Here is a 115343-nt window from a genome sequence, read left to right as displayed (position 1 = left end):
CGGTCCGCGGTCAGTTGGCAGAGCAGCGCGTTCTGCGAGCCGCCGCCCACCACGTGGATCGTGCTCACCTGCCGCCCGCTCAGCCGCGCGGCCGTTCGCACGGCATCGGCAAACGCCTGCGCGAGACTCTCCACGATCGCCCGCACCGTCTCAACTGGCGTCGCCGGCGATTGTATGCCTCTCTCGGCATACCATTCGCGGATGCGCGCTGGCATATCACCCGGCGCCAGGAACCGTGCGTCGTTCGCATCGAAGACGGCCGGGCAGGCGGGCGCGTCGGCGGCCTGCGCGAGCAGCTCCGGCAGTTCGAGCGTGAGGCCCGCTCGCTGCCACGTGCGCACCGACTCGCTCAGCAGCCACAGGCCCATCACGTTGTGCAGGAACCGCACGCGCCCATCCACGCCGCCCTCGTTGGTGAAGTTGGCCGCGCGGGCGTCCTCGCCGAGCACGGGCGCGTCGAGTTCGACCCCGACGAGGCCCCAGGTGCCGCACGAGATGTAGGCGGCATCCGTGCCCTGCATGGGCACCGCCACCACAGCGGATGCCGTGTCGTGCGACCCGACGGCCGTGACCTCGAGTCGCGCACCCGCGCCCAGCTCGGTGGCAACCGTCGGCAGCAGCCCGCCGATACGCTCGCCCGCCCCGATGAGCTCGGGGAACAGGCCACGGTCAATGCCGAGCTGCGCGATGAGGGCGTCGTCCCAGCCCTGGTGCGGGTTGAGGAGGCCGCTTGCAGCCGTCTCGAAACCCCCCGCCACGCGGGTTGAGGAGACGCGAAGCGTCGTCTCGAAACCCTCCGCCACGCGGGTTGAGGAGACGCGAAGCGTCGTCTCGAAACCCTTGTCGGGCGGGGTGCTGGGTTTCGAGACGCGCTGCGCGCTCCTCAACCCGCTGGGGTCGCGCTGGGCGCTCCGGGGCCCGCTGGGGTCGCGCTCGGCGCTCCGGGGCCCGCTGGGGTCGAGCGCGAGCAGGCCCGTCGTCGACGCGTTCGTGCGCTCCGCGACCTCGCGGCCCGTGAGCCAGTACGCCAGCAGGTCCGGGATCAGCAGCATGCGCTCGGCGCCGTCGAGCGCGCCGGCCTCCCGGTCCACGGCCAGCTGGTAGAGCGTGTTGAACGGCAGGAACTGCAGCCCGTTGCGCGCGTACAGCGACGAGTGGTCGACACGCTCGTGCACCGCGCGAACGCCGGCCGCCGTGCGCTCGTCACGGTAGTGGTAGGGAGTGCCGCGCATCCGCCCGCCACTCATGAGCGCGTAGTCGACCGCCCACGAGTCGATGCCGATGCTGCGCAGCCCGGGCTCATCGCGGACCGCCGTCGCGAGCCCGGCGAGCACGTTGCGGTACAGCTCGAGGATGTTCCAGTGCAGGCCGCTCGCCGACCCCTCGTGCACGCGCACGGGGTTGTTCGGGAACCGCGCGATGGGCCGCAGAGCGAGCTCGTTATGCCCGACGTGCCCGAGCATGACGCGCCCGCTCGTGGCCCCCAGATCGACGGCGGCAACCGTGCCGCTACCGCTCATCAGTTCGTCTCCCTGCGAGCCACACTTCGGCGCGCATACGTCGCCGAGAGTGTGAGTTCGCGACGAGAGTGGGTGGAGCAACAGGCGTTCTCGTCGCGAATACCCACTCTCGGCAAAAGTGGAAGCGAGGGCGAGGGCGAGGGCGAGGTCGGGGGCGAGGGCGCAAGCGAAGACGAACGCTGCAGGCTGCAGAACACGCGACACACACTCAGCGCAGGAACGCGGCGGCGACGCCCGCGTCGACGGGGATGTGCAGGCCGGTCGTGTGGTCGAGGTCGCTCGTGCACAGCACGAACACGGCGTTGGCCACGTTCTCGGGCAGCACCTCGCGCTTCAGCAGCGTGCGCTGGGCGTAGTACTCGCCGAGCTTCTCCTCGGGCACCCCGTAGACCGCGGCGCGCTTGGCGCCCCAACCGCCGGCGAAGATGCCCGAACCGCGCACGACGCCATCCGGGTTGATGCCGTTCACCTTCACGCCGTACTCGCCGAGCTCGGCCGCGAGCAGCCGCACCTGATGCGCCTGGTCGGCCTTGGTCGCCGAGTACGCAATGTTGTTCGGCCCCGCGAACACGCTGTTCTTCGACGAGATGTAGATGATGTCGCCGCCGAGCCCCTGCTCGATCAGCACCTTTGCCGCCGCCTTCGAGACGAGGAACGACCCCTTCGCCATCACGTCGTGCTGCAGGTCCCAATCCTTCTCGGTCGTCTCCAGCAGCGGCTTCGAAATCGAGAGCCCGGCATTGTTCACCACGAGGTCGAGGCCGCCGAACGCGAGAAGCGCATCGTCCACGGCGCGCTGCACCTGCGCGGCATCCGTCACGTCCGCCTGAACGCCGACCGCCACGTCGCTGCCCCCGATCTCGGCCGCCGCGGCCTGCGCCTTCGCCAGGTCGAGGTCGGCGATCACGACGCACGCGCCCTCGGCGGCGAGACGGGTGGCGATGGCCTTGCCGATGCCGGATGCCGCACCCGTCACCAGCGCAATGCGCGTGGCGAGCGGTTTCGGCTTGGGTGCGCGCTGCAGCTTCGCCTCCTCGAGCGCCCAGTACTCGATGCGGAACTTCTCCCGCTCGTCGATCGGCGCATACGTCGAGATGGCCTCGGCGCCGCGCATCACGTTGATGGCGTTGATGTAGAACTCGCCGGCGACGCGCGCGGTCTGCGCATCCTTGCCGTAGCTGAACATGCCAACCCCGGGAACGAGCACGATGGCAGGGTCAGCCCCCCGCATTTCCGGCGAGTCGGAATCGGCGTTGCGCTCGTAGTACGCCTCATAGTCGGCCCGATACGCCTCATGCAGCTCCCGCAGCCGCGTCACCGACTCCTCCACCGACGCATCGGCAGGCAAATCCAGCACGAGCGGCTTCACCTTGGTGCGCAGAAAGTGATCGGGGCAGCTCGTGCCCAGCGCCGCGAGGCGTGGGTGCTCAGAGTGCTCGAGGAACTCGAGCACGACATCCGCGTCCGTGAAGTGCCCGACCTGAGGCTTGTCTGTCGAAACCATCGAGCGGATGGCGGGCGCCAGCGCCGCCGCCTTCGCGCGGCGCTCAGCTTCCGCGAGCGGGGCGTACCCGTCGAGGGCGGCGCCGAACGGGGCAGACCGGCCATGCTCGGCGATGTAGTCGGCAGCGGTCTCGATGATCCACCGCGAGTTCGCCTCGGCGGCCTCGCTCGTGTCGCCCCACGCGGTGATGCCGTGACCGCCGAGGATGCAGCCGATGGCTTCGGGGTTCTCCTGCTTGATGCGGGCGATGTCGAGGCCGAGCTGGAAGCCGGGGCGGCGCCAGGGCACCCACACGACGCGCCCGCCGAACGCCTCGCGCGTCAGGCGCTCGCCGTCGGCCGCCGTCGCGAACGCGATGCCGGAATCGGGGTGCAGGTGGTCGACGTGCGCGGCGTCGACGAGGCCGTGCATAGCGGTGTCGATCGAGGGGGCCGCGCCGCCCTTGCCGTGCAGGGTGTAGTCGAAGGCCGCGACCATCTCGTCTTCGTGCTCGACGCCCTGGTAGACGTTCGTGAGGGCGCGCAGACGGTCGAGGCGCAGCACGGCGAGGCCGCTCTCGCTGAGCGTGCCGAGGTCGCCGCCCGATCCCTTGACCCAGAGCAACTCAACGGGCTCGCCCGTGACGGGGTCGGTCTCGGTGCCCTTGGCGCTCGTGTTGCCGCCGGCGTAGTTGGTGTTGCGCGGGTCGGCGCCGAGCCGGTTGGAGCGGGCGATGAGCTCCGCGACGGTGGGGTTGATCGGCATGGGGTGGGTCCTTGGGTCGTCTGGGTTGGGGGGTGGTGGGTTTCGAGACGCGCTTCGCGCTCCTCAACCCGCTTGCGCGGTTTCGAGACGCGCTTCGCGCTCCTCAACCCGCTGGTGGGTTGCGCTCCTCAACCCGCGTCGGGGTGGGGGGAGCCCGTCAGGGGGCCGGTGGAGAGCCAGGCGGCCATCCGCTCGATGCTTCGGTGCGCGCCGGGATTCTGCGGCTCGTTCAGGTGGCCGTGGCGGGTGCCCTCCTCGCGGATGACGAGCGTGTCGACGCCGGCCGCCACGAGAGCGGCGCCGTATGCCTCGCCCGAGGCGCGCAGGGTGTCGGCGTCCGAGTTGAGGATGAAGGCGGGCGGCAAGCCGCGCAGGTCGGCAGTGCCGGGGAAGGCATAGGGATTCGCGAGCAGCGACGCGTCGCCGACGTAGTTGATGTTGAACATGTCGGTGACCTCGCGCGGGAAGGCCAGCTCGGGCGGCAGCGCGGTGATCTTCGCCGCGAGCTCCGCCGAAGGCTCGGGCATGTCGCTGTGCAGCAGCGGGTACGCAAGCATCATCGAGCGCGGCTGCACCGCGCCCGCGTCGCGCAGCCGCAGCGACGCGCCGGCGGTGAGTTTACCGCCCGCGCTCGCGCCGCCCAGCGAGAGGCGCTCGGGATCGATGCCGAACTCGGCCGCGTGCTCATGCACCCAACCGAACGCCCACGCGATCTCCTCGCTCGCCACCGGGAACGGCGAGCGCTCGACATCGCGCAGCGGCGGGGCGTCCGCAGGGGGCTCGCCGCCGATCGCCGCGAGATCGGGCAGTGGGGCGAGCCGGTAGTCGAGCGAGACCACCGGGATGCCGCGCGCCGCGAGCTGCCTGCCGACCCAGTCGGCCTCCGGCATGTCGAGATCGCCCGCGAAGAACGCGCCGCCGTGGGCCCAGACGAGGCCGGGAGCCCCCGACCGCGCGGGTGCGGGTGCGGCATCCGCTCTGCTTCCCTGCGCGTCGGCCTGCGTGCCGCCGGGCGTGACGGCTGGCGCGTCGCCGGGCGCGTCGACGGGCGTGTAGATGCGCACGGGCAGCCGGCCGTGGGGGCCGTCGAGCGCGCGGTCGGCGACGGTCACGTCGGCCGTGCCCGCCATCGGGCTCACGCTCCCCACCCCGCCTGCGTGCCTCCCACGCGCTCCGCCTCGATCTTCTCCTGGTAGCCGCTTTCTGCGTAGGCCGCCATGGGATCGGCAGGCAGCCCGCGCGATTCGCGCCACTGGGCGAGGGCGGGGCGCACATCCGTATAAAAGGCGTCCATGAGAATTCCGTTGGCGCCGAGCACGTCGCCGGCGTTCTGCGCGGCCGTCAGCGCCTCGGTGTCGACGAGCAGCGCCCGTGCGGTCATCTCCTGCACGTTCAGCACGCTGCGGATCTGGCCCGGGATCTTCTTCTCGATGTTGTGGCACTGGTCGAGCATGAACGCCACGGAAGAATCGGCGCCGTAGCCGCCACCGCGGATCACCTCGTAGAGAATGCGGAACAGCTGGAACGGGTCCGCCGCACCCACGATGAGGTCGTCGTCGGCGTAGAAGCGGCTGTTGAAGTCGAACGAGCCGAGCTTGCCGAGGCGCAGCAGCTGGGCGACGATGAACTCGATATTGGTGCCCGGCGCGTGGTGCCCCGTGTCGAGGCAGACCATGGCGCGCTCGCCGAGGGCGGCGACCTGGGCGTAGCTGGTACCCCAGTCGGGAACGTCGGTGTGGTAGAACGCCGGCTCGAAGAACTTGTACTCGAGCACGAGGCGCTGGTTCTCTCCGATGTGCTCATAGATCGTCGCGAGCGAGTCGGCCAGGCGGTCCTGCCTGGCGCGAATGTCGTCCTGCCCCGGGTAGTTGGTGCCGTCGGCCAGCCAGATCTTCAGGTCACGTGAGCCGGTGGCGTTCATGACGTCGATGCAGGCCAGGTGGTGGTCGATGGCCTTCTGGCGGATCTTCGGATCGCTGTGCGTCACCGAGCCCAGCTTGTACGCGTCGTCCTGGAACGTGTTCGAGTTGATGGTGCCGAGCGCCACACCGTGGTCTTCGGCGAATCGGCCAAGGGCGGCGTAGTCGTCAACGGTGTCCCACGGAATATGAAGGGCAACGGATGGCGCCAGCCCGGTCACCTCGTTGACCGTGGCCGCATCCGCGATCTTCTCGTATGGGTCGCGGGGCACGCCCGCCTGGCCGAAGACCTTGAACCGGGTGCCCGAGTTGCCGAAGGCCCACGAGGGGAGCTCGATGGCCTGCTGGGCGAGCAGGGGAGCGATGGAGGCGAAGGTCGTCATTGGTCTGTCACTTCTCTTGATGAGTCGGCGATGTCATGGCGATGCGAAGCGGAAGCCACGGCTGCGATCGTGCAATCGTGAATCGTTTCAACACCGTCGTGATAAGACTATGACGTAACGCGGCGCCGGTCAATCCGCCAGGCGGCGCTGATCTCAGTGCGAGAGCTGGTGCGAGTTCAGGCGAACCGGCTTGCCCGGCTTGTACGGTCGCGAGATCGAGACTCCGCTGCCGCTGACGTTGATGCGGTTGCGCGTCACGACGATCTCGAACTTCTTGCCGTGCCAGGAGAGATTGCGCACGCCCGCCTCACTCAGCGTCGACGGCAGCGCGGGCGTGAACACCAGCGCGTCCGGCTCGGCCTCGACCCCGACGAACGCGTAGAGGAAGCTTGCCGGCGCCAACCCGCTCTCGGGGAAGGGGATGTCTGTTCCGACCGACGTGCTCGCCGTTCCGCTGTCGACGGTGCTCTCGCCGCGGAAAAGCGGGGTGCCGCCGCACAGATGGTCCGGTTCCTTCCAGCGGTCGAGGATCGTCGTCATGCGCTGCCATGCGTCGTCGCCGCCCCGGTACCGGGCGCGGGCCATGACATCGAACCCTGAGGTGTAGAGGATCGCGCCGCCGTCCTGCACCTGGTTTCCCCAGGGCGTCGTGAGCTCCTCGAGGAAGAACCAGTAGTTGTTACGCCGGGTCGTCGCGCGTGGCGCGTAGATCCACTTCGAGTAGATATCGGCCGGGCCGTCGAAGTATTCGCCGATCGCGACGACGAATCGCGAGCGGGCACTGGGGTCGGCAACGCCGTCGGCGTACGCGAGCGCGCCTGGTGCGACGGTCATCGACGACCACCACGCGAGCGTGCCGGTGACGTTCGAGACCTCCAGGTAGTACACGCCCGGCGCCTGCTTCGGCACGTCGATGTGCGCGACGCTGCCGTCGCCCCAGTCGCTGAACTGCTTCTCGGCCACTTTGACCGGTGTCGTGTCGCCGGGCACGCCCTGATAGAGGGCCATCGTGAACGCGGCGCCGCGCACGCCGTACGTGGGGAACCGTGCGGCCACGCTCGTGAACGCGGCGTTGGCGGTGAAGCTCGTTCCCAGGGTGTGGCCCGGCTTGATCATGGGCGCCAGCCCGCCGCCTTCGATGAGGACGACCGACTTCTGCAGTTCTGTATTGCCCGTGTCGAGCCAGGTGAAGATTCGCTCGGCCTGCGCCGCAGAGGGTAACCCGAACGACGTGGCTTCGAGATTGACGTAGGTCGAGCCGTAATCGTGGGCGACGCCGTCTGCGTCGATGCACTCCACGTATCGGCCGGCGCTCTCGTTCCAGAACAGCTCGTTGTAGCGCTTCTGCACGGCCGGCCGCAGGTCCTGAAGCTGCTTCGCCCGCTTCATGTTGTGCACGTGTCTCTCGAGTTGTGCCATGGCGTCGAGGGCGCCGTAGAAGTAGGCGTTGAGATAGGCATCGCGGTAGCCGAACGAGGTGACGTCCCAGTAGTTCGAGCTCACCGCGCCGTCGCGGCCGCTGTGATCCGGTGAGGTGATGGTGACGATCCCGCTGCTGCCGCCAAGGGTGTCGAGATAGAAGTCCATTGCCTTCCTGAGCCGAGGCAGCATCGTGGTGAGGAACGCGGAGTCCCCGGTCCACGAGAAGTAGCGCCAGGCGCCGAGTATGTACATCGCGTTCGAGGTGAAGTGCCTGGCGTCGTAGATCGTCGGGTCGGGGAACGGCCACCCCTGCGAGTCCGGCCACGACCATACGTAGCCGTCGTCGTCCTGCTTGGTGCTGAGCAGGCTGTCGGCCTGGGCCGCTCTGCCCTCCGTGGCCGTCCAGTCGAGGATCCGGCCGTTCCAGTCGGCCCAGTCCGCGGCGTGCCCGCTGAACCGGAAGCTCAGCGCTCGCTCCCAGTAGAACGTCGACAGCTGGGTCGCCCGCACCTGGTCCGACGCCGTGAAGATCGGGAAGATCTCGGGCAGGGCATCGGAATGGGCCTGCATATCGATCGCGATCGAGCGTGAGACGACCTGTGCCGGGGTGGTGGCGCCCGTGTTCAGCGTCAGCGCGAGCGTGTCGCTCGTCATGGCGCCGGTGAGGATGGGCTGCGCCGCCGTGATCCGAAGGTCATACGGGCCGGTGCCTGTCGCGGCAACCCACTTCGCCCCCGAGACCGTGTTCGTCCACGAGGAGCGACGCTTCAACTGCTGTGACGGAATGTAGTCGCCGCCATCACCGACGAAGCGGCTGAACAGCACACCGTCCGCGTAGTCGATCGAATACCCGTCCTTGACCCACGACGTGTTGAACGACATGCCGAAGTCGGCGCGCGCCTCACCCTGCCAGTGCATCTCGTACGACATGGCGAGCTGAGATCCCGTGAGCGTGAGATCCCACGAGGCGACGCCGTCGACGTTGAATCCCGCCACGTCGATCGTCATGCTTCGCCCCGTGAGAGCCTGCCGATCGGCGTATGACGCGCCGCCGACGTCGACGGTCGTGGTGCCGCTGTACCCCCACCAGCCCGGAGTGCCGGCGGCGTCGGAGGCCTCCAGGTAGTACACCCCGGCCGGCTGCGGAGGCACGTCGACGTATCCCCATCCGTTGTCCTTCAGAGGGTTCAGCTCGCTGCTGCCGACCAGGGTGAGGCCGGTGGCGGGGGTCCCGGAATACAGCGACAGGGTCATGGATGCGCTTGAGCTGCTCCAGGTCGGAAACTGTCCCCCGACGCGCGTGAACCGAAATGCGCTCGCCGTGAACGCCTGGCCGAGAGTGTGGCCGGGGCTGAGCGGGATCGGTGCGTTGAGTTGCGGCTGCGTCAGATCGGCGGCCGAGGGCATCTGGATGTCGGCCAGGCTGAGCGTGCTCCCCTTCGTGGTGAAGGTGACCCCGTCGTTGAATCCGGCGTCGAAGTAGTCGGCCTTGCCGAGGAACACGGAACTGAACGAGGTCTTCTCGTAGTGGCCGGCTCCGCTCGGGTCGCACCCGAACTCGGTGAGCTTGCCGTATGCGCCCGCCACGCGGATGAAGCCGTTTTCGAGATGGTATGTCGCAGCCGTCGGCGCTTCTGCTGCCGCGGCCCGCATGGGGCGACTCAATGCCCCTGCAGCGGCGGCGATGCCCGCCCCTTTGAGAAAGGAACGCCTGCTCGTGGTGAAACGACCGCTGCTCATGCTCATTGAAAGCCTCCATTGGCTGACTGAATCGTTTCAGGTAGAATATTCACAGAGTGCGGCGGCTGTCAAGGGCTCACGGTGCGCGGTGGAGCACCCCAGCATCCGCTACCCGCGGCTGCACCGACCTCGGGGCACCTTGACCCGATCCGATGGGGCGAGTAGCTTTCTTGAAAGCTTTCATATCGCTCTGCATTCCGGCCGCGATCCTCAACGAAGAGAGGCCAGGCGCAATGCCTCGCAACGACACCATCGTCTCTGTCAGGGCGTACGTGGTGCGGTCGCCCAAGCGTGTGGCTGAGCCGGTGCCCGATGCGCCGGAGGATGTGCGCGACTGGCGACGCGGCAAAGTCGCCAACCCGATGACTGCATACCCTGAGTTTCGAGACGACCGCCCCTCGGCGACGGGCCGTGACTCCGGCCGCACCGTCATCGTGCGGGTCGAAAGTGCATCCGGCGATGTCGGCATCGGCATGACGAACGGCGGCGTTGCGGCTTGCGCCATCGTGGAACTGCACCTGGCCGACATCGTCGAGGGCCAGTCGGCATACGCGCACGAGACCATCTCGGATCGCATGTTCGCCAGCACTCTGGCGTACGGCCGCAAGGGCGTCGTGCTGCACGCGATCTCCGGCGTCGACCTCGCGATCTGGGATCTGCATGGGCGGCTCTCCGGCCAGCCCGTCTTCGAGCTCCTCGGTGGCCCGACATCCGCCGATATCCCCATGTATGCAACGGGTCCGCTCGCGGGCCCGATCGAGAAGCTCGGCTTTTCTGGCGCGAAGCTTCCCCTCACGTACGGGCCGAGTGAGGGGGAGGAGGGATTCCGGCGCAACGTCGAGCGCGCGACGCGGGCGCGTGAGGCGGTCGGCGACGGCTTCCCTCTCTACTTCGACTGCTGGATGTCGCTCAACGTCGACTACGCGGTTCGACTCGCGCAGGCCATCGAGCCGCTCGGGTTCCGCTGGCTCGAGGAGCCGCTGCGGCCGGACGACTATGCGGGCCACGCCGAGCTGCGGCGTCGCATGCCGGCATCCATGACACTGAACACCGGCGAGCACGAGTACACTGCCGCCGGCTTCCGGTTGCTGTGCGAGGCCGGCGTCGACATCATCCAGCCTGACCCCATGTGGTGCGGCGGTGTCACGGAGCTGAAGCGCATCGCGGCCGTCGCGTCCGCATACGGCAAGCGCATCATTCCGCACGTCGGCGGCGTCTACAGCTACCACTTTCTCAGCGCGTATCCGCAGGCGACCTTCGCCGAGTTCCCGGTGATGGTGGGCATGGGCGACACGATCGTGCCGTTCCAGGGCCCGCTGCTGCTGGGCGAGCCGCTGCCGGCGAATGGTCGCATCGCGCCGACGTCGGCGCCGGGCTTTGGCCTCGAGCTCAACCCTGAGTTCGAGCTGGTGCGCCCCGTCACGCGTGAGCAGCTCGAGGAGTACGCATGACCGCGCCCCTTCGCTTCGCCATGGTCGGCGCGGGATGGTGGGCACATCGGGCGCACCTTCCCGCTCTCGCCGCGGACGCGAGCATCGAGTTCATCGCCGTGTGCGACCCGAATGAGTCTCGCGCGAATGCGGCGGCACGCGAGTTCGGCGCCACCGCTGCCTTTACGGATGTCGCGGCCATGATCGATGCGGTCGAGATCGACTGCGCCGTTGTCGCGACGCCGCACACGACGCATCGCCCCATCGTCGAAGCGCTTCTGCGCGCCGGGGTCGACGTGCTGGTCGAGAAGCCCCTGGCGACGACCGCCGACGACGCCTGGTCGCTCGTCGAACTCGCCCGTGAGCTGGGTCGCACGCTCTCGGTCGGGCTCACCTATCAATACGCGGAGACCGCCGCGCAGGTGCGGGAGATCGTGGCCACCCGGATCGGCGAGCTCGTGTGCGTCAACGCCGAATTCTCATCCCAGACCGAGGGCCTGTTCGGCACGGCCGATCCTGCGGCCGCGCATCTGGACGACCCCTCGGTTCCGCACGGGGTCAGCTACGCCGATCCGCGGCTCTCCGGTGGCGGCCAGGGCCAGACGCAGCTGACGCATCTGCTGGGCAACCTGCTGTGGAACACCGGAAAACAGGCGCGGGAGGTCTTCGCGTACATGAACAACCGCGGCCTCGCGGTCGATGTCGTCGACGCGCTGACGTTCCGGCTTGACGACGGCGCCATCGGGACCGCCAGCTCGACCGGCACGACCCCCGAGGGGTCGGCGGTGCGTCACCGCATTCGCTATCACGGCACACGGGCGGTTCTCGAGCACGATCTGCTCACGGCGGAGGCCTGGCTGTTCGAGGCGGGTGGCGGCATCCGTCATATCGAGAACCCGCATGACCAGCCTGCATACGCGCTGTCGCGGCCGGTGCCGACGTTCGCGCGCGTCGTGCGGGGCGAGATAGCGAATCCGGCGCCGGCGGATGTCGCCGCGGCATCCGTCGCTCTCATCGAAGCCGCGTACATCTCGGCAGCAGAACACCGGCCGGTCCAGGTTCCTCGCGGAGCGGTCCACGTCAGCAAGGAGCCGTAATGGCACAGGCGCCACTCACCGTCATCGTCGGAGCGGCCCAGGGAATCGGCGCGCAGGTCGCCCGCACCCTGGCCCGCTCCGGTCCCGTCGTGCTCGCCGACATTCAGCAGGATGCCGCAGCCGAGCTGGCCGCCGAGCTCAGGGCCGGCGGTGCCGAGGCGAGAGCGCGCCGCGTCGACGTCACGGATCCCGCCTCCGTCGCGGCGCTCGTGGCAGCGGAGGCGGAGACCACACGGTTGGCGATCGTCGCCGGGGCCTTCTGTGCGGGCCCGTCACGTGAACTTGAGTCGGCGCAGTTCATGCGCATCCTCAGCGTCAACCTCGTCGGAGCGTATGACGTGGCGCGCCAGTTCTCCGAGGCCATGATCCAGAACGGCGGCGGCTCCATCGTGGCCATCGGATCGATCGCCGCCCGAATGCCCCGGTTGCGCCAGGCCGCGTACAGTGCATCGAAGGCAGGGATGCGCCAAGCGCTTCGGGTGCTCGGGCTCGAGGTGCGCGAGCACGGTGTTCGCATCAATTTCGTCGCGCCCGGCCCGACGCAGTCGCCGATGATGGCCGAACTCGCCGCCGATCACACGGGCATCCAGCTCTGGGAGGGCGAACTCGAGACATGGCGACCGCGCATTCCGGACGGCCGCGTGGCTACGCCCGACGATGTGGCGAACGCCATCGAGTTTCTGCTCTCGGATAAGGCCGCGCACATCGCCTTGCACGACCTCTACGTTGATGGCGGGGAGAGTCTCGGCATGTGAACCTCAGGCCGCTTTGTCTGTGCGACGCTGGGCGAATTTGAGGCCCTCAAGCTCGGCCTGACGCACGGCCTCGACACGCAACTCATCCGCGATGTCCTTGAACCGGTCAAGAGCCGGGTTCACTCCCACGAGCGTGAAGCGACGGTCGACGGTCGTGAGGTCGAGGCCGAAGATGTCGACCAGGATGCGCTGGAGCCAGGCGGTGGAGTGGTCCCAGCCCTCCTTCGGCGTGCCGGGGCTGTAGTTGCCGCCGGACACCGTCACCAAGATCGCCGGCCGATCCAGGAGCGAGGGCCCGCCTTCGGTGATGCGAGGGTCGGTGTACAGCACGTCGAACCAGGTCTTGATGTGCTGAGAGACGCCGTAGTTGTAGAGAGGAATGGCGAAGAGAAGCTCATCTGCGGCGAGGAGTTCGTCGGCAAGCGTTGTCGCGAGCTCGACAGCAGCCTGCTGCTCGACCGATCGCGCGTCGGGCGGAAGCTGCTGACCCACGACGGCGTCGGCCCAGGCCGTTGCGGGGAGGGGGTTCGAGCCGATCGAGCGGCGGATCACCTGCTCTCCCGGATGCGCCCTCGTCCACTCGCCCTCGACGATGTCGGCGAGTTCGCGGCTCACGGACGTGCTCGGGAAGATGCTTGCATCGAGGCGGAACAATGTCATTGGATTTCCTATCTACTCAGTTTTCCGTAGCGAACACGTTTAACGTAGCACGGTTATGATGAAGGTATGAAAGTCGTGACACCGGATGCAGCGATCACCTGTGACGCGGCCCTTGTTGCGGCGTTCTCGGTGCTCGGTAAGCGCTGGAACGGCTTGCTTCTCGCGGCGCTCGCAGGAGGGTCGGCCTCATTCTCCGAGCTGCGGCGATCGCTGGGAGGCATCAGCGACACTGTGCTGTCCGAGCGGCTGTCCGAACTGACGCACTGCGAGTTGATTTCACGCACGGTCGATGACGGGCCGCCCGTGGCGGTGCGCTATGAGCTGACCGACCGAGGGCTGGCGCTCATGCCCGCCCTGAATGAGCTCATCGCCTGGTCGAGAGAAAACCTCGCTCAGCCTGAGGTGCGCTAAAGCAGTTCTTGAGGCGCGCTAAAGCAGTTCCCGCGGCGTGCTGAGCGTCAGCCGCTGCTCGCCCGCACGATCAGTTCGGGCTGCAGCAGATGGCGCCCGTGCGTGTGGTTCTCGTCGCCGGCGACCTCCTGCTCGAGCAGTTCGAGCGCCGCTCGTGCCAGCGATTCCCGCGGCTGCCGGATGGTGCTGAGCGGTACGACGTTGGATGCCGCGAAGTCGATGTCGTCGTAGCCCACGATCGCAATGTCGTGCGGCACCGCGAGCCTGCGATCCAGGATGAGGGCCTGCACCAGCCCGATCGCGAGCAGGTCGTTCGCGGCGAACACGGCATCCGGCCTCTCGTTCTGGGGGAGCGCGAGGATGCGCTCGGCCACCTGCCGCCCCTCCTCGACCGTGAGGTCGCTCGTCTCGATGATCGAGAGGCTCACGCCCGGTGTCTCCTGTGCCGCTCGGGATGCGCCAGACATGCGATCGCCGATCTGCGAGAGCGGGCCGCCGGCGATCGCGAGTCGGCGGCGGCCCGACTCCACGAGGTGCCGCACCGCCATGTACCCGCCGGCCTCACCATCGAGCCCAACGGAGCAGACATTGGTCGAGTCGATGTTGCCGTCGAAGAGAACGACCGGCGTGCCGCTCGCCCGCAGCCGGCTCAGCCGCGGGGTGAGGCCCTGCTGCGGCACGATGAGCAGGCCGCGTACGCGCTGTTCGTCGAACAGGTCGATGTATCGCTGCTCCCTGGCCGCATTCTGGTCGCTTGACCCCACGACCACGGTGTGACCGGCCTGCTCCGCCGCGGCCTCGAGCTCGTGGGCGAGGTCGGCGAAGAACGGGTTGGCCACGTTGACGACGACGAAGCCGATGGCCGTTCCCCGGCCCATGCGAAGCTGGCGGGCGAGGTCGTTGCGCACGAAGCCGAGCGACTGCATCGTCTGCTGCACCTTGGCGAGCGTCTTCGCGCTCACCTGATCCGGGTAGTTCAGCACGTTCGAAACGGTGCCGACAGAGACGCCTGCGGCCCGGGCTACGTCGCGGATGCCTACGTTGGTTCTCATGTGATGGGTGTCAGCTCGATCGTGGGGATTATGGAGCAGCATACCGGCGAGCCGAGCTCACAGTGCGCCATCAGGGGCTCGGGAGTCTCATGGCAGGCGAGGTCGCGAGCCGCACGTCGACCGCGTAGGAGTATCGGCCGTGCTCGATGCCCGCGATCGCCGTGCCGTCTGGCAGCTCGAGGCGTGCGGTCACGCCGACCGGAATCGTCAGCTCGAGGTCGAACCGCCCGTCGGTGAGAGTCCAGGCGACGGCGATGGTGCCGTACGGCGAATCGTAGTGCGCGTCGGCGCTCGTGAGCCCGGCTCCGAGCGCGGGTGCCACGCGAATGGTGCGGCAGGCGGGGGTGAGCGAGGTCACCCCGGCGATCGTGCGGTGCATCCAATTGGCCACCGCACCGAACGCGTAGTGATTGAACGACGTCATCTCGCCCGGGTTCACGGTGCCATCCGCGAGCAGACTGTCCCAGCGCTCCCAGATCGTCGTCGCACCGAGGTCGACGGCGTAGAGCCAGCTGGGGAACGCCCGTGTCGTGAGCATGCGGTACGCGTCGTCGGTGTGGCCGGCGAGGGTGAGGGCGTGCAGCACGACCGGCGTGCCGAGAAACCCGGTGGCGACCGTGAAGCCCTGCGACTCGACGAGCTCGGCCAGTCGCTCGCCTGCGCGGAACCGCACCGCCCCATCCGCGATCATCTCCCAGGCCAGCGCGAGCGCGTACACCGTCTGGCAGTCGCTCGTGACGCGCCCGTCTTCACTTACATACGCGGCTGAGAATGCCGAGCGGATGCGCTCCGCGAGCCGCGCGTAGTGCAGTGCCTCCTCGGCCCTCCCGAGCGCACCGGCGCACCTCGCGAGCAGGTCGACCGAGTGGAAGAAGTAGGCGCTCGCGACGACGTCAGGGTCGGCCTGCGCCGCCGCCGGATCGTCGGGAGGCGCGAGCGGGTCGAGCCAGTCGCCGAGCTGCTGGCCCCCGCGCCAGAGCAGGTTGGGGCCGGCCAGGGAGCGCACGCGCTCCACCCACGACACCATGCTCGAGTACTGCCGGCGCAGAACCTCACGGTCTCCGTAGCGCTGGTAGAGGGTCCACGGCACGACGACGGCGGCATCCCCCCAGCCTGCGAGGGTCGCCTCCGCCGGGAACACGCGCGGCACCACCGCGGGCACCGTGCCGTCAGGCAGCTGGTCGAGGGCGAGGGATTCCAGCCAGCCACCGAGAAATGCCGAGACGTCGAATAGGGTCGCCGCCGTCGGAGCGAACACCTGGATGTCGCCCGTCCACCCGAGTCTCTCGTCGCGTTGCGGGCAGTCGGTCGGGATATCGAGGAAGTTGCCGACCATGCTGTTGACGACGTTCTCGTGCAGCTGGGTCAGCGCGGGATCCGAGCAGCTGAACCATGCGGTTCGCGTGAGTGCGCTGCCGAGCACCACCGCTTCCAGCTCGATGTCGGCGCCCGGGGGCAGGCCCGATATCTCCGCATAGCGGAAGCCGTGGTAGGTGAACGACGGTTCGAGCCGTTCATCGCCGGTGCCCGCGAGCACGTAGCGGTCCGTCGCTTCGGCGGAACGAAGCGGGCGCATGGCCAGTTCGCCGCCGTCGAGAACCTCGGCGTGGCGCACCGTGACCGTGGTGCCCGCTGGTGCCGTCACGCGCAGCCGCACCCAGCCGACGAGGTTTCGCCCGAAATCCGCGATGATTACCGACGGGCGCCTGATGAGTGTCGAGGGCGCCAGAGTCTCGAGTTCGCGAACCGGCGGGGCCGTGGCGAGGCTGAGCCGGCCGACGTTGGCGTCGAGCCGTTCGGCCGGGCCGTCGAGCGGCGGGGCTTCCGGCATCCGCAGGTCTGTGGTCTGCCCGTCGTAGAAGTCGTTCGCGAGAATGCGGGAATCGGCGGTGCGCCAGCTCTCATCCGTGCCGATCGTGACGCGGCTCCCGTCGGCGTAGTCGAGCTCGAGCTGGGCGAGAAGGCCGAGCCGATCGCCGTAGACCTGCCCGCGGTGGATGGGCAGTGACGCGATGCGGCCGCGGTACCAGCCGTTGCCGAGAAGGCCGCGGAACTCGTTGTCGCCCTCGTGCAGCAGGGCCGTCACGTCGTAGCTGCGAAAGCGGATGAGCCTGTCGTACGTGGTCCATCCGGGCACGAAGTGGTCGCCGGAGACGCTCTCCCCGTTGAGGCGTGGGGAGACGATGCCGAGCGCGGTCAGGTGCAGGCGAGCGCGGGTGAGGCCGGGGCGCACATCGAAGCGAGTGCCGATGATCGGGGCCGGGCCGCCGGCATCCGCTGCACTGGCTGGCGTGACCCAGCGCGCCTGCCAGTCCTGCTCGTGCACGAGGGAGACCTCGACTGACGCGAATGGGCTCCAGTCGCTCCAGCCGCCGTCGCCTTCGACGCGCACGCGAAGCTCGGCTCGCGCTCGCGATTCGAGCGGTGCGAAAGGCCAGTCGACGAGAATCTGGCCAGCACCGTCGATGGACCTCTGCTGCACGCGGCCGTCCGGCAATCGCATCTCGATTTCGCTGCCGCGCTGCCGCCAGCCGGCGGGGGCGGACGCGACACGCCAGCTGAGGCGAGGCGACGATGAGCCGACGAAGGTGACCGCCGACTCTCCACCTGCCTGGGAGGGCGAGGCGGGCGAGGCGGACGGGGCGGACGAGGCGGACGGGGCGGACGAGGCGGGCGGAGCGGACGGAGCGGACGGCACGGACGGAGCGGATGCGGCGGATTGCTCGAAACGGATCGGCTCGTCGATGCGCACATCGGCGCGAGCCGCGGGACCCGCGGTGTCACTGTTCACGACGCGCCTACTCGAGCCCGGTACCGGCGATGCCGCGGGTGAACCACTTCTGGAACACCACGAAGACGATCAGCACGGGCACCATTGCGATGACGGCGGCGGCGAATCCGACGGATGGCGAGATGTTTGAGAACTGCGTCGTGGCCAGGGGCGCCAGCGCGAGCGTCAGCACCCTGGTCTGTTCGCCCGGCGCGACGAGCAGCGGCCAGATGTAGAGATTCCAGGCGGTGAGGAACGTGACCACCGAGTACGCCGCGACGATCGGGCGCGCGAGCGGCAGAGCGATGCGGAAGAAGGTCTGGAACCAATTGGCGCCGTCAATGCGAGCCGCCTCGATCAGGCCGTCGGGGAGCGTGGAGAAGAACTGCCGGAAGAGCAGCACCCCGACCGACGCCTGCCCGGCGATGGGAAGGATCAACCCCAGGAAAGTGCCGACGAGACCGAGTTGAAGCGTCACCACGAAGGTCGGGATCAGGATCAGGTTCGTGGGCATCAGGATCGGAACCAGGAACAGGGCGAACACGACCGAGGAACCGCGGAACCTGATCTTCGACAGCGCGAAACCCGCCGGCAGGCAGATGGCGAGCTGCAGGAACAGCACCCCGAACACGAAGATGAAGGTGTTCAGAATGGTGCGCGGGGTCAGATAGGCCCAGGCCTGAATGAAGTTGTCCCAGATCGGCGTAGTCGGGAAGAGTCGCGGCGGGTACTGCGCGATATCCCTGAACGACATGAGCGAACCCGAGAGCAGGTAGAGCATGGGGAACGCGATGACGAGACCGAACAGGATGATCGTCGAGTATCGGCCGATGCGCAGGCGGGCGAGTCTCATCGTGTGAACCTCCTGGTGACGAGGCGGCCAAGGCCGATGATGGCGACGATGATGACCAGCTGCAGAACCGAGAGCACGCTCGCGTAGCCGACATCCTGGTTGGAGAAGGCCTGGCGGTAGGCGTAGAGGCTCAACGCGGTCGTCGCCCCGAGCGGGCCGCCGTTCGTCATGATCAGCGAGACGTCGAGCGAGCTGGCCACATAGTTGACGATCTGCAGGATCGCCACCACGAACGTCGTGGATGCGACGTTCGGCCACGTGATCTGCCACAGCGTGCGCCACGGACCTGCCCCGTCAAGCGCGGCGGCCGAATAGATGTCCTCTGGCACGCGCTGCAGACCGGCCAGGTACAGGATGATCACGATCGGCAGGGCCAGCCAGATCATCATGATCACCAGCGCAGGCAGGGCCAGCGTGTCGCTGTTCAGGATGTCGACCGGCGGCAGGCCGAGCACGCGAAGCAGCGCCCCGATCGGCCCTTGCCGCGGGTCGTAGATGAAGGCCCACAGCACGGCGGAGACCGCGACCGAGAGCACGACGGGCACGAAGTAGAGCACGCGCAGAACGCCGACCCCCGGCATGTTGGCGTTGATCAGAACGGCCAGCATGAAGCCGATGGCAATGGTGGGAATGACGCCCAGAAGCACGAACATGAGCGTGACTCCGAGCGACGCCCACGCCGCCGAGTCGGTTGCCAGCTTCACGAAGTTCGCGACGCCGATGAAGGCAGGGGTGTCGAAGAAGTTCCACTCGTAGAAGCTCAGTCCGAAGCCGACGATCGTGGGGATGATGATGAAGGTGATGAAGAGGATCAGCGCCGGCGCGAGCAGGAGCCACGCCGAGACGGCATCCGATTTTCTATACGTGGACTTTGTGCGGGGTGATGACCGGGGGTGCCGGCGCTCGGCGCCGACACCCCGCTTGGTCTCGAGGACGGTCAAGATCTTCTACTTCAGCAGCGCGTTCAGCTGGTCCTGGGCCGCCGTGTAGGCCTTCTCGATCGACTCGCCCTTGAGCACCACTTGCTGAAGTGCTGTCTGCAGGGCGGGAACGACCTTCGGCTGAACGTCGTCCGGGATCGTGTTCGGCAGGATCGCCTTCGGAACCGACGCCTTGATCGTCTTCACGAAGCTCGGCGGAACGGCGGGGGCCTCAGTCATCCATGCGCCGTCCGAGATGCCCTCCTTCGTCGGGGGAATGACGCCGTCCGGCTGCGCGGTCTTCATGCCGCCATCCGTCGAGTAGAACCATGCCATGAACTGGTATGCGCCCTCCTTATTGTCCGACTTCGCGCTGATGGAAAGCGAGTATGACCCGCCGCCCGTGCCCGACTTGCCGTTCACCGTCGGCATGGGGAGCACATCCCACGCGTCCGTCATCTTTGCGCGCAGCCCGGCAATGCCAGCCGTCGAGCCGACGCCCATCGCGTCCTGGTTGCTCTCGAACAGGGTGGTGTTCGTCGCGAGGGAGTACGGCGTGCCGAACTTCTCGGTGTAGGGCAGGAGAAGTTCCTTCCAGGCCTTCAGGCCGCCCTCGTTCGCGAAGATGAACTTCTTCGTGTCGGGGTCGTAGAGGTTGCTCCCGTACGCGATCAGCGTCGGGTAGAAGGTGAAGACGGCACTCCCATCACCGATGGGCGTCTTGATGCCGAACACCTTTCCGCCCGACTTGTCGGTGATCGCCTTCGCCGCCGCGTACATGTCATCCATGGTCCAGTCGGCGGTCGGTACGGGAACTCCGTACTTCTCGAAGAGCGTGTTGTGAATGGTGACGACGCCGGTGTCCGCGCTCACCGGGAGGCCGGTGATCGTCTTGCCCACCTTGTACTGGTCGAGGAAGGCCGGAATGAAGGCGGAAGCCTTGAGTCCGTCATGCCCCTCATCGAGCCACGGCTTGATGTCGTAGAGCAGGTGGTTCGCGTTGAGCGTCTGGTTCAGCGTGTCGTAGTTGAAGATGATGTCGGGCAGTGACTTGCTGAGGCCCTGGGTGACGAGCTGCTGGATGTAGTCCGGCTGCGCGTCTGGCACTGCCTTGACCGTGACCTTGAAGCCCTTGTGGGTCTTTTCGAACTCTTTTGCGTAGCGCTGGAACTGCGGAACCAGGCCGGAGTTCATCCCGATGAGGATGTCTTTGCCCGCCTTGTCGCCGCTGTCGCCACTCTTGCCGCCGCCGCTGCAGGCCGCAAGGCCTGCTGCGAGCATCGCTGCGACGGATAATGCTGCTATCCGGGCGATGACATTTTTCTTGGTGACCACGATGTCAACCTTCCTGTTTTCCCGTTGTCATTGCAGATCAGGATCCGAGGGGACCCCATTGTCGAGCAGTGATGCTCGGTGGTTCGGTGCGTTCTGATACGTTTCAGAATGTACCGAGTGTTGCATTGCTCCTTTCCGATGTCAATGGGCGATCGTGGCTTTCAGGTCACGATTTCCCAACCGTCGGCGTCTGTCAGATGGTGACGCCGATGTATTTGCTTTCGAGGAACTCGTGGATTCCCGCGAATCCGCCCTCGCGGCCGAGGCCGCTCTGTTTGTAGCCGCCGAAGGGTGCGGCCGGGTCTGAGATGACGCCCTTGTTGATCGCGACCATGCCGGCCTCGAGGTGGCGCGCGACGCTCATCGCGCGACCCAGGTCGCCCGAGTAGACGTAGGAGATCAGGCCGAACTCGGTTGCATTGGCCCGCGCTATGGCTTCGTCGTCGGAGTCCACGGCCACGACGGGGGCCACCGGGCCGAAGACCTCCTCGCCCAGAATGGGGTTGTCCGCCTCAAGCGTGAGCACGGTCGCCGGGTAGAAGGCTCCTGCTCCCTCGGGGCGCGTGCCGCCCGTCAGTACGCGCGCACCATGCGAGACGGATGCGTCGACCAGGTCGGCGATCTTGTCCCGTTCCCTGATCGACACGCTGGCACCGAGCTCCACACCGTCGTTGAGCCCCGGCCCCATGCGCAGCGCAGACATGCGCTCGGTGAGGCGACGCGAGAACTCGTCGGCGATCGATCGCGAGACGTAGAAGCGGTTGGCGGCGGTGCAGGCGGCACCGCCGTTACGCAGCTTGGCGAGGATCGCCCCCGCTACCGCATCATCGAGATCGGCGTCATCGAGCACGATGAACGGCGCGTTACCGCCGAGTTCCATGGAGGTTCGAAGCACCCGATCGGAGGCCTGCTTCAGCAGCATCCTGCCCACCTCGGTCGACCCCGTGAACGAGAGGTTGCGTACGCGCCGGTCCCCGAGCATCCGCGACACTGCGGGGCCGGGCGCTACCGGTGTCACGACCGTGACGACGCCGGCGGGAACCCCTGCCCGAGCGAGCAGGTCGACGATGGCGAGAGCGGTCAGCGGCGTCTCCATGGCGGGCTTCAGCACGACGGTGCAGCCGGCGGCGAGGGCGGGCCCGATCTTGCGAGTCGCCATGGCGGCGGGAAAGTTCCATGGTGTGATGAGCAGAGAGACGCCGACCGGTTCGTGTGTCACCACGATGGTCTTGTCGCCGCTGGGGGCGAGGCGGAAGTCGCCGGAGACCCGCACCGCCTCCTCAGAGAACCATCGGAAGAACTCGGCCGCGTAGCCGATCTCGGCGCGGGCATCAGCCAGAATCTTGCCGTTCTCGCGTGAGACCAGCCGGGCGAGCGACTCGCTCTCGGCCGTCATCAACTCATATGCCTTGCGGAGCATCTCTCCCCGCACGCGGGGCGCGAGCGCCGCGAAGGCGGGGAACGCCTCGGCTGCGATGCTCACCGCGTCGGCACAGTCGGCCTCGGTCGACGCGGCGATCGACTCGATGCTCGAGCCGTCACTTGGGTCGATGACGTCGTGCGGTGGGCCAGAGGCGAGGTGCCCGGCGTACTGTCTCGTCTGCGTGCTCATGTCTTTCCCGTCTCCGATGGCTCGCGCGTCGCGACGACGCGGTTGCGCAGTGTTCCGATGCCCTCGACCGTGAGTTCGACCACGTCGTCGACCTCGAGCCATCTGTCCTGCTCGGCGCCGGAGCCGTCGCCCACGGTCCCCGAGCCGAAGACCTCGCCGGCCCGCACGAGCTCGTCGCGTGAGGCGTACGCGATCATCTGCTCGAAGCGCCAGTGCATCGCCGAACTCGAGCCGTTCGCCCACGTTTCGCCATTGACGCGCGCGGTCATGCCGAGCGCATAGGGATCGCCCAGCTCGTCCGCCGTCACGACGACGGGGCCGAGCACATGGGCGCCCAGAAAGTCCTTGCCCTTCGCCGGGCCGAGCCCCACTGTCATCTCGGCCGATTGGATCTCCCTCGCCGAGAAATCGTCGTACACGGTGTAGCCGAAGACGTGACCGGGAGCGTCTTCCTCGGCGATGTCGACGCCACCGACGCCGATGATCGCCGCGAACTCGAATTCGAGATCCAGCCGCTCGGCGTACGACGGAACCGCAACATCCTGTTCATGCGCGCCGATCGCCGACGGGTTGCCCTTGTAGTACACCGGTCGCCGATACCACTCGTCGGGAATCTCCCGCCCGAGCCGGGGGAACACGTTGACGAGATGCTTCTCGAACGCCATGAAGTCCCGCAGCAGGGGTGGCCCCGTGATCGCGGGCAGGTGGGTTATCTGCTCGGTGCGATAGCGGATGCGCCTGCCGCCGGCATCCTCCTCCCAGCCGCGCTCCAGCGTCGCCGAGACGGCCTCGTCTGCCAGGTCTCTGGCACGCGCGCCGCCTTCGATGAAGCCGAGAAGCGAGGCGGGCACAAGTGCTGCGGCGATGCGCTTCGCGGCCTCGTGGGTCGCCGTTCCGCGGGCGAGCAGGGCGCGGGTCGCCGCCGTCAGGTCGATAAGCTCCCCGGAATCGGCGTCGCCGGATACGAGAGCGCCGAGATGAGCGGTGCGACCCTGATCGCCCGCTGTCTCGAACGAGACGAGTCTCACCCGATCACCCTCCGGTACAGCTCTCGTTCGCGCTTCTCGAGCACCGGCACGATGGTCCCCTCGATGAAGCGCTTGAAGTGCGGCGTCTCGCGATGGGCGGCCACCGCATCCTCGTCGGTATAGACCTCGTAGAGGCAGAACAGGTTCTCGTTCTCGAGGTCGACGTTCGCGTTGTACACGAGGCAGGCGGGCTCGTGGGCCGCCACGTGCTGGGCCATCTCGCGAAGTGATTGCTCGACGAGAGCGGCGTTTCCGGGAACGACGTGGTAGCGGGCGATGAGGGCCAGGGTCATGGTTCTGTCACTTTCTGGTGGGGCGGGCAAGCAGCGCGGCGAGGTTGCCGCCCATGATTGCGTCGCGCTGGGTGGGCGTGAGAAAGGCCGAGTGCGAGCGAACGACTTCGATCGCCTGTCGATAGGTGAGCTGGTCGCGGGATGCCGGGAAGTCGCTTCCCCAGTACAGCCGGCTCGTGCCGAACCTCTCCGCGATGGCCCGGAAGACGTGCTGCGCTTGGGGGTAGGGGAAATCCCAGGAGTCGGAGGCGTTGTAGTTGAAGCCAGAGATCTTGACACCGATGTTCGGCAGCTCACTGAGGTCGAGAAGGGCAGCGAGTTCGGCGCTCGACTTCGGCTGGCCCATGTGGTGCAGCAGAATCGGCAGGCTCGGGTTCGCCGCCGCGACGCCGCGAAGGTCGTCGAACCAGGGGGCGGGCACGGCCAGGGAGGCCAGAAGGCCCATCGCCGCGGCGGTGCGGAACAGCTGGGCGGCGTCGTCGCCTCGAAGCCAGCCGTCGTTCGTCGCCGCCACGTAGTGAGTGAAGCCGATCGCGCCCGTGCGCTCGACCTCGGCTCGCAGACGGTCGGCTGCCCCGGCGGTGTGGTGTTCCGCTCGCCACACGCAGTCGACGTCGACGAGCGCGGCGATGCGATCGGGATGCGTCGAGGCGAAGCGGGCGACATAGTCGTTGTTGTCGTCGTTCGCGAAGCCGACTCCCCCGGCGCCGCCGCCGATGCGGGCGCAGACGACGCTCGCGCGTTCCACCCCGTGCGTGTCCATCTCGTACAACAGGGCCTCGATGCTCCCTCGGCCCTCCGCATCGGGCACGGCCGTGTCGTACGGCCAGCGGCGCCAGGCGTGACAGTGCGCGTCGAGAAGCATGTCACGCACCTCCCCTGCCCGCGACGACGCGGTCGGTGATCTGCGCCCGCGGCTCGAGCCCGGAGGCGAATCGCTCGAGCTCATCGACCATGAGGCTGAAGAAGCGCGGCTGCGCCTCCTCGGTCACCCCTGCTATATGCGGCGAGAGGAATACGTTCGGCATGCCGCGGAGCGGCGAGTCGACGGCGATCGGTTCCGGATCGTGTGCGTCGAGCCCGAACCAGGCGTCGTCGCGCGCCGCGCGGGCGATGAGAGGGCCGACGTCGACGACAGTGCCACGCGAGACGTTGATGAAGACGGCGTCGGTGCGCAGAAGCGCGAGCTCGCGCTCGCCGATCATGCCAATCGTGTGCGGTGTCGCCGGAGCGAGGCAGACGACGACGTCGCACCCCATCACCCTCTCGAGCGAGCCGAAGTCGACGCCCTGCGCATCCGCGAGCTCGCGTGGCGCATACGGGTCGTACGCGATGATCGGGCACCCGAACGGAACAAGAAACTCGCGAAGGCGCCAGCCGATATGGCCGAAGCCGATGAGGCCGACCGTCTTGCCCGTGAGCTCGCGACCGGGTGGATTCGTGCGGTACTCGCTCTGGCTCATCTGGCGGCCCGCAATGATCTGGCGAAAGTGCGCGTTCTTGCGCAGCCCGATCAGCATCAGGGCGAGGGCCCACTCGGCAACGGGCCATGACGAGGCGTGCGTCGTGTCCACGACGAGCACGCCCGCCGCGTGCGCGGCCGCGACATCGATACGGCCGGCGAAGCGGTCGCCTTCGATATCGCCGACGACCTGCAGCTCGCCTGCCGCAGCGAACACGCGTTCGGTCACCCGTGGAGCGCCGTGGAACACGAGAAGAACGTGCTTGTCTGAGGCGAAGTCCGCCAGGCGGTCCTCGAATTCAGCGATGACAGGGATCCTTCCCCAGGTATCGCCCGGCACGTCGAAGTCGGCAACGCTGATCTCGGCGATGCGGCCCAGACGGGCAAGATCTGCGGCGCCGAGGTACTGGTCACGCAGCTCGGGTCGACAGGCGATGCCGACCCTGAGTGTCGTCGTCATCGGTACGCCACCGATCCGTCTTCGCGCAGCGCTGGCGCGACCGGGAAGGTGCTGACGGGCGCATCCTCGAGCGCCGCATCGTTGAGCGCCATGCCGAGCCCGGGGGCGTCGAAGGGGTAGAGATAGCCGTCGGCCAGGGGCGTGATGCGATCCACCATTGACACCACCGGTTCCACGTTCTGCTCCACGTGCTCCTGCACTTCCCAGTTCGGAGTCGAGATACCCAGATGTACGTGCGCCATGGTCGCGACCGGCCCGGACGGCACACAATGCGGGATCACGCCCATATGGTGCGCCTCCGCCATCGCGCAGATCTTACGCATGTGGGTGAAGCCGCCCGCGATGCCGATATCGGGGCGAACGAACGAGATCCCGGCCCGCTCGATGTACTCGCGAAACTCGTAGATGGTCGTATTGCGCTCCCCGGCGGCCATGGGCACGCTCACCTTCGCCGACACCTCTGCGAAGGCGAGAGCGCTGTCGGGGGGAATCGGATCCTCGACAAAGAGGGGCCGGTACGGCGCGAGCTCTGCAATGAGGGCGATGGAGTTTCCCGGCTGCATGTTCCGGTGCAGTTCGATGCCGATATCCATTCGATTTCCGACAGCGTCGCGGATGGCGGCAAACCGATCGACGAGATCCGCGACGCGCTCGGCATGCCGCATGCGGTGGTGCTCGTGCTGGAACAGCAGCACCTTGATCGCCGTGTAACCATCGTTCTGGGCGGCGAGAGAGGCGGCGACAACCTCATCCGTCGTGCCGGTGCTCACCACCTTCATCGCGCGCACTCCCGCGCGGGATCGGCCGCCGAGCAGCTGCCACACGGGCTCCTCGAAGCGCTTGCCGCGCAGGTCCCAGAGCGCCTGGTCGATGGCGCTGATGGCGCCGCCCAGGGTGATTCCGCGCCAGCCCAGAGCGCGGTACATGCGCAACCAGTGGGCCTCGACATCCATGCCATCGGCTCCCACCAGGTAGCCGCTGAGAGCCTTGACGACCTCGACCACGGCGAGGGGGAACGCGAACGCGGTCGATTCGCCGATGCCGGTCATTCCCGACTCCGTGGTGAGGCGCACGAAGACGGAGGAGTTCGAGGCGAACATCTCGACCTGGGCGATGCGCATGGATTCGGGCATGTCAGCTCTTCGGGTACGTGTCTTCTGGCGCGAAGCGCTCGGTCGGCGGGCGAATGAGCTCGACGATGGTCGGGATGCCGGGAGGCTGGAAGTAGGCGAACAGTCCGTCTTCGCTCGCGCCGAACCTCGCGCTTTGCAGCGGCACGAAGCCGCGCCCGATCAGGTCTGCGCTGGCCGCGGCATGATCGTCGACGATCGCGCCGATGTGGTTGGCTCCCTCGCCGGTCGTCTCGAGTTGATCGGTGAAGATGCTCGGGCCCTCGAGCGGCTGCACGAGTTCGATCTGAAGGTCGCCAGAGAACGCCATGGCATGACGAAGGCCGAACGCAACGCGCTCGCCGTGGTACACGGTGTCGTGCAGCTCGGGCGGCCGCATCGTCCACACGTTCCATGGCCCGATTCCGAGGTCATCGGCCCAGTGCCGAACGGCCGCGTCGAGGTCGCGGACCACGAACGCGGTCTGATGGAAACGCAGCGGCAGCGTCAGCGGCAGCGTCATCGCGAGCTCACCGCGAGTGTCGCATCGATCGAGTCCTGGTAGGCGTGCACCGAACCGTCGAGAACCTCGTCGACCGTCACCGCGCGCCCACTTGTGCCGGATTCAAGCACGGCCAGGACGACAGCGAGGGCGCGCATACCGCCCACGCCATCGACCTCCGGGGGCCGCGCCGATTGCACGGCGTCGGCGAAGTCATCGATCTCGACGGCGAGGTATCCGGAGTCCACGACCGACCAGAGCGCGCCCTTGCCACCCGTTCCGTCCGCTCCCAGAACCGCGACGGTCGCTTTCGAGAGGCTCAGATGCACGCCCACCGCCTCGACGAGGTCTGGGCCGCGCAGCACGCGGTCTCCCAGCGTGACGACGACCTCGCCGTCGGTGCGGTCCGGCGGCACGGTCATCGAGCCGTCGGTGCCGTGCACGGTCCGTTCGCTGAAGCGAGTGCCGGGGCCGGAGGGCAGGTAGGCGAGCTGCACGTCGACGTTTGAGCGCGTACGCAGCGAGGCGATGATCGAGTCCTCGCCATCCGGAACAATGGCATCGCCGCCGTCTGCGGGAAACCGCAGCGGTTCCGCAATAATGCCCCGGCCCCACACCGTCTCGACGGGGCCGAGGAAGTACTCGACGATATCGGCGTAGTGAATCGCCATGTCGAGACCGATGGCCCCGCTGGCCTTCATGTGCCGCCACTTGCTGATGATGACGGCGCTGTCGCCGCCGATGCGCACCTCGCGCATGAGGTGCACGGTGCCGAGCAGGCCCGCATCGAGCACGGCGCGGGCGAGACGGTTCGCGCCGCCGCGTCGATAGTTCTCGCCGGTCGCGAGAACCACGCCCGTGCGCCGTGCGGCATCGACCATGGCGCGGGCGCCGCGGATCGTGAGCGCCAGCGGCTTCTCGCACAGAACGTGGCGGCCGGCCTCCATCGCAGCGATCGCGATAGGCGCATGCGTTCGCGGGTCTGTGACGATGTCGACCGCCTCGACCGCCGGGTCGCCGAGGAGGGCGTCGAGTTCGGTGTAGACGAGGGGTCGTCGACCGAGCAGCTGCTGCGCCTCGTCGGCCGCGCGCTCGGCGACCTCCTGGTTCAGATCGAGGATCGCGACAACCTCTGACCTGGCCACTCCCGCGGCCTGCAGCGCGGCATAACCGTGCACATGACGCGTACCCATGAAGCCCGCTCCCACGAGCGCGATCCCGAGCCTGTGCACCGTCGCCTCCTCGCGATCATCGATGATGCAGTCATGCTATCTGAAACGTTTCGATTCTGCTACGCAAGTTTCACCATCGCTCGAACGTCCTCTGCCAGAGAGCGCAGCGAGTCTCCCACCGGCCAGTCCATGAACCAGCACACGACCTCGTCAACGCCCAGGTCGCGGTACGCGGCGAGCTTCGCGGCGACCTCCCGCCGGGTTCCGATGATGAATGTGTCGACGCAGGCGGCCGTGAGCGCGGCAGGATCGTCGATGGCGGTTCCGTTCGGGAACATGTCCGAGGTGGCGAAGCCGAGCGGGGCGCTCTCGCGCAACTCGGCCCAGCGCAGCATCCATTCGTTCCATTCGGAGTCGTCGCCCAGTATGAGCACCTGCGTCTCGAGGCTGCGCCGCAGGGTGCTCGGGTCGCGGCCGATGGCTCGGCATGCGGCGTCGACGCGTTCGGCCTGCGCGGCGTATTCGGTGAGCGAGGCAGGCAGGGCGTTCCAGCCGTCGGCGCGCGCCGCGATGAGCATGGCGACGGGATCGCTGAGGGGGCCGCCCAGCCAGAGGGGGATCGGATGCGCGGGCACCGGGGTGCTGAGCGCGCCCCGCAATCGGTAGTGCTCGCCGTCGTGATCGACCGGCTTGCCCGACCAGAGCGACCGCATCACCTCGATGGCCTCGTCGAGCTTCGCCACCCGCCGCGCGACATCCGGCTCCCAACCGAAACCGTAGCTGGTGTGCTCGCGCTCGCGCATGCCGTGCGACACGAACAGTTCGAAGCGGCCGGCCGAGATCACGTCGATGGTCGCCGCCATCTTCGCGAGCAGCGGCGCGGGTCGGTAGTTGATGCCCAGGTGGTTGTTGACGAGGCGGATGCGCTCGGTCGCTCCCGCCGCGGCGGCGAGCGTCGTCCAGCTCTCCAGGAACTCGCCGCCCCGCCCGTGAAAGAGGTGATCGGAGAACCAGACCGAGTCGTAGCCGAGCGCTTCGGCCTCGCGTATGGCAGCAAGCGTCTGCGCCCAGTCGAGCCGCTCGAGGCTGGGGGTGCGCAGGGTCGGGATGCCGGGCGCAGCGAACATCGGTGCGGCGAATCCGAGCCGTAGCGGCCGTTCAGCGGGGGTCATGTCGTCACTTTCTTTTGGTGTCATCACCATGTTCGTGGGGCGCTCGTCCAGCCGATTCGGCCGAGGCGGAACGAGAACGGGCGCGGTGGGGGCGGCAGAGGCAGGGGAGGGCCGAGTGCCGTGTCGAATTCATCGCTCCAGCGGATGCCGACCGCGACCTCGCTCACGGCGGAGCGCCCCGGCCAGCCCTCGAGGTCGACCGCCACCCGGTTCCACGCGATAGGAAGCGGGCGGGCGAGCGCTTCACGGTACTCGCCGGTCTCGCTGGTCAACCGCATCGCGATGCGCACCGCTCGGCCGACGATCTGCGGGTTGTCGACGTCGAAGCTCGCGAAGGCGAAGGCGGCGCGCGAGAGATCGAGGGGTCCATCGTGCTCGAGAACGAGCCACTGCGTCGCGTTCGCCTCGAAGTCGGGAATGCCGACATCCAGAGTCGGCGCCGGTATCGGCTCGTGGAAGACCGGAGCGCACACGACATCGGTGTCGGCGACCGTCACCGTGAGGCGGGAGTCGCGGGGGATCCACCGGCTCGTGTTGCCGTCTGAGAGCCAGATGTCGCCGACATCCGCTCGCTTCGGTCGTGGTTGACGCGGTTCTACAGCCGGGCGGGGTGCGACGTGCTCGACGGTCACGGTGTGCTGCCCGGACGCTACGGTGACGTACCGCCTGCCGGAGGCATCCGTTTCGGTCGCGACTCGACCGCCGTCGACCATGACCGGGCCCTGGCCGGCACACGTCACCTCGGCGATGCTGCCGACCGGCACGGCAAGCTCGGCGCGGTAGACGCCGTCGTCGAGCCGCCAGGATGCCGCGATTCTTCCGCGAGCGGTGTCGCGCGTGAACTCACAACTCGATACGTCATTCAGCAGGCGCGGATCAAGGGCGAACCGTCTGAAGCCCGGCTCGAGGGTGCGAAGTCCGGCGACATCGCGCCACACCCACGCGGCGAACGGCGCGGCGAGACCGATGTGGTCGAGCGAGGCGACGCCCACGTTCTCGTTGTCGATCCACCACGTCTCCCAGAACGTGCCGGGGCCGTCGACGAGCATCGCGCCGATTCCCGGCTGCTCTCTCTGCCGCACGGCGGCGAGAAGGCTCGAGCCGCCATCGGCGTCGGCGAGCGCACGAACCACGGCCCTGGTTGCCGCGAATCCACTCGAGAGCCGGTCGCCCCGCGCGTGCACGGCAGCGCGCAGCCGCGCACGGAGTCCGTCGACGTCGCGTTCGTCGGCCATGCCCGAAACTAACGCGACGGCGCTCGATCCCTGGGAATCGGTGCCCCAGGTACCCTCGACGGGATCGCGCAACGCTCGCCGGGCGGCGGCGACGACGGCGTCGGCCTGCGCGCGGCGTGCTGCCGCGGCATCCGCGTTGCCGACAGCCTCTTCGAGGTCGGCGAGGGCGCGAAGCGAGACGACGACCGCCGCGGTCTGAAGCACGACCGGGGGAGTCTGCTCGAGGGCGAGCCAGTCGGCGCCGAAGCTGATGGGGGCGTTCCTGACCACGCCGTCGACGAGTGTCGTCAGCTGCCAGTCGGCCCAGCGGCGCATGGTCGGCAGCAGCGGCTCGATCTGCCAGGTGTCGCCCGTGTCTCGCCATAGCTGCCACGGAATCTCGGTCATGGCCGAGCCCCACACCGGGTCGGCGGGCTGCCGTCCGTGTTCGCCTTGCAGGTGCGGCGAGATGCCCGGAATGTCGCCATCGGCTCCGGCGTCGAGTGCGACATCCGCGAGCCAGTTGCGGTAGACGCCCGACATGTCGAGATGCGACAGGGCGGCCTCTGCCGAGACAGACGCGTCGCCGGTCCAGCCGCCCTGCTCGCGCGTGGGGCAATCCTCGGGAAGGCCGTGCGTGTTGTTGAGCTGGGTGCGAACGGCGTAGTCGACGAGCTGGTTCAGTTCGGCAACGCTCGTGGTCACGCTTCCGGTCCGGTCGACGTCGGAGTGCAGAACGCGCGCCGAGACCGTCACGCTCGCGTCGTCATCGAGCCCGCCAACCTCGACGTAGCGAAACCCGTGAACAGCGAACCACGGGCTGGCCTCGACGTGCTCGGCGTCGCAGACGACGGCGAAGACCTGCCGCTCCCGCTCCCGGTCGGCCGGCAGCCGAATGTTCGTCGTATCCACTCGGCCATCCGGTGTGAGCTTCTCGCCCTGCGTCGACGTGACGCGCTGCCCGGGCCTGACGCCGTCGAGCTGGAGGGCGACGCGCCCGGCCACGTTCTCGCCCAGGTCGAAGACGCGGATGCCTCGGGCCGGCTGCGCGAGGAGCGTCGCCTTCGCGACGCGCACCACGCGCACCGGGGGCCCGACGTTGGGCACGACGATCGCGGGCGGCGGGGGTGAGGCGTCGGGCGGCACGACGACGACCGGAGCGTGTTCGCCTGGTCGAGACGGGGAGGCCGGATCGTGCTCTTCGAGATAGAACGGATCATCGGTCGTGACTCCGCTCGGCGAGCTGAGCCAGTCGCCGGAGGTGCCGATGACCCGCTGCTGCCCGTCGGCGAGGGTGACCCGCAGCTCGGCGAGCACGCGCGCCTGCTCGAGCACAAGCCTGTAGTGGCCGAGCGATGCCGCGATCGACAGCTCGAAGGGCCCATGCGCCTGCGCGACCAGGTCGGTTACGTCGTAGCTGCGGGAGGTGGCGCGCTGCAGCGACGAGTCGATTGGACCCAGATCGTCCGGGTTGACGACGGTGCCGTTCACCGAGATGCGTGTCGGCCCCCAGCCGGCAACCGAGATTCGCGCCGCTGCCACTGAGGGGAAGGCGGGAACGTCGATGCGTGCCCGACGCGTCGGCGCAACGCCGATCCACTGCGCGTGCCAGTCGGCAAGGGAATAGGCGGCACTGTCGATGGGCACAGGCTGCGCCCACTCCGAGGTGGTGCCGGTCTCGTCCTGGGTGCGCACGGTCCACCAGACACGGGTGTGCGGGGGAATGGCAATGCCGCCCCAGGCGACGCCGCTGTTGCGGGCCGAGTCGATCATTCCGCTGTCCCACAGGTCGGCATCCTCGTGAGGACGATCGTGTGACGACGCCCGAATCTGGTAGGCGGACTGGGCCTGGCCGTTTCGCACAAGCGGAACGACCCACGAGAGCGGTGGCCGCCTCGTGCCGACGACGCTGAGCACACGCGAGTGCGCAGCGGACGGGGGCAGGCCATGCGCGCGGAGGTTCGTAGGCACCGGGGAGGCGTCGGCGGCTCTCGTCACCTTGTCGACCTTTCACCGATGAAGGGGCGTTGCGCTGCTGCGCGAACACCCCGTGTCGGTGGGACACGATTCGAGGCGCTCGTCGCGTTAGGGTGAAACGTATCATAATCGGCGGCGTGTGGATACGACGCTGAATCCTTACAATGAGGTCACGTTCGCCTCACATGCCGAGCAGCGATCGAGTCAGGGCGAAGTGGAGCGAGCGTGTCGGTAAGTGTTCGAGAGGTTGCGGCGCTCGCCGGAGTCTCGGTCGGTACCGTGTCGAACGTTCTCAATCGGCCAGACAAGGTGACCGAGGCCACCGTCGTTCGCGTGCGCGAGGCCATCGAGCAACTCGGATTCGTGCGCAACGATGCGGCCCGCCAGCTTCGCGCCGGCCGCAGTCGCAGCATCGGCCTGGTCGTTCTCGACGCGGGCAACCCGTTCTTCACCGACCTCGCTCGGGGCGCCGAGGCGCGGGCGTTGCGTGATGGGCTCGCTGTGCTGCTCGGCAACAGTGACGAGGATGCGGAGCGCGAGCGCTCCTATCTCGAGCTTTTCGAGGAACAGAGGGTCGCCGGCCTCCTGATCACACCGGTCGGTCACGTTGTTCCGCGTCTTGAGCGGCTGAGGGAGCGCGGCACTCCCACCGTGCTCGTCGACCGGCAGGCCGAGAACGCCACCTTCTCGTCGGTGGCCGTAGACGACGTGGCGGGCGGGCACATGGCGGTGAGCCATCTGGTTGAGATCGGGCGGCGGCGTATCGCCTTCGTCGGCGGCCCTGCCGGCATCCGTCAGGTCTCGGATCGCCTGGAAGGCGCCAGGCGCGCGCTTGCCGAGCATTCCACCGTCACGATCGAGGTCATCGAGACGGAGTCCCTGACGGTTCTTCAGGGCAGGGCCGTCGGCGAGGCCATCCGAGCCAGGCCGAAGAGCGAGCGCCCCGACGCCATCTTTGCGGCCAACGATCTGCTCGCCGTTGGCCTGCTGCAGGGTCTCATGATCTTGAGCGACATCCGGGTGCCGGAAGACATCGCCCTGATCGGCTATGACGACATCGCGTTCGCGTCGTCATCGGTCGTGCCGCTCTCATCGATCCGCCAGCCGAGCGCCCTGATCGGTTCGACGGCCGTCGACCTTCTGTTGCGTGAGGCGGCGACGACGGGCGACTTCGCGCACGAACAGGTGGTCTTTCAGCCGGAACTGATCGTGCGCGCGTCGACGTCGACTACCGTTGCGAGCTCTGACGAATAATCAGTTCCGGCTGAATGACGATTCTGCGTACGGGCAGCGATTCCGTTGATTCGGCCTGGTCGCGCACAAGGTCGACGGCGCTCCTGCCGAAGACCTCGCGAGGCCGCCGAACCGTTGACAACGGCACACCGGCGGATGACGCGTAGTCGATGTCGTCGTAACCCACGATGGCGACGTCCTCGGGAATGCGAAGCTCCGATTCAGACGAGATCGCCTGCATGATTCCCATTGCCAGCGAATCGTTTGCCGCGAAGATCCCATCGGGCAGCTCGGCGCGTGGTCTGCCGAGCAGCTGCTCGCCGACCGCGAGACCTGCCGGCACCGACCGCTCGACCGTGGGAATCACGTCGAGTCGTACGCCGGGGTGAGCGTCAACCGCGGACCGAGCACCGCGCAGGCGCTCGGCGATCTGATGAATCTGGATCTCGCCGCCGATGAAGGCGATGGAGCGGCAGCCTTGTTCGATCAGGTGCGTGACTGCCCGCTCGGCACCCAGGAAGTCATCGACGGAGGTGGATGAGAACCGGTCGGTCGCGGCATACGCATCGACGAGGACGGTCGGTATGCGCCTGGTGAACAGCAGGTCCAGTTCCTTTTGTCGAGTCAGGCCCGACGCCAGGATCACGCCATATACGCGCTGCTGCGCGAACATCTCGATGTACTGCCCCTCGCGCTCGGGGTCGCCGTTGCTGCCGACGATGAAGAGGAAGAGCCCGTTCTCGGCGGCTCGCCGTTCCATCGCGTCTGCGAACTCGCCGAAGAACGGGTTGTTCAATTCGAGAGCGACGAAGGCCAGAGTCTTGCTCTCGCCCGCGCGCAGTTGCCGAGCAGCCTCGTTCCGCACATACCCGAGCTCGTTGATCGCCTTTCTGATGCGCTTCTTGGTGTCGGGCGCCACGCGATGCGGCGTGTTCAAGTATTTGGATACCGTGCCGATGGAAACGCTCGCCCGCATCGCGACGTCCCGAATGCTGACCACTGCGCCACCTCTGTGTCCCGGCCGAACTCCTGTTGGTCAGAAGGGCCATGCTCTGCCGGAATCATATCGATTAATCACGCGGAGACGGTGTGAAATCCGGGAAAAGAGCGCAGTCTCAATGGCCAAAACTGTGATACGTTTCACCGAATCACGGGAAATGTGACGACGATGTCAAACGATGAGGAACTCGCCGAAAAATGATTCAACCGAGCGTGAGTGACTCACGTGACAGCGTCGCGCGGGAGAGCGATCATGCGTCTGCGGTCGCTGCCCCGTTCGCGCTTGTCGTGGACGGGCGTCCCACCGCGTTCGTGGGCGACGAGCGTCTCGTGCCGACGGTGGTATCCCGCTCGCCGGTGCTCGGCTGGAAGGTCCCTTCGCAGCTCGGCGACTCGGGCGCCCTCGGCTTCGAGGTTGAGGTGTACGACCCCTCCGGCAGTGCGGTGTGGAAGTCCGGACGGGTGTGGTCAGGCGCGACCGACGTCACGGTCGGCCGCGACCTGTCTTCTTACTCGCTCTACACCTGGCGAGTGCGCGTTTCGGATCAGGCGACGCGGTGGTCTCCCTGGGCCACGTCGGAACTGGAGACGGGACCGATCACGTTTGCCGACTGGTCGGCGCAGTGGCTGGACGTCGCTCACCTGTCCCGAATCGATACACCGTTCAGCCTTGTGCGGCCGGTCGAGCGGGCCCGGCTCTACCTCACGGGCCAGGGAGTCGTTCGCGCCTGGGCAAACGGCTCCGTCATTAATCCGGACAGAATGGATCCGACCCGTACCGATTTCGCTCGTGCGCTCTTCCGCTGCTACGACCTCACTGATCTGCTCGCGATCGGTGAGAACTCGCTCGCCTTCGTCGTCGGCTTGGGTGATTGGGCCCGAACTGCCAGGGCTCCTCGGCTGCTCGCTGAACTGGTCGTCTGGCACAAGGGCGGCTCGGTCACGCGCATAGTGCCTGGCCCGCATTCCACCGTCACCCCTTCGACGGTCACCATTGATGAACCGTTCTACCTCGAACGGCATGATGCGCGATCTCGTGCGCCGCAGTTGCCTCCGCCGCAGGCTCCGGTCGCCGTCAACGCGGTGCGAGTGCCCGCCTCGGCGGCGACCGCGCCTACCAACGTCACGTCTGATCCCACGCCGCCGCTGCGGGAGGTCCAGACCTTCGGTCTGAAAGAGATCGGTCGTTCTCCCGGCTCTCGTCTCTTCGACGTCGGAACCAACATTGCAGGTCGGTCGAAACTGGTGCTTCACGCGAACGTATCGGCGGGAACGCTTGTTCGCGTATTGCACGGTGAGCATGTGGGCGGCGACGGCCACATCGACACGACGAACCTGACCATGCCGTACGACCACGGCCGCGAGCGCCAGGTGGTCGAATACGTGGCAGGCGGAGTCGCGGGGGAGTCGCATGAGCCGTGGTTCGCGTACTTCGGGTTTCGATACATCGAGGTGCGCGGTCTTGCCGATGACGCGATCGCCACCGTCACTGCGTACTCGATGCACACAGACCTCGCCGCATCAGGAACCCTCTCGACGGACAGCCCGACGATCGACAGGTTGCTCGCTACCGCATCGCGAACGCTGTTGAACAATGTGCACGGCGTGCCCGAGGACTGCCCGACGCGTGAGCAGGCCGCGTGGACCGGCGACACAGCATCGGTCGCCGAGTACGAACTGGCTGCCTTCGACAGCGCGGCATTTCTCGATAAATGGATGGCCGACTTCGAGACAAGTCAGCAACCAGACGGGCAATTGCCGGCGGTTTCCCCGGACCTGCATACGACCCGCATGCCCTCCGACCCGGTCTGGGGCTCGGCACTGCATCGAGTGCTGCTCGGCCACCTGTTGCACTATGGCGACTTTCGGCTCGTGCGACGCGCGCTTCCGACGCTGCGTCGCTGGGCGGATTTCCAACTGAGTTGCACCGGCGGTGACGGCGTCATCTCACGCTCGCCGATCAGCTATGGCCACGACTGGCTGGCCCTCGAACAGACCCCGCCACCTATCCATCACACCGGGGCCGTGATCGACTGCCTGCTGGCGCTCGCCGATCTCGAGGAGGCAACGGGCGATGCGCACGCAGCAGCGCAACGCCGAGAGTCGGCGGCCGAATTGCGCTCCGCCGCCCGTCACGCGTTCTTCGACCCGCTCACGGGGACCTTCGGCAATGGCTCGCAGGGGTCGTACGCGGTCGCCGTCGAGGCGGGCATCCTTACCGGCCGGGAAGCGGATGCTGCTGGAGAGCGCCTCGTCGCACTCATTCGGCAACGCGGCAACCGCGTGTCCAGTGGCTTCGCCACCACTCGTACCGTCGTGAGGGCGCTCACCATGCTGGGCAAATCACACGTGGTCCACGACATTCTTCTCCAGCCCGAATCTCCCGGGGTCGGCGCGATGCTGCGCTCGGGGCCCGGCACGTTTTGGGAATGCTGGTGGATCGACCCGACCAACACGGGCACCGGGTCCCTGAACCACGTGGGCCTCGGTGGCCCCTTCGCCGCGTGGGCATGGGAGGGTCTGGCCGGGCTTCGACCGACCGCGCCTGGGTACTCCGGATTCCGGCTGTCGCCCCAATTCGTCGACGGGGTCACGCAACTCGCTTTGCGCACCGAGACGGTCCGCGGCCCGGTTTCATTCTCGTATTCTCGGGTCGGAGAACATGCGCGGCTCGAGATCTCCGTGCCTCCGGGTAGCGAGTGCACTCTGGAGATCGGTGGTCACGAGGAGGCGGTGCTGGCATCCGGCAGGCACACTCGTGAGGTCGAGGTGAGGGGCATCGGGTCGCCGACACCGCCGGCACAGGGGCTCGCAGGGCGTCCTTCCCGCACGCTCGCGGCGGACGATGTACGAGGCTCGCGAAATCTGCTCGCCGACGCCCTGGTCGTTCCAGGTCGGGCCGATCCCCTGATCGAAACGCTCGAGGTGCTCGCGTGCATGCCGATCCCGCACGAGCAGCCTGAGAACTCGGTGCTGAAAGTGGTGAGCACGAGAGGCGCGGATGGCGATGCCCCGACCATCATGATCACGCCGCGCGTTCCACTTCCCCTGGCCGGCACCAGCTTCGTGTACGCATTTGTCGATCAGTGCATGGAGGGGCCGAACCGATCCGCCAGGCCGCTTCTCCGTCTCCAGCTGAGCAACGGAGACACCATGACGAGCTCGTCGACGGCGTGGCCCGCCGGGTGGAATCGAGTGGCAGTCGACACCAGCGGAATCGCCGAAGACGCGACGGTGGTCGCGATCGAGGTGGGGCTGGAATACGGCGAGGAAGACGCGGAGAACGCCTTGGCGGTCTACCCGAGCCAAAGCGACCTCCGTTCGGCGTTTCACCTCGGTGAAGTCGGGTTCAGCACGGCAAAGCGTACGTGGTGAGGAAGAACTAGTGAATCGATTTATTCCGGCCGAACCGTTGACAGGTGCCGCTTCATGCGTCATTATGATGAAACGTTTTATCCCAGCGATCTCGACGGTGAGGTGCCCATAGTGGTGGCTACGCTCGATGCTCCGTCACGAGTGGTCTCGCCTTCCGGCGATACGCAGAATTCCGCGCGGGCGCAGCGGAGGCCGTCGGTGCGCTGGTGGATCTATCTCGCTCTGCTTCCGTTGGCCGTCATCATCGGCTGGTTCGCGTACTACCCCGCCGTCTCTGCCATTTTCTGGTCGTTCTTCCATTGGCAGCCCGCGGCAGAATCGACGTTTCTCGGATTCGGCAACTACGTCACGATGCTCCATGACCAGATCTGGTGGACGTCCTTCCGAAATCTCGGCTTCATCTTCGTCTTCGCGGTTGTCTCCTGGGTACTGCCTTTGCTCGCCGCAGAACTTCTCATATCGCTGAAGAGCCTGCGCTGGCAGTTCACGATGCGTACTCTGCTCATCATTCCGATGGCCTTTCCCGGCGTGGTCACCGCCCTGGTCTGGGGCTTCTTCTACAGCCCCAATGACGGCGTGATCAACCAGACACTGAAGGCGCTCGGGCTCGAGGCGCTTGCCCAGAATTGGACGGGACAGAACAGCACGGCGCTGCTTTCCCTGCTCTTCGTCGGCTTTCCCTTCATCGCCGGCCTGCCGTTCCTGATCTTCTATTCCAGCCTGCAGAACATTCCGACCGAGGTGCTCGAGGCGGCTCAGCTCGACGGTGTGGGCCGTTTCGCCAGGTTCTGGCAGATCGATCTGCCGCTCATGGCCAGCCAGGTTCGCATCCTGCTGTTCCTCGCGGTCGTCGGAACACTGCAGTACGGCTTCGTCGCCTATGTACTGACGCAGGGCGGCCCTGACAACGCGACGATGGTTCCCATTCTGCGCATGATCAACGTGGCCTTCTCGGGCGGCGACTGGGGCTACTCAGCGGCGTTGTCGACGACCCTGTTCCTCATCACGATCGTGATCAGCGCGGTTGTCGTGCTGGCGCGCAAACGCGGTTCGGAAACGACCGACGGAGGTGCAATGTGACCACGATCCAAGCCCGCACGGTGACCACCACTCGATCCGTTACCCGGCCCGACGGTCGATCGCGCGCGTCTCGCCAGGTCGGGCTGAAGACGATTCTCATCATTCTCGCCGTCGTCTCTCTCGCACCGTACCTGTTCATGGTCGTCACCTCGTTCAAGACGAACCAGCAGTTCGCCGACAGCTTCTGGCAGGTTTCGTTTCCACTGCACTTCGAGAACTATGCAGTGGCATGGGAGCAGATCGCGCCGTATCTTCTCAACACCGCCGTCGTCGCCGTGGTCTCCATCGTGCTCATTCTGGCGATCGCATCGATCTCCGGCTTCGTGCTCGCGCGTTACCGCTTTCTGGGTAGGGGCTTCATCTACGGCGCGGTGCTCGTGCTCATGATGGTGCCGGGGCTGGCCAACCTCATTCCGCTCTTCATCATCATGAAAGACCTAGGCCTGCTCAACACCTACATCGTTCTCGTCATCCCGTACACGGCCGGCGGTGTCGTGCTCGGCACGATTCTCATCCGCAACTTCGTGGAGGGCATACCGCAGACGCTCTTCGATGCCGCGCGCCTGGACGGCGCGAGCGGGGCGCGCATGTACCGCTCGGTCATGCTGCCCCTCTCGCTGCCCGTACTCGGCACGATCGCGCTGATCACCGTGAGCGAGGTATGGAACGACTTCTTCTGGCCCTTGCTCGTAATCTCGGATAACAACCTGCGCACCGTTTCGGTGGGCCTGCAGTTCTTCCAGGGTCAGAACGTCACGGACTATGGTCCGCTCATGGCCGGCTACTTGCTCGCAAGCCTCCCCCTCGTTCTTCTCTTCACGTTCCTGTCGAAGTATTTTCTCGCCGGAGTGCAAGGGGGCGTACCCGGCGCTCACTGAGCCGCGCTCGCGCAGAGTCGGATGGCCCTTGTTCTGGCTGAAAATGAAACGATTTACTGATCTACCTGAAACACACGAAATCCCGAATCACACCAAGAAAAGAGGAAGCATGCTAGTTACAACGAAGGCGTTGCGGCGCAGGCGAGTTCGGCTTGCAGCGGTTGCATCCATTGCCGCGCTCGGCACGATGGCGGCGCTGGCCGGGTGCTCGCCGGCCGCGAGCGACTCGGGAAAGGTGACCATCACCCTCTCCGGACCCAATCAGTTCACGAGCGATGCGAACACATTCGGGCCGGCCTGGGAAAAGCTGGTCGCCGACTTCGAAAAAGACAATCCTGACATCACGTTGAAGACCAACGTGCTGCCGCTTACGTCGTGGGCGCAGACATCCGCTGCCCAACTGACGGCCGGCACGGCCCCCGAGCTGATCTTCAACCAGACGACGCACACCCCAGAACAGGTTCTCTCGCTCGATGACGCTCTGAAGAAGAAGAACCCCTTCTCCGACAGCGGAAAGTCCTGGAACGACGACTTCATTCCGCAGTATTGGAAGGACTCCACCCAGCTGATCAACGTTGCCGGTCACCACGAGGCGATTCCGTTCAACCTGGTCGCCGTCGGCATCTACTTCAACAAGGACATTCTCGCGAAGGCGAAGGTGGATGCCTCGGATCTCAAGACCTTCGATGGATTCCTCAGTGCCTGCTCCGCGATCAAGAGCGCGGGCTTCGCGCCGCTCGCAACGGACAATGGCAACCTGCCCGCCGGTTGGACATACGTCGCGCTGGGCTCGATGCTGCTGAACCCCGAAGCAGAGAAGGTCAACCAGTTCGCCGCGGACGGCAGCGCCGGCAAGGCCGATATTGTGACGAAGAAGAGCATCGCTCACGCCTACCTCACGGGTGAACTCAACGTCACGACCGATCCGGGTTCGGCCGAGGTGTTGAAGTTGATGAAGAAGTTCTACGACGCCTGTGCAACCCCGAACTGGTCGGGAATCAAGTCGCAGGGCGCCTTCACCGGTGGCACGGACTTCACCGGCGGCAAGGCCGCGATGGCCTGGGGAACGAACTTCGCCACCACCGGGCTCGCCGATGCGAGCTTCAAGTTCGGCACGCTGCCCTTCCCGACACTCTCACAGAGCGACTCCAGCCTCGCAACAGGGGATCCGGCCAAGTTCGGCGTCACCGCCGGTGGAACCGCCTACATGATCCCCGCATACATCAAGGGTGCGAAGCGGGCGGCAGCAATCAAGTTCCTGCAGTACGTCTCGAGTCCCAAGATCCAGTCCTGGCTCAACAAGACCGGCGGCATCCCCGCTGTGACCGGCCTGACGGCCCCTCCCGGACTCGAAGCGATGAGCACCGGGGACTGGGCCACCGTTCCTCCCCTCGGCCAGGGTGGACTCTTCCAGGCGCCCGCAGCGATCGCCGCACAGAACAAGTACGAGGGCTATCTCCTCGGCACGACATCGCTGAAAGACGAACTGAAGAAGCTGAATGACGATGGCATCGCCTGGAGCAAGGAGCAGGCGGTGCAGGGCAAGTGGACCGAGGACTGGGCCACGGCGAAGTAGGGCGCCGCTGACTCGCGCTGCGAACCCACGAGGGCGGGCCATCGACACTGATGGCCCGCCCTCTACTCTTGACATCGATAGGGGAGAACGATGAACGCTACGGATGCTGCTGCCGCCTTTGCCGACGTCATCAACAGCCTCGAGAGCGGCACCTCCGCTCCCGATCCACGCACGGATGTCGACACGGCGTCGCTTGCGGCGCGCTATCCGCAGCTCGGCACGGTGCGGCTCAGCGACATCCGCGTGCCGGTGCGTCACGGGGACATCGCCGCACGGCTCTACCTGCCGACGGGCGCACCGCGAGGCGCGCTCGTCTGGGCGCACGGCGGCAGCTTCATCGGTGGCAACCTCGATATGCCGGAGGCCAACTGGGTCTCCCTCGCCCTGGCCGCACGCGGATTCGCCGTGCTGTCGGTCGAGTACACCAAGGCGCTGTTCGGGGTGCATTTTCCCGTGCCGTCTCTCGACCTGCTCGACGCCTGGAACTGGGCCGTCGACCAACTGGGTGTGAGCGTTAGTGCGATGCACCTGGGCGGCGCCAGCGCCGGCGGCAATCTCTCGGCGGGTGTCGGCGTTCGGCTGCGCGACGGCCAGGGCCCTCTGCCTGCCTCGCTCGTGCTGGTGTACCCACTGGTTCACGAGATACTGCCTGAGCCCTCGGTCGAAGCGCGAGCGGCGGCCGAGACCCTGCCGCCGGCCGAGCGGTTTCCGCAGGGCCTGGTCAGCGCGATTGCCGCTAATTATCTGGGCGCCGAGCAGAGCGCCGGCGACCCATACGCCTACGCGGGTCACGCGCAGTTGGCGGGAATGCCGCCGCTTTTCATTCTCAACTCCGAGCGCGACGAGCATCGCTACTCCGGTGAGGAGTTCGCGCGCCAGGCGATGGATGCCGGAGTTCCGGTGAACGTCACCGTCGAGCCCGGCAGCACGCACGGGCATCTCGACCGCCCGCATACGCCCGAGGCCCAGCGCAGCATCGCCCGCATCGCCGACTGGCTTGACCGGTTCTCAGCGGGTGCTGCTTCGGACCACGACCTCACGGTTCAGCGGAAGGCGCACCTCTGACGCGATCGCTCCGTGTGCCAGCGCAGCCAGGTGGCGGGCGAACTCGGGAACAAAGTGCGCAAGGCTCGACGAAACGCTCGTCAGGGCAGGTGTTGAGTATCGTGCCGCGAATGTGTCGTCGACGCCAATGACGCCGAAGGCGTCCGGCACTGTGATTCCTGCGTCTGCTGCTGCCGCCAGAACCTGAAGGGCGACGTCATCGTTATACGCGCAGACGGCGAAGGGAACACGCGCCCAGCCGGCGAGCCGCGCCGCCAGACGGCTGGCCTTCGCCCTGTCGCCCGGCCACGGCACGTCGTGAACCGGCGCGCTGCTGGCCCGCCGGGCGGCAGCGAGGCGCAGCTCGACCATCCGGTCGTTCGTGCCGTCGGGACGAGCAAAGTAGAGCGCCTCGTAGCCCCTTCCCAGCAGGAACTCGACCTGAATTGTTGCTGCCGAAGCGATGAATTCGTCGCGACCGGGCAGCGCTGTGACGACGGGTACGCGAAATCCGGTGGCGAGCTCAGCGAACTCCGGATCGTTCTCAGTAGGCGACGTGATGACCACAGCCGGCGACATTTCGTTCGCAGGCCGAGGCAGGCCCACGAAGGCAGGTTGCCAAAGGAGGCCGTAGCCGAGAGTGGCCAGTTCTCTGGCCAATTCCTCGGCGTACGCGGTCATCAGCGGGTTGATCGCGTCATCGGTCGATGACAGAAACAAGATCGTACGGCTGCGGCCTCCGCCGAGCAGCCGAGCAGCAGCCGAAGGGCGGTATCCCAACCGCTCGGCTGCGTCGAGCACCTTCTGTTTCGTCGCCTCGAGGAGCCTCGAATCGGGGTCGCCGTTGAGGGCGTAGCTCACCGTGCCTCGCGAGACTCCGGCTTCTCGCGCCACGTCCGCCGTCGTGACCCTGGATCGTTCGGTGCCGCCTGGTAGTTCTGACATCATCATTCTCCCGTTCATGACGCTACCGTATTGACCCGGGTCAATTCGGAGGCTAGGGTCCCGATGAAGACACAAAGAGAGGCTGACGATGGTGGATCGCACGAAGGCGCATCAGGGCAATGAGTTTCGCACGAGCATCCGACCGGGGGCTCCCTGGCTCGATACGCAGGGCAAGCGCATCCATGCCCACGGCGGATCGATCATCGTCGTAGATGGAACGTATTACTGGTACGGAGAGAACAAGGAGAAGACGGCGCCGGGGAACGGCATTTGGCACTGGGGAGTCCGTTGCTACTCCTCGACGGACCTCTACAACTGGCAGGACCTCGGCCTCATTATCCCGCCGGTTCCTCACGACGAGTCGCATCCGTTGCATCCCTCGTCGCTCGTGGATCGCCCGCACATCATCTTCAATCCACGCAGCCGCAAGTACGTCTGCTGGCTGAAGATCATGGACCGCCGCGACGGCACGCAGGCGTCGACTGTTCTCACGGCAGACAGTGTTCTCGGGCCTTACGAGATAGTACGCACGGGGCTTCGGCCCCTCGGAATGAGTGCGGGTGACTTCGACCTTGTCGTCGACCCGGTGGACGGCAAGGGGTATTACTACTTCGAACGCGTGCACAGCGAGATGATCTGCGCAGACCTGAGCGACGATTTCACTGACGTGACCGGGTACTACTCCACTCACTTTCCACTCATCCAGCCCCCGTTCGTGCGCGAGGCGCCGGCACACTTCTCGCGAAACGGCCTGCACTACTTGCTGACCTCGGGTACGACCGGCTACTTCCCTAACCCTTCCGAAGTCGCGGTCTCCCGCAGCTACCACGGACCGTGGACTGTGCTCGGCGACCTTCACCCAGCGGATGCGTCGCGTACCTCGTATCGGTCCCAGATCTCATCCGTGTTCAAGCATCCGGTGCATGACGATCTCTACATCGCCTTGGCCGACCGATGGGCCGTCGACGCACCCGAGGATCTGTCGCACATCGCCAAGATCTTCGAGAACCAATTTCGGCCGGGGCGGAAATCCACGGGCGAATGGGAGGATCTTGGCGTTCCGGAGCCGGACACCTCCCGGGCTGACTACGTGTGGCTTCCGCTGCGCTTCGACGGTGAACGCGCGTTCATCGAATGGGTCGACGAGTGGCGCGTGGAGGACTACGTCTGAATTTCGCGTCGACCGGCTGACTCTCAATCGCGGCGCCACGCATCACCGAGACTGCTTCGGCGCGGCAGAAGGTGGGGCTGTAGTACGACGGTCTGCTTGTCGCGCGCCGCAGTTCCCGCGATCTCCTCACAGAGCAGCTCGGCTGCCAGGCGCCCCATTTCCTCGCCTGGCTGGCTGACGGTCGAGACGGGCACGTTGCTCTCTGAGGCGAAGTGGTTGTTGTCATACCCGACGATGGCCACATCCCCGGGCACGTCGAAGTCAGCGAGTTCGTCGAACACCTGAATGACTCCGATGGCGAGGAGATCGGAGGCCGCGACGATTCCATCGATGGCGATCGGATTGCTGCGAGCGACGAGCTCGCGTGCTGCCTGTTTCCCATGCCGGATGTTCTGACCGTGCGTCTCGACGAGGTCCAGCGTGGCGTCCGCGACGTCAGCGACAGCGCGCTGGGCGCCCTCGTACCGTTCGGCAACGGCGCGCAGACTCAGGGGCCCACCGACGAAAAGTAGTCGCCGTCGGCCGAGGTCGAGCACATGTCGGGCCGCCAGGAATCCACCGCGTCGCTCGTCGACGACCACCCCGGAATAGAGCTTGCGGCGGGACTCGTAGTTGACGAGCACGAGCGGTGTGTTGGATGTCAGGCGGGCGGACACCTCGACGAATGGGGTGTCAAGGGGCGCGAGCAGCACGCCCGCCACTCGCGCTTGCTCGAAGACAGCGAGGTTGTTCGACTGCTTGGCGAGATCGACGTCGCTGTTGGCGATGAGCAGGTTCATTCCGTGCTGACGCACCGTGGCTTCCGCGCCTCGTGCGATATCCACGAAGAACGAGTTGCCGAGATCCGCAACAACGAGGCCGACGGTGGTGCTTGTGCCGGCAGCGAGCGAGCGAGCCGCATCATTGCGCACGAAGCCGAGCTCGGCGATGGCGGCCATGACCCGCCTTCTGGTCGCCTCAGTGACCTTCTCCGGGCTGTTCAGCGTATTGGATACGGTTCCGATGGCGACGCCGGCCAGCTTGGCAACGTCTGACATGCTCGGCTGCGCACGTCCCGTGCCTTTGCGGGTCGCGTCGGACATCTCTGCACCTCGTTCATAGGGCGGCCATCTTCGCCGCCGGCTCTGCTGTGGAAATGCTCGCACATGACGTCTGCTTTTCCCGCCGGAAGGCCGCTTCGTGCATCACGGCATCTACCGGCCTTTCCTGATCAAATCATGCCGACATTCATGAAGCGCTTCAAATTGTTACCAAACGACAGTTGACATACCCCAAGCGTATATGTGATTCTCCTCTATGAAACGCTTCACAACCCGGAGGCGTCGCCGTTCAAGGAGGAATTGTGACCACAGCAGCAAAGAGGCGCTCCCGTCGCCTCATCCCAACGCTTGCGCTCATCGGAGTCGGCGCTCTCGCACTTTCCGCGTGCTCGTCCGGCGGCGGATCCGGCTCTCAGAAGGAAAGCGCCGAGTTCGCGTACCTCAGCTCTGACACGAACACGCAGATCTCAACCGTGCTGAAGATCGTCAGTAAGAATCAATGCGCCGCTGAGCAGAAGGCGCAGCCGCTCAAGATATCGACAACGCCTGGCACCACCGTCGATCAGAAGCTCCAGCTCCTCGCCGGCCAGAACGCCCTGCCTACGATGTCGACGGCATCCGGCACGCCCGACCTGATGAAGCAGTTCATCAAGGCGAACAAGATCGTAGACGTGACCAAGGCATTGGGCAGCGACTCAGGCAGCATCCTGCCTGCAGCGATGTCGACCATCAAGCAGCTCTACGGAACCGACGACGCCTATGTCTTCCCGACGGAGTTCAACATCGAAGGAATTTGGTACAACAAGAAGATCTTCCAAGCGAACAACATCGAGATCCCGAAGACCTGGGATGAGCTGGTTGACGTGTCGAAGAAGCTCAACGCCGCCGGTGTTCAGCCCATTTCAACGGATGGCAAGGACGGCTGGCCGATCACACGGCTCATCAGCGGCTATCTGTACCGCGACCTTGGAACTGACGCCATGCAGAAGGTCGCTGACGGCTCGGCCAAGCTCACCGACGATGAGTACGTGAAGGCGGCAGACGCCGTAGCAAAGCTCGGTGCGGACGGCGCATTCGGCTCATCCGTCGGTTCCATCGACTACAACGGCATGTTCAACACGTTCCTGACCGGCAAGGCGGCCATGATGTACAACGGCAGCTGGTCTCTCACCAACTTCGCCGACCCGAAACAGGATCAGATCGGTCAAGAGAACATCGGCTTCATGCCGTTCCCGGCCGTCACCGGCGGCAAGGGCAGTATCGACGACATTCCCTCGAACATCGGTATTCCCGTGATGTTCTCGCAGTCGAAGTACGGCCCCAAGACGCAAGCGTGGATCAAGTGCATCGCGAACAACTACGGCGACCTCGCCCTTGCGAACGGCGGCGTCGTCTCCGGCTTCAAGGTGACCAAGGTCCCGGACAATCTGTCGGATCTGACCAAGCTCGTGCAGCAGAAGGTTTCTGACACGAAGTCGAGCGTGCTGTGGTTCGAGGCGCTGTTCTCCGCTAAGCGCACGCAGGTCAGCCAGAGCAATGCGGCCGGGCTCGTCTCGGGCAGCCTGAGCGGAGAGCAGTTCATGAAGCTCGTTCAGGACGCGCAGTAGACCGCACACGTTCTCACCGCGGAGGTGCCCGGGCGGGGCGATGAAGGCGAAACCGCCCCGCCCCGGCACCGACTCTGCCCTGATCCGAAAGTTGTAAATATATGAAGAGCGTCCTCGGGGACAAACGCGCGATCGTCATCCTTGTCGGGCCGGCGCTGCTGGTATACAGCCTCGTCATCCTCGTTCCGATCTTCTGGTCTCTTGGCTACACCTTCTTCAATGGAAGCATCGTCACCGGGTTCACTTTCGCCGGCTTCGACAATTTCGTGAAGTTTGCGCTGGATCCCGCCGCCTGGAAGGCGTTCGGCTTCACCATCAAGTACGCGGTCGTTCTCACCGTCGGCCAGGTCGTACTCGGTTACCTCTTCGCGCTGCTCTACCAGTTCTGGCTACGCAAGGGTTCTGCCACGATCCGCACTCTCGTCTTCTTTCCCGTCGTGCTGCCAACCGTGGCCGTGGCATTGCTCTTCCAGAAGTTCTTCGAGTCGGCACCGCAGACCGGGCCGGTCAACGGCCTGCTGAACGCGTTCGGAATCGCCAGCGTCGACTGGTTCGGCCATGCGGACTCGGCCTTCTGGGTCATTGTGATCATGGACATCTGGCGCTCGATGGGCTTCTACGCCGTGCTGCTCTACGCGGGACTGGTCGACATACCCGACGACATCATCGAATCGGCGCGCATCGACGGCGCAAGCGGCTGGCGACTTGTGCGAAGCATCGTCATCCCGCTCTCGCTGCCAGTCCTTCTCTCCTCCGTGATATTCAGCATCAACGGGACCATCAAGGTCTTCGACTCGGTGCTGGCGCTCACGAACGGCGGCCCAGGGAACGCGACGACACCCCTAACGCTGTACATGTACCAGACCGCGTTCACGTACGGCGACTACGGCTACGGAAGCACCATCGCATTCATGCTCACGCTGCTGTGTCTGGTTGTGACCATCTTCATCTTCCGTTCGACGCGACGCGATCTCACGAAGGGATGAGGGCCATGACCGACATCATCACTGAATCCGGCCGTCCGGAGACGACGACCACGGCGCCTCCTCGCCCCGCTGCCGCCGTCACCCGATTCCTGCGCCGCCTGCCGTTGCGTATCGTGATCGCGTTCGTTCTCATCATCGAGATCTACCCGCTCTTCTGGACCCTTCAGAGCTCGTTCAAGACGCAGGCGCAGTTCCTCAGTGATCCGTTCTGGAAGCTGCCGACGACGCTTGAGTTCTCCAACTACGTCGACGCGTTCACCACCGGCCAGATGGGCCAGTACATTCAGAACAGCGTGCTGACGGTTTTCCCCTCGCTTGCGCTGATCATTCTCTTCGGAGTCGCCGCAGGCTTCGCCCTCGAGGTGATGGTGTGGAAGGGGCGCGGAACCGTTCTTCTCATCTTCCTCGCCGGCATTATGATCCCGGGCCAGATGATCCTTCTGCCGCTCTTCACCATCTACTTCCAGACCCAGCTCACGGGCACGCTCTGGCCGCTGATCATCACCTACACTGCAACCGGCATGCCGCTGACCGTCTTCATGATGGCGACCTACTTCCGCGCGATCCCGCGGGAGATCTTTGAGGCGTCGACTCTCGACGGCGCGAGCATCTTCCGGTCGTTCTGGTCGGTCGGGTTCCCCATGGTTCGCAACGCCGTCTTCACGGTGGCGCTCGTGCAGTTCTTCTTCCTGTGGAACGACCTCCTCATTGCCTTGACGTTCACGAACAGCCAGAGCCTTCAGACGATCCAGGTGGGTCTGCTGAACTTCACCGGGAACTACGGTCAGGTCGCGTACGGCCCGCTCTTCGCCGCCATCTGCGTCAGCGTCTTCGGAACCCTGATCATCTATCTCATCCTCAACCAGCGCGTCATGAAGGGCCTCACGGCCGGTTCGGTCAAGGGCTGAGCATGCGCAGCGCAGGCATCTACATCGCATCGAACGAGAGAGAACCCTTCGTGACCGTCACCCCTGAAACCACGCTAGCGGTGAGCCGAATCTGGCTTGAGAATCGCATCGATGCGCCGAGCATCGGCATCGATGAGCGCAATCCCCGTCTGTCCTGGATGATCACGGGAGCCCGGTCTCAGAGCGCGTACCGCATCGAGATGACGGATGCGCGTGGCCGTCGCCGCACGCACACCGAGCGCACTGACCGCTCACAGTTCGTGGAGTGGCCTTTTGAGCCGTTGTCGTCACGCGAACGGGTCGAGGTCAGGGTCAGCGTGGTGGACGAGGTCGGCACGGAGAGCGCATGGAGTTCTCCGCTTGCCATCGAAGCCGGCCTGCTCGAGCGTTCGGACTGGGCTGAGCCATTTGTGTCACCCTCACCGAGTGCGCCGCAGGGTGTGCTGCGACCCGGCTATCTGCTGAGAAACGAGGTGAACCTCGACAAGCTGGGCGTAGACCTCGGTGCGGTCAGCCGTGCCCGCATCTACGCGACTGCGCACGGACTGTATGAGCTTGAACTGAACGGCTCCCGAGTCGGTGACGAAGAACTTGCACCGGGATGGACGAGCTATTCGCACCGCATCCGCTATCAGACGTACGACATCACCGCGTTCTTGCGTCCTGGCGGGAACGTCATTGGCGCGTGGATGGCCGACGGGTGGTACCGCGGCCGAATCGGCTTTGACGGCGGCGAGTGGGACAACTACGGCACCGATCTGTCTCTTCTGGCACAGCTGGAACTCACCCTGTCGAGCGGGGAGGTACGGCACGTTCCGCTCGCGAGTAGCTGGGCGGCATCCCTCTCGCCGATCACCGCGGTGGGGCTGTATGAGGGCGAGGCCTACGACTCGCGGCTGCTGCCCGAAGGCTGGAGCGCTCCTGGTTTTACCGAGGACGAGCGGTGGTTCCGTCCCGAAGCGCTGCCCATCGACCGTTTCCCGGCGGTCATCGAGGCTCCGACCGGTCCTCCGGTTCGCGTGACCGAGACGATTCGGCCGACCGAGGTGCGGCTGGTCGAGAGCGGGCGCATCCGACTCGACTTCGGGCAGAACATCGCAGGAAAGCTTCGCATTCGAGTCTCGGGGCAAGCGGGCGATGTGGTTCGAGTGCACCACGCAGAAGTGCTTGAAAACGGCGAGCTCGGGATCAGGCCGCTGCGAACGGCAACATCGGTCGACGCGTTCACGCTCGCTGGAGGAGACACTGAGGAGTGGGCGCCACGATTCACCGTCCACGGATTTCGCTTTGCCGAGCTCGAGGGCTGGCCCGGCGGAGTCGAGACGGTGGATGTCGAGGCGCTGGTCGTGCATTCGGACATGATGCGGTCGGGATGGTTCGACTCATCGAGCGACTCGCTGAATCGTTTGCACGAGAACGTCGTTTGGAGCATGAGGGACAACTTCGTTGATCTTCCGACGGATTGCCCGCAACGCGACGAGCGGATGGGCTGGACGGGAGACATTCAGGTCTTCGCACCGACCGCGCTTTCGCTGTTCACCGCCAACGGGGTGCTCACCGGATGGCTCCGAGACCTTGCCGCCGAGCAGAAGGTGCACGGGCATGTGCCGAACTTTGTGCCATGGATCGAGTGCGGTTTCCCGAACTTTCCGACCGCTGCGTGGGGCGACGCCGCCGTCATCGTGCCGTGGGTGATGTACCAGAACGACGGCGACCGAAGGGTGCTCGAAAACCAGTACGAGAGCATGAAGGCGTGGGTGGATCTGGTCGACAGCCTTACAGGCCACTCGGGTCTCTGGAACTCAGGCTTCCAGCTCGGCGACTGGTTGGACCCGACCGCCCCGCCAGAGAACCCCGCAGATTCGCGCACCGACAAGTACCTGGTGGCCACCGCGTATCACGCTCACACCGCCCGGATCGTGGCCGCTTCGGCCGAGATCCTGGGAGAGGCAAACGACCACAAGCGGTACGCGGCGATAGCCGATAAGGCGGTCGCGGCGTTCCAGGCCGAGTACGTCTCGCCGAGCGGTCGGCTGGTCAGTGACACCGTCACGGCGATCGCCCTGGCCCTTGTCTTCGACCTATTCGCTACAGAGGAGCAGGCGCGGCACGCGGGTGAGCGCATGCGCGAGCTGGTCGCGGGTTCCGGATTCCATATCAGTACGGGTTTCGTCGGGACTCCGATTGTGTGCGACGCACTCGCTCTCGCCGGTGGTGTCGACGAGGCATACCACCTGTTGTTCCAAGACGAGGTTCCCTCGTGGCTATTCTCGGTCGAGATGGGAGCGACGACGATCTGGGAACGGTGGGACAGCATGCTCCCAGACGGGTCGATCAACCCTGGCGGCATGACATCGTTCAACCACTACGCTCTTGGAGCGGTCGCCGATTTCATGCATCGTGTCGTCGCCGGCCTTGAGCTACCGAAGGCGGGCGAGCGGAAGATCAGAATTCGCCCACGACCGGGCGGCGGGCTCTCTCACGCCTCGATGCGACAGCTTTCTTCCTACGGTTACGTGGGTTCGTCATGGCGGCGGGACGGCGACGCGTTCACGCTCGACGTCGAGATTCCCGCCGGGCTGCACGCGGTCGTCACGCTGCCCGACGCTTCGGATTCGGTCGCCGAAGTCGGAGCCGGTCACCACCGGTTCACCTGCGCGTACCGTGCGGCGGCAGACGATCCGCGCAGGCCCGAGTCGCGACGCTGGTAACGGTCGTGCCCATGACCTTAGGCCGAGAAGTTGGCCCGACAGATGGGGCTTTAGCCTTTGACGCTGCCGTCCGACAGCCCAGAGATGAAGCTGCGTTGATTGAATAGGAAGACGAGCAACACAGGGATTGTTACAATCACCGACGCAGCCATCAATGGCGCGTATTGAACATTCCCACTAGCGAGGAACCGTGCGAGCGCCAGCTGTACGGTCTGCATTTCCGTCGAGGATGTGACCACGAGTGGCCACAGGAAGTCGTCCCAAACGGCCGTAAACGCGAAGATCGCGACCACTGCGATCAGCGGGCGCGCCAGCGGCAGATAGACCCTGAAAAAGATGCGAAGCTCGCCCGCGCCGTCGATGCGGGCAGCCTCAGCGAGTTCGGCCGGTGCCGTGCTGAAATACTGCCGCGCAAGGAAAATGTTCATAGGTGCGACGAGGTACGGCAGCATGATGCCGCCGAGCGTGTCGAGCAGCCCGCTGCCGCCGTGGCCGAAGATATCGTTGCCACCAGCAAGCGGAATGCCCTTCGCCATGAGGAACAGGGGGATAAGCGTCACCGAGACGGGGATCGCGCTCGTTGCGACGAGCCCGAAGAACATCGCGGTGCTGCCGGGGAAGGGCATCATCGCGAACGCATAGCCTGCGAGCACCGGGATGATGCAGTTGGCGATGACTGCCACCAACGCGACGATGGCGGAGTTATAGAGGGCGTGCAACAGGTTCGCGTCGATGAACGCCGTGCCGAAATTTTCGAGCGTCGGGTTGGCGGGAACGAGACTGACCGAGCGGAAGGCATCCTTCTCCGGTGTGAATGCGAGGCTGATCATCCAGAAGAACGGCAGCAACACGGCGAGGGCGGCGAGCACGAGTGCCACAGCCATGCCGACGCGGTTGCGACGCGGGTTCATGCCCCGACGCTTGGAGCGTACGGCACTGGAGCGCAGCGTGGCGGTGGGTGCGGTCACTTCTGCCTCCCCATGAGCCCCCGGATCGAGAGCAGCGAGAATCCGACGATAAAGGCGAACAGCACGAAGGCCATGGCCGACGCGGAGCCGAACTGGTTGTACTGGAACGCTTGCGTATAGATGAGGTAGTTGACGGTGGTCGTGCTGCCGAGTGGCCCGCCCTGGGTCAGCACGAAGATCTCGGCGAATCCCTGCGCGAGGTAGATGATGTCCATTGCAACGACGTAAACGAGCATCGGGCGGATGCCGGGAATCGTAACGTACAGAAACGATTGCCAGCGGTTGGCGCCGTCGACGCGGGTCGCCTCGTAGAGCTCCTTCGGAATGGACTGCAGCCCGGCGAGCAGCAGAACCATGTTGCTGCCGAGGGCCTTCCAGATACGCATGGCGCTCGCGGCATTCAGTGCGGCGCCCTTGTTGAGCAGCCACGACTGGTCCGGCAGGCCGAAGAAGGCGAATACGTCGTTGATGAGGCCGTTGTGCGAATACATCCAGAGCCAGATCATACTTACGGCTGTGAGCGAGACGATGTGCGGAATGTAAAGAGCGCTGCGGAAGAGGCCTACCCCGCGAAACGGACGGTTAACCAGCAGCGCAAGGGCGAGCGCGATGATCACCGTGATCGGCAACACCTGAAGTACATACCGGCCAGTGACGAGCAGGGCGTTGCCGAAATCAGGATCCGAGAGGAGGGTCGTGTAGTTCTTGAGGCCAATGGGCTCAGGGCCCGATCGGCTGAGCGGGCTGTACTTGGTAAAGCTGAGCACGAAGCCGTAGATGACTGGGATGACGTGGAAGATCAGCACGTACAGCGCGGCTGGGAGCGTGAAGAGCAGGCCCCAGATTGAAGTGCGCGTCCAGCGCCGCTTGGGCTTGCCTGCGCGTGGGGGCCTTGCACCTTGGATAGTGCCGGGGGCGGCGGCTGCTGCCACCCCCGGCGATGTTGCCGTTGCTGTCATGGTTCTCCAGGATCGACGAAGCGGTCTCAGCCGTTCGCCTTCAGGATCTTGTTTGCTTCATCGGCTGCTTGGCTGAGCGCGTCCTCAGCGGGTAGCTGTTGATGCAACCCCTGCTCGATGTACTTGTCCATGGTGTCGCGAATCTGCACCCACCCAGGCACGTTCGGATTCGGCCGCATGTCGCTTCCGATCTTCACAAACGCGCTAAGAATAGGGCTGCCTTTGACATAGTCGGTTTTGATCGCCGATGTACGCGCTGGGATCTTACCGATGCCTTCGGTGTACTGCGCATTCACCTTCGCCGAGATCATGTACTTGATGAAAGTCCAGTCAAGGTTCTTGTGCGTACTGTCGGCATTGATCATGAGGCCCGAACCGGCACCGCCAAGGCCGTAACCCTTTTTGGCGCCTTCGAACTTCGGGGGAGTCATCACGCGCAGGTCGAGATCGGGGTTGGCCTCAATCATCTGCATAGTCTTGTCTGCCGTCTGCATGGCGATGGATGCTGTGCCAAGAACGAGAGGCTGCTGGTTGGCGGGCGCATCACTGTAATCACTGCCGAGCCCGGCCGCGACCGCGTCGCTGCCGTTGTAGACCTTGGTGAAAAAATTCATCGCCTTCACCCCCTTGGCAGAGTCGAAGGTCGCCTTAGTCATGTCCGTGCTCACCTGACTGCCACCTGCCGACATGATCAGTGCTGCAAAGGTCTGCTGACGCCCTGTCGCCTGGCTTGGAAGAAGTAGCCCCGAGTGCGTGATCTTGCCTGAGGCATCGCGCTTGGTGAGCTTTTCGGCAGCCTTGTAGACGCCTTCCCATGTGGTGGGAGGGTTGTCGGGGTCGAGGCCCGCTGCGGTGAAATCCGCCGCTCGATAGACGAGTGACGTGCCCTGCATCGAGAGTGGCATGAGGTACTGAACGCCGCCAACCTGCCCGCCAGGGAGCGCGGAGGCGAGGTCCTCGCGGTCCTTTTTCGGCATTGCCGCTACGTATCTGGTCAGCGGCTCGAGTCGATCGTTGGTGACGAAATCGGCCACGGCCGCTGGTCCGTGGCCGAAGACGTCCGGCGCAGTGCCCGCAGCGAAGGCGGCATTGAGCTTCGTCGAGAGATCGCCCCAGTCGTAGTAGGCCACGTCGACCGTGGCGCCGGTCTTCTTCTCGAACTGGGGAACGATGGTCTTCTCGACGAGGTCAATCTCGGTCTGATTCGTCCCAGGGAACCAGACGGTGATCTTCTTACCCTTGACGCCATCCGGTGACGAGGAATTCTCTGGCGCTGCTGACGAGCATGCAGCAAGCAGTGTTGCCACTGCTGCGGCGGCCGCGAGCGCCGCCAGACGGCGGCGACGTGTGGTTCTCATGGGCGACTCCCTTGACGCTGTGTTCACATACGTGAACGACGTATGTGTTTGTGAATATTGTCCGAGAGTAGCCGTATGTGTTCCTACGGTCAAGCGTCGCTCCAATCGACTCCAAGCGGATGCCGGTCGTCGAGGAACGGGCCGCCAAGCAGTGCATCGCCAGCGCCCGGCTCGGTCTCGCTTGCCCACTCCGCAAACCTCTCGGCGTCGTCCTCGGGATGGAAGCCGATTGCCTCGGCCGGGCCCAGGTCCACCCGCAATCGCGTGTTGCGCGAAACCGCCCAAACGGTGTGATGGCCGGGCTCGCCAAGGGCTGCCGCCGCGTCGATGAGCCGCACGAAGTCTGCTGGCGAAAGCCACGACTCGAGAGCCCGTGTCGTGGTCGGCTTGGCGCTGGCAGTAAGAATGCGGGCCGAAACGATTGTCATGCCGAAGCGATCCACGTAGAGCGAAGCAAGCGCCTCGACAGCGATCTTGCCGACCCCGTAAAACGTGTCCGGCCTCATGATTGCGGGATCTGCTGTTCCGGCTTCGGTGACTCGTAGGAATCCCGCCGCGTGCACCGAACTTGCGATGAGCACGCGTAGGACGCCGGCGTGGCGTGCGCCGTCGAGGACCGCGTATCCGCCTTGAATGTTCACGGCGACGATGTCGTTCCATGGACGTTCCCGTGGAAAGCCAGCAAGATGCACAACGAGTTCGGCACCGACGAGCGCTCGTGCCATCGCCTCTCGATCGGTGACCGACGCCGAGATGAATTTTTCGTTCTCATACATGCGATCTGGTGCCTTACAGTCAATCACTGTGACTTCGTGTCCCTGCCTGGCAAGTATCGGACGCACGAGCGAGCCGACGCCTCCGCTGCCGCCCGTCATTGCGATGCGTGCCATCGTGCTCCCCTCGGTCGACCTCGATATATCTTCTCTGACGGCCCGCCGTGGCAAAGTCGCGCCTGCTTGACACGCGAGAAGCGTGGTGCATACAGTAACGATGTTCGCCCATGTGGCGGGCATTCACAAGTGTGAATAATGCGGGATGGCGTTACGGCGACCAGAGGGGGAGATCATGGTCATCGAAGACCTCATCATCACGCCCATAGCCTTTGCCGATCCTCCGCTGTTGAACGTCTGGGGCACACATGAGCCGACTGCCCTCCGCGTCGTGCTTCAACTTGCGACAGATGAGGGGATCGTCGGCCTCGGCGAGGCACCGGGCGGCGCGAGTCGGGTCGAGCGATTGATGCAGATTCGTGAGCACGTGGTTGGGCTCAGCGTGTTTGATCTCGGACGCATCGAGGCTGTCGTGCACAGCGCTCTGGCAGGCGTCGGTGTGCGAGAACGCCTGGCTGCATATGCACCCCTCGAGGTGGCGTGCCTCGACGCCCAGGGTAAAGCGCTCGCGCTTCCCGTAAGCGATCTGCTCGGGGGCCGCGTGCGCGACCGCGTCGAGTACAGCGCCTATCTCTTCTACAAGTGGGCTGGGCACGATGGCGACTCTGACGAGTGGGGCGAAGCGTTGGACGCCGACGGACTTGTCGCTGAGGCTCACACGCTCATCAGCGAGTACGGGTTTCGATCCCTCAAGCTCAAGGGCGGCGTCTTCGACCCCGCGACCGAAATCGACCACGTGGCGCAATTGCACGATGCCTTTCCCGAGTTCCCCCTGCGACTCGACCCGAACTGCGCCTGGAGTGTGGAGACCTCGATTAAGAGCGCGCGGCGACTGGATGGCATGCTCGAATATCTCGAAGATCCGACACCGGGAATCGAGGGAATGGCTGCGGTGCAAGCCTCGTCGCCCCTGCCGCTCGCCACCAACATGTGCGTGACCGCGTTCGACGATCTCCCTCAGGCAATCGACCGCCGCGCCATTCAGATCGTGCTTGGTGATCACCACGCTTGGGGCGGCATGCGCCGCGTTGCGCAACTTGGCCGCATCTGTGAGACGTGGCGGCTGGGCCTCGCAATGCACTCCAACTCCCATCTCGGTATCAGTCTCGCCGCCATGACCCACCTCGCTTCGGTCACGCCCGCGCTCACCTTCGCCTGCGACACCCACTACCCATGGAATGCCGCCGAGGACCTCGTGCGGCCCGGCGCGCTGGTTTTCGAAGGCGGAGCGGTGGCAGTTCCCGCCGCTCCCGGCCTGGGTGTCGAACTTGTCGAGTCAAAGCTCGCCGAGCTGCATGAACGCTACCTCTCACGCAAGTCGCATTTGCGTAGCGATGCCGCCTATCGCAGAACTCGGGAACCTGGGTTCAACCCGACGGTGCCACGCTGGTGAGCGCTCGTCAAATGGCCTCCGTCACGGCGTATTTGTATCCATGGGACGTCGTGGGCGATCCGGACGTCCTGCAGCGGCTGCGTCTGGTCGGAGCCGATCGCGTTGCCCTCGCCGCCTGCTATCACGGCGTGCGAGCGGCAACTCCCGCGCATCCGTGGCACCGTGTCGTTTCGTCGCCCGTCACGAGCCTCTTCGTTCCGGTGCGCGAACAGGCATGGGCAGATGCCGCACTCGCGCCCCAGGCGGCGAAGCTGGTGGCAGGCGGCGAGAACGCCTTCGTGACGGCCGCTGCAGGGCTGCGGGCCGGCGGTTTTGCCGTGGACGCCTGGATTGTGCTGGCTCACGTCGACGGGTTGAAGGCGGCTCCGGAACTGAGGGTCACGAACGCGTGGGGTGATGCCTACTCGCACGCGCTGTGCCCGTCGCAGCCCGATGTCGTTGAGTATGCGAGACGGGTGACTCGTGAGGTCATCGAGCTCGGGCGACCGGACGGTCTCATCATCGAGGCCGCCGGCCCGATGCCCTTCGGTCACGCAGGAACGCATGAGAAGACGGATGCTGCAGGCTTCTCCCGCCCCCAGCAGGATCTGCTTTCCGTATGCTTCTGTCCCGGGTGCTCGGCCGGTTACCGTCGGAGCGGCGCCGACGCCGTGAGTTTGGCCACGCGCGTCCGTGGAGAATTCGCGCGTGCTGAAGACGCTCGCCAGGCACTAGGTGATGCTGCTGAAGCGGTGCTTGCCGTTCGCGCACGTGCAAGTCGCGAGGTCTGGACTGCCGTCGTCGAACAGGCGCACGCGCTCAGCGTCGACCGAATTGCGTTCCATGCGAGCGCGGCGCCATTTCCGTCGGGTTCGGGAACAACTGCGCTCGCATCAAGAGATCTGGCGGTGCTGACGAGAAGCGTCGCTCTCGAGCTTGTCGCCTCCGGTTGGGACGAGCGGCGTGCCGTAGGCAACATGAGCGCGTTGGCAACCTCGGCACTCGGCTGCGCAATGGGATCGTTCGTCAGCATCGCGGGCGGGAATCTCCCAGCAGTCGATCGGCTGCGCGAGCTCTTCGACAGCCTTATGGTTGCCGGCGCGGGCAGGCTGCACCTCTACCATCTCGGACTTGCAGAGCTATCGCGAGTGCGCGTGGCTTCCGAGGCGCTGGCACGGGCGTGAACGCGAACGTGCTCCATCACGAAGGAAATGAGACAGACATGACTGAGTTGCTCGACCTGTTCACGCGACGGAACGTGATCGCGGTTCTGCGCTCCGACGATGCCGACCACTTTGTTGAGGCGGCTCAGATCGTCCATGGCCAGGGGATTGGGGTTGTCGAGTTCACCATGTCCACATCCGGGGCTGCAGAGGCAATTGCCGCGCTCCGGTTGGTTCAACCGCGACTCGTCGTTGGCGCGGGCACAGTGCGTTCCGTCGAGCAGGTTGAAGAGGCCGCGAAAGCGGGTGCGATGTTCTTGGTGAGCCAGCTTTTCGATCGCCGAGTTGCGCAGGCGGCTGCTCATTTTGGGATTCCGTTCGTGCCCGGATCGCTTACGCCGAACGAGATCGCCTCCGCGTGGCAGTTCGGAGTGCAGGCAGTGAAGGTTTCGCCCATAGGACCTCTTGGCGGCATCAGGTATTTGAACGAGCTGCGCGGGCCACTGCCCGAAATACCACTCATCCCCACCGGCGGCGTCGAGGTTGCGGAGGTCGGCGCATATCTCGCCGCCGGCGCAGTCGCCGTCGGCATCAGCCGTGCGCTCTTCGGGGACAGCCTTGCGACCGGTGAGTTCGATGGCGTCGCTGGACGAGCCAGGACTGCCGTGGAGTCGATCGCCACTATGCGGGCCCTCGAGACCGCCTCCTGATCAGGATCTCGACGAAAGGAACTGGCATGACGACCGTCGCATTCATTGGGCTTGGCATCATGGGGGCGCCGATGGCGCGCAACCTACTCACCTTCGGCCATCGAGTCATCGCTGTAAACCGTAGTCCCGGCAAAATCGACGCGTTCGTCGCCGCGGGTGGTCAGGGCGCCACCACCGTGAGTGAGGCGGTCGCCCAGGCGGATGTTGTCTTTACGATGCTGCCCGACTCTCCTGATGTTGAGGCGGTCGCTCTCGGCCCCGAGGGCGTGTTCGCCCACGCGCGCCCCGGCACCCTGCTCGTAGATGGGAGCACGATCTCTCCTCAAACCGCGCGGCACATCGCTGCGGTGGGTGCCGCTCACGGAACCCGGGTGGTCGATGCACCGGTTAGCGGCGGTGAGCAGGGCGCGATTGAAGGATCGCTTTCGGTGATGGCCGGCGGCGAGGCCTCTGACTTTGAGGCAGCTCGCCCGTTCCTCGAGGTTGTTGGATCAACTGTCGTGCACGTCGGACCGCCCGGAGCGGGGCAGACCGTGAAAGCCGCAAACCAGTTGATAGTTGCCGGCATCATTGAACTCGTCTCTGAGGCCCTGGTGTTTCTCGACAAGCATGATGTTGATTTGATGTCGGCAGTGCGAGTGCTTGCCGGAGGCTTGGCGGGCAATCGCGTGCTCGACCGAAAGGCCGAGTCGATGGTGGCGCATCGATTCGAGCCAGGCTTTCGCATTGACCTGCATCACAAAGATCTCGGAATCGTGCTTGAGGCCGCCCGAGAAAGCGGGTCGGTTATTCCGCTGGGTTCCCTGGTCGCGCAACTTATGGCGTCTGCACGCGAGCGCGATCACGGCAGCCTCGATCATTCCGCCCTGCTGCTCGGCGTCGAAAATCTCTCGGGCCACGTGATTGCCCGGTGAGTTCAGCGAATGCCCTTGTGCTTGAGAGTGCGACTCAATTCTGCTGCGTGCCTCATCATCACAGAACTAACGCGTTCGATCTCGTCGTCGGTCGCGCTCGCCAGTGGGAGAGAGCACGAAATGGCGTCTGTCGCCGGGATGCGGTACGGCACAGCGACGGCGACGCACGAGATACCGAGCGTGTTCTGTTCGCGCTCAACCGCGTACCCGGCGCTGCGTACGCCCGACAGTTCGACCTCCAACCTTTCGCGGCTCGTAGTCGTCTTTGCCGTCAGAGCCGCAAGCTGCTCGGGCAGAACCTCGTCGACCTCGGTCGACGTCTTCTCCGCGAGCAGGGCGAGGCCAAGCGCTGTCGCGTGCGCCGGCAACTGGCGTCCGACGCGCGAGACCACCTGCCGAGGTTCGAGCGTTTCTCGAGTTGCGAGATAGATGACGTGGGCACCGTCGAGACGTGCGAAATGTGCCGTGTAACCCAGCTCGGCTCGCAGCAGTTCGAGTTGGCGCACTGCCAGCGGAAGTGCTGGGTCACGATCGAGATAGCCGGTGCCTGCGAGCAGGGCATGCGGTCCAATGCCGAACGCAAGGCCGTCGTCCGCCGTGTCGATCCACCTCAGCGCGCGCAGCGTCTGGAGCAGTTCATACAACGAGGAGCGGGGATAGCCGGTCAGCTTCTGCAGCTCGGCGAGCGAGCGGAATTCTCCGCTCGCTGCAAGCGTCTCGAGTATTCGAACGGTGCGCTCCGCCGACTTCACGAGATGACGGCCGGTCTCCGCCGTCTCGTCCACGTATGTGTCAATTGTCGCCATGATGTCACCCATTCTTCCCCACCGGCATTCAGAATGATACGAGGAGCACCAACATGAACGCTTTTTCGACCGAGATCATCGTTGCGGGAGGCGGGGCTGGCGGCGTGTCTGCCGCGCTTGCCGCCTTGCGCCGTGGCCGTCGGGTTGTGATGAGCGAGCGATACGACTGGCTGGGGGGCCAGTTCACGAGCCAGGCTGTCCCGCCCGACGAGCACCCGTGGATCGAGGAGTTCGGCCTGAACGCCAGCTACCGTGCGCTGCGCGACGGCGTGCGCGACGTATACCGGCGAGACTTTCCGCTGACCGACTCCGCGCGACGTGCCCGGGAGCTGAACCCCGGCGGTGGCTGGGTCTCGAAGCTGTGCGCCGAGCCCAAGATCTTCGCTCGCGTGATTGAGGGCATGCTCGCTCCATACGTCAGCGCTGGCCGCCTCGTGATTCTGCGCGGCTTCGAGCCTACGGCGGTCGATGTTGACGCCGACCGCATCCATGCTGTTACTTTTACAAATCCGGTGGACGGCCGGGTCTGCGATGTGACCGGCCACTACGTGCTCGATGCTACCGAGGCCGGCGACCTTCTGCCCCTGGCGAATGCCGAGTACGTGACGGGGGCCGAGAGCCGTGACGAGACGGGGGAGCCCAGCGCTCCTGGCGTGGCAAACCCACAGAACATGCAGGGGATCTCGTGGTGCTTCGCCCTCGATCACGTTGACGGCGATCACACGATCGATCGCCCTGCTGGCTACGACAGGTGGCGGTCATACTGGCCTGCCGTGTGGCCAGCTCCCATGCTCTCGTTCAGCTACCCCGATCCACGCACGCTCGGGGTGATCAACGGCCGCGTCGACGCCAATCCGCCCGAGGACCCGCTCGCTATCGTCGCCGACCAGTCCAAGGTGCCGAGCGGGCCCAACCTCTGGACTTTTCGTCGCATCGCCGCGCGCAAACTCTTTGCCGACGGGTTCTACGACAGCGATATCACGCTCGTGAACTGGCCGCAGATGGACTACTTCGAGCGCAACATCATCGACGTTCCAGCTTCAGAAGCCGAACTCGCGTTCGCCGAAGCACGGGAGCTCTCCCTCTCGCTCCTCTACTGGCTGCAGACCGATGCGCCGCGTGGCGACGGCGGCACCGGTATGCCGGGGCTGCGATTGCGACCCGACGTGACCGGGACGGTCGACGGCCTCGCACAGGCTCCGTATATACGAGAGTCGCGCCGTATTCGAGCCGTCACAACCGTCGTGGAACAGGATCTGTCATTTGCCACCCGTGCTGAGCGTGGCGCGGTGCATTATCGAGACGGTGTCGGGGTCGGCATGTATAGGCTCGACCTTCACCCGAGTACGACGGGCGACAACTATTTGGACGTGTCCTCGACGCCATTCGAGATTCCGCTCGGCGCATTGCTGCCACAGCGCATGATTAATTTGCTCGCGGCGGGCAAGAACATTGGCACGACCCACATCACCAACGGCTGCTATCGGCTGCACCCGGTGGAATGGAATATAGGCGAGGCCGCGGGAGCGCTCGCGGCGCACTGTCTCGATTCGGGACTCGCCCCGCATCAGGTGCAGGAGGCGGATGATCGGCTTGAGGCGTTCACGAGTGAACTGCAGCGCGCCGGTGTCACACTTCGGTGGCCGCAGATTGGGGCGTACTGACTGCACTGCTTCAGTAGGCAGGAGAAATTGCGCGGCACACCGTGTTGACACAGTCGACACGCCGTAGCGTGAGCGAAAGTTCCTGATTTATGCAGGAGGCGCGGGTGTCCTCCCCGCGCCTCACACCGGCCCGCCGCGCTGGATCTCGATCTCGCTCGTCGCCAGGTCGCTCTCGGCCTGGTCGCGGCCGCCGAAGGTGAGGTACGGCCGCCACCTGGCGTACCGCACCCGCATACTGCGGTACTTCACCAGGTAGTACACGCCGACGGCCGCCGCCGCGAATCCGCTCGCTGCGCCGACCGCCAAAGCCCACCGCGGCCCGAACGCGTTCGCCACCCAGCCCACGATGGGCGCCCCGATCGGCGTGCCGCCCATGAAGATTGCCATGTAGATCGCCATCACGCGCCCGCGCACGAGGGGGTCGGTCGAGAGTTGCACGACGCTGTTCGCGCTTGTCGTCAGGGTCTGCGCCGAGATGCCGATGACCACGAGCGAGAGCGCGAACGCCCAGTAGCCGGGCATGAGGGCGGCGAGGGCGCATCCGACACCGAAAATGGCTGCGGCCACAAAGAGCAAGGCGACCCGCGGATGCGCGCGGCGGGCCGAGAGCAGGGCCCCTGTCACCGATCCCACCGCCATGATCGACGACAGGATGCCGTACTCGCCCGCTCCCTTGTGGAAGACGACCGTGGCCATGGTGGAGGTGAAGATGGGGAAGTTGAGGCCGAAGGTGCCGATGATGAAGACGATGACGAGGATGACGATGATGTCAGGGCGATGCCGCACGTAGCGGAACCCCTCGATGAGGTTGCCGCGCCCTACCGCAGAGCGCGCGGAGTAGTGCAACTGATCGCGTCGCAGCAGGTTGAGCGAGGTGAGTACGGCGGCGAAGCTTGCCGCGTTGATGAGGAAGACCCAGCCGGTGCCGACGGCGGCGATCAAGAGGCCGGCGACGGCGGGGCCGATCATGCGCGCCACGTTGAACGACGCGGAGTTGAGGGCGACCGCATTCGAGAGGTTCTCGCGCTCGACCAGTGCCGAGACGAAGACCTGGCGAGCGGGCGCATCGAACGCGGCGGTGCAGCCGAGCAGCAGCGCGAAGATGTACACCTGCCACAGTGCGACGAGGCCGGTGACCGTCAGGATCCCGAGCAGCAGGCCAAGCACGCCCATGGTCGCCTGCGTCACCATGAGCACCTTGCGGCGGTCGAACCGGTCGGCGACGTAGCCGGTCACGGGCAGCAGCAGAATGGGCGGACCGAACTGCAGCGCCATCACGATGCCGACTGCGACCGCGTCGTTGTGGGTGAGTTCGGTGAGCACCAGCCAGTCCTGGGCGGTGCGCTGCATCCAGGTGCCCACATTCGACACGAGCGCGCCGGCGGCCCACATGCGGTAGTTGAACCCGGCGAGCGAGCGGAAGGTGGTGCTCGTCATGAATCGGCCAGCTCGCGGATGATGCGGGTCGCCTTCGCAAGCACCTCGCGCTCCTCGCGTGGCAGCGCCATGATGCGCCGGTACAGCCAGGCGTCGCGCTTGCGTCGCGTGGCCGCCACGAGCGCGGAGCCGGCCTCGGTCGTCGTCAACACGACCTTGCGCCCGTCGAGTTCGCTCGCATCGCGCGCCACGTAGCCTGCCTCGACGAGCGTGTTCACCGTGCGGTTCATCGACGGGGGAGTGACCCGTTCGTGGTCGCTCAGCTCTCGCAGCGTCAGCGGACCCTCGCGCACGAGCAGCGCGAGGGCCGAGAACTGGCCCGCGCTCATCTCGTCGTCGGCCTTCTCGGCGCGCAGGCGCCGGGCCAGGCGCGCGACCGCGATGCGCATCTCCGCGCTCAGGCGCGTCAAGGGTTCGAGCGGCTGGTCGTTTGGCATACTTCGTTAGCCTATCAAATTAGCCTTGCTAACGAGTTAACGGATGCTCGCGACTCCTGCAGGAGTTACGCGCCGCCCGCAGACGCCACTCGGCGTCGCCTCCGTGTGCCAGAATCACAGCGTGCCCCGGTTCATCGACGACGACGGCGTCGCCATCACCTACTTCTCGTGGCCCGTCATCGAGCCGCGGGCGGTGATCCAGCTCGCGCATGGCGTCGGCGAGCACTCCGGCCGGTACGCGGCGCTCGCCGCAGACCTCAACCGCGCCGGCTACACCGTCTACTCCGATGACCATCGCGGCCACGGCCAGACCGGTCTCGAGCAGTGGGGCGGCGATGCCTCGAAGCTCGGCCGGCTGGGGGTCGGCGGCCTGCGGGCCGCCGTGCGCGACGTGCATCAGTTCACGGGCGTGGTGCGGCAGCGGCATCCGTCTGTTCCGCTTGTTCTGCTCGGGCACAGCTGGGGCTCGTTCATGGCGCAGCGCATCGTGAACGAGAACGCGGCCGACTACGACGGCCTCGTGCTCTCGGGCACCGCGTACCGAATGCTCGGCTCGCTCAACGGCGGCGACCTGAACGCCAGGCACAAGCACCTCGGCACGACCGGTGCAGAGTGGCTCAGCCGCGACCCGGCCGTCGCCCAGGCGTTCGTCGATGACCCGCTCACCACGCTCACGCCGCTGAAGAAGCTGTTCGGTCCGGCTGACACGCTGCGCATGCTCGGGCGGCCGGCGCGCGGGCTGCCGGCCTCGCTGCCGCTGCTCATCCAGGTGGGCGACGACGACCCGGTCGGCGGGCGGCGCAGCGCAGAGCGGCTCGAGCAGGCGTATCGCCGGCGTTCCGGCCTCGCGGATGTCACGCTGCGCGTCTACCCGGGCGCCCGGCACGAGGTGTACAACGAGACCAACCGCGACGAGGTGGTCGCCGACCTGATCGGCTGGCTCGACCAGCGCTTCCCGCCGCGCGGCTGAAGCCACGCTCTGCCGCGCGGCTGAAGCCCCGCCCTGCCGCGCGGCTGAAGCCACGCCCTGCCGCGCGGCTGAAGCGGAGGCCGACCGCACCCTGCGCCGGAGGGCGAGACTGCCCGGCACCTGCACCGGAGGGCGAGAACGGGTAGGGGCATTGTGCGGGTCCGCCGGGCGCGGTACCCGCGTTCTGCCCCGATGGTGCGAGGTGGGATGAGCGAGCGTGCCGCGGGTCGGGCGATTTCGTGGGTGCGCTGCGCGAGAACCCGCGCTTTGCCCCGATGGTGCGAGGTGGGATGAGCGAGCGTGCCGCGGGTCGGGCGATTTCGTGGGTGCGCTGCGCGAGAACCCGCGTTTTGCCCCGATGGTGCGAGGTGGGATGAGCGAGCGTGCCGCGGGTCGGGCGATTTCTTGGGTGCGCTGCGCGAGAACCAGCGCTTTGCCCCGACCCATGGAGGTTCTTGAGAGGTTCTCGAGGCGCCGGCCCGCCCCGCAGCGCGGCACCACCCCCGCCCGCGGCCGCAGACGACGGCAATAGGCTGGATGCATGCATGGTGAGTACAAGGTGCCCGGCGGCAAGCTCGTCGTGGTCGATCTCGACGTCCTCGACGGCGTCATCGCGAACTTCCGCCTCGCGGGCGACTTCTTCCTCGAGCCAGACAGTGCGCTCGAGGCCATCGACCGCGCGGTCAACGGCCTGCCCGAGACCGCGGACGGCGCCACCATCGCGAAGGCCGTTCGCGGCGCCCTCCCCGCGGATGCCGCGCTCCTCGGCTTCTCGCCCGAGGCAGTCGGCGTCACGGTGCGCAGGGCCCTGGCTCGGGCAACCAGCTGGAGCGACTACGACTGGCAGCTCGTGCACTCGAAGGCCGTGCCGCCCGTCACGCACCTCGCGCTCGATGAGGTGCTCGCGAACGAGGTTGGAGCGGGGCGGCGAAAGCCGACCCTGCGCATCTGGGAGTGGGACCAGAATGCCGTCGTCATCGGCAGCTTCCAGTCGGTGAAGAACGAGGTCGACCCCGAGGGCGCCGCGAAGTACGGCTTCGACGTCGTGCGCCGCATCTCGGGTGGCGGCGCCATGATGATGGAGAAGGGGTCGATCGTCACATACTCCCTCTACGTGCCGGCCGAACTCGTGCAGGGCATGACGTTCGCCGAGAGCTACGCCTACCTCGACGAGTGGGCCATCGAGGCGCTGCGCTCACTCGGCGTCGACGCCGTCTACGTGCCGCTGAACGACATCGCAAGTTCGAAGGGCAAGATCGGGGGCGCCGCCCAGAAGCGCTTCGGCAACGGCGCCGTGCTGCACCACGTGACCATGAGCTATGACATGGATGGCCAGAAGATGGTCGAGGTGCTGCGCATCGGGCGTGAGAAGCTGAGCGACAAGGGCATCGCTTCGGCGGCCAAGCGGGTGGACCCGCTGCGTAGCCAGACCGGGCTCAGCCGGGCCGAGATCATCGAGCGCATGAAGCAGACCTTCACGAGCATGTACGGCGCGACGCCGGGTGACATCACCGCCGACGAGTACGCGCAGGCCGAGAAGCTCGTGGCCGAGAAGTTCTCGACCCCCGAGTGGCTGAACCGCGTGCCCTGAGTGGCGGGTTGAGGAGCGCCGAAGGCGCGTCTCGAAGTGTGTGGGTTGAGGAGCGCCGAAGGCGCGTCTCGAAATGTGCGGGTTGAGGAGCGCCGAAGGCGCGTCTCGAAATGTGCGGGTTGAGGAGCGCCGAAGGCGCGTCTCGAAACCCAGATCCGCATATCCGCTCGGGTTTCGAGACGCCGCTCCGCGGCTCCTCAACCTGCAGGGCGCGCTCTTACGCGGCCGTGGTCTCCGTCGCCCGCGCCAGGTCATCGAACATCTCGGCGTTGTGCCGGAACGCCCGCGCCACCTCCGCGATCACGCGCTCGCGCTCCTCGTCCTCCCACGCCACCGCGTCGAGCTGCGCCCGGTACGTCTCCTTGAACGCCTTCGGCTTCGCGATCTGGTCGAACACGTAGAAGCCGACGCCGTTGGTCTCGAACCCGAACTGCCGCTGCATCAGCGTGCGAATGATCTGCCCGCCCGACAGGTCGCCCAGGTACCGCGTGTAGTGGTGGGCGACGAATCCGCCGGCCCAGTTCGCCATCTCACGGATGCGCGCCACGTAGCGCGACGTCGCCGCCAGGGGCGTGACCGAATCCCGCCAATCCGCCCCGATCAGGAACTCCAGGTCAGCCTCGATGGCCGGCACCCTCGTGAGCGCAGGGGAGGCGAACACGGATGCCACGGGGTCATTCGCCATCGTCAGTGCAACCGCCTCGAGCGCCTCGTAGACGAAATACTGCTGCGCGACGAGCGCGATGTAGTCCTCGCGGCTGCGCTTGCCGCCGAGCAGTTCGCCGATGAAGGCCGACCCCTCGGTCTCGGTGTGCACGGCCTGGGTGCGTTCGCGCACGGCCTGTGAGAACGGGATGACGACCGACATGAGGTTCTCCATTTCGCGGGTTCCCTCGACCTTATTAGGTAACCCTTACCTTTGTATACCCCTGCGGCCTCGCAAGACCTCCCTGCGGTCGTCGGATAATAGGAGCATGCTTGCCGACTGGACGCCCGACGGCTCCAGTCGCGTGATTCAGGCGGACAACCTCGACGTGCTGCCGGCTCTGCCACCGGCATCCTTCACCGTGGTCTATCTCGACCCGCCCTTCAACACGGGCCGCCAGCAGGCGAGGCAGGCGACGAGTCACGTGCGCAATGCGGGCGGCACGGGCTCGATCACGGGCTTCAAGGGGCAGACGTATGAGCGCATCAAGGGCGACCTGCTGCGCTACGACGACCGGTTCGACGACTACTGGCAGTTTCTCGAGCCGCGGCTGATCGAGGCGTGGCGGCTGCTCGCCGACGACGGCACGCTCTACCTGCACCTCGACTACCGCGAGGCGCATTACGCGAAGGTGCTGCTCGACGCGCTCTTCGGCCGGGAGTGTTTTCTCAACGAGATCATCTGGGCATACGACTACGGCGCGAAGTCCCGCAGCCGCTGGCCCACCAAGCACGACACCATCCTCGTTTATGTGAAGGATGCCGCGCGCTACCACTTCGATTCGTCCGCCGTCGATCGCGAGCCCTACATGGCGCCCGGGCTCGTCACGGCCGAGAAGGCGGCGCGCGGCAAGTTGCCCACGGATGTCTGGTGGCACACCATCGTCTCGCCCACCGGGCGCGAGAAGACGGGGTACCCCACGCAGAAGCCGGAGGGGATCGTGCGCCGCATGCTGCAGGCGTCGAGTCGCGAGGGCGACTGGGTGCTCGACTTTTTTGCTGGCAGTGGCACGACCGGTGCTGCGGCGGCGGCGCTCGGTCGGCGCTTTCTGCTGGTCGAGCAGAACCCGGAGGCGGTTGCCGTGATGCGCGCCCGCTTCGCGTCGCTCGACGCAGTCGACTTCGCGTAGCGCGTCCCGCCGGTCGTGCAGCGGGTCGAGGAGCGCGTCGTGCAGCGGGTTGAGGAGCGCGCCCGTGCAGCGGGTTGAGGAGCGCGCAGCGCGTCTCGAAACCCAGTCGCCGGTTTCGAGACCCCCGCCTCGCGGGCTCCTCAACCCGCCTCGGGCTCGCTCAGGCTCTCCCAGCTATCGCGTGAGAGGCTTTTCTCCATGCGAAGCGCAACCGGACCGAAGCGCGCCCCCTTCGTGCTCGGCGCCCTCGTGCTCGCCGCCGCGTTCGCTGGCGTCTACGTCTTCTTCGTGCGCACCCACACGGGCCAGCTCATCGACGAGCGTTCGTTCGAGGGGGCCGCTCTCTGGCGCGGGGGCCTCGGTGGCCCGGCATCCTGGCTGCTGAACGCCCTGCCGGCCATCTCGGTCGGGCTCGCCTTCGTCATCATGGTGATCGTCAGCATCATCCGGCGCAACGGAACGGTCTTCATCGCCGCGGCGGCCGCCGCGCTCGCCGCCAACGCGAGCACGCAGCTGCTCAAGTACGCAATTCTCGACCGGCCGGACACGGGCGTCGCCGAGGGCCTCGCCAACTCGCTGCCGTCGGGGCACACGACGGCAGCGGCATCCGCTGCGTTGGCCGTGTTCCTCATCGCCAGCCCGCGGATGCGCCCCGTCGCCGCCGCGATCGGCTCACTTTTCGCCATCGTGGCGGGCGCCGCGACCCTGGTGAACCAGTGGCACCGACCGAGCGACGTCATCGCCGCACTGCTCGTGGTGGCGTTCTGGGGTTGTGGCGCCGGGTTCGTGCTGGCGACCAGCGCCTCAGCGCAGGCCGCCCGGCCGAGCCGAACCCGCGCGCTGCCGCTCGCGATCGGGGCGCTGCTGTGCGCGGTCGCGGCCGGCTTCGGCTTCGTCGTCACCGCGGGCGGTCTCGCGGTGGGGTCGAACCATCGCTTCATCGCTTATATGGGCGGGGTGGCGGCGATCGCCGCCATCGGCCTCGCCCTCGCGTGGGCCGGCGTCATGCTGTTCCGCTGGCTGCGCTGAGCGGCCTCGCTCCTCGCCCGCCCACTTCCCCACACGTCCGCTCGCGTCGCGCTCGCGCTCGCGTCACGGTGAGAGGCCAAAAACCGCCCTCAAAATCGAGAATGAGGGCGCTTTTTGGCCTCTCGCGGGGCGTGCGGGAAGGGGTGGGAGCGCGAGCTGGGTGGGAAGGGGTGGGAGCGCGGGGTGTGCGGGAAGGGGTGCGAGCGCGGGGTGTGCGGGAAGGGGTGGGAGCGCGGGGTGTGCGGGAAGGGGTGGGAGCGCGGGGTGTGTGGGAAGGGGTGGGAGCGCGGGGTGTGTGGGAAGGGGTGGGAGCACGAACTGGGTGGGGGCGCGAGGCGAGCGCGTGCGGGAGTGGGACGCACGGCGTTGGCGCGCAGGGTGTCGCGCAGCCCGCCTCACGTGGACTGGCGTACCACCAGCTCGGTGTCGAGCGTCGTGACGCGCTCGACGTGCGTGCCCTCGATGCGCGCGACCAGGGTCTGCGCCATCCGCACCCCCAGGCCGATCGAGGGCTGGTGCACGGTCGTCAGCGGCGGCGTCGCGGTGAGCCCGAAGTAGTCGTCGTCGAAGCCGACCACGGCGATGTCGTCTGGGATCGTCAGCCCCGCCTCGTGAATGGCCAGGTACGCACCTGCCGCCATCTGGTCGTTGGCCGCGAACACGCCGTCGATGGGCCCGCCCCGCTTCAGCAGCCTGCCCATGGCCGCGGTGCCGGATGCCGGTGAGAAGTCCCCGTACTCCACGAGCGACGCGTCCAGCCCCTGTTCCTCCATCGCCTGCCTCCACCCCGTGAGCCGGTCCACGCCCGGCGGCATGTCCTGCGGGCCGGCGATGACCGCGATGGATCGCCGCCCGCGCGCGATGAGGTGCCGCGCCGCCTCGGCCGCACCGGCAACGTTGTCGACGTCGACGAAGTAGGTGTCGTTCTCCTCGTCGCCGACGTCGAGCGGGCGGCCACCGAACACGATGGGCAGCGTGGCGCCGAGGCGCGCGTACGAGTGGTCGCCGGAGTGATGCGAGACCACGAGCGCGCCGTCGACGTTGCCGCCCATGAGGTAGCGGCGGGTCTTGTCCGGGTTCATCTCGGAGGCGATGACCATGTTGAGCGTGTAGTCCGTCTCGGCCAGGTGCAGCGCGACACCCTGCACGATCGAGGCGAAGAACGGGTCGGCGAACACGCGCGCCGTGCTTTCGGGCACGACGAGGGCGATCACCTGGGTGCGCCGGCTCGCGAGCGAGCGGGCGGCGCGGTTGGGCACGTAGTTGAGGTCGGCGATGGCCGCCGTGACGGCCTCGATGATCTCAGGCTTGACCCGCGTCGAGCCGTTCACCACCCGCGAGACGGTGGCACGTGACACGCCTGCTCGGGCCGCGACCGCCTCCAGCGTGGGGACTGCCGTTCCCGCTGCATCCGGCGTCGGCGCCGCGGGCTCGTCAGTCACGACCTCCATGCTAGGCGTTCACGGCGGCGGGGCTCACGCCCGTGCCGTCCTGACCCACCTGACCGTCGCCCGCGGTCGCGCCACCGCGTTCCGCCCGCGCCGCGGCAATGATGCCGGCGTAGGCGTGCCCGCTGTCCTTCACGGTGCGCACCTGCGTGTCGTAGTCCACGCGCACGATGCCGAATCGCTTGTTGTACCCCCACGCCCACTCGAAGTTGTCGAGCAGCGACCACACGAAGTAGCCGCGCACGTCGGCGCCGGCCGCGATCGCCTCGTTCACCGCGCGGATGTGCGCCGCCACATAGGCGGTGCGCTCGGGGTCGTGCACCGCACCATCCGCAGACACCAGGTCGTCATAGGCGGCGCCGTTCTCGGTCACGTACAGCGGCGGGATCGTGGGGTATTCGCGCCCGAGGCGCACGAGAAGAGTGCGCAGCCCGTCGGGATTGACCTCCCAGCCCATGGCGGTGCGCGGCAGGTCGCGGGGTGGGAACGACACGTACTCGCTGCCCACGAACGGTGAACTTTTGGGCCGGTCGGTCGGCTGCAGGCCGGGCTCCGCGTCGGCGGGCGCGGGGTGCCCGCTCACGTTGTCGTCGTGGTAGTGGTTGACGCCGACGAAGTCGATCGGCTGCGCGATGGTGGCCAGGTCGCCGTCGCGAATCACGTCGGAGAGGCCCAGCCCCGCGACGTCCACCAGCAGGTCCTCCGGGTAGGCGCCGAGAAGCAGTGGCTCGACGAACATGCGGTTCCATAGGCCATCGATGCGCCGCGCGGCCTCGAGGTCGGCCGGGTCGCTCGGGTCGTTCGGCACGGCGTTGGTCAGGTTCAGCGTGATGCCGAGCTGAATGTCACGAGCGGATGCCGCGGCCCGCTCCCGCAGCGCGCTGACGGCGAGTCCGTGCCCCAGGTGCTGGTGGTGCACCGCTGCGAGGGCGGCGTTCGGCTCGCGCCGACCGGGGGCGTGCTCGCCGGCAGCGTACGCGATGAGGGAGGAGCAGAGCGGCTCGTTGAACGTCGTCCAGTGGCTGACCCGGTCGCCCAGCGCGTCATAGACGGCGTTCGCGTAGTCGGCGAAGCGGTACGCGGTGTCGCGGTTCGCCCAGCCTCCGCGCTCCTCGAGCGCCTGCGGCAGGTCCCAGTGGTAGAGCGTGAGCCAGGGCAGGATTCCGGCGTCGAGAAGCTCGTCGACGAGGCGACTGTAGAAGTCGAGGCCGGCGGCATTCACCTCACGGTCACCCGGCTTGATGCGCGCCCAGCTCGTCGAGAAGCGGTAGGAGTCGAGGCCGAGGCGCTTCATGAGCGCCACGTCTTCGGGCATGCGGTGGTAGTGGTCGACGGCCCGCTCTGGGGTGTCGCCGCCGGCGACCGCTCCCGGCACGCGGGCGAAGTGGTCCCACACCGAATCCTCTTTGCCGTCTTCGTGGGCGGCACCCTCGATCTGCGCGGCGGCGGTGGCGGAGCCCCAGAGGAAGCCCTTCGGCCAGGTCGTTGCGTATTCGGTCACGAGTCGTGTCAGCCTTTCACTGCGCCGGCCATGATGCCGGAGACGAGCTGCTTTCCGGCGAGGATGAACAGAACGAGAAGCGGGATGGTCGCCATGACGGCGCCCGCGAGAACGATGGAGTAGTCGACGTACTTCGCCGACTGCAGCTGGCTGAGCGCCACCTGCAGTGTCGGGTTCTGCGGAACGACGAGCAGCGGCCAGAGGTAGTCGGTCCACGCGGTCATGAAGGTGAACAGCGCGAGGATCGCCATGGCGGGCCTCGCCGCCGGAACGCCCACGTGCCAGAACGTGCGGATCATGCTCGCGCCGTCGACGCGCGCCGCCTCGATGAGCTCGTCGGGAATCACGTCGACCAGGTACTGCCGGGTGAAGAACACGCCGAACGCCGTCACGAGCGTGGGCACGATGACCGCCCCGAGCGTGCCGGTCCAGCCGAACTGCTTCATGACCATGAAGAGGGGGATGATGCCGAGCTGCGTCGGCACGGCGAGCGTGGCGACGACGAACACCATGAGGCCCTCGCGGCCGCGGAAGCGCAGCTTGGCGAACGCGTAGCCGGCGAGCGTGGAGAAGAACACGACCGAGATTGTGATGATGCTGGAGACGATGAGGCTGTTGCCGAGCGACAGCCAGAACGGCACGGTGTCGAGCACCTCGCCCACGTTCTTCCAGAACAGGCCTCCCGGAAGCAGGGGCGGCCACTGCGAGCTGAGCACCGAGCTCGGGCTGCTGCCGGCGATGTACGACCACCACAGCGGGTAAGCCCCGCCGAGGAAGATGGCGCCGAGGCACGCGTAGGTGATCCAGCCGGGCCGGCGGTCGATGCCGAGCGCCCTGCGTCTCGGCTTACGCGCTCCCGCGGGGGCCGACGCGGGCTTCTGTGCCTCGGCTTTCTGCGTCATGGTCGCGCTCATGAGTCCTTCTCCTGCGTGTGTGCGCCGGGTGCGGCGGTGGTGGAGGCGGCGTCGGCCGCATCCGCTCTCTGTGTCTGAGCGCCTGTGGGCCTGTCGGCGTTGTAGGCCGCCAGCCGTTTCTTCGCCCTGCGTTTGGAGACGCGGGCCTCGCTCGAGGCGATGCGGCGCGACAGCTCGAAGTTGATGAGGCCGATGAGCACCACGAGGATGAACAGCAGCCAGGCGACGGCGGAGGCGCGGCCGAAGTCCTGCCGGTTGAAGGCGAGATCCCAGAGGTAGAGCACGGTGGTCTGGTACTGCCGCTGCGGGCCGCCGGGTGTGGCGCTGGTCGCGTTGAACAGCTTGGGCTCGGTGAAGATCTGCAGCCCGCCGATGGTCGCCGTGATGATCACGAAGATCATGGTGGGGCGGATGGAGGGCAGCGTGATCGAGAAGAAGCGGCGGAATGACCCGGCGCCATCGAGCGCCGCGGATTCGTGCACGTCGCGCGGCACGGCCTGCATGGCGGCGAGCAGGATGAGGGCGTTGTAGCCGGTCCAGCGCCAGTTGACCATGGTGGCGATGGCGATGTGCGAGGGGAAGACCTCGGTCTTCCACATGATGGGGTCGAGATGGATGGCCGTCAGCAGGTTGTTGATGAGGCCGTACTTCTCGTCGAAGGCGCTCGAGAAGATGAGGGTCACAGCGACCGGCGTCACGACGTAAGGCAGCAGCACGCTCATGCGCCAGAACGTCTTGGCGCGAATGTTCTGGTCGAGGATCGCGGCGATGAACGTGGCGGCGATGAGCTGGGGGATGGCCGAGAGCAGGAAGATGCTCATGGTGTTGAAGAGCGAGTTCCAGAAGAACGGGTCTTTGAGCTCGGTCACGAAGTTGTCGAAGCCGACCCATTCGCCTGGCCCGGTGAGCAGGTTCCAGTGGTTGAGCGAGACCACGAACGTGTAGACGAGCGGGAAGAGGCCGATGAGCCCGAACAGAATGAAGAACGGCGCCACATAGATGTACGGCGAGTACTTCACGTCGAGGCGGCCGAGGCGGTGCCTGAGCGTGAGGCCCTCGGTGCGCGTCGCGCGCGGACGAGACGGTTTCGTCGCCTGCTCGGGCGGCGTGAGTGTAGAGGTCATGCTTCTTCTCCTGGGAGTTCCAGGCCCCCGGGTTCGGGTGATCCCGGGGGCCTGGCGTGGAGGGTGTTACGTGGGTGTTGCTGGGTGTTGCTGGTGCTTCTCGGTGCTACTTGTTGACGACGAGCTGGTCGAGCAGCTTCATGGCGTCATTCCATGCCTGCTGGCCGTTCGCCTTCTTGGAGTCGATCTCCTGAACCGCCGGGCCGAAGACCTGCGACTGGATCACCGAGTCGTCCGGGCCCTTGTACTGGGCCACGACACCCTCGGCGCGCGAGGCGAGGATCTTGCCGACGGGCGCGTTGTTGAAGAACTTCGAGAGCTCGTTCGGTCCGGTCACGCCTGGGTCGGTCTGCGCCTCGAGCGTGCTCGGGAACGTGCCGGCAGCCTGGAACGCGGCGACCTGCTGTGCAGGGTCGGTCAGCCACTGCGCGAGCGCCGCAGCCTCCTTCGGGTGCTTCGACTGCTTCGGAACGGTCAGGAAGCTGCCGCCCCAGTTGGCCGCGCCGCCGGGGAACACGTCGGCGAAGTCCCAGCCGCTGGTGGCGTCGCCGCCGCCCTGCGTAACGCCGCCCTTGACGTTGCCGAGCATCCAGCCCGGGCACACCATGGTGGCGAAGCTGCCGTCGAGGAACGCCTTGCCCTTACCCCAGTCCCACTGGGTCTGGTTCGACGACTGGCCGGACTCGGTCGCGTCGGCCAGCTTGAGCCACAGCGACTTCAGGGTCGAGTTGTCCTTGACGTTGAGCTTGCCGTCCTTGGTGTAGTAGCCCTCATCCTGCTGGTTCACCATGGCGTTCCAGATGAAGCCGGACTGGTCGTAGAACGGCTTGCCGGTCGCCTTCGTGTACTGGGCGCCCACCTTGAAGTAGTCGTCCCACGTGGCGTTCTTGCCGCCGAGCAGCTCAGCGACGCCGTCGCGGTCGCTGGGCAGGCCCGCCGCGGCGAACAGCTTCGAGTTGTAGCAGAGGCCCTCGGGACCGATGTCGGTGCCGTAGCCGATGATGCGCCCGTCCTTGTCGGTGGCCTGCTTCACCTTCCAGTCGACCCAACGGTCCTTGATCTTGTTGATGCCGTAGTCGCGCAGGTCCTGGAACTGGTCCGAGACCTGCATGACGGCGCTCAGCCAGCCCTCTTCGACGCCCTGCACGTCGGGCAGCCCCGCGCCCGCGGCCTGCTTCGTCTGCCAGTCGGTCTTGGCGTTGTCACCGGTGTCGATGTTCGTCGCCTTGATCGTGATGTTGGGGTGGGCTTTCTCGTACTTCTTGTACAGGCCGTCGAGGCCCATGGTGCCGAACGTCGTGACGGTCAGCGTGATCTTCTCGTTCTTGGTTCCCGATCCGCTGTCTGAGGCAGCGCATCCGGTGGCGAGAAGGGCGAAGGATGCCGCGCCGGCGATGACGGCGGCGACCCTGGTGCGGCGTGAAGACTTCACGGTCACTCCCTTGTGTGCGTGGACAATGTGGGTTGTTTGTTTCAGGTGTTTCGGGTGATTCGATTTCGTGAGAGCGCTCTCTTTTCGTTCGTGAGAGCGCTCTCACGAGATTGAGGAAAGGTTACGGAGTCTCCACAGCAAAAGTCAAGACCGAGCGGATGGCGTCGCTGCGCGCCGCTCTCGTGGCCACTCTCGCGCGCCACCGGGCCGTGCCAATCGGGGTACAACCGGCGCCGACGGACGGCGCCCCTGCCGATGCACGGCGCCCCCGCTCCAGACAGTAGAAAACGACGGAGAATCGGCCATTCTGGCCGGTTCTCGGCCCCTTACCCCTCAAGCCGCACGGAATGTCCGTCGTTTTCGTTCGGTCGCGTAATGGGCGGGCTGCCGGCGGCTTGAACCGGCGGCGAGGGGAGAGCGCGCCGACAGCACACGTGTCGTGATGCCAGCGAATGGGGTACAAAATGAGGAAGGTGGGCGCGCGGCATCCGTGATCAAATTGTGACCGAGCGGGAGCCTTCGAGACTCCTACTTGGGTGGCTGGCGCTGGATCGGTACGTCAGAGGTGCGGGTTCCTGGTTCCACCAGGGCGCCCATCTGGTCGGCGGCGCCCTGAAGGCGCAGCGCCGCGCGGGTCTCTTCGTCGGCCGTATCAGCCTCATTGGCGGCGTGAGCCTGGTCGGCTGCGTGAGCCTCGTCGGCGGCCTCCTGCAGCGCCGACTTCATGCGCAGTGGCGGCGTCTTGAAGAACCAGCTGAGCACGAACGCGATCGCCACCACGATGAACGCGACCCAGAACACCGTGACGGCGGCGTTCGAGAATCCCACGAGGAACGGCTCCGACAGGCGATGATCGGCGCCGTTGAGGAACGAGGTGTCGCCGTTGAGCGAGTTCGCGAGGTTGCCGCCACCCGAGACGCTCGGCTTCTTGCCGCCCGCAAGGGCCTCGAGGATCGGCTTGTAGAACGACATGATGCCCTTGTTCTCGGGCGCTCCCGCGATCGCGGGGTTCGCGGCGGCCTTGAACGCGCTCGAGGCAATCGACTGGTCGCTGAACGCATCCTTGATGGTCTCGGGGATGCGCGCGAACAGCACCGAAAACAGCACGGCGGTGCCGAGCGTTCCACCGATCTGGCGGAAGAAGGTCGAGGCGCTCGTGGCTACGCCCATGTCGCGCAGGCGCACCGAGTTCTGGCTCGCGATCGTCAGCGTCTGCATGAGCTGGCCCAGGCCGAGGCCGATGAGCAGCATGCCGCCCATCATGAACCAGATCGACTTGTCGGCCGTGAGGAACGTGAAGTAGAAGAAGCCCGCGGCCATGAGGCCCGTGCCGAGAATGGGGAACATGCGGTACCGGCCCGTGTGCCCGATGATCTGGCCGCTCGTGATCGACGCGATCATGAGCCCGAGGATCATCGGCAGCATCTGGTAGCCGCTCTCGGTCGGGGTCGAGCCGAGCACGAGCTGCAGGTACAGCGGCACCGTCAGCATGGCGCCGAACATGCCGAAGCCCACGAGAACGCCGAGCACCGTGGCCATGGAGAAGGTCGCCGAACTGAAGAGCTTGAGCGGGATCAGGGCGTCATCCTTCATCGCCCATTCGACGAACACGAACGCAATGGCCGAGGCGCCACCCACGATGTAGCACGTGATCGACCCGGCCGACGCCCAGCCCCAGTCGCGACCCTGTTCGGCCACGATGAGCAGCGGAACGAGCGCAACGATGACGGTCGCCGCACCCCACCAGTCGATGCGCACCGAATGTCGTGACGTTTTCGGCAGGTGCAGGAAGCGCAGCACCATTCCGAGCGCGAGCAGCCCGATGGGCACGTTGATGAGGAACACCCACCGCCAGCCCGAGATGAAGAGAATCTGATCGGCGCCGGCGAAGAGACCGCCGACGAGCGGGCCCACAACGCTCGAGATGCCGAACACCGCGAGAAAATAGCCCTGGTACTTGGCGCGCTCACGCGGCGCGAGAATGTCGCCCATGATCGCGAGAGGCATCGACATGAGGCCGCCGGCACCGAGACCCTGGATCGCGCGGAACACCGCCAGCTCGTACATCGAGGTGGAGAAGCTCGACAGCAGCGACCCCACGATGAACACGGCGATCGAGAACATGAAGAGCGGGCGCCGCCCGAAGATGTCCGACAGCTTGCCGTAGATGGGCGTCGCGATAGTGGAAACGATGAGGTATGCCGTGGTCACCCACGCCTGCAGCTCGAGCCCGTGCAGGTCGTCGCCGATGGTGCGGATCGCCGTGCCGACCACCGTCTGGTCCAGCGCCGAGAGGAACATGCCGGCCATGAGCCCGAAGATCACCAGCAGGATCTGGCGGTGGGTCATGACGGCGCCGGCGGTGGCCGACTGGTGGCTTGCGGAGTCGTCGCGTGTCATGCGTCCTCGAAACGTCGATATAGAGCACAGGATGCCGCGGGCAGCTCCGGTCGCGACAGGGGGTCAGAAAATATTGCGCAGAGTGCAAGCTACACCGAACCGGCGACGCCGAGTGCCATTAATCGAGGAGTCGCGGGCGCGTTCACTCTCAGCGAAATCGCCGCCGGTGGAGGGCGAACGCATCGAGGTCGCCGCGCGGCGTCATCCGCTCGGCCTCATAGTCTTGTGGTCGTGAATCGTCGTCTCGCCGTTGTCGCGCCGCTCGCAGCCACGCTTCTCCTGAGCGGATGCGCGGCGACGCCGCCGTCGCCCGCCGCACACTCCTCGGCCGCCGTGCAGAGCACGGCCCCCGCGGCGCCCGACTCTGCGACGCCGACCCCGACGACGCCCGCGTTCCGCCGCGACGCCCACTCGACGAGCGACCCCACGAGCATCTGGGTCATCGCGAACAAGAAGCACCCGCTGCAACCCGCCGACTACGCGCCCACCGACCTGGTGCGGCCCGACATGCGCAACGTGAACGGTCAGCCGGTGCGGCAGGTGATCGCGCCGGCACTCGCGCAGATGCTGGCGGCGGCGGCGCAGAGCGGCCTGCAGTTCCAACTGCAGAGCGGATACCGCTCGTACGCCACGCAGGTGAGCGTGTACAACGCGATCGTGGCGTCGTCCGGGCGCGCCGCCGCGGACACGAGCTCGGCCCGTCCCGGGTTCAGCGAGCACCAGACGGGACTCGCGGTCGACCTCAGCGCCTACCCGGCGTCGTGCACCCTGCAGGCCTGCTTCGCGGGAACGCCGCAGGGCACGTGGCTCGCCGCCAACGCGTATCGGTACGGGTTCGTGCTGCGCTACCCCGAGGGCAAGGAGCAGATCACCGGGTACACGTACGAGCCGTGGCACTACCGGTACGTCGGCACGCAGTTGGCGGCCGAGATGCACGCAACCGGCACGCAGACGCTCGAGGAGTTCTTCGGGGTGACCGGAGGCGACTATGCGAACGCCGGTTGAGGAGCGCCGCAGGCGCGTCTCGAAACCGAGGTTGCGCCTCTGCGGGTTGAGGAGCGCCGCAGGCGCGTCTCGAAACCGAGGTTGCGCCTCTGCGGGTTGAGGAGCGCCGAAGGCGCGTCTCGAAACCCCGGTTGCACGTACGGGTGTTGGGTTTCGAGACGCCCGCTTGCGCGGGCTCCTCAACCCGCGTGGGTTGGGTTTCGAGACGCCCGCTTGCGCGGGCTCCTCAACCCGCGTGCGAGCCGAGGGCGGCGTCGACGATCTCGCGCGCCTGCGCCTGCACCTCGCGCAGGTGCTCGGCGCCCTTGAACGACTCCGCGTAGATCTTGTACACGTTCTCGGTGCCGCTCGGCCGCGCCGCGAACCACGCGTTCTCGGTCACGACCTTCACGCCGCCGACCGCCGCGTCGTTGCCGGGCGCCCGGCTGAGCGCCGCCGTGATCGGTTCGCCTGCCAGCTCGCTCGCCCCGATCGCATCGCCGTCGAGCTTGCCGAGACGCGCCTTCTGTTCGGGGGAGGCCGCGGCATCCGTTCTCTGATAGACCGGGTCGCCGAACTTCTCGGTCAGCTCGCGATACAGCACGCTCGGGCTCTTCCCCGTGACCGCCCTGATCTCGCTCGCGAGCAGGGCGAGCAGAATGCCGTCTTTGTCGGTGGTCCACACGGTGCCGTCCATGCGCAGGAAGCTCGCGCCCGCGCTCTCCTCGCCGCCGAAGCCGACCGAGCCGTCGATGAGGCCGGGTACGAACCACTTGAAGCCGACCGGCACCTCCCAGAGCCGGCGACCGAGCGCGGCGGCCACCCGATCGATGATCGACGACGACACGAGGGTCTTGCCCACCGCAGCGTCGTCGCGCCAGCCCGTGCGGCGCCGGTAGAGGTAGTCGATCGCGACCGCGAGGAAGTGGTTGGGGTTCATGAGGCCGCCGTCTGGCGTGACGATGCCGTGCCGGTCGGCGTCGGCGTCGTTGCCGGTGAGAATGTCGAAGTCGTCCTTGCGCGCGAGCACAGAGGCCATGGCCGACGGGCTTGAGGGATCCATGCGGATCTTGCCGTCCCAATCGAGTGTCATGAAGCCCCACTGCGGATCGACCGTCGGGTTCACGACCTCGAGGTTCAGGCCGTAACGGTCGCGGATCGCCTCCCAGTAGTGCACGCTCGCGCCGCCGAGGGGGTCTGCACCGATACGGATGCCCGACTTTTTGATCGCCTCGATATCGATGATGCTGGCCAGGTCGTCGACGTAGTGGCCCCGGAAGTCGTACGTGTCGACGGCGCTCGGCTCGGAGCGCATGACGTCGCGCATTCCGTCGGCGATGATCTCGTTCGCCCGCTTCGCAATCCAGCTCGTCGCGTCGCTGTCGGCCGGGCCGCCGTGCGGGGGGTTGTACTTGAAGCCGCCGTCTGCGGGCGGGTTGTGGCTGGGGGTGACCACGATGCCGTCGGCACGCTTGCGGTGCGAGCCGGCGGCATCCGCTCGGTTGTTGTATGTCAGGATCGCGTGCGAGAGCGCGGGCGTCGGCACGTAGTCGCCGAACTCGTCGACGAGCACGTGCACCTCGTTGCCGGCGAGCGCCTCGAGGGCCGAGGTGAGGGCGGGCTCGCTGAGTGCGTGCGTGTCCGCGCCAAGGAAGAGCGGGCCGTCGACGCCCTGCGAGGCGCGATACTCGACGATGGCCTGCGTGGTGGCGGCGATGTGGTGCTCGTTGAACGCCGTGTTCAGCGAGCTGCCGCGGTGGCCGGAGGTGCCGAACACCACCCGCTGCTCGGCGATGGTGACGTCGGGCTTCAGCTCGTAGTAGGCGCGTACGAGGGCCTCGACGTCGACCAGGTCGGAGGGCTGTGCTGGGGTGCCTGCGCGATCGTTCATGCTGCCCAGTCTGGCACCGCGGCGGGCCCGGGGAAGGGGGTGGGGCGCGGGCGGTGGGGAACGGGCGTCGCGGTCGCGGAGGGGCGCGCGCTTCAGCAGGAGGAATCGCGCGACATGCCGTCAGCGCGCGCCCCCGGCCGGCGTTTCACTCGATTCCTCCTGAACAGTTGCACGCGAGCTGGGTGCGGCGGCGGTGCCTTAAGCTCGGGGGCATGGATCTCAGCCCGGATGCCGCCGCCACATACAGCTTCCTCGGCCCCTCCGGCACGTTCACCGAGGCCGCGCTCGCCCAGGTGCCCGAGGCGGCGGGCAAGAGATGGCGCCCGGTCAACAACGTGGGCGAGGCGCTCGCCGACGTGATCGAGGGCCGCAGCGTCGCCGCCATGGTCGCCATCGAGAACTCGATCGAGGGCGGGGTCTCCGTGGCGCAGGACGCGCTGGCGACCATCCCCGACCTGCGCATCATCGGCGAGTACCTGGTACCGGTGAGCTTCGTGCTCGTGGCGAGGGCAGGCACGAGTCTTGCCGACGTGCGGGCCGTGAACGCGCATCCGGTCGCCTATGCTCAGTGCCACCGCTGGCTCGACGCGAACCTGCCGGGGCACGAGCACATTCCGGCGACGAGCAACGTGGCCGCCGCCGCCGCGTTGAGCGACGAGTCGGCGCCGGGTGGCAGAGCGGATGCCGCGATCGCGCCCCCCAGCATCGTGAACCATCACGACGTCGTGGTGCTCGCCACCGGCATCGGCGACAACGCCAACGCGATGACCCGCTTCGTTCTCGTGGGGCGCCCGCAGGCGCTGCCGCCGCGCACCGGCGCGGACAAGACGAGCATCATCGTCGAGCTGCCGGAGGACGCGCCAGGCACGCTGCTCGGCCTGCTCGAGCAGTTCTCGACGCGCGGGGTCAACATGAGCCTCATCGAGTCGCGCCCCATCGGCGATGCGCTCGGCCGCTACCGGTTCGTCATCGACCTCGACGGCCACATCCACGACGAGCGGGTGGCTGACGCGCTGCTCGGCCTGCGGCGGTTCAGCCCCAACGTGATCTTCCTCGGGTCGTATCCGCGCGCCGATCATCAGGCGGTGCAGTTCGACCAGCGCTACCGCGACGAGGTCTTCACCGACGCGCGCCGGTGGCTCGCCGAGATCCGAGCGGATGCCGGCTGACGAACCCGTCGGCAGCAGGGGGCCTGCGCAGCATCCGCTGGCCCGCTGGCCCGCTGACCTCCTGACCTGCTGACCTCCCGACCTCCCTACCGCCCGATCAGGCGGAGGTCATGGTGACGGCCCGAAGGCTGCGGGGCGAAAGCCTGTCCTGCATCACGAGGGTGGCTGCGCCGATCGCCGCCGCGTCGTACCCGTTGACCGAGGCGCGCACCTCGACCGGATGCGTGAGCCGCGCGAGCGCGCGTGTGCGTAGCGCGTCGCTCAGGTAGCGCACGTAGACCGCGCCCGCCGCCGCGAACGCGCTGCCGGCCAGCACGATGAGCTCGACGTCGAAGAGGTTGGCCAGCGAGACGACGGCCGCCGCGAGGTACTGGGCGGACGACTCGATGAGTTCCGTGGCGACGGCGTCGCCGTGAGCGGCCGCGGTCGCGATCGTCGCGAAATCGGTGGCCACATCGCCGGTCAGACTGAGGGAGAGTTCGCCCTCGGCGGCGCGCAGCACGGCGGCCTCGACGACACGCGCCGGCGTCGCGTAGAGCTCGAGGCATCCGCGATTGCCGCAGGTGCACACCGGGCCGGTCGCGTCGACGGTCAGGTGACCGAGCTCGCCGACGTTCGAACTCGCCCCGCGGTAGATGGTGCCGTCGATCACGATGCCCGAGCCGATGCCCGTTCCCATGTAGATGGAGGCGTACACCGAGTGGCCCTCCGTCGCGCCGAGCCAGTACTCGCCGAGGGCGGCGGCGTCGGCATCGTTGTCCAGCGTGCAGGGGTATCCGGTGGCCGTCGACAGCGCCGAGCGTACCGGGAAGCCGTTCCAGTCCGGCAGGGCTGGCGCCATCGTAATCGTTCCGCGTTCGCGGTCGATCGGGCCGGGGGCGGCAAGGCCGATCCCGACGATCGCGTCGCGGTCCAGACCCAGCCGCTCGATGAGCGAAGCGATGTCAGCGGCCATCCGTGGCACCACACTGATCGGCCCGTCGGAGCCCGCGCCGGCCACCCGCTGGCGACCCACGATGGTGCCAGCGAGGTTCGCGACGACGTAGGTGATGCTCTCCAGGCTCAGGTTCACACCGATCCCGAGGCGCGATGCGGGGTTGATCTCGAGCCGCACGCGTGGTTTGCCGCCCGTCGACTCGGCCCGCCCCGCTTCGACGACCAGGCCGTCGTCGAGGAGTTCGCGCACCACGGTCGAGATGGTCGCTTGCGTGAGCCCGGTTGTCTCGGCGACCTCGACACGGCTGATGGGGCCGGCAGACCGGATGAGATCGAGCACGCGCCCGCGCGAGGAGGGGCGTCTTGTCGGCGTGGCCATACGGCAAGACTAACTTGGGCCGCTTTATAAAGCCGCACTACGCTGGGCCGGTGCGATCCGAAAACGTGGAGCTTGTTCATTTTCGTGCCGCGGGCGTGAGCCTCGCGCTCCGGCTGCCACCAGACGGTCTTCCCGTCGTGCTGCATTGGGGCGGCGACCTCGGAGAGCTGAGCGACGAAGACCTCGTGGCGCTTGCAGCGAACGCGGGCCCGGGCCTGCAGGTGGGCCTGGATGTTCCGGTCGAGGTGGGCGTCGTTCCCGAGAACGGGCGCGGATGGTCGGGCCGGCCCGGGCTGGAGGGGCACCGCCGTGGCGGCGCGGCCTGGTCCCCGCGCCTCGGCGATACGCGCTACCGCATAGACCCCGTGGCGCGAGCGGTTGCCGCGGAGGCCGTCGACCCGGTTGCGGGACTCGCGCTTTCCATTCGGATGCGCCTGGGCACCTCGGGCCTCGTGGCCGCCTCGGCGGAGCTGACGAACACGCGCGAAGACGCCTACGACCTGTCGCGGCTCTGCGTTGCCTTGCCCGTACCCGGCGCGGCCAGCGAGCTGCTCGACCTGGCCGGCCGGTGGTCGAAGGAACGCGTGCCGCAGCGCCGCGCGATCACGGTGGGCACGCACCTGCGCGAGAGCCGCCGCGGCCGCACCGGGGCCGACGCCGCCACGGTGCTGACCGCCGGTACCGCCGGCTTCGGGTTCCGCACCGGCGAGGTGTGGGGCGCCCACGTGGGCTTCAGCGGCAATCACGTGCATGCGCTCGAGCGAGTTTCCGAGGGGATCACCCTGCTTTCCGGCGGCGAACTCCTGCTGCCAGGCGAGGTCTCACTCAGCCAGGGCGAGCGCTACGCGACCCCGGAGATCTCCTTCGCCTATGGCGCGGGGCTCGACGGTCAGGCGGCTCGCTTCCATGCCGAACTGCGGGCGCGGGAGCGGCATCCGCGCAGCCCTCGGCCGGTGGTGCTGAACACCTGGGAGGCGGTCTACTTCGACCACGACCTGCCCACCCTGCTGGCGCTGGCGGATCGCGCCGCCGAGGTCGGTGTCGAGCGTTTCGTGCTCGATGACGGCTGGTTCCTTGGCCGCCGGGACGACACCGCCGGGCTTGGCGACTGGGTGGTTGATACGACCGTCTGGCCGCAGGGCCTGCATCCCCTGGTCCGGCGGGTTCGCGAGCACGGCATGCAGTTCGGGCTGTGGTTCGAGCCCGAGATGGTGAGCCCGCGCTCGACGCTTGCCCGCGAGCATCCGGAATGGATCATGCAGCCCGAGGGTCGGCTGCCGTTCGAGGCTCGCCATCAGCAGGTGCTGAACCTCGGCATCGACGAGGCGTGGCAGCACATCTTCGACGCCATCTCGTCGCTCGTCAACGAATATGCCATCGACTTCATCAAATGGGACCACAACCGGGACCTGCTCGAAGCCGGCTCTGCGCTCACCGGCCGTGCGGCCGTGCATGAGCAGACGCTCGCGGTCTATCGGCTGATGGATGCGCTGCGCGCCGCTCAACCATCTCTGGAGATCGAGTCGTGCTCGTCGGGTGGGGCTCGGGTGGATCTGGGCGTGCTGCAGCGCACCGACCGCGTCTGGGCGAGCGACTGCATCGACCCGCTCGAACGGCAGCAGATTCTGCGCTGGAGTGCACAGCTGCTGCCGCCGGAGCTCGTCGGCAGCCACATCGGTGCGCCGACCTCGCACACGACGGGACGCACGCACGACCTCTCGTTCAGGGCGGCGACCGCCCTCTTCGGCCACCTGGGAATCGAGTGGGACATCGCCTCGGCCACCGACGAGGAGCGTCGCGAACTGGCCGAGTGGATTGCGCTATACAAACGCCTCCGCCCGCTGCTGCATACGGGCACGGTCGTGCGCGTCGACGAGCCAGGCGACGAACTCTTCGTCAGCGGCATCGTGGCCCCCGAGCGCGACGAAGCCCTCTTCTCCTTCGCCATGCTTGCGCGGCCGGGCAGCTGGCCGCCCGGGCTCGCGCGCATCCCTGGGCTCGACGCTCAGCGCCGCTATCGCGTGCGCGTGGTGGGCGGGAGCACGCCGCTCGCTCTCGACGGCGCAGCTCCCGCGTGGTGCAGCGGTGAGGGCATCGTGCTCACGGGGCGGACGTTGGCCGAAGCCGGCTTGCCTGTGCCGCCGCTGCGCGCGGAGCACGCGGCGCTTGCCCACCTGCGCGCGCTCGATTGAGGTGCATGGCCAGCCCACCTGCGCCCGCTCGACCGAGGTGCGGCCGGCCCGCCTTCGCGCAGCTTCCCGTGCGCCATCAATGGTAAACATTCGATAACTAACTTGACCGAGATAATAAAGTCGTCTAAGAAAGATTCAGCACATCTCCAGACCAGGTCGACGAGGTGGGCCGTTTGTATTCCTGCATGCATGATGACGAAGGGTCAAAGATGTCTCTCAGATCAAGGCGGAAACTCCTCATCGGAGCTGTCGCGGTCGTGGCAGCCGGCGCGCTCACCCTCTCAGGGTGTTCGGCCGGCTCCAGCGGCAAGAACAACAGCAAGGGCACAACGTCGGTGACGGTGTTCGACGGTCGAGTCGGCAACTTCACCGAGAACTTCAATCCGCTCAACAACACCGGCAGCTACCTGTCTCCCACCAACGGCGTGCTCTATGAGCCGCTCTTCTACTACAACAAGGCCCGCGCGGAGAAGCCCGTTCCGCTGCTCGGCACCAGCTTCAAATGGAACGACGACGGCACCGAGCTCACGGTGGGCATTCGTCAGGGCGTCAAGTGGTCGAACGGCAAGCCCGAGAGCGCCGACGATGTCGTCTACAGCCTCAACCTCGTCTCGAACAACCCTGGCCTGAACACGTCAGGGATCAAGTGGACCGCGAAGAAGGTCGACGACAAGACCGTCGTCATCGACTTCCCCTCCACCTCGTTCACCCTTGAGCCTCAGGTGCTCGGCAACGAGCCGATCGTGCCGCAGAGCATCTGGAAGAACATCTCCGACCCGACCAAGACGACCAACACGAAGCCCGTCGGCACCGGCCCGTACATGCTCAAGAGCTACACGCCGCAGAGCTATGTGCTCGAGAAGAACCCGTACTACTGGGGCACGGGCGACACCGCCCCCAAGGTCGACCAGGTTCGCTACATCTCCCTGGCGAACGCGGATGCCGCGACCTCGGCTCTCGAGTCTGGTCAGGTCGACTACATGGGCGGCTTCCTGCCCACGCTGAAGGACATCGTCGCCAAGCACAAGAACCTCTCTTACTCCAACTCACCGCAGGCGACCACCGCGATCTTCACGTGCGCGAACGCCTCGATGGGCTGCGAGGGGCCGCAGACGGATCCTGCCGTGCGCCAGGCGATGTACTACGCGATGGACCGCACACAGCTGAACACCCAGGCGCTGAAGGGATTCGGCCTGTCCGCCTCCCCGACGCTGATCCTCAACACGGTGAACAAGAGCCAGATCACCAGCCCTGACTACATGACCGTGCCGCAGAAGGCCGACGCTGACAAGGCAAAGAGCATCCTCAAGGACGCCGGCTGGAGTCTGGGCTCGAACGGCTACTTCACCAAGGATGGCAAGGAACTCGACCTGAGCATCAACGTGGTTTCGGGCTGGACCGACTATGACACGGTGTGCACGCTGCTGAAGGGCCAGTTCAAGGAGGCCGGAATCAACCTCTCGGTCAACCAGACGGCCCAGAACTCGTGGACTCAGGCCGAGATCTCCGGCAAGTACCAGCTCTCGCTGAACTCGATCAACATGGGCGTCTCTTCGAACCCGTACTTCCAGTACAGCAGCTACCTCGCCTCCTCGGCGACCGCGAAGGTCGGTGGCTCCGCCACCACCAACGTTTCCCGGTTCTCCGACCCGGCTGTCGACGCCGCGATCAACACGCTGGCAACGACGAATGACGAATCGGCGCAGCAGGCTGCATACAAGACGATCCAGGACACGATCGTCAAGCAGATGCCCTACATTCCGATCTATGTCAACCAGGCGCTCGCCGAGTACAACAACTCGCGTGCAACCGGATGGCCTAGCCAGGACAACCAGTACGCCTTCCCGCTCCCGTGGGGTGGCAACTGGGGTGTCGGAATCGTGCTGAAGTCGGCTCGACCGGTCAAGTAGCCCGCGAGAGACGCGGTGGTCGGGCGGCAGCACAAACCGCCCGGCCACCCGCTCACGGAAGAGCAGAGGAAAGATGCGGTTCTACCTGCAGAAGATCGCGTTCTACGTCGTCGCCCTCTGGGCGGCCGTGACGCTGAATTTCGTCATCCCCCGGCTGATGCCGGGCAATCCCGTCGACGTCATCATCTCGAAGATGGGCGCGGCGGGGCAGCCGGTCACGTCCGGCACGCGTCACGCCCTTGAGGTCGAACTGGGCGGCGGGGGCGGCGGCAACGTCTTCGCCCAGTACGGCGAGTACATCGTCAACCTGTTGCACGGCAACCTCGGTGTCTCGCTGGTCGATTACCCCGAGAAGGTCACCTCGGTCATCGCCCAGGCGCTGCCGTGGACGATCGCGCTGGTCGGGCTGGCTACCGTCATCTCCTTCATCCTCGGGGTCGGCCTCGGCATGTTCGCCGGCTGGAAGCGCGGCTCGTGGCTCGACAACCTGATCCCCGTGACCACCATGTTCCAGGCGGTGCCGTACTTCTGGCTCGCCCTCATCCTCGTGCTGGTGCTCACCCGGGTCGTTTCGATCTTCCCGTACGCGGGCGGCTACGACGTGGCGGCCACGATGCCGGGACTCTCGTGGGGTTTCATCGGCAGCGCCCTCTACTACGGCACGCTGCCTGCGCTCACCATCGTGATCTCGTCGATCGGTGGCTGGATGCTCGGTATGCGCAACATGATGGTCTCCACGCTGTCGGAGGACTACATCGTCACGGCCGAGGCGAAGGGGCTCAACCCGCGACGGGTTCGCATGACGTACGCAGCGCGCAACGCCGTGCTTCCGTCACTCTCGGGCTTTGCGATCTCGCTGGGGTTCGTGGTCGCCGGATCCATCGTCACCGAGCAGGTGTTCAGCTACCCCGGCATCGGCCAGCTGCTGTTCACGGCCGTGACCAACAACGACTATTCGCTGATGCAGGGAACATTCCTGGTGATCTCGGTCTCCGTGCTGGCCGCCAACCTGGTGGTCGACGTTCTGTACGGCATCATCGACCCCCGAACGCGAGCGCGTTCCTGACATGAGGAGTGATGACAACGTGACGACAACAACAGTCTCACTCGACGAACCGGCGTCCGAGACCCGGCCGCCCATCGAGGAGCGCCCGGCGAGCCGCCGCAGGCTCAACGGGGTTCTGCCGAGCCTCTCACCGAAGCTCGTGGTCGGCCTCGCCCTCGCTGCGCTGATCGTGCTGTGGGCGATCGTCGGGCCGTTCCTGGTGGGCGACCCGAACGCGATCAGTACCAACATGTTCGCGTTTCCGAACGGTCAGCACTGGCTCGGCACCACGCAGACGGGGCAGGATGTCTGGACCCAGCTTGCGTACGGCACCCGCGGTTCCCTGATCATCGGCTTCGCGGTCGGCATCATGGCCACCGTGCTCTCCGCGATCTTCGGGGTGCTTGGTGCGTACATCGGCGGGGCGATCGATGAGGGCTTCTCCCTCTTCACCAACGTGTTCCTCGTCATCCCGGGCCTGCCGCTGGTGATCGTGATCGGCAACTACGTGCCCGAGAGCCAGCGCGGGCTCTTCCTCATCGCCGTCGTACTGGCGATCACAAGCTGGGCAGGGTCTGCACGTGTCCTGCGGGCGGTGACGCTGAGTGTTCGCAACCGAGACTACGTATCCGCATCACGTGTCTCGGGCGAGAAGACCTGGCGCATCCTCGTTGTGGAGATCCTGCCCAACCTCATCCCCGTCATGGCCTCGCAATTCGTGTTCGCCGTCATCTTCGCGATCCTCGGCGAGGCGGGGCTGTCGTTCCTCGGTCTCGGCGCGAGCGGCACCTTCACGCTCGGCACGATCCTGTTCCATGCATACAACGACCTCGCCCTCACGCAGGGAGCGTGGTGGTGGTTCGTTCCACCGGGCCTCGTGATCGCGCTGTTCGGCTGTGCGCTTTCGCTGATCAACTTCGCCATCGACGAGATCATCAACCCGAAGCTTCGCGACCAGACCCGCTCGGCGCGCAAGCGCTGGAACCTGACGCGCGACCAGCTCAAGGCCATCGAACAGGAGGACGTGCGGTGATCCCCCGACACGAAGCGGACCCGGTGCTGACCATCGACGACTTCAGCGTCGACTACCTCGCGGAAACAACCGTGCATGCGGTCAAGCACGTGAGCCTCACGCTCGGCCGAGGCGAGATCCTCGGGCTGGCGGGGGAGAGCGGATGCGGCAAGACCACTCTCGCGTACGGCGTGAACCGCCTGCTGAAGCCGCCAGCCATGATCACCAGCGGCAGCGCGCACTTCCACTCTCGCGAGGGGTACACCATCGACCTCGGCTCCCTGGAGGGCAAGGACCTTCGGGCGTTCCGCTGGGACAAGATCTCGATGGTGTTCCAGGGAGCGATGAACTCGCTGAACCCGGTCATCAACGTTGAGGCGCAGCTCGCAGACATCTTCACTGCCCACCGGCCAGAGATGAAGAAGGCCGAGCGCCACCGGCTCTGCGGCGACCTGCTGGAGAGGGTCGGCGTCGATCGCTCCCGGCTGCGGGCGTTTCCGCACGAGCTCTCGGGGGGAATGCGCCAGCGGGTGATGATCGCGATGGCGATGGCGCTCGACCCGCAGGTGATGATCATGGACGAGCCGACGACCGCCCTCGACGTCGTCGTTCAGCGCGAGATCCTGCGCGAGATCACCCGCCTGCGCGAGGAGCTCGGCTTCGCGGCCATCTTCATCACCCACGACCTGCCGCTGCTGCTGGAGATCAGCGACCGCATCGCGGTGATGCGGGCCGGCGAGATCGTCGAGCTGAATGAATCGGTCGAGCTCTACACAAACCCGAAGAACGACTACACCAAGCAGCTGCTCGCATCGTTCCCCAGCCTCACCGGGGAACGCGGCGACTTCATTCGCACCGGCTCGATGGGAGGGGCGGCATGAGCACCCTGGAATTCCGCAATGTGGTCAAGGAGTACACGCTGCGCGGCGGCTGGCGCGGGTCAACGCTCACGGCGGTCAACGACGTCAGCTTCCGCCTCGATTCGGGCAAGACCATCGCCCTGGTCGGCCAGTCGGGCAGCGGCAAGTCGACGATCGCCAAGCTGCTGATGCAGATGGAGCGCCCCACCTCGGGCGAGATCCTGCTCGACGGCCAACCCATCCGCCGGCACGGCTCCGGCCTCCGCGCCTACCGTAGGCATGTGCAGATGGTCTTCCAGGATCCGTTCGCCTCGCTCAACCCATTCCACTCGATCGGCCACCACCTGGCGCGCCCGCTGCTGCTGCACAAGAAGGCGCGCACCCGGCAGGAGCTGCGTGAGAGCGTGCTTGGCCTGCTCGAGCGCGTGCAGCTGACGCCCGCCGAGTCGTACATCGACCGCCGGCCGCACGAGCTCTCCGGCGGGCAGCGCCAGCGCGTGGCCATTGCCAGGGCGCTCGCGCCCGAGCCCAGCATCCTCGTCGCTGACGAGCCGGTCTCGATGCTCGACGTCTCCATTCGCCTCGGGGTGCTCAACCTGTTGGCTTCCCTGCAGCGGGAGGAGGATCTTGGTGTGCTCTACATCACCCACGACCTGGCAACCGCCCGGCACTTCTCCGATGAGATCCTCGTGATGTTCAAGGGCAGCATCGTGGAGCACGGCCCCGCAGACGACGTGATCCTGAACCCGCAGCACGAATACACCAAGCTCCTGGCCGAAGCGGCCCCCAACCCCGAAAAGAGAGTGCACGCGTGAGTGTTCTGTCCCTCGATTCCGACGCCGGAACGACCTGGAGCCTGCGGGCGACGGCCGGCCCGGTGCCTGCCGAGCTGGCGTCGCTGATGGCAGAGTCCGTGCCCGCGACGGTACCGGGCGAGGTGCAGACCGACCTGATGGCGGCCGGGCTGATCCCCGATCCCTTCGACGGCGACAACGAGAGCCGCACCGCGTGGATCGGCTACTGCGACTGGCAGTACAGCACCACCTTCACCTGGCACGCCGACGGCGAGGCCCGCCACGATCTCGTGGCAGACGGCCTCGACACGGCGGCGAGCATCCGCCTCAATGGTCGCGAGGTGGCGCGCACGCAGAACCAGCACCGCTCCTACCGCTTCGAGGTGGGCGGGTTTCTCGTCGACGGCGAGAACGAGCTCGTGGTCGAGTTCCGCTCACCCATCGAGTTCGCGCGGGAGCAGGAGAAGGTTCTCGGTGCGCTGCCGACCGTCATGCACCACCCGTTCAACGCCATTCGCAAGATGGCGAGCAACTTCGGCTGGGACTGGGGCATCGACGTCTCGTCAAGCGGCATCTGGAAGTCGATGCGCCTCGAGTCGTGGAGCGTCGTGCGCATCGCCTCGGTTCGCCCGCTCATCGCGGTCGAGGGCGGCAGCGGCACGCTGACGGCGCACGTCGGCCTCGAATGGGCGGATGCCGGCACCGGCCGCGCCGGCGCCGGTTCCGCGGCGGCCCCCGACACTCGGCAGCGACCCGCCGGTGGCCCTGCCGCGGGCGGGCAGAGCGTGACCGTCACGGTGGCGGGGCAGACGGCGACCGCGAGCGTGCTCGCGGGCGACGCATCCGTCGTCGTGGGGGTCGAGGCGGGCGCGGTCGAGTTGTGGTGGCCGCGCGGCCACGGCGCCCAGCCGCTCTACCCGGTCGAGGTCGCTGTCGCCGACGACGTGTGGCGGGGGCGCGTGGGTTTCCGCACGGTCGAGATCGACACGGCGCCCGATGAGCACGGCAGCGCGTTCACGTTCGTCGTCAACGGCAAACGCGTCTTCGTGCGAGGGGCCAACTGGATTCCCGACGATGCGTTCCTCACGCGCATGACCCGCGAGCGCTATCGCAGCGCGATTGCCGACGCCGTCGACGCGAACATGAACCTGCTGCGCGTGTGGGGCGGCGGCATCTACGAGAGCGACGACTTCTACGACGCGTGCGACGAGGCCGGCGTGCTCGTGTGGCAGGATTTCCTGTTCGCGTGTGCGGCCTACGCCGAGGAAGACCCGCTTCGCACCGAGGTCGAGGCTGAGGCGCGCGAGGCCATCACCCGCCTCAGCGCGCACCCGAGCCTGGCGCTCTGGAACGGCTGCAACGAGAACATCTGGGGCTACCTCGAGTGGGGCTGGCGCCCGCAGCTCGCCGGCCGCACGTGGGGCGAGGGCTACTACGTCGACCTGCTGCCCTCGCTCGTCGCCGAGCTCGACCCCACCCGGCCGTATTCGCCGGGCAGCCCCTTCTCGTTCACGCGCTACGCGCATCCGAACGACGAACGCCTCGGCACCATGCACATCTGGGATGTCTGGAACGAGCGCGACTACAGCGTGTACGGCGACTACCGGCCGCGCTTCGCCTCCGAGTTCGGCTTCCAGGGCCCGCCCGCGTACTCGACCCTCACCGAGGTTGTGCACGACGAGCCGCTCGAACCGTACGGCCCGCAGCTGCTCGTGCACCAGAAGGCGGCCGACGGCAACCTGAAGCTCGAGCGCGGCCTCGGCGCTCACCTGCCCCAGCCCCGGGACTTCGACGAGTGGCACTGGGCGACCCAGCTCAACCAGGCGAGAGCGGTCGCGTTCGGCATCGAGCACTTCCGCTCGCTCTACCCGCTGAACCAGGGAGCCATCGTGTGGCAGCTCAACGACGACTGGCCCGTCGTCTCGTGGGCCGCCGTCGACTCGCACGGCCACCGCAAACCGCTCTGGCATGCCCTGCGCCGGGTCTATGCCGACCGGCTCCTCACCATTCAGCCAGCGGATGCCGGCCTCGCGCTCGTGGCCCACAACGACGCGGATGCGCCCTGGCGCGCCACCGTCACGATCGAGCGCCGGGCCGTCGACGGCACCGGCTCGCTCGCCACCCAGACGGTGCAGCTCGACGCCCCGCCGCGCGGCATCGCCCACATCGTGATCGAGGCGGATGCCGCCACCGCCGCCGACGCCGGCCGCGAGCTCCTTCGGGCGAGCGCCGACGACGGCAGCGGCCCCGCGTGGTGGTTCTTCGTGGAGGACCCCGAGCTCGAACTCGCCGGGCTGCGGGACGCGCTTCAGGCATCCGCTCGTCGTACCGAGACCGGCTACGAGGTGAGGGTCACCGCTCGCTCGCTCGTGAAAGACCTCACGCTGCAGGCCGACCGGCTCGACCCGCGCGCCCGGGTCGACAGCGCGCTGATCACGCTGCAGGCGGGCGAGACGCACACGTTCGTCGTCACCAGCGACGCCGCTCTCGAGCCCGAGCGGCTGCTCGCATTCCCAGTGTTATGTTCGGTCAATGACCTCGTCACCGCGTAGTGTGGCCGCCGCCCACGCGGTCGGGCTGTGCCTGCACAGGCCGCGTCGTCGGGTGCCGCTCGAACCGTTCTGGACCCAGTTCATGCGCGGCGCCGAGAGGGTGCTCGCCGACCGCGGGTTCTCGCTGACGCTGCAGGTCGTCGTCGACTTCGACGAGGAGATCGCCACGTACCGTCGGTGGCGCGAGACGGGGCAGATCGCCGGGGTGATCGTGGCCGACCTCGTCGACGACGACGGCCGGCTGCCCGTGCTGCGCGAGCTCGGCCTGCCCTCGCTGCTGCTCGCGCCTGACGATTTCACCGCTGACCTTGCCACCGTGTCGACCGAGGCGACCATGACCATGCACTTTGTCATGGAGCACCTCGCCGCCCACGGGCACCAATCGGTCGCCCGCGTCACCGGCCCGCCGACGTTCCTGCACACGCGCGAGCGCGACGCCGAATTCACCGCCGAGGCGGCCAGGCTCGGGATGCGCGTGACAACGCTCGCCTGCGATTACACCGCGGACGGTGGTGCCTCCGCGACGAGCCGGGTACTCGCGCTGGCAGACCGGCCGACCGCCGTCATCTACGACAACGACGTCATGGCGCTCGCCGGCGTCACGGTGATGCGCGAAGCCGGCCTGGCCGTGCCGCACGACATCGCCGTCATCGCGTGGGACGACTCGATTCAGTGCCAGCTCGCGAGCCCGCCGCTGACGGCGACCGCGCGAGATCTTGTCGCCTACGGCGCGCTCGCCGCCCGCGGTCTGCTCGACGTGCTCGACGGCCTGCCGCCGACGCACCGCCGCTCGAGTCAGCCGGTGCTCGTCGTGCGCGCATCGTCTGACGCCGCGCTCGCCGTCTCGACGGAGGGCGCGCTCGACGCGACCGCCGGCTGAGGCACCTTCACGATGAGGGCTCCGGCATCCACCGTGAATCGCAGCGTCGTTGCCTCGCCCACCGCGTCGCCGTCGAGCTCGAACGGTTGCGCCTCGCCCACGCTGATCTCGACACTCGGCCCGCGCAGGTAGCTGATCGTGCGCCGCTTATCGGGCCCAGAGAAGCGGATGATGCTCCGCCCCAGGGCGGAGCGGCGCAGCACCCGGTTCTCCCACACCACACGCCGCCAGATCAGCAGCCAGCCGAAGAGCGTCTTGGGTTGCAGCATCGCGATGTCGAGCTCGCCGTCGTCGACGAGCGCGTCGGGGAACAGTTCGATGTTGCCGGGCAGCCTGCCGCAATTGGCGACGAGAATGGTGCTCACGTGCGCGGTACGCGGCTCGCCGTCGCCGATCGAATAGCGGATGCGCACCTTCTCGAGCGAGGGAAGCGACCGCACGCCACCATCCACGTACGCGAGCCAGCCGACCTTCGCCTTCAGCGCGGAACTCGTCTTCGCCATCATCGCGGCGTCGATGCCGAGGCCCGCCATGACGAGGAAGCAGTACTGGCGCTCGTCGCTGCTGTCGCTGCTGTCGCTGCTGCCGCCGTTGTCGCTGCTGCCGCCGATCGCGGTCAGCACGCCGAGGTCGATCGAGCGCTCGGCGTCGCCGAACGCGATCGCGGCCGAGGCATCCAGGCTCGACAGAGGCATGTCGAGGTTGCGCGCGAGCAGGTTGCCCGTGCCGACGGGGACCACCGCGAGCGGCACCCGCGAGTCTCGCAGACCCTCGGCGACCGCGCGCACGGTGCCGTCCCCGCCGGCGGCGATGATGACGGAGGCGCCACCGGCGACGGCGTTCCGGGCAGCCTGCTGCCCGGCATCCTCAGTCGTGGTCTCGATCCACCTCGACGCAGACCAGCCTGCGCGCATCGCCTCACGCTCGATCGCGTCGCGCAGTCGGCCCAGGTCGACCTTGATGGGGTTGTAGACGACGGCCGCGTGCCGGTTGCTGCTGTCGGGCTGCGCTCTCACGCTCTCACGCTACCCGGCGGCGGCCCCGGCTCGCCCATAGACTTGCAGGGTGATCGATCCCGTTCTGCTCCGCGAAGACCCCGACGTGATCCGCCGCTCGCAGGAGGCCAGGGGCGAGTCCGTGGCTCTTGTCGACGACGCGCTCGCCGCCGATGTTCAGCGGCGTGCGGCCATCACCGCGTTCGAAGCCCTGCGCGCCGAGCAGAACCAGTTCGGTAAGCGCGTGGCCACGGCGCCGAAAGACGAGAAGAAGCAGCTGGTCGCCGAGGCGCAGCAGCTGGCCGCACAGGTGAAGGATGCGCAGCAGGCCGCCGCCGAGGCCGAGAGCCGCTTCGGCGAGGCGATCCGCCGACTGGGCAACCCCGTGATCGAGGGCGTGCCGGCCGGCGGTGAGGAGAACTTCGTCACGCTGCGCACGGTGGGCGAGAAGCCGAGCTTCGACTTCGAGCCACGCGACCATCTCGAGATCGGCGAGGCCCTCGACGCCATCGACATGGCGCGCGGGGCGAAGGTCTCGGGAGCGCGCTTCTACTTTCTGAAGGGCGTCGGCGCGAGGCTCGAGCTGGCGCTCATGAACTACGCGCTCGACACGGCGCTCGCGGCCGGATTCACGCCACTCATCACGCCCACGCTCGTCAAGCCCGAAATCATGCAGGGCACCGGGTTCCTCGGGGCGCACGCCGACGAGATCTACCACCTGCCGGCCGACGACCTCTATCTCACCGGCACGAGCGAGGTTGCGCTCGCCGGCTATCACGCCGACGAGATCCTCGATCTCTCGGCAGGGCCGCTGCGGTACGCCGGCTGGTCCACGTGCTACCGGCGCGAGGCGGGCTCGGGCGGCAAGGACACGCGCGGCATCATCCGCGTGCACCAGTTCAACAAGCTCGAGATGTTCGTCTACACGCTGCCCGAGGAGGCCGAGGCGGAGCACGAGCGCCTGGTCGGCTGGCAGGAGCAGATGCTCGGCTCGCTCGAGCTGGCGTACCGAGTCATCGACGTCGCGGCGGGCGACCTGGGTTCGAGCGCGGCGCGCAAGTTCGACATCGAGGCGTGGGTGCCGACGCAAGACGCGTATCGCGAGCTCACCTCCACCTCCAATTGCACGACGTTCCAGGCGCGCCGACTCGAGACCCGCTACCGCACCGAGAGCGGAAAGACCGCACCCGTCGCGACCCTGAACGGCACGCTGGCCACCACGCGCTGGCTCGTCGCCATTCTCGAGACGCACCAGCAGGCTGACGGCTCCGTCGTCGTTCCTGAGGCGCTTCGCCCCTACCTCGGAGGGCTCGAGCGGCTCGAGCCGGTGGCCTGACGTGGCGGCGCCGCGCCAGCTGATCGCGATCGACGTCGACGGCACTCTCATCCACGAGGACGAGTCGATCAGCGAGGTCGTCGTCGAGCAGGTTCTGCGTGTACGCGAGGCCGGCCACGAGATCATGCTCGCCACCGGGCGCAGCTGGGAGTCGGCCGGCCCCATCATGCAGCGCATCGGCCTCGACTCCGAGTACGTGGTGTGCGCGAACGGCGCGCTCACCATGAAGCGCGACGCCGACGAACCCGACGGCTACCGGCGCCACCACGTCGAGACGTTCGACCCCACCGAGGTGCTCGAAACCATCCGCCCCGCCCTGCCGACGGGCAGCTTCATGGTCGAAGACGCCACCGGCTTCCGCCGCTATACCGAGGGCATGACCGACTGGGAACTCACGCACGCCGAGCAGGTGCCGTTCGAGCAGCTCGCCGTGCACCCGGCCACGCGCGTCGTCGTGGTCTCGCCGCAGCACGACGAAGAGGAGTTCCTCGACATCGTCGAACGCATGGGCCTGCACAAGGTCAGCTACTCCATCGGCTGGACCGCCTGGCTCGACATCGCGCCAGACGGCGTCAACAAGGCCACCGCCCTCGAGCGGGTGCGCGGCTGGCTTGAGATCCCGAACACGCGTGTCGTCGCCGTCGGCGACGGCCGCAACGATATCGACATGCTGCGGTGGGCTGCCGCTGCCGGTCGTGGCGTCGCCATGGGGCACGCCCCCGACGAGGTGAAGCGCGCGGCGAGTGAGGTCACCGCATCCGTCGACAATGACGGCGTGGCGCGCCTGCTCGAGTCGATCTCTTAAGCCTGTTTCCCAGTTTCTCTGCAGAACTCTGACAGGGGCGAATGGCACGCTGATAAGCCTGCGTTGTTGTGTGAACGCGCGGGGAGAGAGCACATGAGCGAATCGCGACGACATGAGGCCGCACGCCGAGGCCGTCGTTCGACCCTTCGCGACTCGGTGGCCCGGCACGGCCGACTGCGCCGTTCGACTCCGTTGCGAACCATTCTCACGACGCTCGCTGCTGTCGTCGCCGTGCTGGTGGTCAGTACGACGAGCGTGGCGGCCTTCGCTGCCTGGGATGTCGTCTCCAGCGCGAAGAAATCGGTGCACCTGGTCGACGCGAAGGGCGACCCGATCCCGTCGATCGGCGCGGTCGACGGCGCCGTCAACGTGCTGCTCGCCGGCAGCGACAGCGGCGACGGCAACCCCGCGTACGGCTCGCGCGGCGAGAACCTCAACGACGTCACGATGCTGCTGCACGTCTCGGCCGACCACAAGAGCGCCACCGTCGTCAGCTTCCCCCGCGACATGTTCGTCTCCATCCCCTCGTGCCCGTCGCCCAAGGGTGGCTCATACAGCGCCATGAGCTACCAGAAGATCAACACGACGCTCACCTACGGCGGGCTGCCGTGCACCGTGCTGACAGTCGAGAAGCTCACCGGGCTCACCATTCCCTATGCCGCCATGATCCAGTTCGACGGGGTCATCGAGATGTCGAACGCCGTGGGTGGTGTTCCCGTGTGCGTGGCCGGCGACATCCGTGACCCCTACACCGGCCTCAACGTGAAGGCGGGAAACAACGTGCTCGAGGGGTCCCAGGCGCTTGCGTTCCTGCGCACCAGGCACGGCGTCGGCGACGGCAGCGACCTGGGGCGCATCAGCAACCAGCAGGTGTTCCTGTCGTCGCTCGTGCGCACCATCAAGAGCGCCGACACACTCGCGAACCCCACCAAGGTGTACGCGCTGGCGAAGGCGGCAGTGAGCAATATGACGCTCTCTGACACCCTCAACATTCCTACCATCGCCTCGATCGCGGTCGCCCTGAAGAACATCGACCTGAACAAGGTCGTGTTCGTGCAGTACCCGAACCACTACGTGGCCGACGGGGTCGCGCCGACCACCGACGCCGCCGACGAACTCTTCACGGCGCTGAAGAACGACACGCCCATTACCCTCACGGGCAACACGGGCGTCGGATCGGTGGTCGACCCGAACGCGCCAGCGGGCAGCACATCGGGTTCTGGCGCATCAGCGGGCACGGATGCCGCGGGCTCATCGAGCACGCCAGGTGCCACAGGCTCCGGCAGCGCCTCGGGCGCAGGCGACTCGTCGTCTGGTGTCGCTCTGCCCAGCGACGTGCACGGGCAGACCGCGAGCGAGTACACGTGCTCTAAGCCGTTCAGCGGCTGAGTGCGCTGATGTCAACCTGATCGTCGGTTAGAATTGCGCCGCGCGGAGCTTTCGCGCGAGTGCCGCCGTGCGCTCGCGGTAGCCCGTGGGGAGGGCTGTCCGAGCGGCCGATGGAGCCAGTCTTGAAAACTGGTGGGCAGAAATGTCTCGTGGGTTCGAATCCCACGCCCTCCGCGCAGTCCACGAAGGCGCAACCCACGAAAGGCAGTGCATGAGTGACCTCGGCTCGCGTCGGCGCCGCAGGATGCGCGAAGGCATCGCGCGCCATGGGCGACTGAAGACGACCCACCCGCTTGCCAGCATCGCCAAGGTGCTCGCATCCGTCGTCGCGGTCGTGCTCGTGAGCTCGGTCACCGTTGCCGGCGTCGCCGTGTGGGACGTCGCGCGCAGCAGCAAGCCGTCGGTTCAGCTCGAGCACCTCGACGGCAAGAAGGTGCAGGGGCCCGTCCCACAGATCGGAGCGATCGACGGCGGCGTCAACCTCTTGCTCGTCGGCACCGACACGAGAACGGGACAGGGCGGCGAGTTCTCGACCAAGGACCAGCTGGACGGCAGCTCGGGTGCGGGGCTCAACGACGTGACCATGCTCATGCACATTTCGCAGGACCACAGCAACGTGGAGGTCGTCAGCTTTCCCCGCGACACGTTCGTGCCGATTCCGTCATGCCCGAGGGCCGACGGCAAGGGCCGGTATTCGTCGATGACATCGCAGAAGCTCAACTCGACGCTCATCTACGGCGGGTTGCCGTGCACCGTGCTGACGATCGAGAAGCTGACCGGCCTCGACATCCCGTTCGCGGCGGAGATCTCGTTCGATGGCGTCATCGCCATGTCGAACGCGGTCGGCGGCGTTCCGGTTTGCGTGGCCGACAAGATCGAGGATCGCTACACCGGGACCTTCCTCGACCCTGGCATGCACAAGCTCATGGGCAACGCTGCGCTGCAGTTCCTTCGCACGCGGCACGGCGTGGGCGATGGCAGCGACCTTGGCCGCATCAGCAACCAGCAGGTGTTCATGTCGTCGCTCGTGCGCACGGCGAAGAGCTCGGACACGCTGACGAACCCGACCAAGCTGTACGGTCTGGCCAAAGCCGCCGTGAACAACATGGTGCTGTCGGAGAGTCTCAACAACGTCAACACGATGGTTCAGATCGCCCTGGCGCTGAAAGACATCGACCTCGACAAGGTCGTGTTCATTCAGTACCCGACCAAGATCGTGGACGGTGGAGTGGTGCCGATCACATATGCGGCCAATGCTCTGTTCGAGGCGATCGGCAATGACCAGCCCGTCAAGCTGACCGGTGGCACGGCGCCCGGCAAGATCGGATCGATTGTGGAGACGCCCTCACCGAGCGCGACCGATTCTGCTGACAGCTCGACAACGCCGCCGGCCACGACCGACACCGGCACCGGAACGACAACCGACGCGGCGGGTGCCGTCGAGCTTCCCGACTCGGTAACGGGCCAGACATCGGCGCAGGTCACCTGCTCGAACGGTCGAACCCTGCGCCAGCAGTAGACGGACCGCGAACGGGTTCGAAACGGCTGCGCGGCAGGTCGACGCGAGCCCTTCACTCCGCCAGGTGGCTCCAGCGACGCGTGAGATCGCACCATCGGCCGGTGTCGACGATGCGGCCGTGCTCCATCACGAGCACGCGGTCGGCGAGCTCCACGACCGAACGACGAGACGTGGAGGCCAGCATCGTGCGCCGTTGGTCCCGAAGGCGTCTCCAGATGCTCGCCTCCGTGCGCGGGTCGAGAGCAGAGGATAGATCGTCAGCGATCAGCAACTCCGGACGGATGGCGAGAGCGCGCGCCAGGGCAACGCGCTGCACCTGGCCACCGGAGAGGCGATTGCCTCGAAACCCGACGGGTGCGTCTATGCCGTTCGCCGCGAAATCCGGCCCCAGCTCAGCGGCACGAGCCGCGGCATGCTCGTCCCGATCTGGGTGGTCGAGTGCGATATTGTCCGCGACGGATCCTGAGACGATGCGGGGCGTCTGCGAAACATACGCGATCTGATGCGGCCGTAGGAACGCGCGGGTCGATTCGACCGGGCAGCCATTCCAGGCGATGGTTCCGCGTATGTCGGTGAGCCCGGCGATTGCTGAGAGCAGGCTGGACTTGCCCGAGCCCACCCGTCCGATCACGACGACAAGTTCACCGGGCAGAATGCTCAATTCCGCGCCCCGCACCGCGATCGTTCCGTCGTCATGCACGACGTCGATCCCCGACACGTCGAGGCGGCGCAGCGGGACCCGCTCGTCCGGCGCCGGCGCATGCGCCATGCCGGCGACAACATCAAGATCGCGCGGCCGGGCGACAAGTTTGTCGGTGTCGGCGAGATTCGTGGCGATGTCGAGCCAGGTGCGTGCGGTGCCGTAGCCGCTGACCGCGGAGCCGGCGGTGAAACCGTTCCATGCGAACGTGCCGAGAGCGGTCGTCATCAGCAACGTCGATGCGAGGCCCCACACGTGCGCGGCGTAGAGCACCCATGCGGCGACGACGCCGAGCTGCACGAGCAGGCCGGGTACCGACCAGAAGATGTTCCTCACGTGATTTTCACGGATCGACAGCGCGATGCGGCTCGTGTCCGTCTCGTGTACGCGGGCGAGGGCATCCTTCGCCGCGCCCGCGAGCTTGATCGACGCGATCGCGTCGACGGTGGTCCCGAGGGTGCGACCGAACCGCGCGCGAGCGTCGCCCGCTCGCTCGCCGGCGACGCGCAGCGGCCGGATGGCAAAGATCGAGACGAGCGCCGAGAGCACCATGACGCTGGCAGCGACGCCGAACGCCACGAATCCGCCGCCCGCGATCCCCGTGGCGATCGCGAGGACAACACCGTAAAACACGCCGATCCAGATGTCGACATACGCGGTGAGGCGGGTGCTGTCGAGGGCGCGAACGGTGACCTCGGCCGCCGGCTCATCACCGCGACGGTGGTTGCCGAGGCGTCCCCGCAGAATCGCCGCGCGCAGCCTCAGGGTGATGCCGGCCAGCCACCGCGGATGTGACGCGGCCGCATAGCCGAGTCCGAGCGGGGAGAGGAGCAGACCGAGCGCCACCAGCGTCGCCTCGACCCACGGCGTGCCTCCGGCCTGTAGAGACGCGACCGTGCGCCCCCAGAGCAGACCGGTCGCGACACCAGAGATGCTGAACAGGGTGCCGAGCAGCCAGAGCAGGTCACCCGAGACACCCCATCGCGGATGCGCGAGCATGAGGCGAGTCACGGTACCCGCGAGGCCCGAGCGGGGGCGTGGATCCTCGGTGATCTCCGCCCGCCCGTGCGAGTGACGAGTGGGCGCGGCATCAAAGGGCGCTTCGCCGCCGGGAGCGGGATCGGCATCGGCGTGCGCGGAGCCCGTGTGCGCGAGGTTCTCCCGCTCGCTTCGCGCCTCGACGCTCAGCGGGACTTCCGGACCGAGGGCATCCGCCAATTCGGTGCGTGAGCCGTGCCGCACGATGCGCCCGGCGTCGAGCACGACGATCTGATCGCTGTGCCGCACGGCCTGTGCACGGTGGGCGATGACGATTCCAGTCCGTCCTGCGAGCAGACGCGTGGATGCCTTGTCCACATATGTGGCGGTGTGTGGATCCATGCGCGCCGTCGCTTCATCGAGGATGACCACGCGAACATCGCGCACCAGCAATCGTGCGAACGCGACAAGCTGCTCCTCGCCGGCGGAGAGTGTGACACCACCGGGGCCCAGCACGGTGTCAAGTCCCCTCGGCAGCCCGCGCACCCACGCGTCGAGGCCGAGCTCATGGAATGCGCCGCCGACGCGCTCCCGTGGAATGTTGCGGAACAGGGTCACGTTCTCCACGAGCGTCGCCGACAGCAGCTCCGTGCGCTGGCTCACTACGCCGATCGCGTCACGCAGTTCGTCAAGATCAATGGAGACCGCGTCGACGCCGCCAATGTAGAGCATGCCCTGCTCCGGCTCGACGGATCGGCTGATCAGCTTGCCCAGCGTGGACTTGCCCGAGCCGGTGCGGCCGACCAGCGCGGTGGTGGTGCCGGCTGGAACCGTGAGCGAGACGCCGTCGATGCCGCCGCCGCCAGGGTAGCGGAAGGTGAGTGTGCGCAGTTCGATGGCGAGCGACCCATCGGGAACGGGCGCTCCGCCGGCCGGGTCCTGGGGCGCGCCCAGCAGCTGCCGAATTCGCTGGTACGCACCGATTCCGGTTTGGATATCGGGTAGATGCGCCGCGAGGGCACCGAGGGCACCGACGAAGCCGGCGATGAGCAGCCAGAGGGTCACGAGCTGGCCGGGGTTGAGCCATCCCGCGCCGACCGCCACCACTCCGACGACCGCGAGCAGTGCGGCGAGGGAGTTGATGACGATCGAGGTGATGGCCGAGACGCGCGCACCACCGCGCGCAGCGGACTTCACGCGGGTGAGCACGTCATGGCCGAGTTCCGCGAACCGGCGGAGGGCGTAGGCCTGTCCGGAGGCCGCGATCAGGTCCTTTCTCGCGGCCACCGACTCCTCGAACTGGGAGCCGTGGGCGGACCAGGCCGTCTCCTCGGCCACCTTGAGCCTGGCCACCTCGGGCGCGAGACGCCGAACGATGAGCACGGTGGCGACGCCGACGACGGGGAACAGGATCCACGCCGGCCACCAGGTGATACCGGCGAAGATCCAGCTGGTGAGTGCGCCGAGCGACCCCTGCGCGAGCCAGAGACCAGGGCCGCGCAGCAGGGTCGCGAGCTGCGCCGGATCGTCGTCCACCCTGTCGATCAGTTCGCCGGCACCCTGCTGCTCGAGCACGGCGAGCGGCTCGTGCACGACCTTGGCTGCGAGGCGCGCCCTGATCACACCCTCGATGAGCCCACACGCCGACGAAGCGACGAGCGAGGCAACACTCTGGAGGAGTACGGAGCCGATGAGCGCCACGGCAAGCGACACGATGATCGGCGGGGCCGGGTTCTTCGCCGCCGCCCCCGCGATGACCGCACCGATCGCCGCCAACACCGCCGCTGGAATCATGGCGCCGAGAACAACGACGAGTCTGACGGCGATCCGCCGCGTCACCGGTGTGCGCGTTCGATGCGCGAAACCTGCAGCATGACCGGCATGTCCACATTTTGGCACGACTTGGGTTTTGCGCCGTGGCAGATATGATTGCAGACGTGCATTCGCCAGTCGGATGCGCTGGAGACGTCGCATAGTTCGGCCTAGTGCACCACCCTGCTAAGGTGGAGTCCCCGTAAGGGGACCGAGGGTTCAAATCCCTCCGTCTCCGCTCTAAAAACCCCCGGTCAGACGCGATTTTCATTCGTGAGTCTGATTCCTGTGGCTCGGCTAGAATTCGATGCCCGAAACCTTCTGGCTGACCCCCAGCTGGCCCCCACCGATATCAATACTCTCGGAGGTGGCGAGGTGGCGAGGCGGCGAACGAAGTCACGGCGTTGTCCTTCGCGGAGGATGTGTGCGTAGACGGCGAGGCCGGTGCGGGCTCCGTCGCCGAGGTATTCGGCGTAAAAGTATGGGCGTGTCGTGATTCACGCGATTTCGTAGTCTCTTCGGCACGTTTCGATCATGTCGAGCCCAACTCGCCGCCTCCGCAAGGATTCAGCCATCGAGTAGGTTCTCTATGAGATTGGCCGTCCGTACCGCGCCCGCGCGATAAATGGTTGCGAGCGTCGATTCGTCGGTCGCGCCAGGCAAGCGCGAGACGACCGTCTGGTGCACGGCTCGCATTTCGTCGCGGTACTCGGTGACGAGCAATGACAGCAGATCGTCGGCGGTGAGCGCCTGGATATCTACTGCCTTCATTGCCTCGGCGGGGAAGTCCTTGATGTTGTCGGTGCAGAGGATCTCGGCTTCCGCTGCGACGGCTGCTTCAAGAACGTGCCGATCGTCCTCGTCGGGGAGCGCTAAGGGTGCGACCTGCTCGCGGTCGGTGTCATCGATGTCGATCTCTGCGTCCGGGAAGGCAGCGGTCATCGCTGTGATGAGCCGTTGCCCGGATGCCGTGTCGAAGGTTGGCAGGTTCGCGGTGAGATGCTCGATAACCTCTGCGAGGATCGCGGCGCTCCATCGGATGCTGATGAGTTCGGCGTCCGCCGCGTAGAGGAGATAGTCCCGAAGCACGCGGGAGTAGAGAACGTTCGCGTCGCCGAGGACGACGCGAATCGGGGCGCGGTCAGTGTCGGTGGACGAGCTCACTCAAGCAGGCCCAGCTCGTTCTGCAGCTGGGACAGTTCTTCCATCGCCACACGCCTGCGCGCCCGCTCCTGCTCACGGAAGGCCTGGAGCGATTCGACAGTGATCCGGTGATGCGTACCCACCTTGCGGAACTCAAGTTTGCCCTCGTCCATGAACTTGCGAACCTGGGGGCGGGAGACCCCGAGCAGGGCGGCGGCCTCGGTTGGTGTCACCTCGCCACCGGTGCGCGTGAAGACAACCTCCTGGCCGCGAGTGCGGGCATCCACGATGCGCGCGAGCCACTCCGCGGTCTCTCGCGACAGGCTGAGCTTCACCTCAGCGCCCTTGCCGTCGAGCGCACGATGCAGGGCATTGGCGTCACGGGTCAGTACATCGATCATCGTCCACCTCCATCTATCTAACTGCAATAACTGTAACAGGTTGATGCGGCCAGTGCTCTCGGGAACGTCCGCCAGGCGACCCCCAGCTGACCCCGAGCCCCCCGAGGGTGCCGTTTCGGGCCGATTTTGGGGTGCATCGAGTGCGTGGCGTGGTTCTAGATGGCAAGCTAGAGAAGCCCGTAAACACAGCGCGCCGCCGTACACTCGACACATGGTCCTCAAGGCGGACGAGGTGTATCAGGCGGGTCTCGAACTCGACTTGGACGAGCGCACCGTCGTCGTACACCGCCTCCTCGCCAGCCTGCACCCGGAGGATGACGCACCGCAGTCGGAGATTGACGACGCTTGGCGTGACGAGATCGGTTCTCGTGTCGACGACATCCTGAACGGCCGAGTCGAGTTGAGCACCTTCGAGCAGACCCGTCGCAAGGCCCGGGCGCTCTTAGACGACCTGCGGAAGTGACCCTCCGCCAGCGCGTCGCGTCCACCCGGAGGCGGAGGCCGAGTTCCTCGATGACGTCCGCTTCTACGCGACCACTGAGGTACTGTCGGCGGCCCGCTCGGCGGCACCGCGGCTCATCGTGAGTCGAATCTTTCCGGCAGCGCGGAGAAATGCGTTCCGTTCTGCCTCTGTCAGGTCGCCCGCGGTGAGTTCTTCCAGGTGGCGCCAGATTGCGATCACCCGCTCGTGCAGGGCACGGCCCGCGGGCGTCAGGTAGACGAGGCTGATGCGCCGGTCCCGCTCCGAGACTCTGCGTTCGACAAGCCCAACCTTCTCCATGCGCCCGACGGTCTTCGCCACGGTGGCATGGTTGACGTTCAGGGTTTCGGCGAGCGTCTTCTGTGAGAGCCCGTCGGATGCGGCGAGCTGGATGAGCATGATCTCCTGGTTGGGGAACAGGCCGAGCTGTGCGAGTTCCGCCCCCGCCAGGGCACGGTGGGTGCGCGCCATGGCGAAGATCGAGTAGCTGACAGGGAACGCCTCCTCGAGCTCGGTGGCCTCGGCAGGCGGATGGCGTTCGTCGGTCACCATCGGCCCCTTTCGGCGCGTGACGATGACAGGGCCCGGTCGCAGACCGCGCTCACGCGCGAGCCACCAGCTCGCGCAGATACGTCGGGACGGTCGCGGCCGGCCGCTGCAGGATCGTGTCGAGTACGAGAGAATTGCCGCCACGCAGCCCTGCGACCTCGTAGTGGTGGAACATGGTGGCCAGTCCTTCGCGCAGATGCGCAGGCATCCGCGGGTCGAGTTCTGCGGGCTCCGCGCCCTCTGCGCGCAACGGGCGGCCGAGCAGGCTCGACAGCTCGCGGGCGATCTCGTGCCGGGAGTACTCGCCCGCGCCGGCGAGCTCGAAGGTGCCGCCGAGGAGGCGGTCGGTGGTCAGAGCCTGCGCGGCTGCCTCGGCGACGTCACGGTAGTCGACGTACGCCATCTTCGATTCTGAGGAGTACGGTCCGGCGATCACCCCATGCTCGATCGCACTCGCCGCAATTCCGTCAAGCTGTGACATGAACATGGCTGGTTGCAGCACCGTGAACTCCAGGCCGGAGTCGTAGATGGCCTGTTCGACCGGCTGCTTGTCGCGATGGTTGGACAGGGTGAGAAGCGAGGGGTGGTAGACGCTGGAGAAGACCAGGCGTCGCACTCCCGCCTTCCTCGCCGCCTCCACCATGACGAGGCCCGTGGCTGCTTCATCGGGCACGAACGCGGGCACGACGTGGAACACGGCGTCGACACCGTCGAGGGCCGCCGCGAGCTCCTCTCTGCTGTCGAGATCTGCCACGACGGTTTCGGTCGCGCCGTTCGCGCGCGCTGCCGCCTCGCGCGCCGCCGAATGCACGAGGCCACGAACCTCGACGCCCTGTGCGGCCAGCGCCCGCGTCACGAGCCCTGCGGACGTGCCCGCGGCTCCTACAGCCAGAACCTTCATCTTCTGCTCCTCTTCATGAAGCCGGTATGTTGCCGGCTACACAAATAATAACACGATAAGTAGCCGGCAACATAAGTCGTCCCGAATCGGCGGCCCGGCCGCCTCTGCACGCGATGCCACCGCACCTGACGCGCACAAACGCGACGCGCGGGACATGACGGAGGATGATGAACGACGTGACTACGACACGGCGTGTGATCTCCACCGACGGCACGAGCATCGCCTACGAAACCCACGGCAGCGGCATCGACGGCACGCCGGTGATCCTCATCGACGGGGCGATGTGCTTCCGCGGCGGCGGCCCGATGCGCGCACTCGCACATGAACTTGCGCGCGACATGCGCGTCATCTGCTACGACCGGCGCGGGCGGGGCGAGAGCGGCGACACTCCGCCGTACGAGCCGGTACGAGAGGTCGACGACCTGGCCGCGCTCATTGACGCCGCAGGGGGCCGGGCGAACCTGTACGCGCTGTCGTCGGGGGTAGCGCTCGCGCTGCTGGCTGCGGCCGAGTTCGGCCACGCGATTGCGGGGCTCGCCCTGTACGAGCCGCCGTTCTCGGCAGGGCCGGACCCGACAGCATCCGATTACACGGCGAAGCTGGCGCAGTTGCTCGCTGCCGGCGCTCGAAGCGACGCGCTCGCCCTCTTCATGCGGCGAGTGGGAGTTCCCGAGCAGGGCATCGAGGGCATGCGGCACTCGCCGACCTGGCCGCAGACCGAAGCGCTCGCACCGACGCTCGCCTACGACGACGCGCTCATGGGCGACGGCACTCTGCCCGCCGACACTGTGCGGCGCGTCATGCAGCCCTGCCTCGTCATGGCGGGGGAGGCAAGCCCGCCCTTCCTGCGCGACGCGTCAGAGAACCTGGCTCATGCGCTGGCGGACGCTGTCTACCGCACCTTGCCCGGCCAGACCCACGATGCGCAGCCAGACGTCGTCGCATGCGAACTGCGTGGATTCTTCTGAGCGGGCCGGCGCGGAGGCCTATGCGGCCGCGACCGCGGTCACTGCCTGCGTGAAGCTCGCGAGCGCGTCCTCCATGGTGCAAAACGTGCTCCATGTCACACCGTGGCCGTGCGTCATGCGCATGGCGTTGAATCGCTCGTCCGACTTCTCGACGAACCCCAGAACGCTGCGCGCGTCGTCGTCGCTCAACCGGCTGTCGCTCACGCGCCACTCCGTTGGCGAGATGAGCCGAACGTCAAGGTCTTCCAGCGTGGGCAGCGCGAGTTCGGCAGCTTCGATCGACGCCACCGGTGCCTTGAACAGTGTCTCTTCCACAGCAGATCCCCCTCGTGATCCTCACCGCCGTCTCACCCCCGCGTCGGGCCGCACCGTTGCGGCCTGACACCTGAACAGGGGTGCAGAACGACCGTTCTCTTTTATTCTTTGCGCGGCCGCCGGCGCTGTCAAGCCGAAGCGCCGTACGGCCGAGGGGTTGACGGATGCGCTCCGGTTGCTGATAATGCCCCAGCATTCGTGACGCCATTGGCGCGACGTGGCGGTGGCGAGTACTCCTCTATTACATGGAGCGCATCTACTACTCGGGTGACCAACTGCTGACGGGCGGCGAGATCGCGCACGCTCTTGTCGAGTACGCCGCGGCCCTTGCGCACCGCAACGCGTCTGACTCCGTTGAGATTCCGGTGCGTCAGGAGGACGGCAGTATCGGCAGGGCGCAGCTGCTGATCGGCCCGGCGAGTCAACTCGCGAGCGAGACCGAGACGAGTCGTTTTCCCGAGGTCACCGACGACGAACTCGTCGCATGGCTTCGCGCCGCGACGGCGCGACTCGGCATCGGGCATGTCACTCCCGACCGCGACGCCGATCTCGAGGCTGATGACTTCGAGCTCACACGCATGATGGACGACGAGGGCCAGTAGCGCCGAGCTGTCGGCGTGCTGCGCCGAGCTGCCGGTGTGCGCCGTCAGCTGTCAGTGTGCGTCGAGCTGCCGCTGTGCGCCGTCAGCTGTCAGTGTGCGTCGCGGTATCGAAGTCGTCGTAGTGGTCGCGGCCGTTGCCGTTTCCGTGCTCGTCATCGAAACGCTCGGACTCCGGAGCCGGCACCGGCATCAGGGCAATGGGAATCCCGGGGCCGATGAGGATCTCGGCCTTCTGCGGCCGGCCTTCCCCATGGTTCACAGTCAACCAGCGCGGTTGGCCGTCTCGCGTGGCGTTCAGGATCTCGCGCTTGAGCGCCTCGAGGTCTTCCTGCCCCACCGAATAGTGGCTGCCAGCGTAAAGAATGTCGACACGCTTCATCCGTCGAACTCGCCCTCACCATTGGAGGCGGGTTCGGGCACAAGCTGCAGGCCCGACGGGCTGTTCGCCGTCATCATGAGCGCGTCGACCCAGCGCCGGTTGATGCTCGGCTGCTTGCCACCCGCGAACTTGAAATAAATGGGGATCGTGGGGTGCATCCACAGCGTGCTGCGGCCGTCGCCGATCGCCGTGTCGTCCTTCCAGCTGAAGTAGAACGCCTCATTGCGCCGCAGCTTCGCTCCGATGACCATTTGCAGATGTGCCAGAACGCGGTCGTCGAAATCGATCGTCAGCGTCGAGTCGTACGTCAACTTGCCCATCCAGAGTTCTCCCCCTTGTAAAGGCGGCACGCTCCCGCCACAGGAACACTTTACGTCAGCGAACGAGTCACTCTAACGCGTTCGAAACGCTCGGAGACAGGGATTGCGCTGCGTGCGGCGGCGGGCATAGGGCCCTCCTCAGAGCCGGTCGTGCTCCGCATCCGCAGCTGGGGTCAGCGGCACCGCCAGTGCGGGACACGCGGCGACCAGGGCAAAGGCGAGCGGATACCCCACCAGCCCGATCAGACCGCCCACAGCGGGGCCGACAACCGACGCGGCCAGGAACTGCCCGGTGTTCTGTGCTCCCAGCGCGCGCCCGGCCCACTGTGTGCCCGCGACCTCGGCGACCGAGGTGAACGCGAGCCCGTTGTCGGCGACCGAGATCGTCGTGGCGATCACGAAGACCACCGCCGCGGCGCCCCAGTGCTGAGTGTCGAGCGCGGCAAGCAGCAGCATCGAAGCGGATGCGGCCACCGCCACCCAGCGCAGCGGCCGTACCCGGCTTCCCACCCGGTCGCTCAGCACCCCCACCGCGAGCCGCCCGAGCGCCCCGACGAACTGGGCGACCCCCACGAGAACGCCGGCCGCGAGCGCCGGCCAATGCAGTTCGGCGGTCAGCCACACGAGGCCGAACGTCGACAGCGTGAATTGCGGCACCACGAGCAACACCGACACGGCATGGATGCGCCACAGAAACCCGCTCGCTCGGTACGGGTTGGCCGGGCGTGTGCCCGGCGCATCCGCTCTGCTGGGGGCGGGGGCTGTAGGACTGTCGGTGGCGGTGGCGGTGGCGGTGTCGGAGGCGGTGTCGTAGGCGGTGCTGGCGGTGGCGGCGGCGGTGGCGGCGGTGGCGGCGGTGTCGGAGGCGGTCGCGTCCCGCGCTCGACCGGGCCGCGGCGGGTTGACGATGCCGATCGCGCACGCCACCGCGAGCACCGCCGTCATGACGAGCGGCACGGCGATGGCGGCGCCGACTCCCGCGGACGAGGCGATGGTCGGGATCGTGAGCGCGGCGATCGTGACGCCGAGCGGCTGGCACATCTGCCGGATTCCCATGGCGAGCCCCCGGCGATGCTTCGGGAACCAGCCGACGACCACGCGCCCGCTCGCGGCGTTGGTGCTCGCCGCCGCCATACCCCCCAGCAGCAGGAACAGGCCGAGCATCACGTAGCCCTGCACGAGCACCGCGCCGAGGGCCGCAAGGGCGGTGAGGGCGAGGCCGCCGGCGATCACCCAGCGCTCACCCACGCGGTCGGTCAGGGCGCCCCAGGCGATGAGGGTGAGCACCATGCCGAGCGTCGGCACAGCCGCGAGCAGCCCGGCCTGCGCCAGGCTCATGCCGCGCTCGGTGTGCAGCAGTGGGATCAGGAACGCGGGAGCGCTGACGAAGACTGTTCCCGCTGCCTGCGCGGCGACACCGAGGCCGAGCATGGTCCAGGCGCGCGGCGGCACGCCGACGGTCGGTGGCGCGGATGCGGCATCCGTGACGGTCTCTCGCATGTGGTGCCTCTCGTCGTGCGCTGGTCTTGCGACTCGTCGTGCTCTGGTCTTGCGACTCGTCGTGCTCTCGGCGTGCCCCGGCTTCCCGCGGCTTGCTCGGCTTCCGCTTCCCTGCGATACTGGTATACCAACGCGGTATACCAAAATGCAAGCGAGCGTGACGAGGGTGGCCATGGCTGAGACGACGGTGTCGAGCGATGAGGCGCGAGCCCCCACGAACCAGACCTCGCAGCTTTACGAGCGGATGCGCGCCGCCATCCTCGCGCTTGAGCTGGAGCCCGGCCGGCCGCTCTCGGAGCGCGGGCTCGAGTCGGCGTTCGGCGCATCCCGCACCCCCGCACGCGCGGCGCTGGCGCGTCTCGAGGGGGAGGGCCTCGTGCAGCGCTCAGGCCGCGGCTGGGTCGTCTCGCCCATCGACCTCGGCGAGATCCGCGCGCTCGCCGAGTACCGCGAGGTGCTCGAGGCTGCGGCCGTCCGGCTCGCGGTGCAGCGCGCGTCGGCGGCCGATTTCAACGCGGTGCGGGCGCTGCTCGAGGCGGCGCGTCCGGCCGATGAGGAGGCCGGGGTGCGTGCGGGCGGCGACTTCCACAGCGAGCTGGCCCGGCTCTCGGGCAACGAGTTTCTGACCGCGGGCGTGCAGGCGGCAATGACTCGTCTCGCGCGAACCCGGTGGCTCGAGGTGCGCACGGCGAAGGCCCGCGAGGCGGCATGGCGCGAGCACGCGGCCATTCTCGAGGCGGTTGCCACACGCAACGCCGACGAGGCCGCCCGGCTGGTCACCGAGCACGTGCGCGGAACGAACGAGCGCCTCATCGCGTCTCTCTCGGCCGGCCACCAGGCGTTCCGCGCGCGTGGCCTCGCGATCGTTCCCGAAGGAACTAACTGAGCGTCAGCAGCATGGTATCCGAGCCGCCGTTGCGGCCCACTGTGGTGAATCCGGCACGCTCGTACAGTCGCCTGGCGCCGTTGTTGTCTTCGACGCTGAGGCTCAGGGCACGGATGCCGCGGGCCTCCGCCTGCGCCGTCAACTCCCCGAGCAGGGCGCGCCCGACTCCGCGGCCGCGAACTCGCGCCTCCACCCCGATCGTCAGCTCGGGAACGTCGGGCGCGACGAACCCGTAGCCCGGATCTGCCGCTGTGAGAAACCGCGCCCACGCCGCACCGATCGGTCCGTCGTCGTCTTCGGCGGTCACGCCGAAGTCATCCGCTCGTGGCCAGTCGTCGACGTAATGAGCACCTTCCGGCATCGCCAGAATGCGGTCGAGGGTGAAGCGCTCGGCGCCGTCCCAGTTGAAGGCGACCAGCAGCATCCGCTGCAGGAAGGCGGCATCGGCGTGGGTGGCCGCGCGAAGGGAGAAGGCGTTCGTCAATCGAACTTCGGAAGCACATGCACGGGGATCGCGACCGACAGCGCGACGGCGAGGATGCCGCCGAGGAAGGTGAGGGCTTCCCACCCGGTGACCACGTCGGCGACGCTCATGAGCCACAGGCCGAAGAGGAAGATGGCGAAGCAGACGACGAACATGACGATCTTCATGCATCCATTATCCGCCCTCGGCGCTGGAAGGCCAGCGCACCCGCAGCGGTCTCACCCCCCGCTCGAGTAGCGCACCCCTGCAGGTCGAGTAGCGCAGCGTATCGAGACCCACGACCCGCCGCTGTCACCCGCAGCCGGTAGTCTCCCCGAATGGAGCACCCGCCGCTGTTCGAGCCCGACGACCCCCTGGTTGCGCGACTGCGTCTTCTCTGCCTCGCGCTTCCCGAGGCAACCGAGGTGCACGCGTGGGGCCGCCCGACGTTTCGTGCAGGTTCGAAGAAGATCTTTGCCGTTGCTGGCGCCGGGCTCGAGCGCCCGCATGCCGTCATCTTCAAGCCCGATTCAGAGGAGCGCCGCGCCCTCATCGAAGACGCGCGCTTCTTCTCGCCCCCGTACTTCGGGCCCGGCGGCTGGCTCGCAATCGACGTCGGTGCCCGCACCGACTGGGTCGAGCTGCGTGAGCTGCTCGAGACGTCGTACCGGCAGGTCGCGCTGAAGCGCCAGATTGCGTTACTGGATGCGCACACACCCTGAACCGCCAGATTGCGCCACTGGATGCGCACACACCCTGAACCGCCAGATTGCGCCACTGGATGCGCACACACCCTGAACCGCCAGCGGGATTGGCGCCCCCGGCCCCGCTGATATAGTCTCTACTGTGGTTTGCGAGCGGGTGACCGTGCCGCGAACCGGGTATTTCGGGTTCGCCTGAAGTGCCGACTGCGCCCGTAGCTCAACGGATAGAGCATCTGACTACGGATCAGAAGGTTGGGGGTTCGAATCCCTTCGGGCGCACAATGTCTTGAGTCGCGTCATAGGTGACATATGAGTCGCGTCATTGGTTACGTTTTTTGGGGGCTCGGCCATCGGCCGGGCTCTTTTGTTTGGTTGCGCCAGTAGGTGCGGTCGGGCTGGATGAGGTGGGTGGAGAGGACCTCGCCGGTGATGAGGTCGAGGACGGTGATTTCGTTGTCGTCGGCGATGGCGAGTATGAAGCGCCTCAGGTTTCCTGCCGCTCCTATGCGGGTTGCGGCTCTCGGTTGAGGGTCGCGTAGTGGGCTTGCTCGTACTCGGCGGGTGGAACGTAGCCGAGGCTCGAGTGAAGCCTACGAGTGTTG

General features: G+C 66.7%; 95 protein-coding genes and 3 tRNA genes (1 of these 98 running past the window's edge). 46 read left to right on the top strand and 52 right to left on the bottom strand.

Features of this window, described 5'->3' with window-relative positions:
- From OSC27_RS09735 to OSC27_RS09715, 5 genes are all read right to left on the bottom strand, one after another.
- A protein-coding gene (locus OSC27_RS09735) for a rhamnulokinase (RefSeq protein ID WP_267181269.1) crosses the window boundary here: on the bottom strand, window positions 1–1520 show its 5' portion. 163 nt of this gene lie to the left of the window's left edge; the window shows 1520 of its 1683 coding nt (coding positions 1–1520); it begins with the start codon at window positions 1518–1520; its stop codon lies off the left edge, out of view.
- Window positions 1521–1728: 208 nt separating this feature from the next.
- Window positions 1729–3768, bottom strand: coding sequence for a bifunctional aldolase/short-chain dehydrogenase (locus OSC27_RS09730; protein WP_267181268.1), 2040 nt, complete (start codon window positions 3766–3768; stop codon window positions 1729–1731).
- A gap of 128 nt (window positions 3769–3896) precedes the next feature.
- Window positions 3897–4898 (bottom strand): alpha/beta hydrolase fold domain-containing protein, encoded by a 1002-nt coding sequence (locus tag OSC27_RS09725; protein ID WP_267181267.1) that lies wholly within the window; start codon window positions 4896–4898, stop codon window positions 3897–3899.
- A gap of 5 nt (window positions 4899–4903) precedes the next feature.
- Entirely contained in the window at window positions 4904–6070 is a 1167-nt protein-coding gene (gene rhaI, locus OSC27_RS09720) for an L-rhamnose isomerase (protein ID WP_267181266.1), read from the bottom strand.
- A 153-nt stretch (window positions 6071–6223) separates the two neighbouring features.
- Entirely contained in the window at window positions 6224–9238 is a 3015-nt protein-coding gene (locus tag OSC27_RS09715; RefSeq protein ID WP_267181265.1) for an MGH1-like glycoside hydrolase domain-containing protein, read from the bottom strand.
- A gap of 227 nt (window positions 9239–9465) precedes the next feature.
- Here OSC27_RS09715 and rhmD point away from each other — a divergent pair, with 227 nt between their 5' ends.
- From rhmD to OSC27_RS09700, 3 genes are read left to right on the top strand one after another with little or no spacing between them, the layout of a single operon-like run.
- Entirely contained in the window at window positions 9466–10683 is a 1218-nt protein-coding gene (gene rhmD / locus OSC27_RS09710; protein WP_267181264.1) for an L-rhamnonate dehydratase, read from the top strand.
- Window positions 10680–11759 carry a Gfo/Idh/MocA family protein gene (locus OSC27_RS09705; protein ID WP_267181263.1) on the top strand — a complete coding sequence of 360 codons (1080 nt, stop codon included), beginning with the start codon at window positions 10680–10682 and terminating at the stop codon, window positions 11757–11759. The genes rhmD and OSC27_RS09705 overlap by 4 nt, the downstream gene beginning before the upstream one ends.
- The gene (locus tag OSC27_RS09700) at window positions 11759–12514 is read left to right on the top strand and encodes an SDR family oxidoreductase (RefSeq protein ID WP_267181262.1); all 756 of its coding nucleotides are present in this window, start codon (window positions 11759–11761) and stop codon (window positions 12512–12514) included. Before OSC27_RS09705 ends, OSC27_RS09700 begins: the two co-directional genes overlap by 1 nt.
- A gap of 3 nt (window positions 12515–12517) precedes the next feature.
- On the opposite strand, the gene OSC27_RS09695 is transcribed toward OSC27_RS09700, so the two are convergent.
- Entirely contained in the window at window positions 12518–13174 is a 657-nt protein-coding gene (locus OSC27_RS09695; RefSeq protein ID WP_267181261.1) for an FMN-dependent NADH-azoreductase, read from the bottom strand.
- A gap of 66 nt (window positions 13175–13240) precedes the next feature.
- Between OSC27_RS09695 and OSC27_RS09690 the strand changes: the two genes are divergently transcribed.
- Window positions 13241–13585 (top strand): winged helix-turn-helix transcriptional regulator, encoded by a 345-nt coding sequence (locus OSC27_RS09690; protein ID WP_267181260.1) that lies wholly within the window; start codon window positions 13241–13243, stop codon window positions 13583–13585.
- 47 nt (window positions 13586–13632) lie between these two features.
- On the opposite strand, the gene OSC27_RS09685 is transcribed toward OSC27_RS09690, so the two are convergent.
- The 15 genes from OSC27_RS09685 to OSC27_RS09615 all read right to left on the bottom strand — a co-directional run bounded on the left by OSC27_RS09685 (window position 13633) and on the right by OSC27_RS09615 (window position 32510).
- Complete coding sequence (locus OSC27_RS09685; protein ID WP_267181259.1) at window positions 13633–14637, bottom strand: LacI family DNA-binding transcriptional regulator; 1005 nt, start codon at window positions 14635–14637, stop codon at window positions 13633–13635.
- Window positions 14638–14707: 70 nt separating this feature from the next.
- Window positions 14708–17428 (bottom strand): alpha-L-rhamnosidase, encoded by a 2721-nt coding sequence (locus OSC27_RS09680; protein ID WP_267181258.1) that lies wholly within the window; start codon window positions 17426–17428, stop codon window positions 14708–14710.
- 7 nt (window positions 17429–17435) lie between these two features.
- The gene (locus OSC27_RS09675) at window positions 17436–18260 is read right to left on the bottom strand and encodes a carbohydrate ABC transporter permease (RefSeq protein WP_267181257.1); all 825 of its coding nucleotides are present in this window, start codon (window positions 18258–18260) and stop codon (window positions 17436–17438) included.
- Entirely contained in the window at window positions 18257–19201 is a 945-nt protein-coding gene (locus OSC27_RS09670) for a carbohydrate ABC transporter permease (RefSeq protein ID WP_267181256.1), read from the bottom strand. Before OSC27_RS09670 ends, OSC27_RS09675 begins: the two co-directional genes overlap by 4 nt.
- Before the next feature lie 6 nt (window positions 19202–19207).
- Window positions 19208–20515, bottom strand: a complete 1308-nt coding sequence (locus OSC27_RS09665) for an extracellular solute-binding protein (protein WP_267181255.1) — start codon at window positions 20513–20515, stop codon at window positions 19208–19210.
- Window positions 20516–20708: 193 nt separating this feature from the next.
- A complete protein-coding gene (locus tag OSC27_RS09660; RefSeq protein ID WP_267181254.1) occupies window positions 20709–22127 on the bottom strand; it encodes an NAD-dependent succinate-semialdehyde dehydrogenase in 1419 nt (472 codons plus the stop codon).
- On the bottom strand, window positions 22124–23155 hold the full coding sequence (locus OSC27_RS09655; protein WP_267181253.1) for a fumarylacetoacetate hydrolase family protein: 1032 nt from the start codon (window positions 23153–23155) through the stop codon (window positions 22124–22126). Before OSC27_RS09655 ends, OSC27_RS09660 begins: the two co-directional genes overlap by 4 nt.
- Window positions 23152–23448, bottom strand: a complete 297-nt coding sequence (locus OSC27_RS09650; RefSeq protein WP_267181252.1) for a putative quinol monooxygenase — start codon at window positions 23446–23448, stop codon at window positions 23152–23154. The genes OSC27_RS09655 and OSC27_RS09650 overlap by 4 nt, the downstream gene beginning before the upstream one ends.
- 7 nt (window positions 23449–23455) lie before the next feature.
- Entirely contained in the window at window positions 23456–24313 is an 858-nt protein-coding gene (locus OSC27_RS09645) for an amidohydrolase family protein (protein WP_267181251.1), read from the bottom strand.
- Between the two features lies 1 nt (window position 24314).
- Complete coding sequence (locus OSC27_RS09640) at window positions 24315–25370, bottom strand: NAD(P)-dependent oxidoreductase (protein WP_267181250.1); 1056 nt, start codon at window positions 25368–25370, stop codon at window positions 24315–24317.
- A complete protein-coding gene (locus tag OSC27_RS09635) occupies window positions 25367–26503 on the bottom strand; it encodes a mandelate racemase/muconate lactonizing enzyme family protein (protein ID WP_267181249.1) in 1137 nt (378 codons plus the stop codon). The genes OSC27_RS09640 and OSC27_RS09635 overlap by 4 nt, the downstream gene beginning before the upstream one ends.
- 1 nt (window position 26504) lies before the next feature.
- Window positions 26505–27002 carry a VOC family protein gene (locus OSC27_RS09630; protein ID WP_267181248.1) on the bottom strand — a complete coding sequence of 166 codons (498 nt, stop codon included), beginning with the start codon at window positions 27000–27002 and terminating at the stop codon, window positions 26505–26507.
- The gene (locus OSC27_RS09625; RefSeq protein ID WP_267181247.1) at window positions 26999–28213 is read right to left on the bottom strand and encodes a Gfo/Idh/MocA family protein; all 1215 of its coding nucleotides are present in this window, start codon (window positions 28211–28213) and stop codon (window positions 26999–27001) included. Before OSC27_RS09625 ends, OSC27_RS09630 begins: the two co-directional genes overlap by 4 nt.
- Before the next feature lie 59 nt (window positions 28214–28272).
- On the bottom strand, window positions 28273–29325 hold the full coding sequence (locus tag OSC27_RS09620) for an LLM class flavin-dependent oxidoreductase (RefSeq protein WP_267181246.1): 1053 nt from the start codon (window positions 29323–29325) through the stop codon (window positions 28273–28275).
- Between the two features lie 23 nt (window positions 29326–29348).
- Entirely contained in the window at window positions 29349–32510 is a 3162-nt protein-coding gene (locus OSC27_RS09615; RefSeq protein ID WP_267181245.1) for a family 78 glycoside hydrolase catalytic domain, read from the bottom strand.
- 231 nt (window positions 32511–32741) lie between these two features.
- Between OSC27_RS09615 and OSC27_RS09610 the strand changes: the two genes are divergently transcribed.
- Window positions 32742–33770 (top strand): LacI family DNA-binding transcriptional regulator, encoded by a 1029-nt coding sequence (locus tag OSC27_RS09610; RefSeq protein ID WP_267181244.1) that lies wholly within the window; start codon window positions 32742–32744, stop codon window positions 33768–33770.
- Here the strand turns inward: OSC27_RS09610 and OSC27_RS09605 are convergent.
- Complete coding sequence (locus tag OSC27_RS09605; RefSeq protein WP_267181243.1) at window positions 33745–34749, bottom strand: LacI family DNA-binding transcriptional regulator; 1005 nt, start codon at window positions 34747–34749, stop codon at window positions 33745–33747. The two genes, OSC27_RS09610 and OSC27_RS09605, sit on opposite strands and share 26 nt — an antisense overlap.
- Before the next feature lie 212 nt (window positions 34750–34961).
- On the opposite strand from OSC27_RS09605, the gene OSC27_RS09600 reads away from it, so the two are divergent.
- The 5 genes from OSC27_RS09600 to OSC27_RS09580 all read left to right on the top strand — a co-directional run bounded on the left by OSC27_RS09600 (window position 34962) and on the right by OSC27_RS09580 (window position 42722).
- Window positions 34962–38123 (top strand): family 78 glycoside hydrolase catalytic domain, encoded by a 3162-nt coding sequence (locus tag OSC27_RS09600; protein ID WP_267181242.1) that lies wholly within the window; start codon window positions 34962–34964, stop codon window positions 38121–38123.
- 198 nt (window positions 38124–38321) lie between these two features.
- Window positions 38322–39203, top strand: coding sequence for a carbohydrate ABC transporter permease (locus tag OSC27_RS09595; RefSeq protein WP_267181241.1), 882 nt, complete (start codon window positions 38322–38324; stop codon window positions 39201–39203).
- Complete coding sequence (locus tag OSC27_RS09590) at window positions 39200–40081, top strand: carbohydrate ABC transporter permease (protein ID WP_267181240.1); 882 nt, start codon at window positions 39200–39202, stop codon at window positions 40079–40081. The genes OSC27_RS09595 and OSC27_RS09590 overlap by 4 nt, the downstream gene beginning before the upstream one ends.
- Window positions 40082–40190: 109 nt before the next feature.
- Entirely contained in the window at window positions 40191–41657 is a 1467-nt protein-coding gene (locus tag OSC27_RS09585) for an ABC transporter substrate-binding protein (protein WP_267181239.1), read from the top strand.
- A gap of 90 nt (window positions 41658–41747) precedes the next feature.
- Window positions 41748–42722 carry an alpha/beta hydrolase gene (locus OSC27_RS09580; protein ID WP_267181238.1) on the top strand — a complete coding sequence of 325 codons (975 nt, stop codon included), beginning with the start codon at window positions 41748–41750 and terminating at the stop codon, window positions 42720–42722.
- On the opposite strand, the gene OSC27_RS09575 is transcribed toward OSC27_RS09580, so the two are convergent.
- A complete protein-coding gene (locus OSC27_RS09575; protein WP_267181237.1) occupies window positions 42666–43748 on the bottom strand; it encodes a LacI family DNA-binding transcriptional regulator in 1083 nt (360 codons plus the stop codon). The two genes, OSC27_RS09580 and OSC27_RS09575, sit on opposite strands and share 57 nt — an antisense overlap.
- On the opposite strand from OSC27_RS09575, the gene OSC27_RS09570 reads away from it, so the two are divergent.
- The gene (locus OSC27_RS09570) at window positions 43738–44817 is read left to right on the top strand and encodes a family 43 glycosylhydrolase (RefSeq protein WP_267181236.1); all 1080 of its coding nucleotides are present in this window, start codon (window positions 43738–43740) and stop codon (window positions 44815–44817) included. The two genes, OSC27_RS09575 and OSC27_RS09570, sit on opposite strands and share 11 nt — an antisense overlap.
- 23 nt (window positions 44818–44840) lie before the next feature.
- Here OSC27_RS09570 and OSC27_RS09565 read toward each other — a convergent pair whose 3' ends face one another.
- Entirely contained in the window at window positions 44841–45899 is a 1059-nt protein-coding gene (locus OSC27_RS09565; protein WP_267181235.1) for a LacI family DNA-binding transcriptional regulator, read from the bottom strand.
- Between the two features lie 260 nt (window positions 45900–46159).
- Between OSC27_RS09565 and OSC27_RS09560 the strand changes: the two genes are divergently transcribed.
- The 4 genes from OSC27_RS09560 to OSC27_RS09545 all read left to right on the top strand — a co-directional run bounded on the left by OSC27_RS09560 (window position 46160) and on the right by OSC27_RS09545 (window position 52069).
- Window positions 46160–47464: an ABC transporter substrate-binding protein gene (locus OSC27_RS09560; protein ID WP_267181234.1), complete on the top strand. Its 1305-nt coding sequence runs from the start codon at window positions 46160–46162 to the stop codon at window positions 47462–47464.
- Between the two features lie 101 nt (window positions 47465–47565).
- The gene (locus tag OSC27_RS09555) at window positions 47566–48450 is read left to right on the top strand and encodes a carbohydrate ABC transporter permease (protein WP_267181233.1); all 885 of its coding nucleotides are present in this window, start codon (window positions 47566–47568) and stop codon (window positions 48448–48450) included.
- Window positions 48451–48455: 5 nt separating this feature from the next.
- Complete coding sequence (locus tag OSC27_RS09550; RefSeq protein WP_267181232.1) at window positions 48456–49358, top strand: carbohydrate ABC transporter permease; 903 nt, start codon at window positions 48456–48458, stop codon at window positions 49356–49358.
- 2 nt (window positions 49359–49360) lie between these two features.
- Window positions 49361–52069 (top strand): alpha-L-rhamnosidase, encoded by a 2709-nt coding sequence (locus OSC27_RS09545; RefSeq protein ID WP_267181231.1) that lies wholly within the window; start codon window positions 49361–49363, stop codon window positions 52067–52069.
- Between the two features lie 50 nt (window positions 52070–52119).
- On the opposite strand, the gene OSC27_RS09540 is transcribed toward OSC27_RS09545, so the two are convergent.
- The 4 genes from OSC27_RS09540 to OSC27_RS09525 all read right to left on the bottom strand — a co-directional run bounded on the left by OSC27_RS09540 (window position 52120) and on the right by OSC27_RS09525 (window position 56229).
- On the bottom strand, window positions 52120–53037 hold the full coding sequence (locus tag OSC27_RS09540; RefSeq protein ID WP_267181230.1) for a carbohydrate ABC transporter permease: 918 nt from the start codon (window positions 53035–53037) through the stop codon (window positions 52120–52122).
- Entirely contained in the window at window positions 53034–53996 is a 963-nt protein-coding gene (locus OSC27_RS09535; RefSeq protein ID WP_267181229.1) for a carbohydrate ABC transporter permease, read from the bottom strand. Before OSC27_RS09535 ends, OSC27_RS09540 begins: the two co-directional genes overlap by 4 nt.
- 26 nt (window positions 53997–54022) lie before the next feature.
- Complete coding sequence (locus tag OSC27_RS09530; RefSeq protein ID WP_267181228.1) at window positions 54023–55354, bottom strand: ABC transporter substrate-binding protein; 1332 nt, start codon at window positions 55352–55354, stop codon at window positions 54023–54025.
- Between the two features lie 89 nt (window positions 55355–55443).
- Window positions 55444–56229 carry an NAD-dependent epimerase/dehydratase family protein gene (locus tag OSC27_RS09525; RefSeq protein ID WP_267181716.1) on the bottom strand — a complete coding sequence of 262 codons (786 nt, stop codon included), beginning with the start codon at window positions 56227–56229 and terminating at the stop codon, window positions 55444–55446.
- Window positions 56230–56419: 190 nt separating this feature from the next.
- Here OSC27_RS09525 and OSC27_RS09520 point away from each other — a divergent pair, with 190 nt between their 5' ends.
- The 4 genes from OSC27_RS09520 to OSC27_RS09505 are packed head-to-tail and all read left to right on the top strand — an operon-like array spanning window position 56420 to window position 60403.
- Window positions 56420–57637, top strand: a complete 1218-nt coding sequence (locus tag OSC27_RS09520) for an enolase C-terminal domain-like protein (RefSeq protein WP_267181227.1) — start codon at window positions 56420–56422, stop codon at window positions 57635–57637.
- A gap of 11 nt (window positions 57638–57648) precedes the next feature.
- Entirely contained in the window at window positions 57649–58800 is a 1152-nt protein-coding gene (locus OSC27_RS09515; protein WP_267181226.1) for a hypothetical protein, read from the top strand.
- A 38-nt stretch (window positions 58801–58838) separates the two neighbouring features.
- A complete protein-coding gene (locus OSC27_RS09510) occupies window positions 58839–59489 on the top strand; it encodes a bifunctional 4-hydroxy-2-oxoglutarate aldolase/2-dehydro-3-deoxy-phosphogluconate aldolase (RefSeq protein ID WP_267181225.1) in 651 nt (216 codons plus the stop codon).
- Window positions 59490–59515: 26 nt separating this feature from the next.
- A complete protein-coding gene (locus tag OSC27_RS09505; protein ID WP_267181224.1) occupies window positions 59516–60403 on the top strand; it encodes a 2-hydroxy-3-oxopropionate reductase in 888 nt (295 codons plus the stop codon).
- Window positions 60404–60405: 2 nt separating this feature from the next.
- Here OSC27_RS09505 and OSC27_RS09500 read toward each other — a convergent pair whose 3' ends face one another.
- Window positions 60406–61209, bottom strand: coding sequence for an IclR family transcriptional regulator (locus OSC27_RS09500; RefSeq protein ID WP_267181223.1), 804 nt, complete (start codon window positions 61207–61209; stop codon window positions 60406–60408).
- Between the two features lie 53 nt (window positions 61210–61262).
- On the opposite strand from OSC27_RS09500, the gene OSC27_RS09495 reads away from it, so the two are divergent.
- Entirely contained in the window at window positions 61263–62873 is a 1611-nt protein-coding gene (locus OSC27_RS09495; protein WP_267181222.1) for an FAD-dependent oxidoreductase, read from the top strand.
- 120 nt (window positions 62874–62993) lie between these two features.
- Here OSC27_RS09495 and OSC27_RS09490 read toward each other — a convergent pair whose 3' ends face one another.
- Both OSC27_RS09490 and OSC27_RS09485 read right to left on the bottom strand, forming a co-directional pair.
- Entirely contained in the window at window positions 62994–64310 is a 1317-nt protein-coding gene (locus tag OSC27_RS09490) for an MFS transporter (RefSeq protein ID WP_267181221.1), read from the bottom strand.
- Entirely contained in the window at window positions 64307–64747 is a 441-nt protein-coding gene (locus OSC27_RS09485; protein ID WP_267181220.1) for a MarR family winged helix-turn-helix transcriptional regulator, read from the bottom strand. The genes OSC27_RS09490 and OSC27_RS09485 overlap by 4 nt, the downstream gene beginning before the upstream one ends.
- Before the next feature lie 121 nt (window positions 64748–64868).
- Between OSC27_RS09485 and OSC27_RS09480 the strand changes: the two genes are divergently transcribed.
- The gene (locus OSC27_RS09480; RefSeq protein WP_323374023.1) at window positions 64869–65717 is read left to right on the top strand and encodes an alpha/beta fold hydrolase; all 849 of its coding nucleotides are present in this window, start codon (window positions 64869–64871) and stop codon (window positions 65715–65717) included.
- Window positions 65718–66258: 541 nt separating this feature from the next.
- On the top strand, window positions 66259–67308 hold the full coding sequence (locus tag OSC27_RS09475; RefSeq protein WP_267181219.1) for a lipoate--protein ligase family protein: 1050 nt from the start codon (window positions 66259–66261) through the stop codon (window positions 67306–67308).
- Window positions 67309–67525: 217 nt separating this feature from the next.
- Here the strand turns inward: OSC27_RS09475 and OSC27_RS09470 are convergent, their stop codons facing one another.
- Entirely contained in the window at window positions 67526–68176 is a 651-nt protein-coding gene (locus tag OSC27_RS09470; protein ID WP_267181714.1) for a heme oxygenase (biliverdin-producing), read from the bottom strand.
- Between the two features lie 106 nt (window positions 68177–68282).
- Here OSC27_RS09470 and OSC27_RS09465 point away from each other — a divergent pair, with 106 nt between their 5' ends.
- On the top strand, window positions 68283–69143 hold the full coding sequence (locus OSC27_RS09465) for a DNA-methyltransferase (protein ID WP_267181218.1): 861 nt from the start codon (window positions 68283–68285) through the stop codon (window positions 69141–69143).
- A gap of 198 nt (window positions 69144–69341) precedes the next feature.
- Window positions 69342–70172: a phosphatase PAP2 family protein gene (locus OSC27_RS09460; RefSeq protein WP_267181217.1), complete on the top strand. Its 831-nt coding sequence runs from the start codon at window positions 69342–69344 to the stop codon at window positions 70170–70172.
- Between the two features lie 395 nt (window positions 70173–70567).
- Here the strand turns inward: OSC27_RS09460 and OSC27_RS09455 are convergent, their stop codons facing one another.
- From OSC27_RS09455 to OSC27_RS09430, 6 genes are all read right to left on the bottom strand, one after another.
- Complete coding sequence (locus OSC27_RS09455) at window positions 70568–71623, bottom strand: LacI family DNA-binding transcriptional regulator (protein ID WP_416348841.1); 1056 nt, start codon at window positions 71621–71623, stop codon at window positions 70568–70570.
- Window position 71624: 1 nt separating this feature from the next.
- The gene (locus tag OSC27_RS09450; protein WP_267181215.1) at window positions 71625–73121 is read right to left on the bottom strand and encodes a GH1 family beta-glucosidase; all 1497 of its coding nucleotides are present in this window, start codon (window positions 73119–73121) and stop codon (window positions 71625–71627) included.
- Window positions 73122–73129: 8 nt separating this feature from the next.
- Complete coding sequence (locus OSC27_RS09445) at window positions 73130–74023, bottom strand: carbohydrate ABC transporter permease (protein ID WP_416348853.1); 894 nt, start codon at window positions 74021–74023, stop codon at window positions 73130–73132.
- An 8-nt stretch (window positions 74024–74031) separates the two neighbouring features.
- Entirely contained in the window at window positions 74032–75159 is a 1128-nt protein-coding gene (locus tag OSC27_RS09440) for a carbohydrate ABC transporter permease (protein ID WP_267181213.1), read from the bottom strand.
- Between the two features lie 106 nt (window positions 75160–75265).
- Entirely contained in the window at window positions 75266–76591 is a 1326-nt protein-coding gene (locus OSC27_RS09435; protein WP_267181212.1) for an ABC transporter substrate-binding protein, read from the bottom strand.
- Between the two features lie 528 nt (window positions 76592–77119).
- Window positions 77120–78991, bottom strand: coding sequence for an MDR family MFS transporter (locus tag OSC27_RS09430; RefSeq protein ID WP_267181211.1), 1872 nt, complete (start codon window positions 78989–78991; stop codon window positions 77120–77122).
- 231 nt (window positions 78992–79222) lie between these two features.
- Between OSC27_RS09430 and OSC27_RS09425 the strand changes: the two genes are divergently transcribed.
- Window positions 79223–79996 (top strand): M15 family metallopeptidase, encoded by a 774-nt coding sequence (locus OSC27_RS09425; protein ID WP_267181210.1) that lies wholly within the window; start codon window positions 79223–79225, stop codon window positions 79994–79996.
- A 226-nt stretch (window positions 79997–80222) separates the two neighbouring features.
- Here the strand turns inward: OSC27_RS09425 and pgm are convergent, their stop codons facing one another.
- Complete coding sequence (pgm, locus tag OSC27_RS09420; protein WP_267181209.1) at window positions 80223–81866, bottom strand: phosphoglucomutase (alpha-D-glucose-1,6-bisphosphate-dependent); 1644 nt, start codon at window positions 81864–81866, stop codon at window positions 80223–80225.
- A 212-nt stretch (window positions 81867–82078) separates the two neighbouring features.
- On the opposite strand from pgm, the gene pheA reads away from it, so the two are divergent.
- Window positions 82079–83035, top strand: coding sequence for a prephenate dehydratase (gene pheA / locus OSC27_RS09415; RefSeq protein WP_267181208.1), 957 nt, complete (start codon window positions 82079–82081; stop codon window positions 83033–83035).
- 97 nt (window positions 83036–83132) lie between these two features.
- On the opposite strand, the gene OSC27_RS09410 is transcribed toward pheA, so the two are convergent.
- Window positions 83133–84350, bottom strand: coding sequence for an ROK family transcriptional regulator (locus OSC27_RS09410; RefSeq protein WP_267181207.1), 1218 nt, complete (start codon window positions 84348–84350; stop codon window positions 83133–83135).
- 50 nt (window positions 84351–84400) lie between these two features.
- On the opposite strand from OSC27_RS09410, the gene OSC27_RS09405 reads away from it, so the two are divergent.
- The 8 genes from OSC27_RS09405 (at window position 84401) to OSC27_RS09370 (ending at window position 95595) form a co-directional block, all read left to right on the top strand.
- On the top strand, window positions 84401–86542 hold the full coding sequence (locus tag OSC27_RS09405) for an alpha-galactosidase (protein WP_267181206.1): 2142 nt from the start codon (window positions 84401–84403) through the stop codon (window positions 86540–86542).
- 209 nt (window positions 86543–86751) lie between these two features.
- Window positions 86752–88452, top strand: coding sequence for an ABC transporter substrate-binding protein (locus OSC27_RS09400; protein ID WP_267181205.1), 1701 nt, complete (start codon window positions 86752–86754; stop codon window positions 88450–88452).
- 73 nt (window positions 88453–88525) lie between these two features.
- Window positions 88526–89518, top strand: a complete 993-nt coding sequence (locus OSC27_RS09395; RefSeq protein WP_267181204.1) for an ABC transporter permease — start codon at window positions 88526–88528, stop codon at window positions 89516–89518.
- A gap of 19 nt (window positions 89519–89537) precedes the next feature.
- Complete coding sequence (locus OSC27_RS09390) at window positions 89538–90530, top strand: ABC transporter permease (protein WP_267181203.1); 993 nt, start codon at window positions 89538–89540, stop codon at window positions 90528–90530.
- Complete coding sequence (locus OSC27_RS09385) at window positions 90527–91390, top strand: ABC transporter ATP-binding protein (RefSeq protein WP_267181202.1); 864 nt, start codon at window positions 90527–90529, stop codon at window positions 91388–91390. The genes OSC27_RS09390 and OSC27_RS09385 overlap by 4 nt, the downstream gene beginning before the upstream one ends.
- Complete coding sequence (locus OSC27_RS09380) at window positions 91387–92184, top strand: ABC transporter ATP-binding protein (RefSeq protein WP_267181201.1); 798 nt, start codon at window positions 91387–91389, stop codon at window positions 92182–92184. The genes OSC27_RS09385 and OSC27_RS09380 overlap by 4 nt, the downstream gene beginning before the upstream one ends.
- Window positions 92181–94715 carry a glycoside hydrolase family 2 protein gene (locus tag OSC27_RS09375; RefSeq protein WP_267181200.1) on the top strand — a complete coding sequence of 845 codons (2535 nt, stop codon included), beginning with the start codon at window positions 92181–92183 and terminating at the stop codon, window positions 94713–94715. The genes OSC27_RS09380 and OSC27_RS09375 overlap by 4 nt, the downstream gene beginning before the upstream one ends.
- On the top strand, window positions 94696–95595 hold the full coding sequence (locus tag OSC27_RS09370) for a LacI family DNA-binding transcriptional regulator (RefSeq protein ID WP_267181199.1): 900 nt from the start codon (window positions 94696–94698) through the stop codon (window positions 95593–95595). Before OSC27_RS09375 ends, OSC27_RS09370 begins: the two co-directional genes overlap by 20 nt.
- On the opposite strand, the gene OSC27_RS09365 is transcribed toward OSC27_RS09370, so the two are convergent.
- Window positions 95511–96611 carry a diacylglycerol/lipid kinase family protein gene (locus OSC27_RS09365; protein ID WP_267181198.1) on the bottom strand — a complete coding sequence of 367 codons (1101 nt, stop codon included), beginning with the start codon at window positions 96609–96611 and terminating at the stop codon, window positions 95511–95513. The two genes, OSC27_RS09370 and OSC27_RS09365, sit on opposite strands and share 85 nt — an antisense overlap.
- Before the next feature lie 49 nt (window positions 96612–96660).
- Here OSC27_RS09365 and serS point away from each other — a divergent pair, with 49 nt between their 5' ends.
- The 5 genes from serS (at window position 96661) to OSC27_RS09340 (ending at window position 101639) form a co-directional block, all read left to right on the top strand.
- The gene (gene serS, locus OSC27_RS09360; RefSeq protein WP_267181197.1) at window positions 96661–97926 is read left to right on the top strand and encodes a serine--tRNA ligase; all 1266 of its coding nucleotides are present in this window, start codon (window positions 96661–96663) and stop codon (window positions 97924–97926) included.
- 1 nt (window position 97927) lies between these two features.
- Complete coding sequence (locus tag OSC27_RS09355) at window positions 97928–98731, top strand: HAD family hydrolase (RefSeq protein ID WP_267181196.1); 804 nt, start codon at window positions 97928–97930, stop codon at window positions 98729–98731.
- 93 nt (window positions 98732–98824) lie between these two features.
- The gene (locus OSC27_RS09350; protein ID WP_267181195.1) at window positions 98825–100120 is read left to right on the top strand and encodes an LCP family protein; all 1296 of its coding nucleotides are present in this window, start codon (window positions 98825–98827) and stop codon (window positions 100118–100120) included.
- Between the two features lie 89 nt (window positions 100121–100209).
- Window positions 100210–100294 (top strand) — tRNA-Ser (locus OSC27_RS09345).
- A 37-nt stretch (window positions 100295–100331) separates the two neighbouring features.
- Window positions 100332–101639, top strand: coding sequence for an LCP family protein (locus OSC27_RS09340; protein WP_267181194.1), 1308 nt, complete (start codon window positions 100332–100334; stop codon window positions 101637–101639).
- 52 nt (window positions 101640–101691) lie between these two features.
- Here OSC27_RS09340 and OSC27_RS09335 read toward each other — a convergent pair whose 3' ends face one another.
- Complete coding sequence (locus OSC27_RS09335) at window positions 101692–105156, bottom strand: ABC transporter ATP-binding protein (protein WP_267181193.1); 3465 nt, start codon at window positions 105154–105156, stop codon at window positions 101692–101694.
- Between the two features lie 122 nt (window positions 105157–105278).
- On the opposite strand from OSC27_RS09335, the gene OSC27_RS09330 reads away from it, so the two are divergent.
- Window positions 105279–105367, top strand: a tRNA-Ser gene (locus tag OSC27_RS09330).
- Between the two features lie 329 nt (window positions 105368–105696).
- On the opposite strand, the gene OSC27_RS09325 is transcribed toward OSC27_RS09330, so the two are convergent.
- Window positions 105697–106293 carry a PIN domain-containing protein gene (locus tag OSC27_RS09325; RefSeq protein ID WP_267181192.1) on the bottom strand — a complete coding sequence of 199 codons (597 nt, stop codon included), beginning with the start codon at window positions 106291–106293 and terminating at the stop codon, window positions 105697–105699.
- Window positions 106290–106673 (bottom strand): helix-turn-helix domain-containing protein, encoded by a 384-nt coding sequence (locus tag OSC27_RS09320; RefSeq protein ID WP_267181191.1) that lies wholly within the window; start codon window positions 106671–106673, stop codon window positions 106290–106292. Before OSC27_RS09320 ends, OSC27_RS09325 begins: the two co-directional genes overlap by 4 nt.
- A gap of 211 nt (window positions 106674–106884) precedes the next feature.
- On the opposite strand from OSC27_RS09320, the gene OSC27_RS09315 reads away from it, so the two are divergent.
- Window positions 106885–107136 carry an addiction module protein gene (locus tag OSC27_RS09315; RefSeq protein WP_267181190.1) on the top strand — a complete coding sequence of 84 codons (252 nt, stop codon included), beginning with the start codon at window positions 106885–106887 and terminating at the stop codon, window positions 107134–107136.
- A gap of 63 nt (window positions 107137–107199) precedes the next feature.
- Here the strand turns inward: OSC27_RS09315 and OSC27_RS09310 are convergent, their stop codons facing one another.
- Together OSC27_RS09310 and OSC27_RS09305 are read right to left on the bottom strand one after the other, a co-directional pair.
- A complete protein-coding gene (locus OSC27_RS09310) occupies window positions 107200–107703 on the bottom strand; it encodes a MarR family winged helix-turn-helix transcriptional regulator (RefSeq protein ID WP_267181189.1) in 504 nt (167 codons plus the stop codon).
- Between the two features lie 52 nt (window positions 107704–107755).
- Complete coding sequence (locus tag OSC27_RS09305) at window positions 107756–108604, bottom strand: SDR family oxidoreductase (RefSeq protein WP_267181188.1); 849 nt, start codon at window positions 108602–108604, stop codon at window positions 107756–107758.
- A 176-nt stretch (window positions 108605–108780) separates the two neighbouring features.
- Between OSC27_RS09305 and OSC27_RS09300 the strand changes: the two genes are divergently transcribed.
- Window positions 108781–109572, top strand: a complete 792-nt coding sequence (locus OSC27_RS09300; RefSeq protein ID WP_267181187.1) for an alpha/beta fold hydrolase — start codon at window positions 108781–108783, stop codon at window positions 109570–109572.
- Window positions 109573–109590: 18 nt separating this feature from the next.
- Here OSC27_RS09300 and OSC27_RS09295 read toward each other — a convergent pair whose 3' ends face one another.
- The gene (locus OSC27_RS09295; RefSeq protein WP_267181186.1) at window positions 109591–109887 is read right to left on the bottom strand and encodes a hypothetical protein; all 297 of its coding nucleotides are present in this window, start codon (window positions 109885–109887) and stop codon (window positions 109591–109593) included.
- 245 nt (window positions 109888–110132) lie between these two features.
- On the opposite strand from OSC27_RS09295, the gene OSC27_RS09290 reads away from it, so the two are divergent.
- Window positions 110133–110489: a hypothetical protein gene (locus OSC27_RS09290; protein WP_267181185.1), complete on the top strand. Its 357-nt coding sequence runs from the start codon at window positions 110133–110135 to the stop codon at window positions 110487–110489.
- Window positions 110490–110571: 82 nt separating this feature from the next.
- Here OSC27_RS09290 and OSC27_RS09285 read toward each other — a convergent pair whose 3' ends face one another.
- The 3 genes from OSC27_RS09285 to OSC27_RS09275 form a co-directional block, all read right to left on the bottom strand.
- Window positions 110572–110868, bottom strand: coding sequence for a hypothetical protein (locus OSC27_RS09285; RefSeq protein WP_267181184.1), 297 nt, complete (start codon window positions 110866–110868; stop codon window positions 110572–110574).
- A complete protein-coding gene (locus tag OSC27_RS09280) occupies window positions 110865–111188 on the bottom strand; it encodes an ATP-dependent DNA ligase (protein WP_267181183.1) in 324 nt (107 codons plus the stop codon). The genes OSC27_RS09285 and OSC27_RS09280 overlap by 4 nt, the downstream gene beginning before the upstream one ends.
- Window positions 111189–111326: 138 nt before the next feature.
- The gene (locus OSC27_RS09275; RefSeq protein WP_267181182.1) at window positions 111327–112688 is read right to left on the bottom strand and encodes an MFS transporter; all 1362 of its coding nucleotides are present in this window, start codon (window positions 112686–112688) and stop codon (window positions 111327–111329) included.
- Between the two features lie 172 nt (window positions 112689–112860).
- Between OSC27_RS09275 and OSC27_RS09270 the strand changes: the two genes are divergently transcribed.
- Window positions 112861–113574, top strand: a complete 714-nt coding sequence (locus tag OSC27_RS09270; RefSeq protein ID WP_267181181.1) for a GntR family transcriptional regulator — start codon at window positions 112861–112863, stop codon at window positions 113572–113574.
- Here the strand turns inward: OSC27_RS09270 and OSC27_RS09265 are convergent.
- Both OSC27_RS09265 and OSC27_RS09260 read right to left on the bottom strand, forming a co-directional pair.
- Window positions 113567–114058, bottom strand: a complete 492-nt coding sequence (locus OSC27_RS09265; RefSeq protein ID WP_267181180.1) for a GNAT family N-acetyltransferase — start codon at window positions 114056–114058, stop codon at window positions 113567–113569. The genes OSC27_RS09270 and OSC27_RS09265 overlap by 8 nt on opposite strands.
- A complete protein-coding gene (locus tag OSC27_RS09260) occupies window positions 114055–114225 on the bottom strand; it encodes a hypothetical protein (protein WP_267181179.1) in 171 nt (56 codons plus the stop codon). Before OSC27_RS09260 ends, OSC27_RS09265 begins: the two co-directional genes overlap by 4 nt.
- 150 nt (window positions 114226–114375) lie before the next feature.
- Here OSC27_RS09260 and OSC27_RS09255 point away from each other — a divergent pair, with 150 nt between their 5' ends.
- Entirely contained in the window at window positions 114376–114759 is a 384-nt protein-coding gene (locus OSC27_RS09255) for an MmcQ/YjbR family DNA-binding protein (protein WP_267181178.1), read from the top strand.
- Window positions 114760–114947: 188 nt separating this feature from the next.
- Window positions 114948–115020: transfer RNA gene (locus OSC27_RS09250), tRNA-Arg, on the top strand.
- The last annotated feature ends 323 nt before the right edge of the window (window positions 115021–115343 follow it).

The organism is Microbacterium sp. STN6 (assembly GCF_026410545.1).
Classification (GTDB): domain Bacteria; phylum Actinomycetota; class Actinomycetes; order Actinomycetales; family Microbacteriaceae; genus Root112D2.
This window is presented reverse-complemented; position numbering and strand designations above follow the sequence as displayed.

Coding starts and splice junctions, on each gene's coding strand:
- OSC27_RS09730 (WP_267181268.1), bottom strand. CDS start 3,768: ATGCCGATCAACCCCACCGTCGCGGAGCTCATCGCCCGCTCCAACCGG.
- OSC27_RS09725 (WP_267181267.1), bottom strand. CDS start 4,898: ATGGCGGGCACGGCCGACGTGACCGTCGCCGACCGCGCGCTCGACGGC.
- rhaI (WP_267181266.1), bottom strand. CDS start 6,070: ATGACGACCTTCGCCTCCATCGCTCCCCTGCTCGCCCAGCAGGCCATC.
- OSC27_RS09715 (WP_267181265.1), bottom strand. CDS start 9,238: ATGAGCATGAGCAGCGGTCGTTTCACCACGAGCAGGCGTTCCTTTCTC.
- rhmD (WP_267181264.1), top strand. CDS start 9,466: ATGCCTCGCAACGACACCATCGTCTCTGTCAGGGCGTACGTGGTGCGG.
- OSC27_RS09705 (WP_267181263.1), top strand. CDS start 10,680: ATGACCGCGCCCCTTCGCTTCGCCATGGTCGGCGCGGGATGGTGGGCA.
- OSC27_RS09700 (WP_267181262.1), top strand. CDS start 11,759: ATGGCACAGGCGCCACTCACCGTCATCGTCGGAGCGGCCCAGGGAATC.
- OSC27_RS09695 (WP_267181261.1), bottom strand. CDS start 13,174: ATGACATTGTTCCGCCTCGATGCAAGCATCTTCCCGAGCACGTCCGTG.
- OSC27_RS09690 (WP_267181260.1), top strand. CDS start 13,241: ATGAAAGTCGTGACACCGGATGCAGCGATCACCTGTGACGCGGCCCTT.
- OSC27_RS09685 (WP_267181259.1), bottom strand. CDS start 14,637: ATGAGAACCAACGTAGGCATCCGCGACGTAGCCCGGGCCGCAGGCGTC.
- OSC27_RS09675 (WP_267181257.1), bottom strand. CDS start 18,260: ATGAGACTCGCCCGCCTGCGCATCGGCCGATACTCGACGATCATCCTG.
- OSC27_RS09660 (WP_267181254.1), bottom strand. CDS start 22,127: ATGAGCACGCAGACGAGACAGTACGCCGGGCACCTCGCCTCTGGCCCA.
- OSC27_RS09650 (WP_267181252.1), bottom strand. CDS start 23,448: ATGACCCTGGCCCTCATCGCCCGCTACCACGTCGTTCCCGGAAACGCC.
- OSC27_RS09645 (WP_267181251.1), bottom strand. CDS start 24,313: ATGCTTCTCGACGCGCACTGTCACGCCTGGCGCCGCTGGCCGTACGAC.
- OSC27_RS09640 (WP_267181250.1), bottom strand. CDS start 25,370: ATGACGACGACACTCAGGGTCGGCATCGCCTGTCGACCCGAGCTGCGT.
- OSC27_RS09635 (WP_267181249.1), bottom strand. CDS start 26,503: ATGCCCGAATCCATGCGCATCGCCCAGGTCGAGATGTTCGCCTCGAAC.
- OSC27_RS09630 (WP_267181248.1), bottom strand. CDS start 27,002: ATGACGCTGCCGCTGACGCTGCCGCTGCGTTTCCATCAGACCGCGTTC.
- OSC27_RS09620 (WP_267181246.1), bottom strand. CDS start 29,325: ATGACCCCCGCTGAACGGCCGCTACGGCTCGGATTCGCCGCACCGATG.
- OSC27_RS09585 (WP_267181239.1), top strand. CDS start 40,191: ATGCTAGTTACAACGAAGGCGTTGCGGCGCAGGCGAGTTCGGCTTGCA.
- OSC27_RS09580 (WP_267181238.1), top strand. CDS start 41,748: ATGAACGCTACGGATGCTGCTGCCGCCTTTGCCGACGTCATCAACAGC.
- OSC27_RS09565 (WP_267181235.1), bottom strand. CDS start 45,899: ATGTCCGACGCGACCCGCAAAGGCACGGGACGTGCGCAGCCGAGCATG.
- OSC27_RS09555 (WP_267181233.1), top strand. CDS start 47,566: ATGAAGAGCGTCCTCGGGGACAAACGCGCGATCGTCATCCTTGTCGGG.
- OSC27_RS09550 (WP_267181232.1), top strand. CDS start 48,456: ATGACCGACATCATCACTGAATCCGGCCGTCCGGAGACGACGACCACG.
- OSC27_RS09545 (WP_267181231.1), top strand. CDS start 49,361: ATGCGCAGCGCAGGCATCTACATCGCATCGAACGAGAGAGAACCCTTC.
- OSC27_RS09535 (WP_267181229.1), bottom strand. CDS start 53,996: ATGACAGCAACGGCAACATCGCCGGGGGTGGCAGCAGCCGCCGCCCCC.
- OSC27_RS09530 (WP_267181228.1), bottom strand. CDS start 55,354: ATGAGAACCACACGTCGCCGCCGTCTGGCGGCGCTCGCGGCCGCCGCA.
- OSC27_RS09525 (WP_267181716.1), bottom strand. CDS start 56,229: ATGACGGGCGGCAGCGGAGGCGTCGGCTCGCTCGTGCGTCCGATACTT.
- OSC27_RS09520 (WP_267181227.1), top strand. CDS start 56,420: ATGGTCATCGAAGACCTCATCATCACGCCCATAGCCTTTGCCGATCCT.
- OSC27_RS09515 (WP_267181226.1), top strand. CDS start 57,649: ATGGCCTCCGTCACGGCGTATTTGTATCCATGGGACGTCGTGGGCGAT.
- OSC27_RS09510 (WP_267181225.1), top strand. CDS start 58,839: ATGACTGAGTTGCTCGACCTGTTCACGCGACGGAACGTGATCGCGGTT.
- OSC27_RS09505 (WP_267181224.1), top strand. CDS start 59,516: ATGACGACCGTCGCATTCATTGGGCTTGGCATCATGGGGGCGCCGATG.
- OSC27_RS09500 (WP_267181223.1), bottom strand. CDS start 61,209: ATGGCGACAATTGACACATACGTGGACGAGACGGCGGAGACCGGCCGT.
- OSC27_RS09495 (WP_267181222.1), top strand. CDS start 61,263: ATGAACGCTTTTTCGACCGAGATCATCGTTGCGGGAGGCGGGGCTGGC.
- OSC27_RS09490 (WP_267181221.1), bottom strand. CDS start 64,310: ATGACGAGCACCACCTTCCGCTCGCTCGCCGGGTTCAACTACCGCATG.
- OSC27_RS09485 (WP_267181220.1), bottom strand. CDS start 64,747: ATGCCAAACGACCAGCCGCTCGAACCCTTGACGCGCCTGAGCGCGGAG.
- OSC27_RS09475 (WP_267181219.1), top strand. CDS start 66,259: ATGCATGGTGAGTACAAGGTGCCCGGCGGCAAGCTCGTCGTGGTCGAT.
- OSC27_RS09470 (WP_267181714.1), bottom strand. CDS start 68,176: ATGTCGGTCGTCATCCCGTTCTCACAGGCCGTGCGCGAACGCACCCAG.
- OSC27_RS09465 (WP_267181218.1), top strand. CDS start 68,283: ATGCTTGCCGACTGGACGCCCGACGGCTCCAGTCGCGTGATTCAGGCG.
- OSC27_RS09460 (WP_267181217.1), top strand. CDS start 69,342: ATGCGAAGCGCAACCGGACCGAAGCGCGCCCCCTTCGTGCTCGGCGCC.
- OSC27_RS09455 (WP_416348841.1), bottom strand. CDS start 71,623: ATGGAGGTCGTGACTGACGAGCCCGCGGCGCCGACGCCGGATGCAGCG.
- OSC27_RS09445 (WP_416348853.1), bottom strand. CDS start 74,023: ATGACGCAGAAAGCCGAGGCACAGAAGCCCGCGTCGGCCCCCGCGGGA.
- OSC27_RS09440 (WP_267181213.1), bottom strand. CDS start 75,159: ATGACCTCTACACTCACGCCGCCCGAGCAGGCGACGAAACCGTCTCGT.
- OSC27_RS09430 (WP_267181211.1), bottom strand. CDS start 78,991: ATGACACGCGACGACTCCGCAAGCCACCAGTCGGCCACCGCCGGCGCC.
- pgm (WP_267181209.1), bottom strand. CDS start 81,866: ATGAACGATCGCGCAGGCACCCCAGCACAGCCCTCCGACCTGGTCGAC.
- pheA (WP_267181208.1), top strand. CDS start 82,079: ATGGATCTCAGCCCGGATGCCGCCGCCACATACAGCTTCCTCGGCCCC.
- OSC27_RS09410 (WP_267181207.1), bottom strand. CDS start 84,350: ATGGCCACGCCGACAAGACGCCCCTCCTCGCGCGGGCGCGTGCTCGAT.
- OSC27_RS09400 (WP_267181205.1), top strand. CDS start 86,752: ATGTCTCTCAGATCAAGGCGGAAACTCCTCATCGGAGCTGTCGCGGTC.
- OSC27_RS09395 (WP_267181204.1), top strand. CDS start 88,526: ATGCGGTTCTACCTGCAGAAGATCGCGTTCTACGTCGTCGCCCTCTGG.
- OSC27_RS09380 (WP_267181201.1), top strand. CDS start 91,387: ATGAGCACCCTGGAATTCCGCAATGTGGTCAAGGAGTACACGCTGCGC.
- OSC27_RS09370 (WP_267181199.1), top strand. CDS start 94,696: ATGACCTCGTCACCGCGTAGTGTGGCCGCCGCCCACGCGGTCGGGCTG.
- OSC27_RS09350 (WP_267181195.1), top strand. CDS start 98,825: ATGAGCGAATCGCGACGACATGAGGCCGCACGCCGAGGCCGTCGTTCG.
- OSC27_RS09340 (WP_267181194.1), top strand. CDS start 100,332: ATGAGTGACCTCGGCTCGCGTCGGCGCCGCAGGATGCGCGAAGGCATC.
- OSC27_RS09320 (WP_267181191.1), bottom strand. CDS start 106,673: ATGATCGATGTACTGACCCGTGACGCCAATGCCCTGCATCGTGCGCTC.
- OSC27_RS09315 (WP_267181190.1), top strand. CDS start 106,885: ATGGTCCTCAAGGCGGACGAGGTGTATCAGGCGGGTCTCGAACTCGAC.
- OSC27_RS09305 (WP_267181188.1), bottom strand. CDS start 108,604: ATGAAGGTTCTGGCTGTAGGAGCCGCGGGCACGTCCGCAGGGCTCGTG.
- OSC27_RS09290 (WP_267181185.1), top strand. CDS start 110,133: ATGGAGCGCATCTACTACTCGGGTGACCAACTGCTGACGGGCGGCGAG.
- OSC27_RS09285 (WP_267181184.1), bottom strand. CDS start 110,868: ATGAAGCGTGTCGACATTCTTTACGCTGGCAGCCACTATTCGGTGGGG.
- OSC27_RS09280 (WP_267181183.1), bottom strand. CDS start 111,188: ATGGGCAAGTTGACGTACGACTCGACGCTGACGATCGATTTCGACGAC.
- OSC27_RS09275 (WP_267181182.1), bottom strand. CDS start 112,688: ATGCGAGAGACCGTCACGGATGCCGCATCCGCGCCACCGACCGTCGGC.
- OSC27_RS09270 (WP_267181181.1), top strand. CDS start 112,861: ATGGCTGAGACGACGGTGTCGAGCGATGAGGCGCGAGCCCCCACGAAC.
- OSC27_RS09260 (WP_267181179.1), bottom strand. CDS start 114,225: ATGAAGATCGTCATGTTCGTCGTCTGCTTCGCCATCTTCCTCTTCGGC.
- OSC27_RS09255 (WP_267181178.1), top strand. CDS start 114,376: ATGGAGCACCCGCCGCTGTTCGAGCCCGACGACCCCCTGGTTGCGCGA.